Genomic DNA, 113,106 nt, shown 5'->3' with positions numbered 1-113,106 from the left:
TGCGCGCGGTGATGGCCACGCGCCATCCCCTGGTGGCAAAGTAGACGGCAGTTGCCGCGCCAATGCCGCGGCTGGCACCGGTGATGAGAACTACGGGCTGGCTCATGAGAGTCTCCAATTTTTGATGATCAGGCGGCATTCATCTGCAACTGCTGCAGGCGCTGCTGATAGGGGCGGATGGCCAACGCGAAGAAAAGCGAAGTGATGACGAGCAGCGAGGTCACGCCCATCAGTGCCCAGCGCAGGCCTTCGGAGCCGTGGGTCCGGGCAAAGTAGTCCGACAAAATGCCCGTTACCAGCGGACCCAGGCCCACGCCCAGCAAGGTCATGAACAGATTGAGAAGTGCCGAGGCAACGCTGCGCTCGGCGGCAGTCACCATCTGGCTGACGGCGCTGTATGCAAGCGTGGCAAACCAGCTCGCAAAAAAGCCGAACAGCAGGGCAAATGCCATGGCATAGGGGACCTTGATGCCGGCAACCGTCCAGAAGTCGGACACGGGCCAGAAAAACACGGCCACGCCTGCAGGCACGGCGCAGAGGGTGCCCATGGCGGCCAGACGCAGCTGCCAGCGCGAGTCGCGCTGTGTCAATCTGTCGCTGAGCCAGCCGCAGAACATGGCGCCGAACACGGCACCCAGGCCGCTGGCCAGGCCGAACACCAGGCCAGCGTGGGAGATGCTCATGCCGTGAATGCGCATGAAAAAGCTCGGAGCCCAGACACCGTAGCCATAACCTGCAATACCGGCCACGCCGCAGGCGATGCAGATATTGCGCAGCGGCGCCATGCCCAGCAAACGCCTGACCTGGCGAAACATGGATTCGCGCGCAGCGCTGCCTTGAGCTGCGGGCTTGATGCTCTCATAGGCGCCACGTGCCGGTTCCTTGACAAAGAAATACACCAGCAGCGCAAGGATTACGCCCGGGATGCCGAAGGCGAGAAACACGGAGCGCCAGCCGTAATGCTGGGCCACCATGCCGCCGATGACCAGGCCCAGCAGCGTTCCCAGGTTGGGGCCCATCATGAACAGACTGATGGCAAACGAACGCATCTTGGGGGGATACAGGTCCGAGACTATGGACACCGAGGGCGCCATGCCGCCGGCTTCGCCCACTGCCACGCTCATGCGGGCCAGCAGCATGTGCCAGTACTGGGTGGCCATGCCGCAGGCAGCGGTGGCAAGGCTCCAGATCCCGCAGCACAGGGCCACGATGTTGCGGCGGTTGCGGGTGTCGGCCAGACGCCCCACAGGCACACCCAGCAGGGCATAGATCAGACCGAAGGCCAGCCCCGTGAGCAAACCCATCTCGGTGTCGGAGGCACCGAATTCCTGTTTGACGGGCTCCAGCAAAATAGACAGAACCTGTCGGTCAATGAAGGAGAAAATATAGACCAGCGCCAGCAGGGCGAGGCTGAGATGAGTGCGCCAGCTGACGGCGGGAGGCGGGGTTTGATGGGTGTGCATGCGCTGCATCGTGCGAGGGGCCTAGGGTTATGCCATCGTCTTTTTGGACGACGACCGCGAAATCCTCAGGTCTGAGCATGTGCCTTCCGTTCATGGCTTTCAAGAGAAGTATCGAGGAGACAAAATGACCCAGACGAATTCGTCCATCGGCATTCGCCAGCTGCTGGACATGCAAAAACAGGCCTTTATCGAAGAGGCAGCAGCCAGCGCCGATGTGCGCATGCAGCGTATTCAGCAAGTCATCGACATGCTGGTGGAGCACAAGGAGGCGCTGTGCCAGGCCATGGGCGAAGACTTTGGTGGCCGCCCCGCCGTGTTCTCGCTGGCCAATGACATTCTTGGCTCGCTTTCCTCGCTCAAGCATGCACGCGATCACCTCAAGGGCTGGCTGGGTGACTCCGAGCGTCCCAGTGTCAAACCCTTCGACATGTTTGGTGCCACGGCCTGGGTTAAGTACCAGCCCAAGGGCGTGATCGGCATCATCGGCACCTGGAATGCGCCTCTGTTCACCTTGCTGTCGCCGCTGGCCTGCGCGTTCGCGGCGGGCAACCGGGCCGTGCTCAAACCTTCCGAAATTGCACCGCGTACGGCCCAGGTGCTGGCCGAGGCCGTGGCCAAGCGCTTTGATCCCCAGGTGCTGGCCGTGGTGCAGGGCGGTCCCGAAGTGGCTGCGGCATTTGCCGAGCAGCCCTGGAACCATCTGGTCTTCACGGGCTCCACCAGCGTGGGCAAGCTCATCATGGCTGCCGCCGCCAGGAACCTGGTGCCCGTGACGCTGGAGCTAGGTGGCAAGTCCCCCGTGCTGGTGGGCGATTCCGCCGACATCGCCAATGCGGCCGAGCGCATCGCCGTTGGCAAGTCGCTCAACTCCGGCCAGCTTTGCGTGTCACCCGACGTGGTCTGGGTCCATGAATCCCGCCTGCAGGCTCTGGCTGATGGCATTGCCTCGCAATACCAGGCGCTGTATCCCTCGGTGACAGGCAACGCAGACATGACGCCCGTGATCAACGAGCGCCACCACGCACGTGTGAAAGCCTATGTCGATGATGCCAAGGCGCGCGGTCTGACCGTGCTGGAAGTCGGTGCCGCGCAAGCCGGTGCAGACCGCCGCCTGCCGCTGGCGCTGGTCATCAATCCGCCAGCCGAAGCCGAAATCTCTCGGCACGAAATCTTTGGCCCGGCCGTGGTGCTGCGCAGCTTCCTGAACATCCGCGACGCCGTGGCCGCGATCAATGCCGGTGAGCGCCCGCTGGCGCTGTATTACTTCGGCAGCGACGAGACGGAGCAGAACTGGGTGCTGGACAACACGCTGTCCGGCGGCGTCTCCATCAATGACGTGGTCATGCATCCTGCGCTGGAGGATGCGCCATTTGGCGGCGTCGGCGCTTCGGGCATGGGTCACTATCATGGCCGCGAGGGTTTTCTGGAGTTCAGCCATGCCCGCTCCGTCTACAAGGCCGGCAACCACGACCCGCGTCGAGAGTGGGGCATGCTGCCGCCCTATAACGAGCAGTTTGCACAGATGCTGCAGGCAGCAGTTACCCCTTGAGTCGCTGTGCGGCTCCCCGCCTCTAACCGCCGCGCGGCTTCACCCTCTCTGCTGCGCGGGAGAGGGACGACAGTCTCGCTGCGGGGCAGCGGGGCCGTCCAGGCCCTTACTCGCTGTGTCTGATCTGGAATTTGTCTGATTCGCGGCTCTGCCCTGGTGCAGCGCTATCCATTTCAGGGGCTCCATTTTTGCGTGTTGACGCAAGCTGCGGGGGCTGACCATGGGGCTTGCCCCATGGTCCGTTTGGCTGATGTCCTGAAAGCGTTTCGTACAGAGCATGGGCGGGTCAGAACGCAATCATAGGAAGAGACATGAACGAGATTTTTCGCCAGTTTTCGCTGGAGGGGAAGGTGGCTGTGGTGACCGGTGCGGGCAAGGGTATCGGCCGTGCATGCGCTGTCACGCTGGCCAAGGCTGGCGCCGATGTGGCGCTGTTTGCGCGCACCGAGGCGGACCTGCAGGCAGTCAAGGCCGAAATTGAAGCGCTGGGCCGCCGTGCCATTGCCGTGCAGGGCGATGTGAACAAAGAGGAAGATCTGGACAAGCTCATCGTCCGCACCGTGGAGGAGCTGGGCAAGATCAATGTGCTCATCAACAATGTGGGCGGCGGCGGTCCCAACGACCCGCGCAAGGTGGCGGGCAAGGCGGTGGGCGACATGCTGGCGTTCAATGTGGTGCCTGCATACACGCTGATCCAGAAGGCTGCTGCGGCCATGGAGGCTGCGGGCGGCGGGGCCGTGGTCAATATCTCGTCCACGGCGGCACGCTATTCGCAAAAGTACTTCAGCGCCTATGGTGCGGCCAAGGCCGCGCTCAACCAGATGACGCGCTGCCTGGCGCAGGACTTCGGTCCCAAGGTACGTATCAACGCCATCGAGCCCGGCACCATCATGACCGATGCACTGGCGCCGTTTCTCACACCGGATCGCAAGGAGCGCATGGAGAAAACCACACCCATGGCACGCATGGGCCAGCCCGAAGACATTGCCAATGCCGCGCTGTTTCTGGCCAGCCCCGCATCGAGCTGGGTGACTGGCAAAGTGCTGGGGGTGGACGGAGGTGTGGAAGCTCCCAACTTCTGAGTCTGATGGCATCGCTCAGGCGGGGCCGACCGCTTCGCGCAGAAAAAGGGAGCTTGGGCTCCCTTTTTTATGCACGCCTGACGATGTCGCTTGAGCCGAGCCGCAGTATGAGCCGAGCCTTTGCGTTTCCGGTCAAGAGCAATTGCGAGGTCTGCAAGCTGCTGCCCCTGGACGACGCGGCTGCTATGCGATGGCGCTCTGGTGTGGCTTCAGCTTGTCGTCGCCTGAGGGCCGGCCTCGGTCATGCTCTGGAGCGGATTTGCTCCTGCATCAGGTCCACGAAAGCTTTGACCTTTGCAGGTCGGAATCGTGCGGTCGGGAACACGGCATGAATGCCCCCCGATGGCAGCGACCACCCGGGCAGCACCTGTATCAGCGTGCCGCTCTTCAAATCATCGGCAACGGCGAAGTCGGGCAGTACCGACAAGCCTGCCCCATGACGCACGGCTTCGCGCACGGCCAGTGTCGCATCGAGCGAGATCACCGGGTGTACCGTCACGCTCTGACGCTCCAGCTCGCTGCGCGAGAAGCTCCAGCTGCAGGGTTCACGCAGGGCAGTGTTCGCGACAAAGGGTAGCTCGCTGATGTGCTGTGGCTGTTTGAGCTGCGCCACTTGCCGGCGCAATGAGGGAGCTGCGACCAGCAATTGCCTGAAGCTTCCGATCTGACGGGCCTGCACATTCAAGTGGGAAAGCCAGCCGACGCGGATTGCCAGCTCGACCTGCCCCGACATCAGATCAAGCGGCTGGTCGCTGAACACGGCGTCCACCTTGCATTGGGGGTAGTGCCGCGTGAACTCGGTGATGGCTGGAACCACTGCCGTGATGCCATAGTCCAGCGGGGCGGTCAGACGCAAGGTTCCCGAAGGCTCGGCCGCCACTTCCCCCAGTTCGTCGAAAGCATCACCCGCTTCCTTGAGGATGGATGCACAGCGTTGATAGAAGATCCGGCCTGCGTCGGTGGCAACGACCTTGCGGGTGGTGCGAGTCAGAAGCGTCGTGTGGAATTCATGCTCCAGCCTTGCGACCTGCTGGCTGACCACGGCCTTGGTAATGCCCAGCCGGTCTGCGGCTGCCGTGAAACTGCCGGTTTCCACCACGGCCGCGAAGTAAGCCAGGCGCTTGAGATTGGCAAGCCTGCCGGCGATGGATTCTTCTGAATTGTTTGCTATTGACATACAGTTTATCTATTCGATCAGGCTTTTTCTGTCAATGCTTTGTTCCTACGATCAGGGCATTGAAGCAATGGAGCCCTCAGTGACCAAGACCCTGCATTACGTATTCGACCCCCTGTGCGGCTGGTGCTACGGTGCCGCCGCAGCGGTGGCGGCTCTGGGCAAAGCGCCTGAGGTCGAGGTGCGCCTGCTGCTCAGCGGCCTTTTCGCAGGCGCGGGTGCACGTCTCATGGACGATGGCTTTGCAGCCCATGCCTGGGGCAACGATCAGCGAATCGAGCGTCTGACGGGCCAGCGCTTCAGCGAGCGCTACCGCAGCCATGTGCTGTCGGATCGCCAGCAACTGTTCGACAGCGGCCCGGCCACCCTGGCGCTGAGCGCTGTCAGTCTGTGCACTCCAGAGCGCGAGCTTGACGCCCTTGAGGCCATTCAGCATGCCCGCTACGTCAATGGCGAGGACATCACGCAACCGGACACGCTGATGGCAGTTCTGCAGGCTCTGGGGCTGGAGCAGGCTGCTGCAAGCCTGCTGCGCTCTGATGGCGAACTGCTGGCTGCCAATCGAGCCCGCATCGAAGGCGCAAAGGCGCTGCAGAGCCAGCTTGGCGCGCGCGGCGTTCCAAGCTTCATCCTGGAGGCCAATGGCCAGCGCCGATTGCTGAACTCCAGTGCCGCCTACTCCAATCCGCAGGCCTTTGCCGAGCAACTCAGCGCGGGCTGAGCCTTGCGTGTCTGACTTCCGCCATTTTTGAAATTCACCAAAGGACCATCATGATGAATCGCCGAGACTTTGTTCAAACCGCCGCCGCCGCCGGCATCGTCACAGGCCTGGCGGGTTGCGCCGCAGCTGTTAGCGGCCATTCCACGCTGCAATGGAAGCACTTTCCCGCAGGCGACAAAGGCTTCTTCCGTGCGCCCGTGCTGCTCTCGGGCGACAGCGAGGCCATTCTCATCGACGGCGGCTTTTCCCTGCCCGATGGCCGCGCCGTGGCCGAAGCCATCAAGGCATCGGGCAAGCAGCTGACCACCATCTACGTCAGCCAGAGCGACCCGGACTATTACTTCAGCCTGGCTCCGATCAAGGCCGCCTTCCCCGCTGCCAGGGTGCTGGCCGCCTCCGACACCATTGCCGCCATCCGCGCCAATGTGCAAAAAAAGATAGCTACCTGGGCGCCCCAGCTCAAGGAGAACGGTCCGCAGAAGCTTGCCGACATCGTCTTTCCTGAGGCCTATGACGGCCCCGCGCTGATGCTGGAGGGCAACACCATCGAAATCGTCAAGGCACAAGGACTGGAGAACCGCCGCTACCTGTGGGTTCCCTCGCTGAATGCGGTCTTCGGTGGCGTGCTGGTCTTCTCCGGGTTGCATGTGTGGACGGCCGATACCCCGACGCCGGCCTCCCGCGCCGCCTGGGTAAAGAACCTGGAAGCCATCGCCGCACGCAAGCCGGCCGTGATCGTGCCGGGCCACCTGGGTGCCCATGGCGCGCTGGACGTTTCGGCAGTGAACTACACCCGCGAATACCTGCTGGCCTTCGAGCAGGAGTTGGCCAGGGCGTCCAATGGCGACGCGCTGATTGCCGCCATGAACAGGCGCTATCCTGACGCCGGCCTGGCTGCCGCGCTGCAGATCGGCGCCAAGGTGGCCATGGGTGAGATGAAGTGGGGCTGAAGCCAGGGACGCACACCATGACTACCAATCTGGATATCATCCGCGCGACCTACGAAGGCTCGTCCGAGGAGAACGGCAGGAATCTGCTGGCTGCACTGGCGCCTGACGCCCGTTGGACAGAGGCCGCAGGCTTTCCCTATGCAGGAACCTACGTCGGCCCGCAGCAGATCGTCACAGGCGTGTTCCAGCGGCTGGCGACGGAGTGGGACGGCTACAGCGCCAAGGTCCACACCTACCTGGCCGATGGCGACCGCGTGGCCGCCTTCGGCGTCTACTCGGGCACCTATCGCAAGACGGGCAAGGCGATGACGGCGAGCTTCGCCCATCTGTACCGGCTCAACGAGGGCAGGATCACGAGCATGGAGCAGTATGTGGACAGCCACCTGGTGCAGCAGGCGCTGCTGGCCTGAGCGCAACGGAGTCCTGCCATGAGTGAAATCAATGCGCAGCTGCAAGCCATCGCGCTGCAGATGCGGGCCGGGCAATGGAATGCCGCGCACGATGCCGTGCAGCGGCATGACGGCCTGCTCGCAGCCTGGTTGCACGGGCTGCTGCATCTGCAGGAAGGTGATCTGGAGGACGCCGAGAACTGGTATGAGCGCGCCGGCCTGCGCTTCAGGCAGCGAGGCACGCTGCAGCAGGAGCTGGCCCGGTTCGACGCGGCGCTGCGCGCTCGGCCCGGCGCGTGAGCCCGAGGCCGACCGTCCGAGAGCCGGCCTTTGGGCGGCAGAGCTGGACGCCTTATCCCAGTGCCTGCCTCGCAAGATGCGCAACGGCCAGTTGCCTGTTGGCCCTGGTGCGCTCTGCGTCTTCCAGGAACCAGGCTGCCGACAAAGCGGCGTGAGCCATCACCCATTTGAGTAAACGCCGGCGTTCCAGCCCTGTGACATTGATGACTACTGCAAGCTGCCGAGCGAAGCGCTCCGGCTCGGTGCAGGTCTCCAGCTCGGGGTTGCACAGCACGCTCACGTAGTCGTAGTACCGCTCACCTGTGACGCGCTTTGGATCTATCGCCAGCCATCCACGCCTGTCGAAGTCGAGGATGTTGCCGTGGTGCGCATCACCATGCAGGACGACAGGCTCACGCTGCTCATTGATCAGCTCAGCTGCCACCGTTGCGCATTCGGCCATCAAGCCGCCTTCCTGCTGCGCCATCAACGCGAGTGACTCAAAAAAATCCGCCAGTGGCAGCAGCTCTTCAGGTGGTGCCGAGGATCTCTTTGAATGCAGTTGCTCGATGGTGCGGCAGATACAGCTTGTCGCTGCATCGTCTTCGCCTTTTCTGGCCATGTGCAGCAAATGCCTGGAGCCGGTAGCGCGCTCCATCAGCAGCGCTCCTGTATCTTGGTCGTAGGCATAAACTTGCGCTGCTCCATTGCCGCCCCACCATTGAAGCACTCTGGCGCCGATGCGCTCGTCAAGGTTTCGCGTGACCTTGATCATTGCAGGCAGACCTGCCCAGTTCCTTGTGAGGATGACGGGTAGAAGGTCACTTGTATGAGTTGTGAAAGGGGCGCCGGCCACCTTCGCGCTCCAACGTTGGAGATGGATATCAAACAGGTCGAGGTTGGGCATATGGCCGATTTTCGAGCTGACCCATGCAATCCGAAGATCTGGTGCCGTTGTCCCATGTCCGCTGATGGCGGTGGCTTCAACGGGTCAATGCAACTCCTTGGCCGGGGCTGCGGAGTGTCGGGCATCCCCGGCAAGGTCGGCTCGATGGAGTGCTCAACTTCTCCGGTATTACTTTCTTCCAGCGCTCAAGCAAGCTTTCACAAGCAGCCGAGGCCAAGGCCATGCTAAGGACATTGGTCGCCCAGAAAGGGCCGATCCGAATTCTGAGCAAGGGTCTTGTCCTCAGGTTCAGTCCTCGCTCTCACGCGGGTAGCCTGCGTCTGCCCAGCGCTGTGCGGACGCACGGGTGAGACTATGAGCCGGTCGGACTCGTACCTTGGCCAATTCGCTGCCGTCCGCTGCGGTGGCAGTGAGAGTCGCCGTGGGATTGTCCTCATCGGGCTCAATATCGAGAGCCACCGTCACGCGCAATCCGCGAACTTCAATCTGGATGGCTTTGTGCAACAGCGCTGCCTGGTGCTGCTCATGGCGACGTATCACTTCGCTGGCAGTTTTCACCAGCGTGTTGAAGGCCGACACGTCAAGAGGCTTGGGATTCTTCTTGTCACGCCCCATGGTCCATGGGCCGACCAGAGCGGGTTCCGCTTGGCCGTCTTGGGTCATTGACACCGCCCAGCCATCGTCGTCTTCATTCTTGATGACGCGGGCTTCCCAGCCCTTGTGGTGCCAAAGGCGGTCTTCGAAGATGGAGACGTCTTCTGGTTCGAGTTCTGCTGGCATGTCTGGACTTTTCCTGATGCTATCAAGTCCAAAGTCTACTGTTTCTTTATACAGCTTGTGAGGCTGGGTCTATCTCAAGCTTGGGCGTTGTGGGCCATGTATGCCCTGAACAGGTCGACGCAGAGGCCTCGCCCAAAGGCACTGGGCAAGACCATCCCGGTGGAAAGCAGAGACTGCACTCGAGCGTCGATTCAAGCCAAAGCCGCCACTACTTTGCGTAGTCTCATTCGTTCGTCTGGAGCAGAAGACTAAAGCTCATGGCTGTACACGATGAAACCGCTATGTTTGGCTAACTTGTCGTAGAGCGCACGGCCGGCTTCATTGGTTGACTGTGTTTGCCAATAGACGCGATTTGAGCCAGCCAGCATTGCTTGCTTGTAGACGTTGCTGATGAGGGCCTTGCCAACTCCAAGCTGACGCTTTTTCGGGGCCGTAAAAAGATCTTGCAGATAGCAGACAGGGCCAAGTCTCGTAGTGCTACGGTGAAATATGTAATGCGCTAGACCAACCACTTCTCCTGCATCTTCAGCGACCAGCGCAAATACAGGTTCGATGGGGTTAAAGAATCGCTCCCAGGTTTTCTGGGTTATTTCCTTCGCCAGTCCGGTAGCTCCGGCCCTTCCATAGAAAGCGTTATAGCCATCCCAGAGTGAAAGCCACGCTTCAAAGTCATGTGGCTGGACTTCTCTTACTACTACGGATGTTGTAGCGTCAATTCTGGACATAGGAAAGACTTTTCATAGTACGAACAGCGAGTAAATTGAACGACCTGCATTGCAGTGTAAGGTCTGCTCCTGGCCGACAGGCCACGGTCCCGGAATGACCCAAGGCGGACATGCTCGCACCCATCAGCGTGCATCAATTCTCTGAGGCTGATGAACCGGGACAACGATTCGCAGCCATGGCCAACGCGCTTGGTAAGACTCTGCCTTTTGCTGGAAAAGTTCACGATGCGGGGTCAATGGATTGAGTGCCAAAACTCCGTCATAGATCAGCTCCAGGCTGTTCGGAGCATAGAGGCTGCCTGGGCGAAGGCCCACACAAGTAGCCGGGATCAGGAAGCGATCTATTCCCTCGCAAGAGCTACGCAGTGCTTCATATGGACGACCGAAATATGACTCGTACCACAAGTGAACCCGAGCTTGGTTCGTGACTTCAATCTTGATGCCCAGGTCGCGTAAAACGCGATCGGCATGTGCTTGTACTTTCTGCTCCGCACTGTCAGTGGTGCTCGATGGATCAAAGTAGAAGAGGTCGTAGTCTTTGATGGAGTCCTCAGGATTTCGTTGCGCCTGCAAATTCCACACTGTCTGAAATAAGCAGCCTGCAACAAGCCAGCCATCTGGAAGATTCAAATCATCCCAGCGTTCAAAAATTGCACGATTGTTGATATTTTGGAGGACATCCGCAACGAAGCGCTCAGGCGTAGGCATCGGGACAGTTAATCCTTGGTGAAACAAAAGTCAAAGGCAAGATCGATCCTATTTTGCTTCAGTTGCGAAGACCCGCTTCCGGCCAGATGAAGCCTATTGGCCGCTCTGCCGAAATACTGTGACTCCAATGAAAAACCGCCTGCGAGTTCAAGGCTCGCAGGCGGTTTCAGCTATCGAAGAGTATCTTCAGACTTCGCGTCCGGCCTGATGGCCTGAATGCATGGCGCCCTCGATATAGCCCAGGTCCTGGCAGTCGCCGATGCGGCGCACGGGAGTCCGGGTAAGGGATTGCAGCTGGTCGGCAACGGCGGAGTCGGCCTCGGCTCCAATGGCCAGCACCACGGAGTCGGCTGGCGTGCGGTATTCCTCGCCCTTCTTGTCCGTCCAGACGACTTCCTTGCGCTCGATACGCGTGACGGTGGACTGCATCAGCAGCTTGCCGTGGCTCTTCACGGCGTCATACACGCGCCAGCGGCGCACGATGGCCAGCTCGGTGCCGGGGTGGGTGCCGGGGTCCAGCACGGTGACTTCGCGGCCGCGATCGAGCAGGAACTCGGCCAGCTCCAGGCCGACCAGGCCTGCACCAATGATGACCACGCGCTTGCCCAGGGGCATCCACAGCTTGGACAGGTTCTGGATCGCTGTCGTGCTGTCCGTCACCTTGAGCATGCCGCCGGCCTTGAACAGCGCGCGCTCGGCCAGATTCAGCTTGGCCTTGGCAATTTCCTCGGCGCGATCGCCCGTCATCAGGCGGCGCAGTTCGTCGCCGCTCCAGACATGGCTTTGCTGCGCACCTTCGATGGCGGGGGCGGCACGCCTGGCGCCGGTGCCCACCAGAATTTCGTCGGGCTTGAGTTCATCGAGCAGCTTGGCATCGACGCTGGTGTTAAAGCGAACCTGAATATTGGGGTGGTCCATCTGCTTGACCAGATAGTCGAGCAGTCGGCCGTTCTCGGGATAGGCCAGTGCGGCAAAGAACAGCGTGCCGCCCAGGCGGTCGCTGCGCTCGACCAGCGTCACGCGATGGCCGCGCAGGGCGGCGACGCGGGCGGCCTCCATGCCCGAAGGGCCGCCACCGACGATCAGTACATGCCTGGGCTTTTCGGCAAAGGTGATGGTCCTGCTCGCCTCGTGGCCGGTCTGTGCGTTGACCGCGCACTTGATGCCCTTGTTGATGAAAATCTCGCTTACGCAGGCATAGCAATAAATGCAGGGGCGCACGCTCAGGGCAGTGTTGGCTTGCAGTTTGTTGGCCAGGTCGGGGTCGGCCAGCAGCTTGCGGCCCATGGCCACAAAGTCAATCTCGCCATTGCTGATGGCGGCGGCGGCGGCATCCAGCTCCCAGCGGCCGGCCGAGATGATGGGGATGCCGACTGCCTTTTTGATGCCGCTGGCAAATTCGCGGTAAGCATTCTGCTTTTGCGGAATCGGTGCATCCGTGAAGGCCGAGCCTGTGGGCAGACGCGCATAGGCCGAGACATTGATGGCATCCACGCCCAGCTCTTCGCAGAGCCTGGCGGTCTTGAGTGCCTCGTCCATGGTGATGCCGCCGGGCGTGTGCATTTCTTCGGCGTCAATACGCACCCAGATGGGGAAGTCTGCGCCCACGCGCTCGCGCACGGCAGTCAGCACTTCGCGCAGCAGGCGGCTGCGGTTTTCATAGCTGCCGCCGTATTCGTCACTGCGGCTGTTGAAAAAGGGTGAGAGGAAGTTGGCGATCATGTAGTTGTGCGCGCAGTGCACTTCCACAGCATCGAAGTTGGCCTGCTTGGCGCGCAGGGCGGCCGCAGCAAACCATTCCACCATCTGTGCAATATCGGCCTTGTCCATCACGCGGTAGCGGTCGGGGTAGGGGCCAATCCCCACAAAGGTCGAGAATTCCTTGGGCGTGACGGTGCGCATGGCTTCGGCCACAGGACCGTCGGGCGGAATCGAGGACACCCACATCTCGCGCCCGTGGGTGCGGTCATTGGCAGCGACCTTGCCGCTGTGATTGATCTGGATGGCGACTTTGCCGCCGTGCGAGTGAACGCGGCGCGTGACTTCGGCCAGACCGGGGATGAAGCTGTCGTTGGAGATGCCCAGTTGGTGCGGCTCGCTGGTGCCGGTGGGCCAGGAGATGGCGGCCGTGCCCATGATGATGAGGCCGGTGCCGCCCTTGGCACGCTCTTCGTAATAGTCCTGGGCGCGTTCGCCGCAGATACCGTCGGTGCCGCCGTAGTTCTCGCCCATGGGGGCCATGATGATGCGGTTCTTCAGCTCCATGGTGCCGATACGGCCCGGCTGCAGCATTGATGCGTGGGGATTGCTCATTTGTTTCGCTGTCTCCTATAGTTTTCGGCCGAGTTCGGCCCCTTCTTCGATGGCGCGTGCGGCGTCAATTTTGTGAGCATTGCGCGCGCCTCCAATTACTGTGTGCGCAATGCTTTGTGCTTGAAGTCTGGATGACCAGGGGTCATGTGATTCCTGGCCGGCGCAGACCACGATGTTGTCCACGCTCAGGCAGCGCTGCTCGCCGCGTATGCGCAGGTGCAGGCCGTTGTCGTCAATGTGGATGTACTCCACATCGTTGAACATGCGTGCGCTCTTGTTCTTGAGCCGGGTGCGGCGAATCCAGCCCGTGGTGGTTGGCAGGCTGCTGCCCATGGCCGCCTTGCTGCGCTGAAGCAGCCAGATCTGACGCGGCGAATCGGCCCTCTCGCTGGCCTTGATGCCGCCGCGCTGCTCGCGCTTTGGATCGATGCCCCATTCGCGGTCAAAGGCAGCCACGCTGCCGTCGTCGGCCTTGTGATGGGCCAGCAGCTCGGCCATGTCAAAGCCCAGCGGCCCCGCGCCCACGATGGCCACGCGTTCGCCGACAAAGCGGGGGCTGCGCAATGCCTCGATATAGTCCACCACCTTGGAGCTGTTCTCGCCCTCGATGCCGCTGCGCCGCGGCGTCACTCCCGTGGCCACGACCACATGATCAAATCCGCTCAGGGTGTCGATGTCCGGAGTGGTGTTGAGTCGCAGCTCTATGCCCAGGCGCTGGATTTCATGCTCGAAGTAGCGCAGCGTCTCGCCCAGCTCCTGCTTGCCGGGTACTTTCTGCGCCAGAAAGAACTGGCCGCCGATGCGGATGCCGGGCTCGAACAGCGTCACCTTGTGGCCTCGGTCGGCCGCCTCGCGCGCGCAGGCCAGTCCGGCAGGTCCAGCACCGAGCACGGCGATCTTGCGCGGAACTGCGGCTTTTTCCTGTGGCCATTCCCATTCGCGGCAGGCTCTGGGGTTGACCAGACAGCTGACCTGCTGGCGCGTGAAGATGCGATCCAGGCAGGACTGGTTGCAGGCAATGCAGGTGTTGATGGCATTGCTCTGGCCCGCCTGCGCCTTGCGCACAAAGGCGGGGTCGGCCAGGAAGGGGCGAGCCATGGCCACCATGTCGGCATGGCCCTGGGCAATCAGGTCATCGGCCACTTCGGGGGTGTTGATGCGGTTGCTGGCCGCCACGGGAACGCTGACCGCCTGCTTGAGTTGCTCGGCAGCCCAGCTGAATGCGGCGCGCGGCACCATCATGGCAATGGTGGGAATGCGCGCCTCATGCCAGCCCACGCTGGTGTTGAACAGGTCCACGCCAGCGGCTTCCAGCTGGCGGGCCAGGTCAAGCACTTCCTTCCAGTGGCTGCCGTGCTCGACCAGGTCCATCAGGGACAGGCGAAAGCTGATGACGAAGTTCTCGGGCACGGCCGCGCGTATGCCCTGCACGATGCGCAGCGCAAAGCGGCTGCGGCCGGCGGCATCGCCGCCCCACTCATCGGTGCGGAAGTTGGTCAGCGGCGCCAGAAACTGGTTGATCAGATAGCCTTCGCCGCCCATGACCTCCACACCGTCATAGCCGGCTTCCCGGGCCAGTCGGGCGCAGCGCACATAGTCGGCAATGATCTGCTCGATCTGAGCTGTGCTGAGTTCACGCGAGCTGCGGCTGCTGAGCTTGGAGAGCACGCTGCTTGGCGAGACGCCGCCGCTGCCGTGGTCGTAGCGGCCCACATGCAGCACCTGCATGAGGATATGGCTGCCTTCGGCATGCACGGCGTCGGTGATGAGGCGGTGCCGGGCCGCCTGCTCTGGCGTGCACAGCGTCGAGAACTCGGCATGCTCGGGCATGCCCAGCGCCCACTCGTTGACGCCGAAGCCCCCGGTGACGATGAGCTGCAGCCCTTCCCGGGCACGCTCGGTATAGAAGAGGGCCAGCTTCTCGAAACCCTGCGCCTGATCCTCCAGCCCGGTATGCATGGAGCCCATCAGAATCCGGTTCTTCAGGGTGATGTGGCCAATGGTGATGGGCTGGAAGAGATGGGGGTACATGGCTGGTTTCCTCACACGCAAACGTTGCGCCAGTGTAGGAAGGGCCACGGTAAATTTTCCCTAGGGGAATTACATCGTCCGTTTGCATGTAGCCTGGTTGTTCATGATGGGCTTTGATGTGCGCCATCACCACCCAGACAAAAGGAGACAAGACATGTCCATCATCGTGATAAGCGGCTGCGCCACCGGCATTGGTGCCGCTACGCGCAAGGTCCTGGAGGCGGCCGGTCACCAGATCGTAGGCATCGATATACGCGATGCGGAAGTGATTGCCGATCTCTCGACGGCCGAAGGTCGAAAGCAGGCGATTGCCGATGTACTGGCGAAGTGCAGCAAGGGCATGGACGGCCTGGTGCTGTGCGCCGGCCTGGGACCGCAGACCAAGGTGCTTGGCAATGTGGTTTCGGTCAATTATTTTGGCGCGACCGAGCTGATGGATGCCTTTTTGCCAGCGCTGAAAAAAGGCCATCAGCCCGCAGCCGTCGTCATCTCGTCCGTGGCTTCCGCGCATCTGGCTTTTGACAAGAACCCACTGGCGCTGGCACTGGAAGCCGGCGAGGAAGCCAAGGCCCGCGCCATTGTCGAACATGCGGGAGAGCAGGGCGGAAATCTGGCCTATGCGGGCAGCAAGAATGCTTTGACGGTGGCTGTGCGCAAACGCGCCGCCGCCTGGGGCGAGGCTGGCGTGCGCCTGAACACCATCGCCCCCGGTGCAACCGAGACTCCCTTGCTGCAGGCGGGCCTGCAGGACCCGCGCTATGGCGAATCCATTGCCAAGTTCGTTCCTCCCATGGGCCGCCGTGCCGAGCCGTCCGAGATGGCGTCGGTCATCGCCTTTTTGATGAGCCCGGCCGCAAGCTATGTGCATGGCGCGCAGATCGTCATTGATGGCGGCATTGATGCGGTGATGCGCCCGACACAGTTCTGACCTCTCATGTGGCGCTTTGCCAGAGGGGCCTGCGCCTTCCCCCCCTCGCTGTGCGGGAGGGGGAAGGCGGCCTCGCTGCAAGGCTTTTTTTTGTTCACCGCCCCCGTTTGGGCATTGCCGGTTTTCAACGGCGCCTGCTAGAAGGATGATTTGAGATGAATACCCCAGAACATATGACCGCCGTGGTACAGCGCTATGTGGCTGCGCTCAATGCCGGCGATCTGGACGGCATCGTCGCGCTGTTTGCCGATGACGCCACGGTGGAAGACCCCGTGGGTTCCGAGCCCAGGTCCGGTACGGCTGCGATTCGTGAGTTTTACGCCAACTCGCTCAAACTGCCTTTGGCGGTGGAGCTGACGCAGGAGGTACGCGCGGTCGCCAACGAAGCGGCCTTCGCTTTCACCGTCAGCTTCGAGTATCAGGGCCGCAAGACCGTGGTTGCGCCCATCGATCACTTTCGCTTCAATGGCGCCGGCAAGGTGGTGAGCATGCGCGCCTTGTTTGGCGAGAAGAATATTCACGCTGGCGCCTGAAGAGAGTCAGGCGCTTGACTGCTCCTGATATGGAAGCTGTCTTCGCCTGATTCAATTGAGTTTCAAATACATTTTGATCTGAAATACATTGAAATCATGCGTTGAATGCTATTGATCTTGCTGTTCAAGGCAGTGCAATGAGCACTCCCGGCCTGAGCCGGCTTACAGATGGAAGTGTCCGGCCGCCTCGGGCTGGTAGAGCAATTTCTCGATCCGGATATGGCGGGTGCGATCGAGAATCCTCCAGTCGATGCGGTCTCCTTCCCGACAGCCCAGAATGGCCGTGCCCACGCCCGAGAAGACCGAGAACCTTCCTGCACTGTCATCGGCATCTTCGGGGTAGACCAGGGCCACTTCGACGGCCACCTCATCGAGGCGCAGCAAGGCTCTGGAGTTCATGGTGACCACATTGCGCTGCACCTGCCGCGCATCGACGACGGTGGCGCGCTCGATTTCATGCTCCAGATCGGCCGCTTGCGACTCCCATTCCAGAGCGAGCCTGTCTCTGAGACGTGTCTGATCCACGGCGGTGATGCAGATGTCAGCCGCAGCGCCCGACACACCGGCGCGCAAGCGCTGAAGGTAGCGCTGCGCCGTCATCGCATAGGACTTGAGTGCGGGCGTTTCGTTCTGCAGCACAAAGCCGTTGTGCGCAAAGGCCTTGATCGAGCGCGTGTTGTCGGCATGGATCCTGGCAATCAGTCTTTCGGCACGCATGTCGAAAAAGGCCAGCTTCATACCCTCGTGCAAGGCGCTGGCGCCGAGCCTGCGCCCCCAGTTGTCACGCTTGCCGATGACCAGCACGATTTCGCAGTCCGGCCCATTCCGGACCAGACGCACGAAGCCCACGGGCAGGTCATCGCGGTCGTAAGCCATGAAGAAGCGGCCGCCCTGATTGAAGAGGTGGGTGAGTACAGGCAGCTGAACCCGGTCGATGAGCTGCTCTATGTGACGCGAGACATGGCGCGAATCGCTGAGGTGGCGCACGACGTCCTCGTCGTTCAGCCAGTCCACCAGGTTCAGCGCGTTGGCCCGCGTGATTTCCGGGCACAGGGATATGAAAGGCTTGCTCATCTTCAACACCGTCGGTTGCAAGAATGAAAGCCTTTCATGGCCACGGCGCTGGCCATGACGGTTCTTTCGATACAGGAGCCGATTCTAGGCAAGCAGATTTTGCTGCGCAGGCGCATTGCCGATCTCGCATCTCTTTGCTTGGTCTATGGCGAGCCTGCCCCGCAGGCGGAGAAACCATGGCGCCGGCGCTGCAGGGTTGCAACGGCCGATGCTTGATATGCTCCGTATTCAAGAGCTACTTGCGCTTTACTGACTTCGAATTCAGATTGTTTTATATATGAAATCAATAATGGCAATGCGCTATATGCTCTTATTTAAATAGCAATTGAGGCATTGAATGCAGCGATCAGGCCTGGCGTTCAGGGATTGGCGTATCTGAGGTGGATGATCGGGTAGGCGCGGCCTTGCCCGTCGAGCGGAGAGCGGCCCGTGCGCTTGAAGCCCAGGCGTTCGTAAAAGCCCACTGCCTGCGCATTCTGCTCGTTCACATCGGTGCTCATCTCGGGATGCAGTGCCAGGCCGTGGCGCACCAGCGCCGCACCGAGGCCCCGATGCCTGAAGGCGGGGTCTACAAACAGCGCCTCCATATGGCCCTGGTCGATGAGCATGAAGGCCAGAGGATGGTCCTGTTCGTCGACAGCGAACCACAGCGGGGCATCTGGTAGAAAGCCGCACACCATCTCATCAATCTCGGCGCGATCCTGCGGGCTCAGAAAGTCATGCGTGGCATCAACGGCATGGCGCCAGATCTCGATCGCTCGTGCCCCTTCGTCAGGGCGGGAAGCTCGAATGGAAGTCATCGCCGGATTATGCATATGCACCATGCCCGCTCCGGGGTCAGGCATCAAGAGCGGTCCATGCCTGTCAGATGGGGCTGCAGCACCTCGGTGATCCAGTTCAGAAAAGCCGTGACCCGCGGTGCAATATGCCGGCGATGCGGGTAGAGCAGGGACACCGGCATGGGAGTCGCCTTGAAGTCGGACATGACCTCGACCAGCAGGCCCTGATCCAGCAGATGGCGTGCACCCCGGACAGGGGCCTGAATCAGGCCCAGACCGGCCAGACAGGCTGCCTGGTAGGCGTCCGTGCCATTGACCACCAGGGCGCAGTGCATGGGCTGCAGGGCGGTCTCCCTGCCGCGCTGATACTCCCAGCCCGCGCCGTGCCGCCCGAGCTGGTTTGCATAGTGAATGATCCGGTGCCGTGACAGGTCGGCCAGTGTTGCGGGTGTGCCGTGGCGCTCCAGATAGGCGGGGCTGGCCAGATTGCACATCTCCATCGCGCCGATGGTGCGGGCGATCAAATCGGTATCTGCCAGCGGGCCGATGCGCACCACACAGTCAAAGCCTTCCTGCACCACATCCACGCGGCGGTCGCTGGTGCTGATGCCTACTTCCAGCAAAGGGTGGGCCGAGAGGAATTCGGGCAGTTTCGGAAGGACGACATCCCGGGCCAGAGAGTTGGGCATATCGATGCGCAGACTGCCTCGCAGCCCGCTGGCGGCAGGCTGGAACATGGCTTGCAGCTGTTCCAGGTCGGCCATCAGCTCCTTGCTGCGCTCAAGGAACTGCTCGCCATCGGCGCTCAGCCGCACATGTCTGGTGGTGCGTTGCAGCAGACGGGTTCCCAGCTGCCTTTCCAGCTGCTGCACCACAGTAGACACACGGCTTTTGGTCAACCCGAGCTGCTCTGCGGCCAGGGTGAAGCTGGAGAGCTCGGCAACGCGGGTGAACACATGAAGCGCATTGAAATCCATGGTTATATTGTACTTTCAAAGTGAACAGTGCGATCTTTTTAATCATATTTATTCATGATTGGAGAACAACTAAAGTCCGGCTTGTTGACATCCTCCATGAGACCGACATGCAAGCATCTGCACCCCGTATCGCATTGATCACCGGCGCAAGCCGTGGCCTGGGCCGTAGCGAAGCCCTCAAACTCGCCGAGCTCGGCGTTCATCTGATCGTCACTTACAAGGACAGTGAAAGTGATGCCCAGGAGCTGGTGTCCCGCATCGAGGCACAGGGCAGTCGCGCCGTGGCGCTGCGACTGGATGTGGGAGACAGCAAGAGCTTTGTCGCGTTTGCCGACAGCGTCAGGCGCGTGCTGGCCGACACCTGGCAGCGCGAGCAGTTCGACTATCTGGTGAACAATGCCGGCATCGGCCTGGTGGCGCCGTTTGCCGAGACCACGGAAGAACAGTTCGATCTGCTCGTCGATATCCACCTCAAGGGCACGTTCTTTCTGACGCAGAAGCTGCTGCCTCTGATCCGGGACGGCGGACGCATCATCAATACCTCGTCCGGGCTGGCACGCTTCAGCCTCCCGGGCTATGCCGCCTATGCGGTGATGAAGGGCGGCATTGAGGTGATGACGCGCTATCTGGCCAAGGAGCTTGGCGCACGCGGCATCGCCGTGAACACCATTGCCCCCGGCGCCATAGAGACGGATTTCGGTGGCGGCGTGGTGCGCGACAACGCACAGCTCAATGCCCATATCAGCGGCCTGACCGCCATGGGCCGGGCGGGGCGCCCCGACGATGTGGGCGCAGCGGTTGCCGCCTTGCTTGCCGATGGCAACAAATGGGTCACGGGCCAGCGCATCGAAGTCTCTGGTGGCATGATGCTCTGAGCGTGCATCGATCCTGCGGAATCCGTCCGGATTCCTCGGGATGGCCGGCATCGGGCATGTCGGTCATGTCGGGCAACTCCATTCGGAACATGGCCTTGCCCTGCAGCGCCGGCCAGGCCTGGGCATATGGGGCGTGTGCAGGTGCGCAGCGGCAGATGTGATGACTGGCGCCCCGTGTTTGGATAGCGGATTTGGAGACTGAGTCGTGCCCGAGAACTATCTGGGAAGCTGTTTATGTGCAAGAGTCGGCTATCGGCTGCTGTCGCCGCCCAGGGCCGTGACGCATTGCCATTGCGGGCAGTGCCGCAAAAGCCATGGCTCCGCGTTCGCAAGCTATGGCGCCGTGCCGCGCAAGGACTTGTGCATAGTCTCCGGGCAAGGCGATATCAAGTCCTATGCCTCTTCGGCGTCCGTGCACCGGCAGTTCTGCCAGCACTGCGGCTCATCCCTGTTCTGGTCCAGGCAGGCCGGTGACTGGGCCGACTGGATATGCATCGCGCTGGGCACACTGGACTCGCCTTTTTCTGCGCTCAAGCAAAAGCATGCGCATCTGGGGTCGCAGCCGTTGTGGTCTGGCTTTGCCAGTGGCTGCATGCGCAACGACTGAGAGCCGCCTCAGACTCTCGGGCTGCTGCACCGATCTCAACCAAGGCGATGTTGCGGCCCTGGCTTGGTGCGTTCACTCCCCCTTGAACACAGGTTGGCGTTTCTCAATGAACGCATTCATGCCTTCCTTCTGGTCGCGGGTCGCAAACAGGATCTGGTTGGCCTTGCGCTCCAGCATCAGGGCGGCATCAAGCGATGCGTCCATGCCGGCAATCACCACTTCCTTGATCTGTTCCACGGCCAGTGGGGGCATATTGGCAATCAGCTTCGCCATTTTCAGCGCCTCAGGGATTACCTGATCGTCTGCACAGACTAGGCTGACCAGACCCATGGCATAGGCTTCGTCGGCGCTGACGGGTTTGCCCGTCAGCAGAATGCGCATGGCCTGGAACTTGCCCACGGCGCGCACCAGCCGCTGGGTGCCGCCGATGCCGGGCATGATGCCGATGCGAATCTCGGGCTGGGCAAAGCTGGCCCCTTGCCCGGCAATGATGATGTCGCAATGCATGGCCAGCTCGGCCCCGCCGCCAAAGGCATAGCCGCAGACCGCCGCGATGATGGGCTTGGGGCACTTCTCAATGGGGGCCCAGACGCGCTCTGTGTGGCGCTTCATGATCTCTATGGGGCCGCAGGAGTCCATGCTCTTGATGTCCCCGCCTGCCGCAAATACCTTGTCGCCGCCGGTCAGAACGATGCAGCGCACGCTGGCGTCTGCGCTCAGCTCAGCGAAGGTCCTGGACAGCTCAGCCTGCAGAGAAAGACTCAGCGCATTCGTTGCCTCGGGGCGGTTGAGCTGAACGATGGCCACGCCATGGTCCTGATGCCGAACCAGTAGCTCTCGCTGCGCGGTGTCCATGTTTTCAATAGCGGAAAGCGATGCCGACATAAGGATTCCCTGGGAGTTGAACAGGGACGATGGTCGTTTTCAAGGGATGGACCAACATCGTCCTTTTGGACGTATCTGCTGCTGGTGCCGAAACCTAAATTGGCAGGCATGGATACGAACAAAAGCTTTCAAGACAAGGTGGTGCTGGTCACTGGCGGCACCAAGGGCATCGGCAAGGGCATTGCCCAGGCGTTTCTCGCGGCAGGTGCCACGGTGGTGGTGTGCGGCCGTCAGCAACCTGAAGCGTTGCCAAGCATCAATGGCAGCAGCGCAGACTTCGTTGCATGCGATGTGCGCGAGGCCCAGGCCGTCAAGGAAATGGTCGATGAGGTGCAGCGCCGCCATGGCCGTCTGGACGTTCTCGTCAACAACGCCGGTGGCGCTCCCCATGTGGATGCCGCCACGGTTTCGCCGCGCTTTCACGAAAGCGTGCTGCGCCTGAATCTGTTCTCGACCCTGCATGCCTCGCAGGCCGCCAATGCCGTGATGCAGCAGCAGGACGGCGGTGGCGTGATTGTCTGCATCGGCAGCATCAGCGCGCTGCGTCCTTCCCCCGGCACGGCAGCCTACGGCGCGGCCAAGGCGGCGGTGCTAAGCCTGGTCAGTTCTCTGGCCGTGGAGTGGGCGCCCAAGGTGCGTGTGGTGGCCGTCAGCCCCGGCCTGGTGCGCACCGAGCAGTCACACCTGCATTTCGGGGATGAGGCGGGAATCGCCTCTGTCGCCGGGACCATTCCTGCGGGTCGCCTGGCCGAGCCGCAGGACATTGCCAATGCCTGTCTGTATGTGGCCTCCGAAAGCGCTTCCTACATGAGCGGCACCAATTTGCTGCTGCATGGTGGCGGCGAGCGCCCCGCATTTCTGAGCGCATCGAACTCGGATTCCGTGCAACAAAAACATTGAATTTCAAAGGAGACAATCTTGACCGATCAAGACTGGATGGCAGAGGTCCGCGCATACGTGGGCAAGCAATACGGGCGTGTCCATGCCTGGGACAAGGTCAACAGCCCCATGATTCGTCAGTGGAGCGAGCTGATGGGTGTGGCCGTGAAGACCAACAAGGATGGCAAGACCATTGCACCTCCCGCGATGCTGCAGGTCTGGTGCATGGAAGGGCCGGTGCAGAACAACTACCCGCCAGGCTCCACGACAGAGAACCCTTATGAGGTTCTGAAGCTGATCGAAGCGCACGACTTTCCTTCCACCGTGGCGGTGAATTCCGAGCTGAGCTTCGAGCGCGATGTGCTCGAGGGTGAAGACCTGTACTACACGACACGCCTGGAAGCCATCAGCGAAGAGAAGACCACGGCCCTGGGCACGGGCTACTTTGTCACGCAGATCATGGAGTACTTCTCGATCAAGGCAGCGAATGGCGAGGACGAGAAGGTCGGCCAGTTGATGTTTCGCGTCTTCAAGTTCCGCCCCGCCAATGTGCAGAAGGCCGATCCCGCGCAGGCTGCCGCCCCGAAGATCAAGCGACCCGCACCAGGCGTGAGCGATGACAACCGCTTCTTCTGGGAAGGCCTGAAGGAAGGCAAGCTCCTGATTCAGCGCTGCAAGAGCTGCGGCGATCTGCACCATCCACCCGGTCCCGTCTGCCCCAAGTGCCATTCGTTTGACTGGGACACGGTTGAGGCCAGCGGCCAGGGCACGGTGTACTCGTTCGTGGTCATGCACTACCCCGAAGTACCGCCTTTCGATCACCCCAATCCCATCGGTCTGGTGGAGTTGCAAGAGGGCGTGCGTCTGATTGCCCAGCTGGTCGGCGTCAAGCCCGGAGAGGTGCAGATCGGTCAGAAGGTGCAGGTTGAGTTCAACACCTTTGACGGTGATCTGACTCTGGCCCAGTTCCGTCCCGTGGGCTGATGCGAGGAGACCGTCATGGACTTTCAACTCAGTGAAGACCAGCGTGCATTTGCAGACATGGCGCAAAGCCTGTTTGCCGACTATTGCACCGACGACAAGCTGCGCGAGCACGATGCCTCGGGCCAGCCTTTCATGCAGGATCTGTGGCAGCAGTGCGTGGCTGCGGGCCTGCACAGCATCCTGGTGCCGGAAGCTGCCGGCGGCCTGGGTCTGGGCATGAGCGAGATGCTGGCCGTGCTGGAGCAGCAAGGCCGTGCGCTGGCGCAGGTTCCGCTGTGGCAGCAGCAGGTCGCTGCTGCCGCGATTGCCAGGTTTGCCCAGGGGCAGGACGCAGTCGTTCACTCTGCCATGGAGGGCGAGCTGCTGGCTCTGTCGCTGCAGGCTGCAGTGGCCACACGCGGGCCGGCGCTTCAGTTGCAGGGTGAGCGACTCAAAGGCCAGCTGCAAGCCGTGCCTCTGGGCGAGCAGGCCCAGATGGCTCTGGTGGCAGCGGCGGCGGGCGATGAGATCAAGCTGGTGCTGGTGAGCCTGCAGGCCGATGGTGTCAGCCGCGTGGCCGGCATGCGCGAAGACTACTGTGCGGTGGCAGACATCAGCTTTCGCAACACGCCGGTGCTGGCCGTGCTGGGCGGTCGTGCGCTGGAATGGGTCAACGAAATGGCAATCGCCTGCCTGGCCAGCCTGCAGCAGGGCGTGACGCAGGAGCAGTTGCGCCGCACCGTGGAGTATGTGAGCGAGCGCAAGCAGTTCGACCGTCCCATCGGTACTTTCCAGCTGGTGCAGGGCCAGATGGCCGACGGCTACATCCTCATGCAGGTGCAGCGCAGCGCACTGAGCCAGCTGGTCTGGCGTCTGGATGCCGGCCTGCCCTGCACGCCGCAGGCCCACGCGGTGCGCGCCCAGTCCAACGAGCTGGGTCTGAAGGTAGGCCGCGTTGCACAGCATGTGCATGGCGGCATGGGCGTGGATGTGACCTATCACATTCACCGCTTCATGTTCTGGTGTCGTGCACTGGCTGCCGAGGCCGGCAGTGCCGAACAGCACCTGCAAGCGCTGGGCCAGTGGCTCGCAGACAACGACACGCTCGGCTGGAAGTACGACCTGCCCGAAGACCGCTAAGGAGACAACAACATGGCAAACCAATCTATTCGCTTCGAGTCGGTGAACGTGGGCGACGAACTGCAGCCCGTCAGCGTGCCCATCACCGTGCCGCTGATTGCCGGCGGCGCCATCGCCACGCGTGACTATTTCCCCGGACATCATGACCGTGATGCCGCACGCGAGCTGGGTTCACCCCATATCTTCATGAACATCCTGACCACCAACGGTCTGGTGCAGAGCTTTGTCGAGAGCTGGGCTGGCGACGATGCGCGCCTCATGGATCTGAAGATTCGCCTGGGGGCCCCCAATTACCCCGGCGACACCATGAAGTTCACGGGCTCCGTGACCGAGAAGAACGAGGCCACGCGCAGCGTTCAGATCACGCTCAAGGGCAGCAATTCCATGGGCTCTCACGTCAGCGGCACTGTGCAAGTGGCCCTGGCCTAAGAACAACAAGCGGAGACATTCCTGTGAACGATATGAATATTTCCGGTCGCGCCGCCATTGTGGGTCTGGGTGCAACAGAATTTTCCAAGAACTCGGGCCGTACCGAGCTGCGTCTGGCCATGGAGGCCACGCTGGCTGCGCTGAGCGATGCAGGCATTGACCCCAAGGAGGTGGACGGCTTTTCCTCGTACTCCGTGGACAAGGTTCCCGAGTATGAAATCGCCCGCCTGCTCGGGGCTCGCAATGTGAGCTTTTTCTCGCAGGTACCGCATGGCGGTGGCGCGGCCTGCGGCCCTGTGCTGCATGCGGCCATGGCCGTGGCCACGGGCATTGCCAAGACGGTCGTGGTCTACCGCGCCATGAATGAGCGCAGCTGGTACCGCTTTGGAACCGGCAGCTATGGCTTTGGCAGCACGCCATTCTTTGACAATGTGAACTATGGCTGGTACATGCCCCACGGCTTTCACACACCGGCATCCTGGGTGGGCATGTTTGCGCGCCGCTATATGCATGCTTTCGGCGCGACCAGCGAGGACTTCGGCCGTGTGGCCGTGGCCGTGCGCGACTTTGCCGCCACCAATCCCAATGCGTTCTTCTACGGCAAGCCCATCACACTGGAGGAGCACCAGGCCAGCCGCTGGATCTGCGAGCCGCTGCACCTGCTGGACTGCTGTCAGGAGTCCGACGGTGCCGTGGCCATGGTCATCACATCGAGCGACCGTGCCCGTGAGATGAAGGCCAAGCCGGTCTACATCAAGGCGGCTGCCCAGGGTATCTCTGACGGTCAGCAGTCCATGACCTCGTTCTACCGCCAGGACATCACCGGTCTGCCCGAGATGGGGCATGTCGCCAGCCAGCTGTGGCAGCAAAGCCGCCTGACTCCCAAGGATGTGCAAAGCGCAGTGCTGTATGACCATTTTTCGCCCTTTGTGCTGCCTCAGCTCGAGGAGTTCGGTTTCGTCAAGCGCGGCGAGGCCAAGGATTTCATTCGCGCCGGCGAGCATGCGCGCGGCGGCTCCATGCCCATCAACACCCATGGCGGCCAGCTGGGCGAAGCCTATATCCACGGCATGAACGGCATTGCCGAAGCCGTGCGCCAGATCCGGGGCAGCTCCGTCAACCAGGTCAAGGACGTGCACAACATGGTGGTGACTGCCGGTACCGGCGTGCCCACCAGCGGCCTGATCCTGGGCGACGAGGCCTGATGGCAAGGAGACATTCATGTTCATTGACCTGACTCCCGAGCAGCATGCGCTGCGCCTGAAGTGCCGTGACTACTTTCAGGCGCTGATGACGCCCGAGCTCAAGGCCCGCATGCGCGGTGCCGAGGGCGGCGACGAGTACCGTGAGCTGATCCGCAAGATGGGACGCGACGGCTGGCTGGCCATAGGCTGGCCCAAGGAATTCGGTGGCCAGGGTCTGTCTGCCACCGAGCAGCTGATCTTCTTTGAGGAAGCCAATATTGCAGGAGCTCCCCTGCCTTTCGTCACCATCAGCACCGTCGGCCCCGCGTTGATGGAGCATGGCACCGAGGCGCAGAAGAAGGAGTTTCTGCCGGGCATGGCCAGCGGCGACATCATCTTCGCCATTGGTTACTCCGAACCCGGAGCCGGCTCCGACCTCGCCATGCTCAAGACACAGGCTCAGCTGAAGGGCGATCTTCAGAACGGGCATTTCGTGGTCAACGGCCAGAAGCTGTGGACTTCGGGCATCGAATCTGCCGACTATGTGTGGCTGGCCGCGCGTACCAACCAGGAACTGGCTCGCCACAAGGGTATTTCCATCATGGTGGTGGATACCAGGGACAAGGGCTTTTCGCATACGCTGATTCAGACCGTTGGCAACTACACGGCAGCCACGTATTTCGACAACGTTGAAGTGCCGGCAGCACGTTTGATCGGCGAGCTCAATGGCGGCTGGAAGCTGATCACTGCACAGCTCAACCACGAGCGCCTGGGTCTGGGGGCCTGGTCGGACAAGGTGTTTGCTCCCTTCGTCAAGGTGCTGCAATGGACCAAGGCCAAGGACGAGCAGGGCCGTCGCGCTGTCGATCAGGCCTGGGTCAGGCGCAGTCTGGCGCAGTGCTATGCCCGCCTTGAAGCCATGCGACTGACCAACTTCCGCATCGCGGCCAGTCTGGAAGCTGGTGCCATGGACGTGAGCCTGGCATCTGCCACCAAGGTCTATGGCTCGGAAGGCGTGGTCGAGGTGCTGCATCAATTGATGGACATCGTGGGCAGCAGCGCTCTGGTGCGTGGCGGCTCGGCCGCTTCCTATCTGATGGGCGAGCTGGAGTATGAGCTGCGCGCCTGCACCATCAACACCTTCGGTGGCGGCACGAACGAGATTCAGCGCGAGCTGATTGCCCAGTTCGGCCTCGGCATGCCGCGTCCTCAGCGCTGATCGAAGACATCTCACACATAACAAATACCAAGGAGACATGTGATGAGCGACACGACTGTGGTGTCGCGCGAGCAGACCCAGCTCAAGCTGGATCGTCGCGCGCCCATTGCGGCCAAGTACCTGGCCGATACGCCCTACACCATGGCCGATCGTCTGGAGGACTGTGCACGAGATTTCGGCGAGCGCATCTTTCTGACCGAAGGCGATGTGCGCTACACCTATGCGCAATTCAACCAGCGCGCCAATCAGGTGGCACGTGCGTTGCATGAGCAGGGGGTGAGAAAGGGCGATGTGGTGGCCATGGCCATCGAGAATCGCCCGGCCTTTTTCTTTGCCTGGTTTGGCGTGGCCAAGCTGGGTGCCGTGGTGGCCTTCATCAACACCCATGTGATGGGCAAGCCTCTGACGCACGCACTGGAGGTGACCAAGGCCAGCCATGTGATCGTGGGCGAGGAATGTGCAGAGCGCTTTGCACAGACTGAAGGACTGAACACGGCGCTGAGCTACTGGCACTGGCCGGATGAAGTGCGCCCCGCCGCAGCGGGAGTTCTGCAGCAGTTCGGCTCTGATTTGCAGGCCCTTGCCATGAGCCGGGACGGCACGGCCGTACCGCTGGAGTGGCGCGAGGGTGTGGTGGCCGGCGATACGGCGCAGTACATATTCACCTCAGGGACCACCGGCCTGCCCAAGGCTGCGGTCATCAGCCATGCACGCTGGCTGATGGCGGGGGACTCCATGCAGCTGCTGTGGGAGATCACCAGGGATGACTGCTTCTATTGCTTTTTGCCGCTCTACCACGGCGCGGCTTCCATGTCTCTGACGGCAACCGCCATGGCTGCAGGTGCACGCATCGTGGTGCGCCGCAAGTTCAGCCGCAGCGAGTTCTGGCGCGATATCCGCGCACATGGCATTACCTTTTGCCAGTACGTGGGGGAGATCTGCCGCTTCCTGCTCAGCGCGCCCGCGACGGACCGGGACCGGGAGCACAGCTTGCGCAAGATGGCCGGAACCGGCCTCACGCCCGAGATCTGGCAGCAGTGGACGTCACGCTTTGGCGCCGTGTTCCAGATCTATGAAGGCTGGGGAGGCACGGAGTCCAACACCAATACCATCAATCTGGACAATCGCATCGGCTCCTGCGGCCGCGTTCCCTTCTGGGAAAAAACCAATCTGCGCCTGGTTCGCTACGACCAGGAAAAAGGCGATTACATCCGAGACGAAAACGGCTTTTTGCAATTGGCAGGCGTGAACGAGCCCGGCGAAGCCATTGGCATGGTCATCCAGTATCCCGGTGTGGTGGCTGGGCGCTTTGAAGGCTATACCAGCGAGGAGGCTTCCGAAAAGAAGCTGCTGCGCAATGTCTTCCAGCCGGGCGATGTGTGGTGGACATCGGGTGACCTGCTGCGCTGCGACGAAGACGGCTACTGCTGGTTTGTTGACCGTATCGGCGATACCTTCCGCTGGAAGAGCGAGAACGTATCGACCATGGAGGTCGGCGATGCGCTGGGGGACTTCAAGGGCCTGGATGCGATTACCGTCTATGGCGTGCAGGTTGCCGGCCATGGCGGTCGTGCAGGCATGGCAGCCCTGGTGATGCATGAGGGTGCCGGGTTCGACCCCGGGGCCTTCTGGGAGCTGGCTATCTCCCGCCTGCCACGCTATGCAGCACCGTTGTTCGTGCGCCTGATGGATACGCCGGACATGACTGGCAACTACAAGCTGCGTAAGGTGGATCTGCAAAAACAGGGCTATGACAGAGCTCAGACTGGCGACCCGCTGTTTGTACGCAATGACAAGCTGCAGACCTATGTGCCGCTGACCGCTGCAACGCTTGAAGAGGCTCTGCGTGGATAGCGCCGTCGCGCAGGAGCGCGTACGGGCCAAGCCCGCAGATGTGCTGCGTTATCCCTTTGCGCCGCCGGCATCCGATGGCAGCCATGTGGAGATCGTCCCCGGTCTGCTGTGGCTGCGCATGCCCATGCCCATGGCTCTTGATCACATCAATGTCTACCTGCTGCGTGACGGCGACGGTTGGGCGGTGGTGGATACAGGGCTGGGAATTCCCGGCACCTTCGAGCTGTGGGAGAAGATCTTCACGGAGAAATTGGCCGGTCAGCCGCTGACCCGTGTGATCTGCACCCACTGTCACTACGACCATGCGGGTGCGGCATGGTGGCTGCAGGAGCGCTTTGGCGTGCCGCTGCTCATGAGCTATGGGGAGTTCATGATGCTGCGCTCGCTGATGGGGCCGCCGCCCGATCCTCTGCCCGAGGCGCATCGCGAGTTCTATGCGCGTGCCGGGGTGAGCAGCCAAGAGCTGGACGACATGCTGACTGCCATGCGCAAGGATCCGTTCATGCCGAGGCAACCCAGCCATTACCAGCGCATTCGTCCGGATGAGGTGCTGCAGATCGGGGAGCGCCAGTGGCGCATTGTGCTGGGCGAGGGGCACTCGCCCGAGCATGCCTGTCTGTATTGCGAGGAAGACGGAATTTTGCTGGCCGGTGATCAGGTGCTGCCGCGCATCACCTCGAATGTGATGGTCAGCCCCATCGAGCCCGAGGGCAATCCGCTCAAACTCTGGATCGATTCGCTGCATCGTTTGCATGAGCTGCCGGCCGAGACCTTGGTGCTTCCATCGCACCAGGGCGTTTTCTACGGTCTGCACGAGCGCCTGGTGCAGGTGCTCGAACACCATGCCGAGCAGTTTGCACTGCTGACCGGACATCTGGGTCAGGTGGGGCGGGCAACGGCTGCCGAGCTGGTGCCCGTGCTCTTTCCCAGGCTGCGCAGCCCCGTGGATCGCCTGATGGCCCTAGGGGAAACGATAGCCCATTTGAACCTGCTTCACCAGGATGGAACGCTGCTGCGTACCTCGGGTGAAGGCAAGATTGCATATTTCTCGTTGGCCTGAGGTGAGGAAGCCATGACGGAACTGGAAACATTCAAACAAGAAGTGGCGCAGTGGCTGGAGGAGAACTGTCCTGCGAGCATGCGCCGGCCCATCGTTTCAGAGGAGATGGTCTGGGGCAGCTCCAGGCTGCAGTTTCTGAATGAGGATCAGAAACTGTGGTTCGAGCGCATGCGCGATCGTGGCTGGTTTGCACCGTCATGGCCGCGTGAATACGGCGGTGGTGGCCTTTCTCCCAGGGAGGCTCGTATCCTGGACACGGAGATGGCTCGTCTTGGCTGTCGTCAGCCCCAGTACAACCTGGGCGTGTGGATGCTGGGGCCGGTCCTGGTGGAGGTGGGGACGCATGAGCAAAAGCTCGAGCATCTGGTGCCCATGATGCGCGGCGAGCAGCGCTGGTGCCAGGGATTTTCGGAGCCCAATGCCGGCTCGGATCTGGCCAGCCTCAAGACCTCAGCCAGGCGGGTGACGGACGAGCAGGGCGAGGCCTATATCGTCAACGGGGGCAAGATCTGGACCTCGGACGGAGACAAGGGCGACTGGATGTATGCGCTGGTGCGCACCAGCAGCGAAGGCAAGAAGCAGGATGGAATCAGCTTTTTGCTGATCGACATGAAGAGTCCCGGCGTCACGGTCAAGCCCATAGAGCTGATCAGCGGCAAGTCCAGTTTCTGCCAGGTCTTCTTTGACGACGTGCGGGTGCCTGTGCGGCAGCTTGTGGGCAAGGAAGGCGAAGGTTGGTCGTTGGCTAAAAAGCTGCTCCAGCATGAGCGTGCAGCCATGTCCAAGTTCACGGAAGGTGGCGCGCCGTCGCACGATGCACTCAAGACCGCTTTGCCCTACATGGTGGACGAACAGGGGCAGATCAGCGATGGTGCGCTGCGCGAGAAGCTGGCAGGACTGCTGATGGATGCACAGTCTTTTGCCCTGACCCATCGTCGGGTGACCGAGAAGGCTCTGGCGCGCCAGGACGTTGCTGCCCCCTCCAGCATCATGAAGCTGGTGCAGACCGAGCAGGAAGTTGCCAAGTACGAACTGCTGGAGCAGGCGCTGGGCCTGCGCGGTCTTGGCTGGGAGGCCGGCGATGACTTCACAGCCGATGAGATCGATGTAGGCCGTGCATGGCTGCGCTCCAAAAGCTACACGATTGCAGGCGGAAGCTCGGAAGTGCAACTGAACATCATTGCCAAGCGAGTGCTGGAATTGCCTTGACCCCCTGAGTCGCTGTGCGGCGACAGCCTCACTGCAGGGCGACGGGGCTGCCTGGGCCCTTGCTCGCTGTCTCTGAGCTGGGCCGTGTCGGTCGCGCAGGCTGAGGATAACGAATTGAAATGGAGACAAGAATATGACCATGCTTTTGTCGCAAGAGCAGGAATTGCTCAAGGACAGCGCTGTTGCCTTTCTCGCGCAGGAAGCGCCCGTGGCCCAGCAGCGCCGTCTGCGGGATGACAAGGTGGAACAGGGCTTTGATACGCAGCTATGGCTGCAGATGGTGGAGATGGGCTGGCCCGTGGCGGTGCTGCCCGAGTCGCATGATGGGCTGGCTGCGGGCTACCTGGGCATGGGCGCCGTGTTTGAAGCCATCGGCCGAAACCTGTCGGCACAGCCGCTGCTGAGCCAGGCCGTGATCGCGCCTGAGCTGTTGATTCGCGCCGGCTCCGCGGCTCAGCAGACGCAGTGGCTGCCCCTGCTTGCCAGTGGGCAGGCCAGGCTGGCACTGGCTCTGGATGAAAAGTCCGGCCAGCACCTTGCAGCCAGATTGAGCACGGTAGCCGAGCAGACCGGCACGGGCTGGTGCCTGAGCGGTGAAAAAGCCTTTGTGATGGATGGCGTGGGCGCCAATGGCTTTGTGGTGCTGGCGGCATCTGGCGAAGGTGCTCCCGGCCTGTGGCTGGTGCCAGCGGATGCGCAAGGTGTCAGCATCAAACCCATGAGCATGATTGACAGCCGCAACATGGCCCACGTGCAGTTCGACAAGGTGGAGTTGAGCGCTGATATGGCGTTGGTGGCCCGGCCTGCTGCTCAGGTGCTTGATGAAGTGCTGGACCGAGCCCGGGCCTGCCTGGCCGCCGAGTCTCTGGGCCTGCTGCGTGAGGTGTTTGATCGTACGGTGACCTATCTGAAGGAGCGCGTTCAGTTTGACGTGCAGATCGGCTCATTCCAGGCATTGCAGCATCGTGTGGCACGTCTGTATGTGGAGCTTGAGCTGCTGGAGAGCTGTGTGCTGGCAGCTTTCGAAGCCATTGATTCCGGTTTGGAGGCCAAGGTGCCCGAGCTGGTCAGCGCGGCCAAGGCCAAGTCATCCGACTTGTGCGAGAAGCTGTGCAACGAGGCGATCCAGTTGCATGGCGGCATCGGGGTGACGGATGAACTGGATATTGGCCTGTTCTTCAAGCGGGCACGCGTTTTGCAACGCCTGCTGGGCGACGGTGGCTATCACCGCAACCGCTTTGCACAATTGAAAGGTTTCTGAGATGAGCGATGCCTTGGTTTCCATGGGTGAAAAGATCAGGAACATTCGTGCGCAGCTGACTTCGCCGGGCGCACCTTTTGAAGTGCAGCAGGTCACGCTGTCCGATGGACGCAGCGTGGCAGCCTATCGCAATGCCTTTCAGAATCTGGCACAGGTAATCGATGCCGGCCGGGTTCATGGTGCGGCCGAGTTCATGGTCTATGGCGAGGATCGATGGACCTTTGACAGGTTCTTTGCAGCAGCCGATGCGCTGGCCAGTCGCTTGCAAAAGCAGCGCGGTCTCAAGTCCGGTGACCGTGTGGCCATAGCCATGCGCAACCGTCCCGAATGGGCCGTGGCTTTTGCTGCCACGGCCTTGCTTGGCGCAGTGCCGGTGCCTTTGAACAGCTTTGGCCTGAGCAGCGAGCTGATGGCCAATCTGGAGGACACCCGGCCGGTGATGCTGATCTGTGATGCGGACCGCCATGCTCGCATCAGCCAGGCCATTGCGCAGACGGCCATCAAGACGGTGGTGGTGGATGGCGAGGGGGGCGATATCAGCTGGGCGGAGTTGATCGCAGGCGGTCATGACGGCTTCGTGTCCCCGCAGCTCAGTGCCGATGAGCCTGCGCTGATTCTGTTCACATCGGGCGCCACCAGCCGTGCCAAAGGCGTGGAATCCACCCACCGCGCAGTGTGCCAGGGCATCTTCAATATCGACTTCATCGGTGCAGTGGCGGCCATGACATCGCCGGACGCCATCGCCGCCATCATGGCGCGACAGCTGCAGCCCACGACCTTGTCGGCAGTTCCTCTGTTTCATGTCAGCGGCCTGCATGCGCAGCTGCTGATCAGCCTGCGCCATGGCCGCCGTCTGATATTCATTCACCGCTGGGAGCCTGAGAAGGCAGTGGAGCTGATTCGCAAGGAAAAGGTCACGCAGTTCAATGGTGCGCCCAGCATGGTGCAGCAGCTCATTGGTCTGCCCGGCTTCGAGCTGCCTGAAAGCTCTGGCAACCTCTCCGGCGTGGGCTTTGGCGGAGCGGGCCTGCACCCGCGCCTGATCGATGAGGTGTTGGCCAAGTTCAAGGGGCGCATGTCGGGCATTGGATTTGGTCTGACTGAATCCAATGGCGTCTGTGCAGGCAGCTCGGGGCGCATGTTCGAGGCGCATCCGCGCAGCTCGGGGGTGCTGTCGCCCATCATCGAGGTACGAATCGCAGACCTGGATGGCACAGCCTTGCCTATCGGCGAGCCCGGTGAGATCTGGCTGCGTGGCGTGACCCTGATGGAGCGCTATTGCGGTGATGCAGAGGCCACCGCCAAGGCCATGCAGGGCGGATGGTTCCACACCGGCGACATAGGCGTTCTGGACGATGAAGGCTTTTTGACCATCGTCGATCGCATCAAGGACGTGATCAACCGCAGCGGAGAAAAGATTGCCGCGGCGGAGGTCGAGGCCTGTCTGCTGCAGCATGAGGCGCTGGAGGAGGCCGCGGTGTTTTCCATGCCACATGAGGTCACGGGCGAGCAGGTCGTTGCCGTGGTGGTTGGAAAGTCCTGGAGTCAGGTTACTCCCGAGCTGCTTCGCGAGTTCGTGGCACAGCGTCTGGCGGGCTACAAGGTTCCCAGTCGAATCGTTGTGCGCGCGGAGCCTTTGCCTCGCAATCCCGCCGGCAAGATGCTCAAGGCATCGATTCGCAAGGAGTGCGCTCACCTGCTGACCTGATGTACGGAATCGGGTGGTCCTAGGACTTTCCCGATCACGCTCCGAAAGCCTGCTGCTGCTTCGTGCACCAGCAGGTTTTTTTCATTCGGGGAAGCGCTTGATGTGACCCATGTGGACTAGGTCGCTAGGGTCTGTCAGTAGTCAACTCAGACGATGGTTGAAGAGGCCTGCTGACGCAGTATGCAACTGCCTGCAAACGGCAAAACCAATGGGGCGATGCGAGGCAATGCAACTCGTTTGTAGCACCCGCCAAAAATAAGTTCTAGAACCTAGGAGACAGAGATGAAGTTTGTGACAGCCAAGACTCCACTCGCCGCGGCAGTGGGTTTGATGGTAGCGACGTCGGTATGGGCGAAGGTACCGGCGAACGAGGCAGAGCAGCTGGGCAAGGAATTGACATGCGTGGGTGCCATCAAGGCTGGCAACAAGGACGGCACGATCCCTGAGTTCACCGGCAAGTGGGTAGGCGCCCCCGCAGGTGTATCTCATGTGCAAGCCACCGGCAAGCACCCCGTGGACATTTATGCCGATGAGAAGCCGATTGCGGTGATCACTGCTGAGAACGTTGACAAGTACGGGGACAAGCTCAGCGACGGCCAGAAAGCCATGTTCAAGAAGTACCCCAAGACCATGCAGATTCAGGTCTACAAGGGTCATCGTGACTTCCGCTACACCGATGAAGTCTGTGCGGTTGCCAAGAAGAACGCACTGGAATCGGAGGTAAATCCCGACGGCAACAGCATCAAGGGAAGCCTGGGAGCCATCAACTTCCCGATTCCCAAGACCGGCCTGGAAGTGATCTGGAACAACCTGCTGCCCACACGTGCCTACAACGAGTACATTGTTCGCGATATGGCGAATGTGATGTCTGATGGCTCCATTGCCTGGGGTCGCCAGGAGAACATCAATCTGAGCTTGGACAACCTGCCCTCCAGCCTTGGCAAGCCTGTGGAAGGTGTGATGGCCTATAGCCGCACTCGTGTGCTGGCTCCAGAGCGCGAAAAGGGTGGTGTGACCCACACGGTTGAACCTGTGAACTTTGCCAAGGACAAGCGTCTGGCATGGTCTTACGACCCCGGTACACGCCGCGTGCGCCAGGTGCCCGAGTACGGCTTCGACCAGCCCATGCCTGGCACCGGCGGCAAGCTGACGATTGACTCCGATCGCCTGGCCAATGGCTCGCCGGAGCGCTACAACTGGAAGTTGCTGGGCAAGAGGGAGATGTATATCCCCGCCAACAACTTCAAGATTCACCAGCCCACGGTGAAGTACGCCGACCTGCTCAAGCAGGGGCACGCCAACCCTGACTTCATGCGCTACGAGCTGCGCAGAGTCTGGGTCGTGGAAGGCACGCTCAAGGAAGGCTTCCGCCATGTCTATGGCAAGCGTGTGCTGTTCGTTGACGAGGATACCGGCCAGGCCGTGGCATCCGATATGTATGACACACGTGGCCAGCTGTGGCAGCACGCGTTCATCAACTATTACTACTCGCCCGATATCAAGGCCTGGCACGCAGGAACTTCCTTCTATCACGACCTCAATTCCGGTGGGTACCTGGGCTACAACTTGTTCCAGGAACGTCCTAAGGGACCCATTCTGAACAAGGGTGACCTGACCCCCGCCATGTTCACGCCCGAAGCCGCACGCAACGTGGGCAACTAAGTTTTATCAACGAGCGACTCATCATGAAAAACAATATGAAGAAACTCACTCCCATCGCAGTGGCGGCGCTGCTGTCCCTGGGTATGGGTGCTGTGCACGCGGGGGAGACTGTCGATCTGGGCGATGGTCTGAAGTTCGACTGGCGCCTGAACGTGAGCTATGGCCTGGGTGTTCGTCTGGACAACCCATCTCCGGTGCTGAACACGGACGGCAACAACAACTTCAAGAAGGGTGCGCTGACGGCCAATCGCCTGGGCGCTGTCTGGGAGAGCAAGCTGTCCAAGGGTGACAGCGGTTTTGTGCTCAATGCCAGTACTTTCTACGACGACGTTTACCACCAGCGTAACGACAACAAGGGTCCGATCAGCACGGCCGGTCCCGTGGACGAGTTCAACTCTGCTGCCAAGCGCTATGGCGGCGGATATTCGCGCCTTCTGGATACCTACGCCTACACCAGCTTCAACATGGGAGAGACCCGTGCCACGGTGCGTCTGGGCAAGCAGGTGGTGAACTGGGGCGAGTCCATGTACTTTGCCAATATCGCTGCGGCCCAGGGCCCCAGCGATGCGGCAAAGGCCGCTTCGCCTGGCGCTGAGGTCAAGGAAATCCTTCTGCCGGAAGATCAGATCTCTGCTTCGCTGGAAGTCAGTCCCAAGCTCTCGCTGCTGGGTCACTACCAGTTCGGCTTCCACGAGACGCTGCTGCCTGCTCCCGGCATGTACACCAGCACCAGCAATGCCCTGGGTCCCGGCGCCTCCTGCCTGGGTGTCTACAACGGCGCGACCTGCCGAGGCCTGCGACGCGGCAATGACATCCGTCCCAGCAGCTCGGGCCAGTGGGGCATCGGCGGTCGCTATCGCGTCACCGACGAGACGGAAGTCGGCCTGTACTACCTGAACTACAACGACCGCACTCCCTCGCTGGTCGTGAACATGAACGGCGCGATACCGACTGGCTACCAGGTTCGCTATTTCGACGACATCAAGATGCTGGGAACGACGGTCAGCACGACCTTCGGAAAGTTCTCTGCATTTGGTGAAGCCAGCTATCGCAAGGGTACGCCAGTGCTCAACGGCAATGGTGTGGCGGTGCGTGGCGATGTGGTGCAGGGTAACGTCGGCGGTATCTTCAATATCGGACGCACAGGTATCGCGGACGACATGTCCCTGGCTGCCGAAATTTCCGGCTCTCGCGTGATCAGTGTGGCCGATGGCAGCTCTACCGATAACCTGAGCTTCAAGACCCGCAACTCCCTGGTGGCCGGTGCGACCCTGACGCTGGGCTATCCCGGCATCTTCGAAGGCTGGGATCTGAGCATCCCCATCAGCTATCAGTCGCAACTGCGCGGCCGCTCTCTGGTCGGCACCTTCGGCGGCGGCCAGAGCGACAGCCGGTTGAGCATTGGCGCGACTTTTGTTCGCAAGAGCAATTTCTCGATCAACGTAGCCTACATCAACTACCTGGGCAATCCTTCTGCCGATTCCCTGCGTGCACGTCCGCTGGCCGACCGCGACCAACTGTCTGTTACCGCCAAGTACTCGTTCTGAACCACACCAACGAGCCAACACCACAAAAGCCCGGCTCTCCGGGCTTTTGTGTTTGAAAGGGGCGCAAGCGAATGCAAATACTGACCGGAAAATGGGTGGCCCCTATGGGAGCAGCAGCCCTGAGCCTGATGAGCAGTGCGGCATCAGGACAGCATCTGTTCGATGCTTTGCCTCCTTTGCCCAAGGTGGCGCCCTTGATGGCTCCTACGGAGCTGCATGGTGATACACAGGGCGATATCCGCTTCAAGTCCAGCAGCCCGTATGACCTTGATGTGCTGCTCAGCCAGCCTGCCAAGGCAGAGGCAACCATGGGTATGGGAAAGCTGTACCTGCCCAAGGGGGCCAGCGAAAAAAAGCAGGTGCCGGCCATGGTTGTCCTGCCAGGTGGCGCGGGGGCCATTCCCGGACGCGAGAGCGAAACGGCCCAGATGCTGGCTGACAACGGCATAGCTGCGCTGTTGGTCGATAACTTCAAGCCGCGTGGCATCAGTGAAGACATGCCGTATGCGCTCAAGATCATGGGGACCTCCGAGTTCGATGCCGTGGCCGATGCCTATGCCGCACTCAAGGCCTTGAACAAGCACCCCGCCATCGATGGCTGGCGTATCGGGGTGATGGGATTTTCCAAGGGCGGAATTGCGGCACGCATGAGCCTGGATGCACGCATTCGCGACAAGCTGGCGCCTTTCATCCAGCCCTTTGCCTTGCATGTGGACTTTTACGGGCCTTGCTATGCGCTGCTTCAGTCCCGCAAGACCACGGGTTCGCCCTTGCTCAGCTTCAGAGCAGGGGAGGATGCATCGAATGATCTGGTGGCCTGTGCTCAGCAGGAAAAAATCCTGCGTGAGGCGGGCTCCGAAGTCAGTACCGTGGTCTATGCCAGGGCCGGCCATGATTGGGAGAGCGACAAGCCACGCGAGATGACGAATCGTCCCTACCTGGCCGGCTGCACGATAGAGTTCAACGACAAGGACTTTCCCGTCCTCAATGGCCAGCCGCTGATTCCCGCCGGGGCCCAGTCCGATCGCCAGACGCGTTACAGGATTCGGGTGCAAAGCGGCAAAGCGCTGGGGGACTGCGTCAAGGTCGGCTATATCGCCGGACGCGATGAAACAGCACGCAGTCTGGCCGGCAAGCAGTTGCTGCAGTTTCTCAAGGTAAAGTTCGAGCAGTAGACAGGACTCGGCGGGAAACAGGAAGGCCAGCAAATGCTGGCCTTTTTCAAGTGTCAAATTTGCCTGAAGTTCTTTTTCATGAACCGTAGGCTTCTAGCAATTGAGTCGTGCGGAAACAAAAAAAGCCGCGCAGCATGGCCGCGCGGCTTTATTGATGGCGTGTGGCAGCTCAGGCGGCGGGTTGCAGCACGCTGCGATCGCCAATCTCCAGCAGCATCGTCATGCTGCGCTTCTGGATGCGCCAGCCTTCGGGTAGCCTTACCCATTCGTCTTCATAGAGGCCGATGGCGTCGTAGCGCAGATGACCGCGCTGGCCCAGACCTTGATGCGCGGCGCGCACCTGAATCCTGCTGAGCGGGCGCTGCGGGTCGCTGGCATCGACTTCCAGATTGCCCAGCAGGTGCTGGGTGGGGCCGCAGCCGTCAAGGTGGGTGCTGATCATGCGGCGGACCTTGGCGATCCCTTCGCAGATGTAGCTGCCACCGTAGACCGTGCTGCAGTCGGGTGTGAACACCTGCTGCAGCAAGTCCCAGTTGCGTGTGTCGCAGGCCGTGGCGTAGCGGGTCAGGGTCTGGGCCAGAGCATGTTCAAGAAGAACCTGCTCCAGCGTGCTTGTTGCGGTCTGCATCACACTTTTCCGTTCACGGATGACTGGGGTTCGGGTTTGAGCATGCCGCCTGCGTGGCTGATGCCGCCGGCGCTGCCTGCAGCATGGGCATGTCTGGGTTGCCGCTGCAGGCGCTTGACGCGTGCCCTGGCTTCCGCTGCGCCCACATTCAGCCAGTAGGCCATGGCAGGCAGCAGGAAGATCGCGCCCAGCATGTTCACCAGGAACATGAAGGCCAGCAAGATGCCCATGTCGGCCTGGAACTTCAGTGCCGAGAAAGCCCAGGTGCCCACGCCTATGGACATGGTCAGCGCTGTGAAGATGGCGGCATTGCCACGTTGGCGCATGGCTTCATAGAAGGCCTCGCGCAGCGTGATGTCTCGCTCGCGCAGCTCGTGTTGCATGCTCTCGAACAGGTAGATGCCGTAGTCCACACCCACACCTACGCCCAGGGCCACGACTGGCAGCGTAGGGACCTTCAGGCCAATGCCCAGCATGGCCATCAAGGCATTGCAGAGTATGGAGACGATGGCCAGGGGAACGACGATGCACAGCACGGCGCGCCAGCTGCGGAAGGTCAGCCAGCACAGCAGCGTGATGGCGCCGAAGATGGAGCCCAGCATCTGCACTTCGGCATGTTCCACGGCCTCGTTGGTCGCGACCGCCACGCCGGCGTTGCCGCCAGCCAGCAGGAACTTGACGTTGGGCGTCTTGTCTGCAGCGATGAAACCACGCACTTCATTGACGACATGGGTCAGCGTGGCGCCTTCGTGGTCCTTGAGGAAGACCTGCAGATTGATGACCTTGCAGCCCTCGGTGTTCAGGCCCAGATCGGGAGAAAGTGCCTTGGCACCCGAACGCAATGCGGCTTCGGTGCGCTGCAGAGCTGCCCAGCGGGGGTTGCCCTCGTTGTTGCTGGACGCCGCGATCTTGGCCAGACCGGAGACGCTGGAGACCGATTGCACGCCGTCAACCCGGCGCATGCGCGATTCAAAGCGCTCCACGGCGTTCATCACCTGCCAGTTAAGGCAGCCTTCGTCGAGGTTGGAGGTTTCGACGAAGACGGATAGCACGTCCATGCCTATGGAGTAGCTGCCGATGATGGTGTCGTTGTCACGGTTGTAGCGCGACTCGGCGCGCAACTCGGGAGCGCCCGTGCCCACGTCACCTGTCAGCAGATTGCGCGATTCGTAGGTGCCGGCGGCCAGCAGCAGCAGCGACACCACCAGAGTCAGCATTGCGGGCTTGCCTTCGGACAGTGCCGACAGTTTCCACCAGATGGGGTTACGGCCGTTGGCGGAGGAGGAGGGGGCTTGCATGGCCTTTTTTTCCAGGCGCAAATTGGCCAGCACTGCGGGCAGGAACACCTTGTTGGTGATGATCATCAGCAGCACGCCCATGCAGGCGGTCACGCCCAGCTCGTGCACGATGGGGATGTCGATCAGCATGATGACCATGAAGCCCAGAGCATTGGTCAGCAGCGCCAGAGCGCCAGGAATGGCCAGCTTGCGAATCGCGTTCTCGGCGGCCAGCCTGGAGCTCAGGCCGGCGCGCACATCATGCTTCCAGGCTCCGGTCATCTGCACGGCATGGGATACACCGATGGAGAAGATCAGAAAGGGAACCAGGATCGACATGGGGTCGATGCCGTAGCCGATCAGCGGCAAAATTCCCAGCAGCCAGATCACAGGCAGCAGTGCCACTGCCAGGCCGACCACCGTGATGTTGGTGGACTTGGTGTACAGGCGCAGCATGATGGCCGTGATAACAAAGGCGATGGCAAAAAAGGTCATCACGGTGGTCAGGCCGTCCATCACATCGCCGAGTACCTTGGAAAAACCAATGATGTGGATGGATATGTCCTTGCCTTCGAACTTGCTGCGGATCTCTTCCAGGCGCTGCGCAACCTTGTGATAGTCGAGTTTTTCTCCAGTCTTTGGGTCGACCTCGAGCAGGTCGGCGCGCACCATGGCGGACTTCAGGTCGTTGCTGACCAGAGAGCCGATCTGACCGGACTTGGCCACGTTGGAGCGTACCTGGGCCAGGCCTTGTTCGTTGGCCTCGAAGCGTGAAGGAATCAGCACCTCGCCCACGTAGCCGTCTTCGGTGATCTCGATGTATTTCACGTTCGGTGTGAACAGCGAATACACCTGACCGCGGTTGACGCCTGGGGTGAAGAAGACCTCGTCCGTCACGCCACGCAGTGCTTCGAGGAATTCCTTGTTATAGATATCGCCTTGCCGGCCCTTCCATTCCACGCTCACCAGAATGCGGTTGGCGCCCGAGAAGGTGGCTGCATGCTTGAGAAATGCCGTCATGTACTCATGACGCATGGGGATCAACTTGTTGAAGCCCGGATCCAGGTGCGTACGCATGGCCGAGACAGCCAGTAGTGCCGTGGCAATCAGCGTCAGCACGACGATGGACTTGCTCCACGAGATCAGCCAGCGTGCTGTGGATGCAATAAACCGGTCCAGCCGGCTGGTGGGTTCGCTCAGAGTCATTGTGTCGCTCCTGGGTCAGCCTGAGCGGCTGCCTTGGCTTGTTGTGGTGGGGGAAAGGGTTGCAGGCCTGAGTCGCTGGACATCCAGCCGCTGTCGGGGCCGGTCAGAACGATGTCGGTCAGGGTGGCGCGGCCCTTGGCGCGTTGCAGGCTGAAGCTCTTGCCGCCGTCCTTGCTCAGGCCGAGCATGCTGCCCTGTCCTACCAGGATGATGGTTCCGTCCTTTTCCTGGGCATGGCCAAAGAAGGAGACCGGAGCCTGAATCGTCGACTTCATCCATTGCGCGCCCGGTGCGGTCTGCACAAAGGCGTTGCCGCGCATGCCATAGATCAGCCAGCCGCCGTCGCGCGTGGGCATGGCGTTGTAGAACGAGCCTTTGTAGAACTCGGGCTCGACCTGCCAGCTTTGGCCAGCGTCGTCAGACTTGATGACCAGGCCGCGCTCGCCCACGATCAGCCAGTTCTTGCCATCTTCGGAACTGGCAATGCGGTTCATGTGCTTGTCCTCCACCTCTGAGGGCAGGGGCAATTGATCCCAGGTCTGGCCGTTATCCTTGGAGGTGATGGCGCGGCCAAAGGCGCCGACGCTGATCCAGTCGCCCGAAGGAAGGCGCGCGATCGACATCAGAGGCTCTCCGTTCTCCTTGGAGAAAGCGACTTCCTCCCAGGTGCTTCCGCCGTCCTTGGTGCGCAGAATCCAGCCTTCGTGACCCACGGCGAAGCCGGTTTTCTTGTCGGGAGCAAAAGCCATGCTGACGATGAGCGCCTGACGCTGCTCCTTGAGCTGGGCCTGCTGCCAGTGAGCACCCTTGTCGTCCGAGTACAGGATTTCACCGAGTGCGCCGGCGGTCAGCAGACGATCGCCCACCTGCGTGATGGTGTTGAAGTGACTGCGCTCGATGCCAATGGTGGTGGGGGCCAGGGGGGGCGGTGTGCGGGGTGCAAAGGCGAGCGCTGAGGCAAAGGCCACCAATGCTGCTGCGCCTATACCGACGGCTGTTTTCACGTTGTCTCCTTGTTGATTCGTACACGCTGTGCATGTATTGCAAACACGGGTGCAGGTTCTTGATTTGGAGCTTCTGCAACATCGTCCGAATGGACGTTTGCCCGGAGAATTAGGGGTATGTACGGGGCCGGCTTTTTAGTCTCTACAGACGATGGATTCGGTCTGCTTCATTTACACAATGAATGCACACTTTCTTGGTAAGGGAGACATATGGGTTTGCAAGGAAAAGCGGCGCTGGTTGGCGTCGCGCAGTACAAGCCGCAGAAGTACGCAACGGCGCCGCGCATGTTCCATCTGGAGCAGGTTGCCGACCTGACGCTGCAGGCTCTGGAGGACGCCGGCATGGAGCTGTCAGAAGTGGACGGCCTGATCACCAGCGCCCCGCACTTTCATGAAGCCAGCTGCTTTGTGCCGGCCATGGCTGGCGAGTACCTGGGCGTGCGCCTGAACTTTGCCGAAGTCGTGGACCTGGGGGGGGCCAGTTCCGTGGCCATGGTCTGGCGTGCGGCGGCTGCGATCGAGCTGGGGCTGTGCAATACCGTGGTCTGCGTTCTGCCGTCGCGCATGGCACCGATCTCTGAACATGACGACCACATCAAGGAAGTCATGAAGGCCAGCCGCTTTGGCGGCCACAGCACCCGCTTTGGAGCGCCCGAGGCCGAGATGGACCTGCCCTATGGTCATATGGCGCAGAACACCGGCTATGCCATGATTGCCCAGCGCTATGGCGCGATCCATGGCTACGACGCGGCCGCTCTGGCGCGCATTTGCGTGGACCAGCGTTTCAACGCCTGCCACAACCCCGACGCCATGTTCTACGGTCAGCCCATCACCGTCGATGACGTGCTGAACTCGCGCATGGTGGCCGACCCTCTGCATGTGCTGGAAATCGTGCTGCCGGCTGCGGGCGGCGGCGCCATGATCGTCACCCGTTCCGATCGCGCCAAAACCACCAGACACCGCCCTGTCAGCATCGTCGGCTGCGGCGAGCATGTGAGCAGCAAGTCGCCCACCTATATGGCCGACATGCTCCAGACCCCCATCGGTCCGGCCTCTGCCAAGGCTTTCGAAATGGCGGGCATGCGCCCTTGCGACATGCATATGGCACAGATCTATGACTGCTACACGATTACCGTGATGCTGACACTGGAAGACGCGGGCTTTTGCGAGAAGGGCAAGGGCATGGACTTTCTGCGCAACAACGATTTCACCTTCAAGGGCAACTTCCCCATGAACACCCATGGCGGCCAGCTGAGCTTCGGCCAGTCCGGCACGGCGGGCGGCATGTCCCAGGTGATCGAAGCGGTGCACCAGATTCAGGGACGTGCCGGCGACAGGCAGCTGGGTCGCAACGACCTGGCCTATGTGTCCGGCACCGGTGGCGTGATGAGCGAGCAGGGCGCCTTGATCCTGCGGGGAGCATAAAAACATGGCTTGGAACAAACCTCTGCCTCATCCCACGGAAATTTCTGCGCCGTACTGGGAAGGTCTCAAGGCCCACGAAGTGCGCATCCAGCAATGCGATCGCGGACATTCGCTGTTTTTCCCGCGCACCCATTGCCCCACTTGCGGATCGCGCTCCCTGAAGTGGAGCAAAGTATCGGGCGAGGGCACGCTCTACAGCTTCACCGTGGCGCGCATTCCCACCATGCCCGAGTTCACCGACGAGATGCCCCAGGCCCTGGCCGTGGTCGAACTCCGTGAGGGAGTGCGCATCAACACCACCATGGTCGGCGTGGCTCCCGAGGCGCTCAAGGTGGGCATGGAGGTGCGCCCCGTGTTTGACGAACGCCCCGGCGAGGTCACCCTGCTGCGCTTTACCGCCCATGCGGGCAGCCATCCGGGCGTCATCAAGGCCGACGCAGATGCAGAGGCCGAGGTTGCCGTGGTGGAGCACTCTGCCGCTGTCAAGCGCAAGATCTCCGTCAAGGACATCGAGGCCATGAAGTCTCTGGTGTCCGAGGAATACAGCCCCTGGTCCAACGAGTTCACCGTGAGCCAGGAAGTCATCAACGAGTTCGCCAGGCTCTCGGGCGATGACTACTGGATCCACACTGATCCCGTGCAGGCGCGTGAGAAAAGCCCGTTTGGCACCACCATCGCCCATGGCGCCCTGGTGCAGGTGCTGGCCAGCCAGCTCAGGATTCCGCTGGACTACGAGGTGGTGGACTTCAACAACATGGTCAACTACGGTTCGGACCGCCTGCGCTTCCCGACCCCGGTGCCCTCTGGCTGCAAGATCCGCGCGCGGGCCCGCATCAAGGCGGTGGAGCAGGTCAAGAGCGGCGTGCAGGCGACGATGGAGCTCAACATCCATGTGGTCGGCCAGGACCGTCCTGCAGTCATCAACGACTTGGTGATTCTCTACATGTAATCGTCGCTGCCCGCCCAGTGAAGGCGGGTGTTTCAGTTTCTTCAAGGGTTGGGGCTTTGCGCAGGCAAAGCCCTTTTTTTGTGGCCACACACAGATGGGCTGCTTTCTCTGCTGCCGTGCAGAAAATATCAGCTAAATTGGCTTTATAGCTATGTCTGTAAAGCGATGGCAGCTATCAAATTATGAAGATTGTGCTTGCCAGTAGCCCAAGCTGTGCGATGGCACCAACGGGTTATCGGTCTGGGGTTGCCACCTAAGTAAATACCTGCTCATCAAAACGGACGATGTTGCGTTTTCCGTGCTGGCCATACTGCAAACCACAAAGGCCATAGAGCCTGCACAGGAGACAAGCATGAAAACCTCTTTTCGCTGGATGAATGCACTTCGCGCAGTGTCGCTGGCCGCTGCGGCGCTGGCGCTATACCTGCCCGCCATGAATCTGCCACAGAGTGCCGCGGTGGCTGCGCAGGCGGACTCTGCGCTCAAGCTGCCCGCCGGCATCGTGCTGGCCAGTGCCCAGATTTCCTGGAGCGCGGTTTTTGCATCGGGCTATTGAGTTTGAGTCCGGCAGACCTCGAATCCTGCGGCATCCTGCCTAGCCGACTTTGATCTCTGGGTGATTTCTGTACTGTAAAGTACAGGTAAATGAGACTGATTCTTGATTATGATGCGCACGCTTTTGCACAGCACACAGGTTGTAGCCAATTGATGCCGTAGTCCCTGCTTCGGACGATACCCGCCAAGCCGAATTACAACTCCGTATAACGAGGCATTCATGGCATTGAGGTATTCGCCGCTGGCAGCGGCATTGGGGCTGGCTTTTTCCGGCGCGGCGTGGGCGCAGCAAGCTTCAGAGGTGGTGCTGGACGAAGTACAGGTTCGCAGCGATCGTCAGCCCGATTCCGGCTACAACCCACCCACGGCAACGAGCGCCACCAAGATCGAGGCCCCGTTGCGTGATATTCCTCAAACCGTGAATGTGGTGCCTCAGAGCCTGCTGCGCGATCAGGTCGCGCAATCCATGCAGGATGCTCTCAAGGCCGTGCCCGGCGTGGGATTTTCTCATGGTGACGGTCAGCGCGACCAGGTCACCATTCGCGGCTTCTCTGCGATTGCCGACCAGTTCGTGGACGGCCTGCGCGATGACGCACTGTACTTCCGCGATCTGTCCAATATCGAGCAGATCGAAGTGCTCAAGGGCCCTGCATCGGTGCTGTACGGACGCGGCTCGTCTGGCGGCCTGATCAATCGCATCACCAAGAAGCCCGGCGTCAATCTCAGCGAAGTGGGCTTGACTCTGGGGCGCTGGAACCAGCGCCGCGGTGAGTTCGACCTGGCGCGCGCGCCTCAGGACAGTGTGGTCTCCTATCGCCTGACTGGCGCCGTCGAGCGAGCCGACAGTTACCGCGACCAGCAGTTTCTCGATCGCAAGGCGCTTGCGGCATCGGTGCTGATCAAGCCCAGCTCGGACACCAGCGTGCTGCTGCAGGCCGACTATCTGAAGGACAGCCGCCTGACGGACTTCGGTATCCCCGCGTACCAGGGCCGACCTGTCAATGTGTCGCCCGGCACCTACTACGGCGCGGCCAATGCCAGGGATGTGGATGTCAGCCGTGCCGAGGTCGCATCGCTGGGTGCGACGCTGAATCACCGTATCAGCGATAGCTTGTCGCTGCGCAATGCCTTGCGCTTCTACGATTACTCGCTGGATAGAAACAACACGCTCGTGGGCTCGGTCAACGAAAAGGCCCTGACCGCATCGCTGACCCGGGGCAATGTCCAGCGTGATGAGAGCGGCTTTTTCAACCAGACCGAACTGACCCAGAAGCTTGAGCTGGCGGGGATGAAGCATCAGCTGCTGTACGGCTTCGAATTCGGTCGCCAGAGCAAGGACCTGCTGTCATACAACCAGGCCAATGTGGCGACGGTCTCGCTGTTCAATCCGGTGCTGCCGACTTTGCCGCTGCGCATCAACGGCAAACCTGCGGCCGACAACCACAGCGTCTTCAAGGTGGCCAGCCTGTATCTGCAGGATCTGGTCAGCATCAACTCTCAATGGAAGGCTCTGGCTGGTGTGCGTTACGACCGCTTCCAGCAGGAAACGCATGAGCGCCAGCCAGGCAAGCCGGATCTGGGCCGCACGGACACCGCCTGGAGCCCGCGCGTCGGGCTGGTCTATCAGCCATCATCTGCCTGGTCTTACTATGCTTCTTGGAGCAAGTCCTTCCAGCCGTCGGGCGAAACCTTTGCATTGGCAGCCAACAATGCACAGCTGGCGCCGGAGAAAACTACCAGTCAGGAAGTCGGCGTCAAATGGGATCTGCCGGACGGCAAGGCGTCGGTCACGGCATCGCTTTTCAAGCTCGAGCGCACCAATATCAAGAGCGTCGACCCCACAACCAACACCGTCGTGCCTCTGGGCGTGCAGCGCACCAACGGGCTGGAGCTGACGTTTGCCGGAGAGATTGCACCGAGCTGGCAGGTCTGGGCCGGCTATGCATTCCTCGATGGTGAGATGACCACATCGCCTGCCGTCGACTCCGGCCAGCCGGTGCAGGGCAAACGCCCCACGCTGACGCCCAGGCAAAGCGCCAACTTCTGGGTGACCAAGGCACTGGGCCACGGCTTCGGCCTGGGCGGGGGGCTGAACTATGTCGGCGCCCGGTTTGCCAATCCCGGCAATACCGTGACTTTGCCAGGCTACACCACGGTGGATGCCATGGCCTACTACCGCATGGGCCCCTGGGATGTGCAGCTCAAGCTCAACAATCTGCTGAATCGTCGCTACATCGTGGCCGGTCATGGCAGCGTGCCCAACCTCAATCTGCTGGGCGCACCGCGCTCTGCCCAGGTGGTGGCGCGCTATCGCTTCTAAAAAAGGTGTGCCTTGTGGCACGGGCTGGCTGGCCTGGACCCAGCTGCTGCCAGGGGTGACAGCCTGGATGGATAGAGGCCTGATGCTCAGGTCGATGCCGTAAAAAAAGGGTTCAACGGCCGCCCCAAGCAGCTGCTGAACCCGATCAAAGTGGCAAAGAGAGCCTGAAATCAGACGTATCAGGCCGCCACAGCCTGCTGCTGGCGTTCGCGCACCATGGTCAGTGCCGTGTCCTCGATCATGTCCTCCTGGCCGCCCACCATGCCGCGGCGGCCCAGCTCCAGCAGCAGCTCGCGCGCGGGGATGCCATACTTGGCTTCGGCACGCTTGGCAAACAGCAGGAAGCTGCCGTAGACGCCTGCATAGCCCAGGGTCAGCGCGTCGCGGTCGATGCGGATGGGAAAGTCCATCAGCGGTACGACCAGATCTTCGGCCACGTCCTGGATCTTGAACACGTCCACGCCGGTTTCAATGCCCATGCGCGCACACACGGCGACCAGCACCTCCATGGGTGTGTTGCCGGCACCGGCGCCCAGACCTGCGGCAGCGGCATCAATGCGGTTGGCTCCGACTTCGATGGCGGCCAGCGAGTTGGCGATACCCATGGCCAGGTTGTGGTGGCCGTGAAAGCCCAGTTCGGTCTCGGGACTGAGGGCCTGGCGCACGGCGGCGAGGCGTTCCTTCACGTCATCGGGCAGCATATAGCCGGCTGAGTCGGTGATGTAGATGCAGTTGGCGCCGTAGCTTTCCATAAGCTTGGCTTGCTTGACCAGGCCTTCTGCGCTGTTCATATGGGCCATCATCAAAAAGCCCACGGTGTCCATGCCCATCTTGCGGGCCATGGCGATGTGCTGCTCGGAGACATCGGCCTCGGTGCAATGGGTGGCCACGCGGATGGTGGACACGCCCAGCTCATGGGCCATCTTCAGGTGATCGACGGTGCCGATGCCGGGCAGCAGCAGGGCCGAGACCTTGGCCTGCTTCATCAGGGGGATGACGGTGGACAGGTATTCCTCGTCGGTGTGCGCGGGGAAGCCATAGTTGACCGAGCTGCCGCCCAGGCCGTCGCCGTGGGTCACTTCAATCAGGGGCACGCCGGCGGCGTCCAGTCCCGTGGCCACGGACTTCATCTGCGCGAGCGTCATCTGGTGGCGCTTGGGGTGCATGCCGTCACGCAGCGTCATGTCGTGAACGGTGATTTTCTTGCCTTTGAGGGACATGTGTTTCTCCTATTGTCAGGCGGCAACTGCGGCGTCAGCCAGCTCGAAGCGGCCGGCGAGGATTTCTTCGGCAAACATCTCGGCCGTGCGCGCAGCGGCGGCGGTCATGATGTCCAGATTGCCGGCGTACTTGGGCAGGTAGTCGCCCAGGCCTTCAACCTCCATATAGATGGAGACGCGGTTGCCGTCGATCACGGGGCCGTTTACCAGCTTGTAGCCGGGCACGTATTTCTGCACTTCCTTGATCATGTCCTGCACCGAGGCCTCGATCTCTTCCTTCTTTGGCGCATCTACGGTCAGGCAGTGGATGGTGTCGCGCATGATCAGCGGCGGCTCGGCGGGGTTGATGACGATGATGGCCTTGCCTTTTTGGGCGCCGCCAATTTTCTCGACCGCGCCGGAGGTGGTGCGCGTGAACTCGTCAATGTTCTTGCGCGTGCCGGGGCCGACCGAGCGGCTCGATACCGTGGCCACGATTTCGCCGTAGCTCACGGCCTGCACACGCGAGACGGCCGCCACCATGGGGATGGTGGCCTGGCCGCCGCAGGTGACCATGTTCACGTTCATGGCCTTTTCTGCAACCTTCTCGGCCAGATTCACGCTGGGAACGCAATAGGGGCCGATGGCAGCGGGCGTCAGGTCGATCATCAGCACGCCCAGCTCGTTGAGCTTGCGGCTGTTTTCGGCGTGGACATAGGCGCTGGTGGCGTCAAAGGCAATCTGGATGCCGTCCTCCTTGACAAAGGGCAGCAGGCCGTCCACACCGTCGGCCGTGGTCTTGATACCCATCTCGCGGGCACGCTTCAAACCATCGGATTCGGGGTCGATACCGACCATCCACACAGGCTCCAGCAGGGGGGAGCGCTGCAGTTTCATGAGCAGATCGGTGCCGATATTGCCGGGCCCGATCAGTGCGCACTTGATTTTCTTTTGCGTCATGGTGTCTTACTCCGTGAATTGAATGGAACAGCTGCCCATGCCCTCAATGACCATCTCGAAGCGGTCACCTGCAGCGGCGGGCACCAGGGGGGCGAGGGAGCCAGAAAGAATCACCTCGCCGGCCTTGAAGGGAATGCCAAAAGCGCCAAGCGTGTTGGCCAGCCAGGCCACGGCTTCGGCGGGGTGACCTTGCACGGCACTGCCAAGGCCCGAGCCTGCGGGCTGCCCGTTCTTGTGCATCTGCATGGCGGCGGCGGCCAGATCTAAGGACGCAGGATCGGTGTGCTGCTTGCCGATGACAAAGACGCCGCAGGACGCGTTGTCGGCCACGGTATCCTGGATCTTGATCTTCCAGTCGTTGATGCGCGAATCGACGATCTCGAAGCAGGGCGCTACCCACTCGGTGGCTGCCAGCACGTCTTCCTTGGTGACCCCTGGGCCTTGCAGATCCTTCTTGAGCATGAAGGCGATCTCGCCCTCGGCGCGGGGCTGGATCAGGCCGGATGCCTTGAGCGAGACGGCTGCACCGTCCTCGTATTCCATGCTGTCGGTCAGAAAGCCGAAGTCGGGCTGGTGCACGTTCAGCATGTCCTGCACGGGCTTGGAGGTCACGCCGATCTTCTTGCCGATCACACGTTCGCCCGATGCTTCGCGCAGGCGCAGCATGTGCAGGGAGATGTGATAGGCGTCTTCCACCGTCATTTCGGGGTGGCTGTCGGTCAGCGGTGCCAGTGTTCTGGCGGTGCGCAGCGCGTCATACAGGCGCTGGCCTTGCTGTTCGATGAATTGCTTGTCACTCATATTTGTCGCTCGCGGTGGCTTCAACCGTTCTTCATGAAGTCGATGCAGGTACGGTTGAACATCTCTCGATGTTCGACCTGCACCCAGTGGCCGCACTGGTTGACCAGCACCACGCGGCAGTTCTTGATGCCCTTGGCCAGCTTGTCGGCACCGCCCACGGGGTTGAAGGCGTCCTGCATGCCCCAGAAGCCCAGCACATTGCACTTCAGATCGGGCAGTTGCTCTGTCATATTGGGGATGTACAGACGCTGGCGCGAGGCTTCGGTCTGGGTCAGAGCAATGGGCGCACGCTCATTGATGATCTCGTCGGTCAGCAGTGACTGATCCACCACCTGCATGCTCATGACGGCGCGCATGGCTTCTGGGCCCGTCTTGCCCGACTTGTAGACATTGAACATATTGGCAATGCCGGGCATGGCCATATAGGCTTCGAACTCTTCCACCCCACCGGGTGCCATGAGGATCAGGCTCTTGACGTCTTCCGGGTACTTGAGCGCATAGCCCAGAGCCACGGCACCGCCCAGCGAGTTGCCCAGCAGGGTGATGTTCTTCAGACCCAGCTGATCCACCAGTCCCTTGACGCCGGCGATGAAGAAGTCCATGTCGTACTGCCTGGGCTCCTCGGTCTTGGACGAGAGGCCGTAACCGAGCAGGTCGGGAACGATGGAGCGGAAACCCGCAGTCGCAAACTCGGGGTAGTTGCCCTTGAAGTTGCTGTAGCCGCTGGCACCGGTGCCAGCTCCGTGCAGGAAGATTACCGGGTCACCCGATCCCTGTTCGTGGTAGTGCACGCGCTGGGGATGGCCGGCCACGTTGCCGATGTCCACATATTTGCCTTCTGGGATGGAAAAAATGTTCATCTCTGTTCTTTATGCTTGGAGTGGATAGACGAAGGCTGTCTCCGGCCTTCGGGTGAGAAATCCTGGATGACGGGGTTTATCAAGCCCTGGCTTGCCAGAGCTTGGGCAGGCCGGGGTCGGTGGCGGCGATCGCCTTTTTGAGCAGATTGCGCAGCGTGGCTGCTTCCATCTCGCCAAGGCTCGCTATCAAATCGGTTTCCACGGCCTTGGCTGCGGCCAGCACATGCAAGATGGCTTCGTTGCCCAGGGGCGTGAGCTGCAGCGACTCGGCGCGCTCGCGGCTTTCCTCCACCCAGCCTTTGCTGATCAGCGACTGCAGGGCCACGGCTCCGATGTCGGTGCCGGTGTAGGCCATGTGAGAGGCAATTTCGGCAGGCGACTGAGGCTGCTGGATGCTCAGCAACGAGAGCACGTAAAAATCGGCATCGGTCATGCCGTAAGCCGCCATGGGCTTGCGCAAGCCGCTCAGGAATTGAAAGTGCGCGCGGCCCATCAAATATCCGATCAGGTTTTCCGAGTAGGCGGTATTGGTGTCTGCGGCAGGTTCGCTGGCCACGGCGTTGGCCTTGCGTGAAGCCAGGGCGTAACCGCCAGTCACGTAGAGCAGGGGGGGGTGCGGGTTGGCGTCGTAGTCGGTCACCTCGCCCACAAAGATGATGTGGTCGCCGCCGTCGTACTGGAACGCCGTCTTGCACCTGAAGCGCGCGCTGCAGTCCTGCAGCAAGGGGGCATGGGCTGCCTCGGAGTCCAGCTGCAGGCCGGAGAACTTGTCTTCGCCAGCACGGGCAAAGCGGTTCGACAGGGCTTCTTGTTCGTTGGAGAGGATGTGCACATTCCAGGTGTCAGCGTTCTGGAACACAGGCAGGCTGCGGGCGTTCTTGGCCAGGCTCCACAAAACCATGGGGGGCTCCAGCGAAACCGAGTTGAAGCTGTTGGCGGTGATTCCTACAGGCTCGCCATTCTCGGCACGGGTTGTGACGATGGTGACCCCGGTGCCAAACATGCCCAGGGCGCGGCGGAAGTCTTTGGGGTCGAAGGTTGCTGCAGTGCTTTGCATGGGGTGAATGTCTCCTTGGTGCAAGAGTGCTGCGAACAGGGCTTTTATGAATCCTTCACATGGACTAGCGGCGCAAAACAGGGCTTGGTGTTTGTCCTAGGTTCAGTGTTTTTGCTGTGCAGGATCAGGCTTTGCAGAAGACCGGAAACGCCTGCTCCATCGTTAGTCTGATCGGACGATGAGCGGAAAATTGCATGGTGAGAGCATTTCTGTCATAGGCGAAAAAGCCTTGCCCACCACACCACAAGCCGTCCGGTGGAGCGGCAACTGGAGACCTGAATGAACACAATGACAGATAACTACCTCACCCCTGATGCGCTGGCAGTGATCGAGCGTGCCAAGGCCCTGGCGCCCAAGCTGGCGGCACGCGCACAGCAGGCGGATCGCGAAGGAAAGATCAGCGATGAAACCGTTCAGGAGATGGCTGAGGCGGGTCTGTTTCGCGTGCTGCAGCCCAAGCGCTGGGGTGGCTATGAAATGGATCCTCGTGTGTTCTACAGCGTGCAGATGGAGCTGGCCAAGGGTTGCATGTCCACGGCCTGGATTTACGGGGTGGTCGGCGTTCACCCCTGGCAGCTGGCGCTTTTCCCCGACCAGGCCCAGCAAGATGTGTGGGGCAAGGATAACGGCGTGCGCATCGCATCGACCTATATGCCTACTGGCAAGGCCGAGCCCGTGGAAGGCGGATTCAGGTTCAACGGCCGCTGGAGCTTTTCCACCGGCTCCAAGCATTGCGACTGGCTGTTTCTCGGCGGTCTGCTGCCCAAGCGTGATGGCACGCCTGGCCTGGAGCATGTGACTTTTCTGGTGCCCAAGGCGGACTACCGCATTGAGGACAACTGGGATGTGCTGGGCCTGCGCGGCACAGGCAGTCATGACATCGTGGTGGAGAACGCGTTTGTCCCCGCACATCGCATCCAGTACACCAACGACCACAGCGATGTGGGCTGCCCCGGCCGCACGGAGAACACCAGCTGGCTGTTCCGCATCCCCTTTACCCATGTGTTCCAGCGTGCGGTGTCCACCGCCTGTCTGGGCGCGCTGGAAAGCGCCATCGCATCGTTCACCGAGCGCGCGACGGCGCACGTTGGAAAGCATGGCAACAGGATGGCCGAGGACGTGAACGCCCAGACGGCCGTGACCGAAGCCACGATTGCGCTGGACCAGCTCAAGATGGTGCTGTTCCGCAATTACGCACGCATTGTGGATGCGGCCAAGACTGGTATTCAGCTGACGCTGGAAGAGCGTCTGCTGCAGCGTGCTCAGGCGTCATACGTTCCCAAGCTGACGGGCTTTCATGCCAATGAGCTGATGCGTGCCTGCGCAGCCAGCGGCACTTTCAAGAACAATCCCATCGAGCGCATCTTCCGCGACATCCATCAGGGTCGCACCCACATTGCGAACAACACGGATGCCTACGTGCGCGCCTATGGCTCGCATGTGCTGGGCATTCCCAACCAGGAACCCTTTGTCTGATTGAATTCAGGCCAAGCTGCGGCAGCGCTCTCACAAAGGAGGCTGCCGCCAGCGTGTATTTGCGACAGTCCATCCATAAAACAAAAGATTGACGGAGACAAGGTATGGCAGAACAAGAATATGACCTGATCGTCGTGGGGTCGGGGGCAGGTGCCATGTTGGGCGCCATTCGCGCGCAGGAGCAGGGCCTCAAGACTCTGGTGGTGGAGAAGACCGAGCTGTTCGGCGGCACTTCGGCCCTGTCGGGCGGCGGCATCTGGATTCCGCTGAATTACGATCAGAAGACCGCCGGCATCAAAGACGATCTGGAAACCGCATTTGGCTATATGAAGCGCTGTGTGCGCGGCATGGCGACGGACGACCGCGTGCTGGCCTATGTGGAAACCGCCAGCAAGATGGCCGAGTACCTGCGCCAGATCGGCATTCCTTATCGCGCCATGGCCAAGTATGCGGATTACTACCCCCATATCGAAGGCTCCAGGCCCGGCGGCCGCACCATGGATCCGGTTGACTTCAACGCTGCCAGGCTGGGCCTGGAGGCGCTGGAAACCATGCGCCCCGGCCCTCCCGGCAATCAGTTGTTCGGCCGCATGAGCATCAGCGCCTTCGAGGCGCATTCCATGCTCTCGCGCGAGCTCAAGTCGCGCTTCACCATCCTGGGCATCATGCTCAAGTATTTTCTGGACTACCCCTGGCGTAACAAGACCAGGCGCGATCGTCGCATGACGGGCGGCCAGGCGCTGGTGGCAGGCCTGCTGACTGCTGCCAACAAGGTCGGTGTCGAGATGTGGCGCAACTCCCCGCTCAAGGAGCTGGTGCAGGACGCATCGGGCCGTGTGACGGGTGTCATCGTTGAAAGAAATGGTCGGTGCCAGCAGATCAACGCCAGACGTGGCGTGTTGTTGGGGGCTGGTGGTTTTGAGCGCAATCAGGAGATGCGTGAGCAGTATCTCAACAAGCCCACCAAGGCAGAGTGGACGGCAACTCCAGTGGGAGGCAATACCGGTGATGCTCACCGGGCCGGTCAGGCCGTGGGCGCGCAGCTGGCGCTGATGGACTGGTCCTGGGGCGTGCCCACCATGGATGTTCCCAAGGAGCCGGCCTTTCGCGGCATTTTTGTGGAGCGCTCACTGCCGGGGTGCATGGTGGTCAACAGCAAGGGGCAGCGCTTCCTCAACGAGTCCGGCCCTTATCCGGAATTCCAGCAGGCCATGCTGGCCGAACATGCCAAGGGCAATGGCGGCGTGCCTGCATGGATTGTGTTCGACGCCAGCTTCCGCGCGCAGAACCCCATGGGGCCGCTGATGCCAGGCTCGGCCGTGCCGGACAGCAAGGTGCGCAAGAGCTGGCTGAACAATGTCTACTGGAAAGGCGAGACGCTGGAAGATCTGGCGCGCCAGATCGGCGTGGATGCCGCTGGCCTGCAGGACAGTGCGCGTCGCATGACCGAATACGCCAGAGCTGGCAAGGACCTGGACTTTGACCGGGGCGGCAATGTGTTTGACCGCTACTACGGCGATCCGCGTCTCAAGAATCCCAACCTTGGTCCCATCGAGAAAGGTCCGTTCTACGCCATGCGCCTGTGGCCCGGAGAGATCGGCACCAAGGGGGGGCTGCTCACCGATAGAGAGGGGCGTGTGCTCGACACGCAAGGCAGGATCATCGAGGGGCTGTACTGTGTGGGCAACAACTCCGCCTCCGTCATGGGGCCGGCCTACGCTGGCGCTGGTTCCACCCTCGGTCCGGCCATGACTTTTGCCTTTCGCGCCGTGGCTGACATGGTAGGTAAACCCTTGCCCATCGAGAACCCGCATCTGCTGGGCAAGACGGTTTGACCAGGAGGCGCAGAGATGTCCAATTTCAAAAAGCATGTCAGCACCATCAATCCTGTGGGGGCAGTCTTGGATGTGGGGTCGGTCGATGAGGTTCAGTGGTCCGATGCCAGCGATGTGGTGGTGGTCGGCTGGGGAGGGGCAGGTGCCAGCGCAGCGATTGAGGCGCGCGAGCAGGGGGCCGAAGTTCTGGTGATCGACCGCTTCAGCGGCGGTGGTGCCAGTGTGCTGTCGGGTGGTGTGGTCTATGCCGGTGGCGGTACCCGGTACCAGAAGGAAGCCGGCTTTGAGGATTCACCCGAAGCCATGACTGCCTACCTCAAGCATGAGGTCAATGGTGTGGTCAGTGACGAGACTCTGGCTCGCTTCAGCAGCGACAGCGTGAACAACCTCAACTGGCTGGAAAAACAGGGCGCTACCTTTGCATCGACCATGCCGGCGTACAAGACCTCTTATCCGGCCGATGGCATGTATCTGTACTACTCGGGCAACGAAGTGGTGCCGGCCTATGGCAACCCCCAGCTGGCCAGCAAGCCTGCACCGCGCGGTCATCGCGTGGTGGCCAAGGGGCAGTCGGGAGCGACGTTCTTTGCCGCGTTGCAGAAGTCCACGTTGGCGCACGGCGCCCGTACATTGACGCAGGCACGCGTCCAGCGCCTGGTGCGCGAGAAGGACAGCGGCCGCGTGCTGGGCGTGGAAGTGATGGTGTTGCCTGAAGGCGATCCGCGCACCGAGCGCCACAAGAAGCTCGACGAGCTGGTGGCCAAGTGGCGCCTGTATCAGGCACCACGTGCCCAGGCAGGCCGCCGCGAAGCTGCGCAGATCGAGAGCGAGATCGGCGAGAAGCGCTACATCCGTGCCCGCAAAGGTGTGGTGCTGTCCACTGGCGGCTATATCTTCAATTCGGAGCTGCTGGAGCGGCATGCGCCGGCTTACAAGCCCGGCTGGCTGACCGGTGCTGCGGGCTGCGATGGCTCTGGTCTGCGACTGGGGCAATCCGTGGGAGGGATCGCTCAGGATCTGAACAATATCTCGGCCTGGCGTTTCATCACGCCACCCTCGGTCTGGCCCAAGGGTCTGGTGGTCAACACCAAAGGCGAGCGTTTCTGCAATGAACAGGTCTACGGCGCCAAGCTCGGCTACGAGATGATGGAAAAGCAGGGGGGGAAGGCTTGGCTCATCATTGATAGCAAGCTGCGCAGGCAGGCTGCCTGGCAGTGCCTGTTTGGCGGTTTGTGGGGCTTCCAGTCCATGCCCGCGCTGGCGCTGATGTACAAGGTCGCGATCAAGGGCAAATCTGTTGCAGACCTGGCCAAAAAGCTTCGCATGGATGCAGCAGTGCTGCAGCTCCAGTTCGATCGCGCCAATGCCGCTGCACGCGGTGAGATCGAAGACCCGTTGGGCAAGTCGCAGGACATGCGCCATGAGTTCCAGGGCGGCTCGCTGTTTGCCATCGATATCTCCATCAGCCAGAAGATGTTCCCGCTGGCCGTCCTGAGCCTGGGCGGGCTCAAGGTCAACGAGGACAACGGTGCAGTGATTGACGGTGCCGGCTATGACATTCCCGGGCTGTATGCCGCGGGACGCACCGCCATTGGTGTGGCTTCCTCGCGTTATGTGAGCGGCTTGTCTCTGGCCGACTGTGTGTTCTCGGGCCGCCGAGCGGGCAAGGCGGCTGCACTGGAAGGGGGCGAGTCCCTTGCTGCCCAGGAAGTGTGCCCGCGGGCAAGCGCTGTGGAGAGCGTCAGTTCCTGACCCCGTGGATTGGGGGGCGGTCTTGTGCCGGGGCGCCAGTGCAAGGTCGCACAAAAAGAGTGAGTGAGTAAGGGGTAAGAAGAAATGAGCAGTGAAGCCACAACAGCCGCATCGCGGTATCACCCTCTGCGCGTGCGCGCGGTGATTGACGAGACGCACGATACCAAGTCAATTGTGTTTGAGGTGCCAGAGGCGCTGGCTGAGCAATTCAGCTATCGTCCCGGCCAGTTTCTGACTCTGCGACTGCCTATCGAGGGCCGTTATGTGCCTCGCTGCTACTCCATGTCCAGTGCCCCGATGCTCGACGATGCCTTGCGGGTGACCGTCAAGCGCGTCGACAAGGGACGAGGTTCCAACTGGGTTTGCGACAGGGTTCAGGTGGGTGATTCCATCGAGTTGATGCCTCCCTCGGGCCTGTTCTCGCCCCGGAATCTGTCTCAGAACTTTTTGCTGCTGGCCGGTGGCAGCGGAATTACACCGGTGTTCTCCATCTTGCGCGCTGTCCTCAAGCAGCATCAGGGCAATGTGGTGCTGTTCTATGCCAACCGCGATGAGCGCTCGGTCATCTTCAGGAAGGACCTGCAGCAGCTGGCGGCTGAGTATCCGGATCGCCTGCAGGTCATTCACTGGCTGGACTCCGTGCAAGGCGCGCCTTCGCAGAAGCAGCTAGCTGCCTGGGCCACGCCCTGGGTGGCTGATGCAGGCCAGGCCTTTATCTGCGGGCCGGGCCCCTTCATGGATGCCGCACAGGCCGCGGTGATCGAGGCTGGCATGCCTGCCGAGCAGGTGCATGTGGAGCGCTTTGTCTCTCTGCCTGACGAGGAGGCTCTGCAGCTGATGCAGGAGGCCACTGCTCCCGTGGAGGCCGCTGTTGAGCAAGCCCTGGTGCAGCTGCGTCTGGACGGCGAGGAATACGAATTCAACTGCAGTGGCACGGAGACCATTCTGGAGGCCGGACTGCGCGCCGGCATCAATGTGCCCTACTCCTGCCAGGCCGGCATGTGCGCATCCTGCATGTGTCAGGTGCAGGACGGCAGCGTGCATCTGCGCCACAACGAAGTGCTGGATGCGAAGGACCTGTCCAAGAAGTGGACGCTTGCCTGTCAATCCGTGCCCACCAGTGAAAAGCTGCGCGTCAAATTTCCGGAGTAACTTATGTCGAAACCCAACCAGAACGCGATGCCCGAATCTTCGCTGACCTTGCCCGGCATGCTGGCTGACGTGGTCAGCCGCTTTGCCGGTCGCGCGGCGATTGTCGAAAACGGCAAGTCCATCAGCTATGCCCAGTTGCAGCAGCTTAGCCGCCTGGCCGCACGTGCCTTGATGAGTCTGGGTGTGCAGGCTGGCGACCGTGTGGCTCTGTGGGCACCGAATCTCAGCGAGTGGATCGTTGCCGCCTGCGGTGTGCATGCTGCCGGCGGCGTGCTGGTGCCCCTGAACACCCGCATGAAGGGCGCCGAGGCTGCAGATATTCTCGAGCGCAGCCGTGCCAGGGTGCTGGTGTCCGTGGGTGACTTCCTGAACAACTACTACCCCGATCTGCTGCAGGGTCTACGTCCTGCCACGCTGCAGCAGGTGGTGGTGCTCGGTGACAAGGTACTGCCCAGCGCAGACCTGAGCTGGGCGCAGTTCATGGCCAGGGCCGATGGCACGACTGCCGAAGCACAGCAGCAGCGCGAAGCCGGGATCAAGCCTGACGATACGGCCGATTTGATGTTCACCTCCGGCACTACAGGCCGCCCCAAGGGCGTGATGTGCGCTCACCGACCGACGATCCTGGCTTTCAAGGCCTGGTCGGAGGTGGTGGGTTTGACCGAGGGCAGCCGCTACCTGATCGTCAACCCGTTCTTCCACACCTTCGGCTACAAGGCAGGCTGGGTGGCTGCCTTGCTGCAGGGCTCCACCGTCTATCCCGAGCAGGTATTTGATGCGCAGGCCATCTTGCAGCGCATCGAGAGCGACCGCATCAGCTTCCTGCCCGGGCCGCCCACCTTGTTCCTGTCCATGCTGGCGCATCCGGGGCTCAAGGATTTCGATCTGAGTTCGCTGAAGTCCTCGGTGACTGGTGCCTCCACCGTCCCCCCCATTCTCATCAAGCGCATGCGCGAAGAGCTGGGCATCCAGAATGTCACCACGGCCTACGGCCTGACGGAGTGCGGCGGTTGTGCCACGCTCTGCGAGCCCTCCGACAATGTGGAAACCGTGGCCAATACCTGTGGCAAGGCCCTGCCCGGGACCGAGGTGCGCTGCGTCAACGAGCAAGGGCAGCCCGTGGCTCCCGGCGAAGCCGGCGAGGTGCTGCTGCGTGGCTATCACATCATGCAGGGCTACTTCGAGGATGAAAAGGCCACGGCCGAGACCATTGATGCCGATGGCTGGTTGCATACCGGCGATGTGGGCGTGCTTGACGAGCGCGGCTATCTGCGCATCACCGACCGCCTCAAGGACATGTTCATCGTGGGCGGCTTCAACTGCTACCCTGCAGAAATCGAACGCATGCTGTCCAACCACCCCGAGGTGGCGCAGGTTGCTGTGGTCGGCGTGGCCGACGAGCGCATGGGCGAGGTCGGCTGTGCCTGCGTGGTGGCACGCAACGGCGTGGCACTGGACCAGGAGGCCTTCATCGCCTGGTGCCGCGCCAATATGGCCAACTACAAGGTGCCGCGCTTTGTGCTGCAACTCGATGGCCTGCCCGTCAATGCCTCCAACAAGGTGCAAAAGCGCGATCTGTTGCAGATCGTCAAGAGCAGGCTCGCACCTGTTTCACAGCCGGCCTGAACAGGACTATCTGAAAAAGTCTGGCGGTTTTCGGAAAGTGGCTGAAAATCGTGGCTATAATTCAAATCTGCTCTGTAAGGCGCACAGCTTTTCAGAAATGCGGGAATAGCTCAGTTGGTAGAGCGATACCTTGCCAAGGTATAGGTCGACGGTTCGAACCCGTTTTCCCGCTCCAGATTTTGAAAAGGGAAGCAAAAGCTTCCCTTTTTTATTGCTTTGGTCGCCTGGCTGATGCAATACTTCGCGCTGGCGCCCGGCGCCGGTGGTGAAGTGGGCCCCGATGGTGAAATTGGTAGACACTGCAGACTTAAAATCTGCCGCTTTTAACGAAGCGTACCGGTTCGATTCCGGTTCGGGGCACCAGAATTGAAAAGCCTGCTATATCTTGTGTAGCGGGCTTTTTTATTTGTGACTTGAGTAGCCATTGCTGCCCGCAGTCTTGCTGAAGGTGGGAAAATTCATCCACTGCGATGCCGTAGTGCTGTGGGCGTCAGGGCTTGGCCAAGTCGCTTGGAATAGTCCTGGCTTCGATGCAATATGGCTTGCAGTTCTGTCATGCTGACGGGGTCTGCACTCCTAGAGAGAAAAGATGTCTAGTTACAACGCTGCTTTTGAAATTCATGTCCACGGACAGGTTCTGCTCCGTGCTGACGTTACGTATGAGCAGCTGCAAGATGCATTGCGTCCTTTGTGGGCCTATGCCGGCGCGCGCTCATTGACGGATGGTGAGGGAAGTCTCTATGAAGAAGAGCCCGGCATCCAGTTCGACGCCAAGGAACATCTGCTGCAGATGTGCTGGACCGTGCGTGGTGACGATGACTTCCGTCAGGCCCTGGACGATATGTGCATGGGGCTCAACGAGCTGGCCGAGCAGGGCTCGCCCATCGAAGTGACCTTCTACGACACCGAGTTCGACGAGGAAGAAGCTCCTGCCGAGGCCCAGAGCCGCGATGACTTCCTGATGCTGTTTGTCGGTCCCAATCCCGCAGCCATCATGCAGGTGCAGCGCGATCTGCTGGTGCAGGACGTCATCAACATGATGGAGCGTCACTTTGACGGCGCAGAGCTCGGCGGCGTGGTGCAGGAGATCGACAAGCTGTTCTCGCAGCGCTTCGAAGCCCTGGTCAGCTCGCTGGAGCTGGGCAAGCCGCCGCGTGGCGGATCGGGCGGTTCGGCCTCAGGTCATGGCGGCAATCGCCGCCCGCGCCATCTGCATTGATTCTTCGCTCATTTGCCCTCAAAGCCCTCTGTGCTGCAGTCCCGGGACTGCGACGGAGGGTTTGTCTTTTGCCATGAAGCCCATTCCCACACCCAAGTATTCAGGAGCCGTGACCGAGCAACTGCGCAAGGACAGGGCTGCGCGCGCCAGCATGGGCGAAAAAGGGGCGAATGCATCCGTGCCGCTGGCATTGCCCTATCTCTCGGGCTACACGCCATCGCTGCAGAATCAGGTGCGCGACTGGCTCCTTGCGGGCAAGGCCGGCGACTGGCTGCTGCGCAAATATCCGCAGGCCCATGCGGTTCGCACGGACAGGGCGCTTTATGACTACGTCGATGCGCTCAAGGCGCAGTATCTGCGCAATGCAGGGCAGTTGCACAAGGTGGTCTACGACAGCAGGATTCATGTGGTGCGCAATGCCCTGGGTCTGCATACGCGGCGCGCGATTGCGCATGGAGGCCGGCTCAATGCGCGGCACGAGATTCATGTGGCAGCCATGTTCAAGCAGGCGCCAGATGCCTTCTTGCGCATGATCTGTGTGCATGAGCTGGCGCATATCCGCATCATGGATCACGACAAGGCCTTCTATCAGTTATGTGCGCATATGGAGCCTGATTACCACCAGTTGGAGTTCGATGTGCGCTTTTACCTCAGCTATCTGGATCAGGGCGGCCAGCCGCTCTGGGTCTGATGACGCAGCTCAGGCGGGTGTGGCCACGGCGCTTGGCGAGCACACGTTGACGGCCTGGCTGCAAGCGGCAGGCAGATCCAGCCAGCGCTGGGCCGCGGCTTGCATGGCCGTCAGGCGACCGGTTGTCATGAGCTGAATCTGCTCGGCCTGGGCCAGCTGCAGCGATCCATCGGTCTCGGCTCCCAGCAGGTTGCGCTGCTCCAGCATGCGCCGGGTCTGGCGTGCCACGGGGGCTCCCGTGTCCAGGAACTGGATATCGGGCCCCAGCAGGGCGCGCAAATCATCCTTGACAAACACATAGTGGGTGCAGCCCAGCACCAGCGTATCCATCTGCCCTGTCTTGAGGCCGAAACTCCCCAAAGCGCTTGTGTACTTTGCGCACAGCGCTCTGATCTCCGTGGCGCCTGCATCCTCGGGCAATGCCTGCTCGGTGCTTTGCTCGATCGCCCTGGCCAGACCGTCGCAGGCTTGGAGGTGAAACTCGGCGCGCTGGCCATGCTCCGACACCAGGCGCGCCACGCGCTGGCTGTAGATGGTGCCCCGCGTGGCCATCACTCCCACATGATGGGTCTGGCTGGAAAAAGAGGCCGGTTTGATGGCTGGTTCCACGCCAATGACGGGCAGTTGCGGAAGTCGCTCGCGCAACAGTTCCACGGCTGCAGCGGTGGCGGTGTTGCAGGCAACCACGAGAATCTTGATGTCGTGCTGCTCCAGCAGATACTGCGCAATGGCCAGGCTGCGCTCCTGCACAAACGCATCGCCGCGTGCGTCGCCATAGGGGGCATTGCCGCTGTCGGCCAGATAGACAAACTGCTCGTGCGGCAGCTCGTGGCGCAGTGCCTGCAGCACGCTGAGGCCACCCACGCCGCTATCAAAAATACCGATGGGGGAGTGAGGAGTGGGCATGGTGCAAGAGGTAGGTGGAGGCGATGATGCGGCCGCCAGTATGCGCCGCTTTGCGCGCCGGCGGCGCGTTCAGGGCTATGGTCTATCAGGAATTCGGGCTGTCCTGGGCTGCAGGCAAGCCGCAGACCGGACAGAAATTATCACCATGACCGACTTCGTGCCCGGCCGGGCAGCGGCGTGTCTTGAGCATGGAAGGCAGGTTCCAGCTCGAGAAGAAGATGCAAAACGCCATGCCGTAGAAGATCATCCAGTGGCCTGAGAACACGCGCAAGCCGTGTTGCTGCGCCGTCATGCCGCCCGCAATGCCGAGAAAAAAGTTGGCAAAAGCGTAAATGAAGACCGCGTAGGCAGTGTTGCGCATCCAGGTGGGGCAGCCTGCGAGCACCTTCTTCCAGGAAAACTGCAGGCGATTGCCGTTGTTGATGCGCTGAGCAATCAGTGCCGCAGGCATCCAGACGGCAAAAATCCCGGTGGTCATGACGCTTGTGAATATCTTCAGGGCATCTTGAGGCAGATGTGTTTCAAGCGCGTTGATCTGCCCTGCAAGTGCTGCCAAATGTGTGATTGCACTGAGCACAAAGCCCATTGCGGAAATCATCATCAGTGGTGGCAGAAGAATTTGCATGGCGGCTTGAGAAGAAAAAAGGAGCTGAAAGCGCTTATTTACTGATGCTTTCAGCAGTAAATAAGATGTTTTTCTATTGTGGCACAGCGATTAATGCTCATCTTTTTGCTGTGAAGTCGCTAGGCGAATGCTGTCCACAAGTCTGCCAAAGTAGCTTTCGCGCATGGATAGCGAGGCGGGCAATGGGGCGGATGGCAGGCTGTCGTAGCCATCTTCATCAATGCAGAACTCGAAAAACAGGTAGTCGACTTCGGACAGCTTGAGCTGATGGCGGCAGGCATGGCGGCCCGAGCCCCGTTTTTTCTCGGCAATGGTCTGCATGCTGGTATTGCTTCCCAGGACCGCCGTATAGGCCATGGGCAGGGTGGCAGCCAGGTTGAGCCAGAGCATGAAAGCCATGAAAGCGGTGCATAGCAAGGCCATCAGCCAGCGCTTGATGGGGCCGTAGCTGAGCCAGGGGCCTGCCGGTTGCCAAAGTCCCAGCCTATGGAGTCGCAGCAGCCAGATGCCGGCGGCTGCCGTAAGTGCCAGCGCCAGATACAGCGCGAGCAGCTGCCAATGCGCATCGGGTATGAAGCTGCGCCAGAAAATGGGGGCGAGGGCGCCCATCATCACCGCCATGAAAACGACGATCAGCCATTTCTGCGGATTGGGGGTTTCAGGTTTCCAGAGCCAGTTCATGCTCGTTGCATCGGTTGAGGTGGTGCCGGTAGTTTGATCTGAGCCAGGTTCAAAGAGTTTTTCGCATACGCGCGTTGCTCAGGGCGATGCCATGTACGACGGGGGTTTGCTGGCGCTGTAGCTCAAAGCCGAAATGTATGAAGAAAGCCTGGGCATTGAGACTGACATCGGCACTCAGCTCATGCAGGCCGTTTTGCCGCGCCGTCTGCTCGATATGCGCGAGCAGTCGCCGGCCCACGCCCTGGCGGGCATATTGTGGGGCCACAAAAAAGTGATCGATATAGCCATTGGCTTGCAGATCTGCATAGGCCATGGCTTGATCATTGTCGCCAACGGCGACAAAGGGCTGGAGCGCTTGAATGCGCTGACGCCACTGTGTCCAGTCCGGTTGCTGCGGCGCCCAGGCGTCAAGTTGCACCTGGCTGTAGTGATTCACTGCCAGCTGATGAACAGCATCGTGAAACACCTGCCATAGCGCGATTTCATCTCCGGGACGATAGCTGCGTACATGCATGGGTTGGCAGATGGATTGAGTTTGGCAAAAATGGTTTGCAGCAGATGTATGACATCGGTGCAGCGTGCAAGGGCGGTTGTGGAAGCACTTCTTTATCTGTATGCAACCCGCTGTTTTGATGAATTTTCTGTCATCAACTGAAGGTGAACGGTGGTCTAAAGTCTGTGAAATGCTCAGGTTTTTATAGCGGAAAAAATAACGCCAACCTCTAGAATGATCCGCCCATGCCCCTGATATACCTCATCCTCCTACCTTTTGCAGGCAGCCTTTTGGCTGCTTTATTGCCTGCGAATGCGCGCAATACTGAATCAACACTAGCGGGTGTGATTGCGCTGATATGCGCAATTCAGGTGGGGATGCTGTTCCCGGAGATGGCCGATGGAGCAGTGCTCAGGCAGGAGATTTCCTGGCTGCCGGCGTTGGGGCTGAATCTGGTGATTCGCATGGACGGGTTTGCCTGGCTGTTCTCCATGCTTGTTTTCGGCATTGGTGCGCTGGTGGTGCTGTACGCGCGCTACTACATGTCGCCCACTGATCCTGTGCCGCGCTTTTTCTCGTTCTTTCTGGCCTTTATGGGGGCGATGGCGGGGGTGGTGCTCTCGGGAAACATCATTCAGCTGGTGTTTTTCTGGGAACTGACCAGTCTTTTCTCGTTCCTGCTGATCGGCTACTGGTATCACCGCAAGGATGCGCGCCGTGGCGCGCGCATGGCGTTGACGGTCACGGGCACGGGCGGGCTTGCCATGCTGGTGGGCATGCTGGTGCTGGGTCATATCGTAGGCAGCTATGACCTCGACAATGTTCTGGCAGCTGGCCAGCAGATTCGCGACAGCCACCTCTATCTGCTGGCATTGGTGCTGATTTTGCTTGGCGCACTCACCAAAAGTGCTCAATTTCCGTTCCAGTTCTGGCTGCCCAATGCCATGGCGGCACCTACGCCCGTGTCGGCCTATCTGCACTCGGCCACCATGGTCAAGGCTGGTGTGTTTCTGCTGGCGCGGCTGTGGCCGGTGTTGGCGGACACCGATGCATGGTTCTGGCTGGTGGGGGGCGCTGGTGCCATGACGCTGCTGATTGGCGGCTATTGCGCGATGTTCCAGCACGATCTCAAGGGTTTGCTGGCTTATTCAACGATCTCGCATCTGGGGCTGATTACCTTGCTGTTGGGCCTGAACAGCAAGCTGGCTGCCGTGGCGGCGGTGTTTCACATCATGAACCATGCGACCTTCAAGGCTTCGCTGTTCATGGCGGCGGGCATTGTGGACCATGAAAGCGGCACGCGTGACATCCGGCGTCTGTCGGGTCTGCGTTTCATGATGCCGATCACGGCCACGCTGGCCTGTGTGGCCAGTGCTGCCATGGCTGGTGTGCCGCTGCTCAACGGATTCATCTCCAAGGAAATGTTCTTTGCCGAGACCGTCTATCTGGATGCAGCCCCCTGGGTCAAGACCGTGCTTCCCGTGGTTGCGACCGTGGCGGGCATGTTCAGCGTGGCCTATTCGCTGCGCTTCACGTTCGATGTCTTTTTTGGGCCCCAGGCAAACGATCTCCCTCACGAGCCGCACGAGCCGCCGCATTGGATGCGTGTACCGGTGGAATTGCTCGTGCTGGCTTGTCTGATCGTCGGCATCTTCCCTGCCTGGGCAGTGGGTGGTTTTCTGGCTGTCGCTGCAACTCCAGTCGTAGGCGGTGACTTGCCGCAGTACAGCCTGGCCATCTGGCATGGCTGGAATATGCCGCTCATCATGAGCCTGGTGGCACTGGCCGGCGGTATCGTGCTCTACACCATGCTGCGCTGGCAGCGCACGGTCGGGCACTTCGACACCACGCCCGTGCTGGGCCGTGTCAGCGGTCGCAAGATTTTTGAGAATCTGCTGGCCCGCATCACCTGGCTGGGCCGGGCGGGGCGCCGCAATCTGTCCACGCGCCGCCTGCAGTGGCAGATGCTGTGGTTGGTCTGCGTTGCTCTGGTCGCAGCGGCTCTGCCGCTCTGGCTGTGGGGCATGAAACTGGGTGACCGCGGCACTTTGCCGGTGTCTTCGGCCTTTGTGCTGCTCTGGGCGATTGGCTGCCTGTGTGCGCTGGGTACGGCCTGGAAAGCCAAGTACCACCGGATGACCGCATTGATCATGCTCGGCGGCACGGGCCTGTGCACGGTGCTGACCTTCCTCTGGTTCTCGGCGCCCGATCTGGCGCTGACCCAACTGGTGGTGGAAGTCGCCACCACGGTGCTGATCCTGCTGGGGCTGCGCTGGCTGCCCAAGCGGGACAAGAACATGCGTACCGCCGATAGTGCCGATGCGCGGGCCAAGGCACGCCGCCTGCGCGATCTGGTGCTGTCGCTGATTGCCGGTGGCGGCATGGCCTGGCTGGCCTTTGCCATGATGAGCCGGCCCTTCTATGAAAGCACCTCCACCTTCTTCCTCGAGAACGCGCTGGGCGGTGGCGGCGGCACCAATGTGGTGAATGTGACGCTGGTCGACTTCCGCGGCTTCGACACCTTCGGCGAGATCGTGGTGCTGGGTATTGTGGCCGTCGTCATCTATGCGCTGCTGCGCCGCTTCCGCCCGGCGCGCGAGGCCATGGACATTCCTGAGCAGCAGCGCTATGTGCCCGGCGATTTGCAGACCGACCTGCTCAACCCGCGCAATGCCAGCGATACGGCCGTGGGCTACCTGATGGTGCCTGCCGTGCTGGTGCGACTGCTGCTGCCGTTTGCGACGCTGGTGGCTGCCTATATCTTCGTGCGCGGCCACAACCAGCCGGGCGGCGGTTTCGTGGCCGGGCTGGTGTTCTCGGTCGCCTTGCTGATGCAGTACATCATCTCGGGCACGCATTGGGTGGAGGCGCATCTGCCGCTGTATCCGCGCCGCTGGATTGCGGCGGGCCTGCTGTTTGCGCTGGGCACGGGCCTGGGCTCGGTGGCCGTGGGCTACCCCTTCCTGACCAGTCACAGCTTTGACTTTTCGCTGCCCTTGGTGGGACATGTGCATTTCGCCAGCGCCACCTTCTTCGATATCGGCGTGTTTGCGCTGGTGGTGGGCTCCACCATGCTGATCCTGACAGCGATTGCCCACCAATCGGTACGCGGACACCGCTTCCATGCGCGCTTGCTGGAAGAGCAGGAACAAGAGGCCAAGAAGGCCGAGGCCGAGGTGCAGGCTGCCACAGCTGCGGCACTGGCAAGGGGAGGTATGTAATGGAAATCGTTCTGGCCATTGCCATCGGTGTGCTCACCGGCTCGGGCGTCTGGCTGCTGCTGCGTCCGCGTAGCTACCAGGTCATCATGGGATTGGCGCTGCTGTCATATGCCGTCAACCTGTTCATCTTCTCGATGGGGCGTCAGGGCCTGTCGATCAACAAGGTGCCGGTTCTGCAAAACGGCGTGCCCACCGATTTGTCGCATTACGCCGACCCCATGCCGCAGGCGCTGGTGCTGACCGCCATCGTCATCGGCTTTGCCATGACGGCGCTGTTCCTGGTCGTGCTGCTGGCGTCGCGTGGCGCTTCGGGTAATGACCATGTGGATGGCGCGCACTCGCGAACCGAACAGGAAATGCTATGAGCGAGTGGATTGAGCGTCTGATGCCGCACCTGATGCTGGCCCCCATCATGCTGCCCATGCTGACGGCAGCGCTGATGCTGTTCCTGCGCGAGGAGCGCCAGCGCCTGAAGCTGGGCATGAACATCCTGTCCACCACGATCAGTCTGGTGATCGTGGTCATGCTGCTGAGCTGGACCAACCAGGCGGGCTCTGCCGTCACCATGTCGGTCTACATGCCCGGCAACTGGCCTGCGCCCTTCGGCATCGCGCTGGCGCTGGATCGGCTCACCGCCCTGATGCTGCTGGTCACCTATGTGGTGGCACTGGCCGCACTGGTGTTTTCCGCGGCGCGCTGGCACAAGGCCGGCGTGCACTTCCACCCCTTGTTCCAGTTGCAGCTGATGGGGCTCAGCGGTGCCTTCATCACGGCGGACCTGTTCAATCTGTTCGTGTTCTTCGAGATCATGCTGGCAGCCTCTTACGGTTTGCTGCTGCATGGCTCCGGCAGCACGCGCATTCAGGCCGGTCTTCACTACATTGCCATCAATCTGGCAGCGTCTTCGCTGTTCCTGATCGGCGTGTCCATGCTCTATGGCATCACCGGTACGCTCAATATGGCCGATCTGGCCCGGGCCATTCCGCTGGTGCAGGATGCCGATCGCGGCTTGCTGCATGCGGCAGCAGGCGTGCTGGGCACGGCCTTTCTGATCAAGGCGGCGCTATGGCCGCTGAACTTCTGGCTGGTGCCGGGCTACAGCGCGGCGACTGCGCCCGTGGGAGCCTTGTTTGCACTCATGACCAAGGTGGGGGTCTATGTCATCTTGCGACTGTGGACCTTGCTGTTCAGTTCGGAAGCCGGGGCATCGGCCCTGTTTGGCAGTACCTGGCTGATCGTGGGCGGCATGCTGACCATGGCCTTTGGCGCCATCGGCATGCTGGGCTCGCAACGGTTGACCCATCTGGCGGGCTTTGCTGCCATTCTTTCGTCCGGCACCCTGCTGGCCGCGACGGGCTTTGGTCAGAACCTGCTGACTGCGGGCCTGCTGTATTACCTGCCGGGCTCCACGCTGGCCGTGGCGGCCCTGTTCCTGATTGCCGATGTGGTGGACCGCTGGCGCGTGGATGACGATGCGGGCGAGCCCTATGAGGACGATGAAGCGCCATTCCTCAATGCAGAGCTGTTGCCCACCGAAGGCTTCAATCTCGACGATGATGAAGAGCTCATGATCGGCCGGGCCTTCCCGGCAGCGGCGGCTTTTCTGGGTCTGAGCTTCATGGCCTGCACCTTGCTGATCTCGGGCCTGCCGCCACTGTCCGGCTTTCTCGGCAAATTCGCCATGCTGACCAGCCTGCTCAATCCGCTGGGCATGGGGACATCCAGTGGTGTGAAGGCCGGTCCGCTGGGCTGGAGCATGGTGGCCCTGCTCATCATCACCGGTCTGATGGCGTTGGTGGCACTCACGCGCGCCGGCATCCGGCATTTCTGGGCCAATCCGGAGCAGAGCGCGCCGTCACTCAAGGTGGCGGAAGGCCTGCCCATCGTCGCACTGCTGCTGTGCTGTGTGGTGTTGACGGTCAAGGCCGATGATGTGATGCGCTATACCCAGCGAGCGGCCAATGCACTGCACTCGCCCGATGTCTATGTGCGTACCGTCCTGGGTCTGGCTCCGGTACCAGCGCCCAAGGAAAAGAAGGCTCAGGAGGCCGCAGGGCCCGAGGCTGCAGCACGCGCTGCAGCGCTGGAAATGCAGGCAGAGCCCGCCCCTGGTATTGGCGATGAAGGCGAAACTGCGCAAGATGCCGTCACTCAGACCGCTGCCTCGGCTCAGAAAGAGGAGGGCCGCCCATGAAGAACATCATGAAATCCATCTTCCCGGCACCGCTGCTGTCGGTAGCTCTGCTGGTGCTGTGGCTGCTGCTCAACCGCTCGGTCAGTGCCGGCCAGATCTTGCTGGGCCTGATCCTGGGCCTGCTGATCCCCGTGCTGCTGCGCGGCCTGCGCCCCTTGCCGGTGCGGGTCAGCCATCCGCTGAGCATTCTCAAGCTGGCCTTTCGGGTGGTCTGCGACACCTCGATCTCCAACTTCAACGTGGTGCGCTTTCTGTTGTTGCCGCGCATGCGCAAGCACCCAGCGGCCTTTATCCATATTCCGCTCGAGCTGCGCGATCCCAACGGGCTGGCCGTCCTGGCCATGATCGTCTGCCTGACGCCCGGCACTTCCTGGGCCGAAATCTCGCGTGACCGCTCCATGCTGCTGCTGCATGCGCTGGAGGTGGAGGATGCCAAGCAGATGGCCGACTTTGTGAAGTCCCGCTACGAGAGCCTGCTGATGGAGATTTTTGAATGAACCCCTGGTTTTATTGGGTGCTGATGGCATCTCTGGTCATGCTGCTGGCGGCCATGGGCTGCTCGGTGCTGCGCCTGCTCAAGGGGCCGCATGCGCAAGATCGCGTGCTGGCGCTGGACTGCATGTATCTCAACGGCATGCTGGCCATGCTGGTCATGGGCATTCTGTACGACAGCACCAACTATTTCGAGGCGGCCTTGCTGGTGGCTCTGTTCGGCTGCGTGGGCTCCACGGCCATGGCCAAGTTCCTGCTGCGCGGCGAGGTGATCGAATGAGTACCGAGGTCATTGGCGTGGATCTGCCGCTGTGGGCCCAGATTCTGGTGGCGGCCCTGGTGTTCGCAGGCTCGTTGATTGCGCTCATGGGCTCCGTGGGCTTGCTGCGGCTCAAAAGCTATTTCGAGCGCGTGCACGCGCCCTCCATCATCGCCACCATGGGCTGCTGGCTCATCATGCATGCCACCTGGATCTATTTTTCCGTCAGCGGCCAGGGCTTTGTCATGCACTCGGTGCTGATTGCCATCTTTATTGCCGTGACTGTGCCCATCACCACCATCTTCCTCATGCGCGCAGCGCTGTTCCGCTCGCGCCGGGCAGGAGAGAGCGTGCCGCCCACGCTCAGCAATCTGGTGCGCAACGAACCCCTGGACGAGGAAGAGGCCGCCGAGGCCGATGAAAAGCCTGCGGCGCATAAAGCCTGAAATCCTGCCGCCCAAGGCTTTCAGGGCCGCCGTCTTGCGCTAGATTGGCAGCCATGCTCAATATTTTTGCCATCTGCATCGGTGCCTGCCTGGGCGCTCTGTCGCGCTGGGGGTTGGGGCTATGGCTGAGTGCCGGAGCCAGCCTGCCCTGGGGCACCCTGGCCGCCAATCTGATCGGCGGCTATCTGATCGGTGTCTTCATCGCGCTGTTTCAGGCCCTGCCCCAGCTGGATCCGGCCTGGAAACTGGCCATCATCACCGGTTTCCTCGGAGCCCTGACTACGTTCTCCAGCTATTCGGCCGAGGTCATCGGCCTGCTGCAGCAGCAACGTCTGGCTGCGGCTCTGGGCTGGACCAGTGTGCATCTGGTCGGCTCACTGTTCATGACCTACATGGGCATGCTCAGCTGGAGCATCTGGTTCAGCCGTTAAGCTGGCAGACCATTTGCAACTATTGAGGCAAACTGCTTCAGCGTTTAGAGGCGAAATACTCTCCTGGGCTATAGCTTTGTGAGCGTATAGTGCAAGCATCATCTGCACTACAGGTGCATTTGAGCTTGAAGTACTTGACGGATGGGCGGTCAGCGCTACGAAATCTTTAGAGATGGTTGTAGCCCGTGCCACTCAGCATTCTAAGAACCGAGGGTCCATGCAAATTTCATCTCCCCTGTCCGATACCGATCTGGCCAATGCCTGGGCCGAGCTGCACAACCAGGCCCATAACGGCAAAGAGCTGGAACCTCAATCCAACCGCCTTGCATTCGCCGATCCGGAGTTCATGTTCCGCCGGGAAACGCGTGGCATCCGCATGCAGCTGGAAATGCTCAAGCCCGATCTGACCCAGATCGAGCGCGGCATCGAGCACACGGTGGTTGTCTACGGCAGCGCGCGCTTTGTCGATATGGAGCAGGCGCGCGAGCAGCTTGCGCAAGCCAAGGCCAGCGGCGATACCCAGCGCATGGCGCTGGCTGAGCGGGGCATGCGCAATGCCGAGCGCTATGAGGCGGCACGCGCCTTTGCACGCATCGTGGCGACCGAAGGCATGAAGCAGGCGCCCAGCGAGCGCTTCTACATCTGCACGGGCGGTGGTCCCGGCATCATGGAGGCGGCCAACCGTGGCGCCCATGATGCGGGTGCTCCCAATGTGGGGCTGAACATCTATCTGCCGCACGAGCAGCATGGCAACCCCTACATCACACCGGGGCTGAGCTTCAAGTTCCACTACTTTGCGCTGCGCAAAATGCATTTCATGATGCGTGCCAAGGCGCTGGTGGCCTTTCCTGGCGGCTTCGGCACCATGGACGAGCTGTTTGAAGTGCTGACGCTGGTGCAGACCCACAAGAGCAAGCCCGTGCCCGTGATCCTGTTCGGCACGGAGTTCTGGAAGCGGGTGCTGAACTTCGATGTGCTGGTGGAGGAGGGCACAATTTCCGCCAAGGATCTGAACCTGTTCCGCTACACCGACGATCCGGCTGAGGCCTGGTCCTTCATTCAGCAGTTCTACCAGACTGGCTGGAACAACGGATAAGCGGTCACGCCTGATCCCCAAAAGACCGGAAGCCGCCAGAAGATTTTCCTCTGGCGGTTTTTTGTTGCTCATCAATGCTTGCCGGTAGCTCTTGATGAGCCAGTGCCTGGGCCTTGTTTGGCTTAAACGCCATGCAGCGATTGCTCGGCCAGTTGCTGGGCGCGCGCGATCGAAATGCCTTCGTGCTGGTCGACGACCAGCGCATCGCTTTCCTCATCGCTGCGGTGAAGCACCACGCGAGGGCGTGTACCGTCGGCCTGGATATGCACATCGGCCGGACGTGACTTTTGCGTGGGGTAGACAGCAATCAGATTGGACAGCCAGCCAAAGAAAATCGGGTCTTCGGGCGGTTTGTCGTAGGAGTCCAGATAGCGGTGAAAGCTGGCTTCACTGGCCGACACCCAGATGCCCCAGAGAAAGGGCTCGTCCACGCCATGAATCGGCACTTCCAGAATGGCCCGCACATAGTATTGCGTGCCTTCGGGGTGGGCGATGACGCAGAGGTCGTCGCTCAGCTCTGCCCATTCCTCGCGTTCTTGCTCGTTCAGGCGTCGGTAGGGTGCAGGGGCATCGAAAGCAAAGCTCGGCGATCCTTCGTGAATCTCATCGCATTTGCTGCATTGGTAGGCAAAGATGGCGGCCATGGTGTAAGAGTTCAGCGTTTGTGAAAGACCAGCGTGCGGTTGTTGGCCGGCATGGCCTGATCGAGTTCAAGCTGCAGGCCGTGCTGACCGGCCAGGGCCACGATGGCTTCAAAGTCGCGCAGGCCGCTGCGCGTATCGCGCTGGCGCAGCCAGGCGTCGAAGGCGCGGTTGCTGTCGCTGGTGAAGTGGCCACCATAGTTGAACGGGCCATAAATGGCAAACACGCCGCCTTCGGGCAGATGCACTCCAACCATCTCGAACATGCGCTGCACCAGCGGCCAGGCCACGATATGACAGGTATTGCTGGTAAAGACGGCATCGAAGCCGGATGAGTCTGCGGTTGCCGGCCAGGTACCGGTCGCCAGGTCAAACTCCAGCGGAGCACGCAGATTAGGCGCGCCATGGGCGGCGTGCCAGGCCTGGATGCCTGCATGACTGCCGGCCAGGTCGCTGGTCTGCCAGAGCAGCTGCGGCAGGCGCGGTGCGAAGTACACGCTGTGCTGCCCGGTGCCGGATCCTATCTCCAGCACATGCCGGCTGTGCTGAAAAGCGGACTTCAGCACCTCGAAAATGGCGGCCTGATTGTTTTCGCAGGCCTGGGAGAAAGGCAGTTGCGGGGCTGTCGATGGAAGGTTTGGGGTCATGAGGGACTTGGCGGGCAGGCACGGGAAATCGTGCAGACATCTTCTCCCAAAATGCCAAGTCCGAGCACTGCGACAGCCTTCACGGCCTGAAGCGCAGCCTGATCTCGGGTCGTACATTCAGGCTGCCGATTTTCCAGCTGTACGCGCCCAGGCCCAGCGTGGGCGTGGAGCTGGCGTTTTGCGAGAGTACCTCGGCATTGCCGGGCAGGCTGACTCTCAGGCTGCCGTTCATGGTGATGCCCAGTTGCGCGAAGTCTCTCTTTTCCTTGTCCTTGAGCGGTTTGGCGGCAATCGTCATCACGCCGTTTCTGTCGGTCTGCACGGTGAACATGTCCAGCAATCGCAGACCTTCACCGGGTTTTCGCTGGCCGGCAATCTCCAGCGCATAGCGCGCATTGCCTTTGTAGACGGCTTTCCTGACCTCGGGTTCGCGGCTCAGTTGCTGCGCTTGCGCCGCCAGCTCCTGGTGGTCTTTCTCGCTCAGCACGCCTTGTTTTCTGAGCTTCATCACTGCCATGGCATTGACCACCGTGCCGTCAAAGTGGTAGCTGTAGCTGCCATCGGCCTGCACTTCCACGCTGGCGGAGAAGCGCTCGGGCACCAGGCAGGCGGTGAGCAAGGCGACGAGGGCGGTGGTCGTCAACAGCGCAAAGAGCTTGTGCATGAGGACTCCTTTTGAGCGGCATTGCAGTGGCTCAGGGGGCAGAGGTCTGAGTCATCGTAGAGCAAACAGGGCATGTGCCAATAGGGGCTGCCATCAAGGCAGCGCGGAGTCTTGCCGGAAGAATATTAAAAAGAGTAGCCGAAAGCGATTTCTACATAAGGGATGGAGACCTGGGGCGGTAGCGATCTTTCACTTGGATTTTGACTCGGCTTTGAGCTGGCTGATGGCGTCCTGAAAGCCCTGCAGATACTTGGTGCGCGTCTGCTCGGCCAGAACAGGCCACTGCGAGGCTGGCAGGCTCAGCGATTCCATCGTCAGCCTGGCGGCCAGTTGCGGGTCCCGGGAGGCCTGAACCGCCTGCATGCCGTGCAGATTGATCCAGTGCGGGTCGTAGGCGTGGGGTGTGCGGCGATCCCAGTCCACAACCTTGGCGATCAACTCCTGAGCCTTGTCCAGATCCTGAAACAGATGGCGATTGATGGGAGCTCCATAACTCTGATTCATCACATCGACCGCTTGTCTGGCAGTGACGTCGGCACAGCGATTGGCGTCGAAGCGGGCACGCAGTTGGCCTGCGTAGAACCAGAAGGCCGCCTCGTCCCGCAGACCGGCCTTGAACAGTGTTTGCGACAGCACATAGAACACGGGCGGTTGAAAGCGCTCGGGCGTGGCACGTACGCGCTCGAGCACGGCTTGCTGCTGCTGAGGCGTACCCTGCGACAGCAAGCGAAGAGCCTCCTGCCCCATTCTGGTGTCGATCTGTGCATAGACTCCCTGGGGGACCAATACCTGAGTCGCAGGGGAAGGCAGTGGCTTGGGCCCAGCCGATGGCTGCTGAGTCTGTGCGGAAGCAAAGCCCGAGAGCGCCACCAGCGCACCGGTCACCATCTTTGCTGCGACATGGCTCATGCTGAACTCCTTGTGCTTGCGATGCAAATCATTCTGGACGGTGTCAGGCAAATACCCACTCTGTCGCATATCTTAAATAGCATGCTCGGTATCTGTGTCTCGTATTTACCAAGAAGTCCTGATTTCAATGAAGACGAGGTATCGCGTTGCCGTAAAGCCCAAAAGCTTTGCTTGCTGATGGGGGCGATATGCCCAATGCCGGTCTAGCCGGCATCGGCTTTGCCGACTGACCGTCGAAACCGGCAGGCTCAGTCCCGGGCGTTGAAGGCTCTGTGATAACTCACCTGGCCTTGTGGCGGCGGGCCTTCGAAAGACAGGGCTTGAAAGTACTCGGAAGGCACTCCAGGCAGCTCCAGGCCCGGCACCGTCCGGAAACCAAAGCGCCGGTAGTAGTCAGGTTCGCCAAGCAGCACGCATCCCTGCGCAGACTGCGCTTGCAGAGCGCTGATGGCTGCCCGCATGAGTGCACTGCCAATACCCTGTCGCTGTCTTTGGGGAATGACGGAGATGGGCCCCAGGCCGAACCAGTGCTGGCTGCCGTCGCTGATGTGGACGGGAGAGATGGCGACATGCCCGACGATTTGCCCGTCAATCTCTGCGACCAAGGACAGGGCCAGAGCCCCGGCTGCGCGCAATTCACGCACGATGAATTGCTCGGTGTGATCGGTATGCGGTGCGTCCTTGAAGGCCTGGATCGTCACCTGCTCGATGGCCTTGGCATCGGCGGGCAGTTCTGCTCGGATATGCATGGGTTGGATTGGGTTCTAGAAAAATCCTGGGAAAAGGCCAGTTCGGCCCATCAGCCTATTGCAACTGCTTTCTTTAAGCGGCGGAACAAAAAAACCGCCCGAAGGCGGTTCTTTGTGGCGGGGCCTGCTGGGTAATTACACACCAGCCACTTCAATGCCCTTGAATTCCCCGGTCGCAATCTTTTCCTTCCAGATGGCGGGGCCAGTGATATGGGCGCTGGTGCCACCGGCATCCACGGCCACCGTGACAGGCATGTCGACCACGTCGAATTCATAGATGGCTTCCATGCCCAGGTCTTCAAAGCCCACCACCTTGGCTTGCTTGATGGCCTTGGAGACCAGGTAGGCGGCGCCGCCCACGGCCATCAGGTAAGCGCTCTTGTGCTTCTTGATGGCCTCGATGGCGACAGGGCCGCGCTCGGACTTGCCGATCATCGAGATCAGGCCGGTCTGCGACAGCATCATGTCGGTGAACTTGTCCATGCGGGTGGCCGTGGTGGGGCCAGCAGGGCCAACCACTTCGTCGCGAACGGGGTCCACGGGGCCGACGTAGTAGATCACGCGGTTAGTGAAGTCCACGGGCAGCTTTTCGCCCTTGGCCAGCATGTCCTGGATGCGCTTGTGGGCAGCATCACGGCCGGTCAGCATCTTGCCGTTGAGCAGCAGGGTGTCGCCGGGCTTCCAGCTGGCCACTTCTTCCTTGGTCAGATTGTTCAAATCGACCTTCTTGGACTTGTTGTAGTCGGGGTGCCAGTCGATCTTGGGCCAGGTGTCCAGCGAGGGGGCATCCAGGTGCACGGGGCCGGAGCCGTCCATCACAAAGTGGGCGTGGCGGGTTGCTGCACAGTTGGGAATCATGGCCACGGGCTTGGAGGCCGCGTGCGTGGGGTACATGTTGATCTTGACGTCCAGCACCGTGGTCAGGCCGCCCAGGCCTTGGGCGCCGATACCCAGGGCGTTGATCTTTTCGAACAGCTCCAGACGCAGCTTTTCTACGTCGTCGAGCTCTGCACCGCTGGCAGCTTTTTGCTGCAGCTCGTACATGTTGAGGTCTTCCATCAGGCTTTCCTTGGCCAGCAGGACTGCCTTTTCAGCCGTGCCGCCAATGCCGATGCCCAGCATGCCGGGCGGGCACCAGCCCGCGCCCATGGTGGGGACGGTCTTCAGAACCCAGTCCACGATGTTGTCGCTGGGGTTCATCATGATCATCTTGGACTTGTTCTCGGAGCCGCCGCCCTTGGCGGCCACGGTCACGTCCACCTTGTCGCCGGGCACGATCTGCACATTGATCACGGCGGGAGTGTTGTCCTTGGTGTTCTTGCGCTTGAACTGGGGGTCGGCCACGACGGAGGCTCGCAGCGTGTTGTCGGGGTGGTTGTAGCCACGGCGCACGCCTTCGTTGATGGCGTCTTCCAGGCCCATGGTGAAGCCTTCCCACTTGACGTCCATGCCCACTTTCAGGAACACGTTGACGATGCCGGTGTCCTGGCAGATGGGGCGCTGGCCGGTGGCCGCCATCTTGGAGTTTGTGAGGATCTGTGCCATCGCATCCTTGGCCGCAGGGCTTTGCTCGCGCTCATAGGCGCGGGCCAGATGCTGGATGAAATCCGGCGTGTGGTAGTAGCTGATGTACTGGAGGGCACCTGCGATCGAATCGATCAGGTCCTGCTGGCGGATGGAGGTGGTCATCGTGAAGCTTCTCGGGGGTTGCAATCTGTACGCGTGGGGCGCGCACGGTAAACCTATCGATTATCGGTCCAGACGACAATTCCTGCAGCCATAACCCACCAGTCTTATATATGACTGGTGGGTGCTGTGCGGCGTTCAGCCGGTCAGTGCGCCGAGGATGGAGGCCGAGAAATCGGCCTGACCACCTCGGCGATCGTCTCTTGCCCAGGCCAGAAGGCTGTCCGCCGGCATGGGGCGCGCGTAGAAGTAGCCCTGAAGCTCATCGCATTGCATGTCGATCAGAATATCCCGCTGGCCCGCGGTCTCCACACCTTCGGCCACCACGCGCAGCCCCAGGGCATGGGCCAGGCGCACGACGGCATGGACCACGGCGCGGGCATCTTCCTCGGTTTCCAGGTCGCGGATGAAGCTGCGGTCGATCTTCAGTTGCTGCGCGGGCAACTGACGCAGATAGTTGAGGCTGGAGTAGCCGGTGCCGAAGTCATCGATCGAGAGAAAGATGCCGATGTCGCGCAATTCCTCGATGGCGCGCTGCGTGGCCTGGGTGTCTTCCATGGCCACGGATTCGGTGATCTCGCACAGTAGCTGGCTGGCCTGTACATCGTGGCGCGCCAGCGTCTGGGTGATGCGATCTGCAAGGCCGCTTTCGCGCAGCTGGTGTACGGACAGATTGATCGCCACCCGCATCTGCAGTCCCATATTGCGCCACAGGGCCAGTTGGTGGCAGGCTTCTTCGATCACCCAGTTGCCCAGGCTGTTGATGATGCCGAAGCGCTCGGCCAGGGGGATGAAGATGTCCGGGGCAATCATGCCGCGTTCGGGATGAGCCCAGCGCAGCAGTGCCTCTACCCCGATGATGTTGCCGCGCTCGCTGTCGATCTTGGGCTGGTAATGCAGCTCCATCTGACCGCGCTGAATGGCGTGGCGCAGATCGTTTTGAAGTTCCAGCTGCTCCGATGCATCGCTGCCCATGTGCGGCTCGAACACTGCAAAACCGTTGCCGCCATTGCGTTTGGCTGCGTACATGGCGGCATCGGCGTTAGCGATCAGGTGGTCGCGGTCACCATGGTCGGGAAAGGCCACGATGCCGATGGAGCAGGTGATCTGCAGCTCCTTGTTGCCTAGGCGAAAGGGCTGACTAAGCGCCTTGAGAATTCGGTTGGCTACCGCCATGCAGGCGGCCACGTCCTGGGTGTCTTCCAGCAGGACCAGGAATTCATCCCCGCCCACGCGGGCCACGGTATCGCTGCTGCGGGCTTCCGCCATCAGTCGCTCGGCGGCGCTGATGAGGATCTGATCACCTGCGGCGTGGCCAAAGGAGTCATTGATGGGTTTGAATCCGTCCAGATCCACAAACAAGATTCCCAGCCGCTCCTTGATTCGTGAACGGTTGGCGCGCTCCAGGCGCAGCAGGGCGTGGATGAGACGATCTTCAAACAGCAGGCGGTTGGGCAGATTGGTCAGCGGGTCGGCAAAAGCGCGCTGGCGCAACTCGGTATTGGCCAGTTGCAGCTTGGCATTGGTTTCCTGCAGCGATTGATTGAGCTTGAAGGCAGTGCTTTGCAGGCGCGCATCGAGCAAGGTGCTGAACATCGCCGCAATCAGCAGCATGACCGTGGTGATGATGATGATGGTGGTGAGCTCGGGACCGCTCAGGGCTTCCGCACTCAGGCAGACCGAGCCGCTGGCAAAGCTGGCAGCCGACATCCCGGTGTAGTGCATGCCGCAGATGGCAAAGCCCATGACCAGTGCCGCCAATGTCTGGAACAGCAACAGCCGCTTGCCGGAGAGCGAAAACAGCGCGCGAAACAGATTCAGCGCCGTGGCCGAGGCCAGTACTGCGATCAGGGCGGAGGCCGCCACCAGTGGCCAGTCCCAGGCAATCGGGATGGACATTTCGATGGCGAGCATGCCCAGGTAGTGCATGGCGCAGATACCGCCGCCCATGAGAAGCGAGGCGCCCAGAAAATGAGGCCAGTGGTATTCGACCCTGGTTGCCACACCAAAGGCCAATGCCGATGCCGCTACTGCCGCGACCCAGGAGGCCAGCGTCAGAGCACCGCCGTAGCCCAGTGTGATGGGCAGCTCAAACGCCTGCATGCCGATGAAGTGCATGGCCCAGACCCCTGTGCCCATCACCATGGCGCCGATGGCCCACCAGATGCGTCCGATTCTGCCCGAGGCCATGCGCATGCGACGGGCCAGACCCAGCGTCACAAAAGAGGCAAATACCGCGATGACGATGGAGACACACACCATCATCGTGCTGTAACTTGATGTCATGACGGTGGTGGCGATGGGGGTGGAAAGATCAGTGAACATTGATGTGGCGGGCCAGCAAGGCCGGTCGGATTCTCTGTCCGACATTGATTTAATGTAACTATGTATTTCTGGCCTTGCCGGCGCAGGGGTGTTGCCTCGATTGTGCTTGCAGCCTGCCGGGCTGAGCTAGCATGGACTGGTTGTGGAAGTGGCCTGCCTGGCGGTGGGTCGACTTCCGTTTGCGGCCAACGGCAGCCAGATTTCTTCAGCCAGCTGCGCCGAGTTGTATTGCAAGGAGCGATTCCATGACAGTCACCCGCCAGGAAAAAGACACTTTTGGCTTGATTGATGTACCCGCCGACAAGCTCTGGGGCGCGCAGACGCAGCGCTCGCTGCAGAATTTCGACATCAGCGGCGAGCAGCAACCGCGTGAAATCATTGCTGCGCTGGCGCAGGTCAAAAAGGCCTCCGCCAGCGTCAACCATGCGCTGGGTCTGCTGGACGAGAGAAAAGCCAGAGCCATCAATTCGGCCGCCGATGAGGTGCTTGCGGGCAAGCACCCCGATGAGTTCCCCCTGGTGGTCTGGCAGACCGGCTCCGGCACGCAGACCAATATGAACGTCAACGAGGTGCTGGCCAACCGCGCGAGCGAGCTGATGGGCGGCGAGCGCGGCGAGGCGCGCCTGGTGCACCCGAATGACGATGTGAACAAAAGCCAGTCCAGCAACGATGTCTATCCCACGGCGATGCATGTGGCGGCAGTGACGTCCATCGAACACAAGTTGCTGCCTGCCATCGCCAAGCTGCGTGTCACCTTGCTGGCCAAGAGCGAAGCCTTTGCCGATATCGTCAAGATCGGTCGCACGCATTTGCAGGATGCCACGCCGCTGACGCTGGGTCAGGAGATATCCGGCTGGGTGGCTCAGCTGGCCCATGGCGAAGCCCATGTGCGTGCCGCATTGCCGCATCTGTATGAGCTGGCCCTGGGGGGGACGGCCGTGGGTACAGGGCTGAATGCCCCCAAGGGCTACGCCGAAGGCGTGGCGGCGGAACTGGCCAGACTGACGGGCTCCCCGTTTGTCACCTCGCCCAACAAGTTTGAGTCTCTGGCGAGCTGCGACGGCCTGGTCTATGCACATGGCGCTCTCAAGACACTGGCCGCAAGCTTGATGAAAATCGCCAACGACGTGCGCTGGCTGGCCTCCGGGCCGCGCAGCGGCCTGGGCGAAATCTCTATCCCGGAGAACGAGCCGGGTTCGTCCATCATGCCGGGCAAGGTCAATCCCACGCAGTCCGAAGCCGTGACCATGCTGTGTGCCCAGGTGTTCGGTAACGATGTGGCCATCAATTTCGGCGGAGCCTCGGGCAATTTCGAACTCAATGTGTTCCGCCCCATGGTGGCGCACAACTTCCTGCAAAGCGTGCGCCTGCTGGCCGACGGAATGGTCAGTTTCAACGATCACTGCGCCGTGGGCATTGAGCCTAACCGCGCGCGCATCGAAGAGCTGGTGGGCCGTTCGCTGATGCTGGTGACGGCGCTCAACACACATATCGGCTACGACAAGGCTGCCTATATCGCCAAGAAGGCGCACAAAGAGGGTACGAGCCTGCGCGAAGCTGCCATTGCCAGCGGCCATGTGACGGGCGAGCAGTTTGACCAGTGGGTGGTGCCTGCGAATATGGTGGGTAATCTCTGAAGATTGGTGAGCGCTGACTATTGTTGAAAAAGAGCCCGTAAGTCGGGCTCTTTTCTTTTGCCATGCGTCTGCCCACAATGGCTGATCTCAATTAAGGGAGTCAGCATGCGCGCGCAGCAGCACCTGGAGCAGGTTTCGCTTTCCGATCTGCGCCCTACGCAGATGACGGTGGGCGCGGCGGAGGTGGCGCTCAAACGCGCCGAGTGGGCCAGGCTCAAACCCAAGACGCGGGGCAAACTGCTGCTCAGCCACTGGTTTCCGGCGGTCAAAGGCCCCAAGGGGCTGTACTACATCGTCGACCACCATCATCTGGGGCAAGCGTTGTGGCAGGAGCAGGTGACATCGGTCTGGGTCATGCATCTGGCGGACTTCAGCGCCATGGAGATGGGTATGTTCTGGCGGCTCATGGAGTTTCACCAGTGGGCCCATCCGTACAACGACAAGGGCGAGCGCTGCGAGTTCTCGGCTATTCCCAAGCAGCTAGAGCGACTCAAGGACGACCCCTATCGCAGCCTGGCCGGAGAGGTGCGCAAGGCCGGTGGTTATGCCAAAGAGGCCGCACCCTATGTCGAATTTCTCTGGGCCGATTTCTTTCGCCCGCTGTTTCGCAAAAGCGATCTGCGCAGCAGCGGTGGGCAAGGCCTGCCTGAATCGCTGGTGACCGAGGCTGTGGCACTGGCGCGCAACCCCAAGGCGCAGTTTTTGCCCGGCTGGTCAGGTGTGACCAGCAATCTGCACAAGCCTTTATGACTGCGCGCTGGATGCCTGCCGGCGCGGACTGGATTGCGGGCCTGTCTATCGCGGGGCTTCTGCTGCCCGAGGCCGTGGCCTATTCCGGCATTGCCGGTGCGCCGCCCCAGGCAGGGGTGATTGCGCTGTTTGCGGGCTTGCTGGTCTATGGGCTGCTCGGTACCAGCCGCTTTGCGATTGTGTCGTCGACCTCATCCTCAGCGGCTGTGCTGCTGGCGGCCACGGGCTCGGTGCTGCATGTCTCGGCCGATCATCGCGCGCTCATGGGTGTGGCCATGGTGCTGGTGGCTGGGGTGATGTTTGTGCTGGCGGGCCTGCTGCGGCTGGGCGGCATCTCGCAATTCATCGCCAAGCCCGTGCTGCGCGGCTTTGCCATTGGTCTGGCGCTGACCATTGTGGTCAAGCAACTGCCATTGGCTGTGGGCGTGCATCCCGCGCACAGCGACTTTCTGCATTTCAGCAGGGACTTGATCGCGCTGCTTCCGCACTGGAATTGGTATGGCCTGACCATGCTGGTTGTGGCCTTGCTGGCGCTGCGGGTTCTGGCGCGGTGGAGGGTCGTGCCTGGTGCTTTGCTGGTGATTGCGGCGGGCATTGCGCTGGATGCACTGGGCTTTTGCAGGAGCTGGGGCATAGCGCCTGTGGGTTCGCTGCAACTGGGTGCTGCGCATCTGGCCCTGCCTGAGCTTGACTGGGCCGATTGGCTGCGCGTGGGGCAGCTGGCTGTGGCGCTGGCCTTGATTCTTTATGCCGAGTCATACAGCTCCATCCGCTCGCTGGCGCTGCGCCATGGCGACGGGGTGAACAGCAACCGCGATCTGCTGGCGCTGGGCGGCGCAAATATGGCCTCGGCCCTGTTTCAGGGCCTGCCTGTGGGTGCGGGGTTTTCGGCCAGCTCGGCCAATGAGGTGGCTGGCGCGCAGACCAAGGCCGCAGGCCTGATTGCCTGCGCCGTGGTGGCCGTGCTGGTGTGGCAGTTGCTGCCCTGGATGGAGCGAATCCCTGAGCCCTTGCTGGCCGCCATCGTCATTCATGCGGTGGCGCATTCGCTCAACTGGCGCACGCTGCAGCCTTATTTCATCTGGCAGCGTGATCGCGCCGTGGCGCTCACAGCTTTTGCTGCCGTGATTGCGCTGGGTGTGCTTGATGGCCTGCTGCTGGCTATGGTGGTCAGCATTGTGATGCTGCTCAAGCGCATGGCCCAGTCCCATGTCAGCGAGCTGGGGCGGCTGGTGGGCAGCCATGATTTTGTGGACCGCCAGCGCCACCCAGAAGCGCAACCTGTGCCAGGTCTGCTGATTTTGCGGCCCGAGGAAAGCCTGTTCTTTGGCAATGCCGAGGCCGTGATGAGCGATATCCGCGCGCGCGTGGCGCAAGCTGCAGATGTGCATGCCGTGGTGCTGAGTCTGGAAGAAAGCCCTGATCTGGACAGCACCGGCATTGAGGCACTGGGCGAGCTGGCGCGTCAGCTGCAGCAAGCCGGGGTGCTGCTGCGGCTGGCCCGCGTCAAGGACAGTCTGCGCGAGCTGCTGCAGCGCGTGCAGATGCCGGGGCTCAACCCCGACTGCTATTCAGCCTGGAGCGTGGACGATGCCGTGCAGACCTTGACCGCCCATTTTCACCAGGTGCCCGGCGGTGCCACGCAGCCTGCGTCTTCGATATAGACATGCTTGCCTTGCTCCAGCTCGTCGGCCAGCAGCGCCAGCCAAGCCGAGAAGCTGGGTGCAAACACGCCCTTGGGGCCTACCTCGTGATCAAACTCGATGATCTGGCCCGCATGGCCACCAGCCGCTGGCGCAAGGTCCAGCATGGCACCATCGCCGCAGTTGTCGGTCAGGGGAATACGCAGTGGATCCCAGTACACGGGGCGCAGGGGGCCTTGCAGATAGTCAGGGTTGTAGTCCGGGCCAAGCCCCCACCCTTCGCTCTTTTGCATGTCCGCATACATCTGCCAGACCTCCAGCATGCGCTGTGTGGACAGCAGCTCGCCAAAGTACAGCAGATAGGCCTCATTGGCCGCGCCGTTGTGCAGGGCCAGTGATTCACGCACATCGTCCGGCAGACGCTGACCCAGGGCGGCTTCCAGCTCGGCAATTTCTGTCTCGCTGGCGCCATCGGCCAGGACCAGAGTGTCTTTGGGTGTGTTCTGGGCATACCAGGCGCTGATGCGCTGCCAGCTTTGGGCGATGGATGACATGGTGCTCCTTGAATCTGTTTGCTACTGAATATATAGCTGTTTACGATTTTCCATCAGGCGCTAGAGGCCGGTTTCATCTTGAGCGCGCTGCGAAAGCCCAGCTGACCCACGATGCAGGCAATCAGCAGCACTGTAAAAGCCGATAGCGCCGGGCTGCCGCCCAGGCTGGCGCCAAAGGTGCACAGACCGCCCACGGCCATTTGCGTGAAGCCATAGACTCCGGCGGCCGATCCCGTCAAATCGCTGTGTACGCCCAGAGCCTTGGAGAGTGCGGCGGGGCTGGTCATGCCTGAGCCCAAGGTAAACAGCAGCATCAATGTCACTACAGCAGGCACGTTGATCTGCTGCAGCAGTGTCAGGACTACCATTGCTGCCGCGCAGCCCAGGCTCAGCATATTACCGCCCAGTATCAGCCGCTCCAGTGGCCAGCGTTTGATGAACTGGCGTGCCAGCGCATTGCCTGCTGCCATGCCGGCCATCAGCACCCCCAGGTAGATGCCAAGCTGCGCCTTGCTGGTGTGCAACTGCTCGATGAAGATGAACGGCGCTGCAGCAATAAAGGCGTACATGGATGTGGTGGCGCTACCACCGCCTATGGCGAAGCCCAGAAACTGGGGTGAACCCAGCAAGGTTCGATAGTCATTGCGCACGGTGCTCCAGTTGAGCTTGCCGGTGGGGTGACCGGTCTCTGGAAGCAGGCGCCAGACTCCGATGGCCGTTAACGCCCCCATGAGCGCCAGCACCGCAAAAATGATGCGCCAGCCGAACAGGGCATCCAGCCCTGAGCCTATGGAGGGGGCGATGCCCGGGCCGATCATCATCATGAGATTGAGCAAGGCCAGGCTGCCCACGGCGGTTTCAGGTGTCGCAGTGTCGCGGGCAATGGCGCGTCCCAGGGCCAGGCCTGCGCAGCCGCCCAGAGCCTGGATCAGGCGCGCGCCAATCAGCATATTCGCGCTGGGAGCCAGAAAGGCAGCAAGGCTGGCGATGGTGTAGAGACACAGGCCGACGAGCAGCAGGGGCCGGCGGCCCAGTGCATCCGACATGGGGCCGTAGATCAGCTGGCCCAGTGCCAGGCCGAGGATGTAGACGGTGATGGTTTGCTGCATCTGTGCGCTGCTGGCGCCGAAGTGGCGAGCTGCATCGGGCAGAGCCGGGATGAACATATGCATGGCCATGGTGCCAGCAATGGTGACCATGACCAGCAGCCAGAGCGGCGCTTTGCGTACAGGGGTGACAGGACTTTGCATACAAGTGAAATCCGAAACTGGCTGTGAGGGTTCTGTTGCGTGTGGCGCTAGTTCAGCTCTCGGGCTGGGAGCCCGCGCTGGCGCTCGCTTCCAGAGCAGCCATCTTTTGCAGCATGGTTTCCAGTGCATCCAGTGTGGAATCCAGCAGATCGGGGGGAAGCTCCTGCATGACTTCGCTGCGGACATCCGCCACGATTGTCTTGACGGTCTCGACCTGAAGTAGCCCGGCCGCCGTGAGCTGTATGCGCTTGACGCGCCGATCTGCATCGTCGATGCGTTCCACCCAGCCTTGGGCCTGAAGGCCGTCGATCAGGCGCACGATGGAAGAGCTGTCCAGTGCCAGCGCCAGAGCAAGGTCCTTTTGCCGCATGGCACCCGCACTGCGCTCCAGGTGGACCAGGGGCAGCCACAGCGCCTGCGTCAGACCCAAGGGTGCCAGGACCTTGTCCAGCGTGCGGCGCCATTGCTTGTTGACCTGCGCCATGACGAACATGAGCTGACGCTGACGGCTGGACAGTGAGGCGGTGCTGGACATTCCGAATGCATTTAAATGGTTGGCATTCAAATTATTGCGCAAACAGTATTTATCTTGTTAACAGGGTTTTAGGCAAAAATGAGGTGGCCTCACAGTCGTCAGGCATGGCACTTTGTCGAAGGTGCAGTGCATCGTCCAAATGGAGTGCGGATTTGCCTGTGATGTGAACAGCTCCTGCTTGCTCAAGAATTTCCTGATTGCTGACGGGACAGATGCAGCAAAACGACAACTCACCACAGGAGAAAGACTCTATGCAAAGCCCTGCGTGCATTCGATCCCACCACCGGGTAAACCGGCGTTTGGTGACCATGGCCGTTGCAGGATTGCTGGGCTGGCTGTCCATACCGGCGCTGGCTGCGGAGCATGTGGATGACGCTCATATCGAAGCCAATGCCAGGACTGGCAGGGACTGGCCCAGCCATGGGCTGAACTATCAGGAAAATCGCTTCAGCCCGCTCAAGCAGATCCACGGTGGCAATGTGGACCAGTTGGGCCTGGTCTGGTCGTACAAGCTCGACTCGTCGCGTGGCGTGGAAGCCACCCCTATCGTGGTGAATGGCGTGATGTATGTCTCCGCTCCCTGGAGCGTGGTACATGCGGTGGATGCGCGTACGGGCAAGGCGCTGTGGACCTACGACCCACAGGTGCCTCGCGAGATGGCCTACAAGGGCTGCTGCGATGTGGTCAACCGCGGTGTGGCCGTCTACAAGGGCAAAGTGTTTGTGGCTGCCTTCGACGGGCGGCTGATTGCGCTGGACGCTGCCACGGGCCGGCAGGTCTGGTCCACGGACACCATAGACAACAAGAATTTCTCATACACCATCACGGGTGCTCCGCGCGTATTCAAGGGCAAGGTCTATATCGGCAATGGCGGCGCCGAATATGGTGCTCGCGGTTATGTGACGGCCTATGACGCCGAGACCGGCAAGCAGGTTTGGCGCTTTTATACCGTGCCAGGCGATCCAGCTCAGGCTTATGAGAGCAAGGCGCTGGAGGAGGCAGCCAAAACCTGGGACCCGGCAGGCAGGTATTGGGAGAGCGGCGGTGGCGGAACGGTCTGGAACTCGCTGGTGTTCGATCCCGAACTCGATCAGATGTATATCGGCGTGGGCAATGGCTCACCCTGGGCGCACCGCAAGCGAAGTCCTGCCGGGGGAGACAACCTCTATCTGGGCTCAATCGTGGCGCTGGATCCGGACACGGGTGCCTACAAATGGCATTACCAGGAAACACCGGGCGATAACTGGGATTTCACTTCCGCCCAGGATATCGTGCAGGCAGACATCAGGATTGACGGCAAGCTGCGCAAGGTGCTGCTGCATGCGCCCAAGAATGGCTACTTTTTTGTGATCGATCGCCAGAACGGCAAATTCATCTCAGCAAGGAACTTCGTACCCGTGAACTGGGCCAGAGGCTATGACGCCAAGGGCCGTCCCATCATGGAGGAAGCCGTGCGCGTCGCGGGCAAGGCCGAGATCATCCCCGGCCCGCTAGGAGCGCACAATTGGCACTCCATGGCCTATAGCCCGCAGACGGGGCTGGCCTATATTCCAGCCCAGCATATTCCCACGGCGATGGCCGACGATCCGGACTGGACCGGCTTCAACAGCAATATGCCGGGCCAGCTCATGAGCAATACCGGCTGGAACACAGGACGCGTGATGCTGGAGCCCCGCAGCCTGCCCTTTGGCAGATTGATTGCCTGGGACCCGGTGCGGCAAAAAGAGGCCTGGCATCAAAAACATGTCTCGCCCTGGAATGGCGGCACGCTGGTGACAGCCGGTGACCTGGTCTTTCAGGGCACGGCCGATGCACGGCTGGTGGCCTATCACGCCAGAAGTGGCAAAAAGCTCTGGGATGCTCCCATGGGCAGCGGCGTGATTGCCGCACCGGTGAGCTATGAACTCGATGGCAGGCAATATGTCTCGATTGCCGTGGGCTGGGGTGGTGCTTTCGGCCTGGGTGACCGCGTGGCCGACTTCAGGAGCCCCGGCACGGTCTATACCTTTGCGCTGGGAGGCAAGGCTCCCATGCCGGAGCGTGTGGCCTACCAGATGAATGCCTTGATTGGCGGGCTCAAGTACGACCCGCAGCTGGTGCCGGCCGGTGCCGCACTCTACAACAGCAACTGCATTGCCTGTCACGGCTACCCGGGCGTCAGCAAGGGCGGAGCCCTGCCCAGCCTGACCTATCTGCCCGCAGCCATGATTGACAATCTCAGTAGCTTCATCATCAACGGCCCGGCCACCTCACGCGGCATGCCCGATTTTGCGGGCAAGCTCAGCGAAGACGATGTGCAAAAGCTGCGCGCCTTCATTCTCGCAATGGCAGATGCGGTAAGGCCGGGCCCGCAGGCAGAAAAAGGCCGGTAAGCGCACTTGTCGGAAGACCCATTGCGTAAAAAGGCGACCTCTGGGGTCGCCTTTGGCATGCAAGGATTGACAGCTTACAGCCCCAGCGACTTGAGCAAGTCCTCGGTATCGTTGGAGGCTGCAGCAGTATGGATAGCGGCAGGCGCTTGGCCGGTCTGGGCTTCACGGGTCTGGGCCATGACCAGATCGGGGTCGGGCTTCTCCTGGGCCTCGAAGTCCTTGATCTTGATGAATTCCATGTGATCCACCGCCATCTCCAGATAGAAGATGTTGTTGTTGCCCGTGTAGAAGGTCACGCGGCGCGCTTCCGGGGCATCGAGGTTGGCATCCACGCTCAGATTGACCTGCTTGTTCAGGCGAATCATCTTGGGCTGGCTTTGCGCGATATGGGTCTGCAACTCGCGCTGCACCTTGCTGGTGAAGTCGCCAACGACCTGGTTCATCAGCTCGCCCATGACGTTGCTCACATCGTCCGAGGTATAGGAGTTGGCCAGATCACTCTCGGCCATGCCCATGGACAGCAGATAGCTGCGGTAGAGCTCCATGGCCGCATCGGCCGAGAAATTGATGATGATGAGTGCCGAAAAGCCGCCATCGATCAGCACGAAGCAGCCGATATCGGGTTTGAGACTGGTCTTTGTGATGCGTTGCACCATGCCCGAGTATTGGATTGGGCACTGGGTGGCCACCTGCAGCACGCGCGAGACGGAGTTGCACAGGGCAATCAGCACATCTTCGGTGCCGTGGACGATGGGGGCGTTGGGTTGGCTCATGGCTGCATTGGTTCAAGAGATGGCTGATTATGTATGCAACACTTTGTTGCATCGAGATATCTGCAGCAATTGCAGGCTGCCGCTGTCTGTTAACGTGCCTGCTTTTGCAAAATCAGAGGTATTCATGCAGAGCAAGCTGTGGCGCCTGGCGGCCAGTGTCATTGTGGTGACGGGTTTGACCGCCTGTTCGAGCTTGTCCGGCATGACGGACAAGGTTTCCCAGACCTGGGACAAGACCTGGACCGGTCTCACGGGCAAGAAGCAGGCCCAGACCCAGGCAGCCGTCAAGCAGGCCGGACCGGTGTCCGAGGGCCTCAAGCCCAGTCAGGAAAGCGGGCGCTGGCAGGGACTGTACAGCCTGGATGGCGAGACAGCGCGCTTTCAGGAATGCGAAACCGGCCAGGTCATCAGCGTGCTGCCCGAGGGCGACAGCGTGCTGCTGGAGCAGGCCTATCTGAACACGCGCAGCAGCGCCACCATCGCCATGCTGGCCGAGGTGCAGGGCCAGGTGGTGGAGCGAGCCGTGGCCGATCCGGTGCTGGCCCGGCAGGGGCGCAAGATGCTGGCGCTGCGGGTGGAGCGCTTTGTCGCCCTGTCCAGTCAGGCGGCCTGCCGCAATGCCAAGGCCAACTGGTAGGCAGTGGCCCGCTGTTCAGATCAATTTTGATAGCTGCCAGCGCTTTCCCTTAAAGCGCTGGGGCCGTTTTGATACTTATTTGGCAGCGGCGCGCGCCTGCTCCAGCCAGCCGTCAAAAGTTTGCTGATGGGCCTTGATCCAGCCGTCCACATGGCGGCCGACATCGGCCTCGCTGCTCTCGCCCTGGCGCATGCGCATGTTCTGGGCGTTGATGTCCTCTATGGGTAGCTGCATCACGGCAAACAGCTTGGCTGCTGCCGGATTTTTCTCGGCCCAGGCCTTGTTGGCCAGGATGTATTGCTGATTGAGCTTGAAGCCGTAGTTCTTGCCATTGGGCAGCTGGGTCTGGTCTTCACCCTGGGCTCCGGGGATACTGGGTACCTCCAGCCAGCTGACCTCCTTGCCCGGGCGCAGCACGGTGTTCACCCAGAACGGGGTCCAGACGTAATACAGAATGGGCTTGCCGTTTTTGTAGCGGGTGATGGTGTCGGCAATCAAGGCCTGGTAGTTGCCTTGCCTGTGGGTGATGCTGGACTCCAGATCCAGTCCCTTGAGATGTTTGTTGATGGCCAGCTCGCAGCCCCAGCCAGGGTTGCAGCCCGTCAGATCGGCCTTGCCGTCGCCATCGGTGTCGAACAGCGCTGCCAGCTTGGGGTCCTTGAGTTGCGTGATGCTGGTGATGCCGTACTTCTCGGCCGTGGCCTTGTCGATCAGATAGCCCTGCACCGCATTGCGTGAATAGGTACCGGCTCGATAGAAGGCCTTGTCCGCGCCATTGTTCTCATAGAAGGCACGGTGCAGCGGCATCCAGTGAGTGGCGGTAAAGGTGGCGTCGCCCTGGGCCACGGCCACATGCTGGGTGCCGTTTTCGAGACTCTTGACGGGTTGAACCCGGTAGCCCAGCTTCTCCAGAGCGCGCGAAACCAGCAGGGTCTGGAACATTTCCTCGTCCACCGTGCCTTTGAGCGGCTGCACCGAGACGCCTTTGCCGGGCAGCTCGCCAGCGCTCGTCTGCGCTTGTGCGGCAGCGGCGCCAAAGCTCAGCAAGGCGATGGCAGCGAGACAGCGGTATTGGAGCTGCAGGGTTGGGAAAGGCGAATGTGCGGGCTTGTTGCTGTGCATGAATACTCCTTGGATGCTGGGTGCCTACCCCGAAATCGGCATGAAAAAAGCGAAAGGGTTGATGAAGGAAACGGCGCCCGGATCAGGTCCGGTGCGCCGTTGGCGAATCAGGATTTCAGGGCTGCGGCCTTGGCCTGGGCAATCCAGGCATCAAAAGTCTTCTGGTGAGCCTTGATCCAGGCGTCCACATGGCGCTGGATATCGGCGGGCTTGCTTTCCCCTTCGCGCAGCAACTGGTTCTGGCGGCTGATGTCGTTGATGGGAATTTGCATGATCTCGAACAGCTTGCCGGCGGCCGGGTTCTGTTCGACCCAGAGCTTGTTGGCCACGATGTACTCGTTGTTGAGCGGAAACCCGTAGTTGCGGCCATTGGGCAGCTTGGTGTCGGTGCCGGCCTGCACCCCGGGCATGGAAGAGCGCGACACCTGCAGCCACACCACTTCCTGGCCCGGGCGCAGCACATTGCTGAGCCAGTAGGGCGTCCACGCGTAATACAGCACAGGCTTGCCGGCCTTGAAGCGCGCCAGCGTGTCGGCAATCAGTGCCGGATAGTTGCCCTGGGTGTAGCTGACGGTGTTTTCCAGACCGAAAGCCTTGATCTGGTGAGCTACCACGGCCTCGCCACCCCAGCCGGCGTTGGGGCCGATCAGATTGGCCTTGCCGTCGCCGTCGATATCGAACAGGGCGGCCAGTGCGGGATCCTTGAGCTGGTCGAGATGGGTGATTTGGTGTTTGTCAGCCGTCTTCTTGTCGATCATGTAGCCCTGTGCGGCGCCGGCTGCATACACGCCCTTGCGCGAGAGCTTGGCGTCGCCGCCGGCCTGCTGATAGAACTCGGCATGGTGGGGGTTCCAGTGGTTGGCCATGAAGCTGGCGTCGCCATTGGCCACGGCCACATGGATCAACGGGTAGTCCAGCTCTTCCCAGGGCTTGACCGTGTAGCCCAGCTGCTGCAGCGCCTTCATCACCAGCAGCGTCTGGAAGTTCTCCTCGGCCAGAGCGCTCTTGACGGGCAGCACGGTGATACCTTTGCCCGGAAGCGCATCACCAGGCGCATTCTGTCCGGCCGCCCAGCTCGGTGACTGACCCAGGCCCAGCGCCGCAGCGCCGGCAGTACCCAGCAGCAGCTGGCGCCTGGTGTGTTGGCTTGGGGTCGGGGTCTGCACAGACTTGCTCATTGTTCTTGTCTCTCCTTGGTTGGGGTGGGCTTGCGGCCCGATTGAAAATGACACCCCAGGCTCCCCACTGCGTGTGGTTCGCCGCCCCTCCAGGAGGGGCGTTTTATCTTGGGGCGGCCCGGCGATAAAAAAACGGCGGCCGCGCAAGCGGTCGCCGTGATTCGGGGATTATGATCAGGACTTCTTGGCAGCGGCCAGTGCCTGGCTGATCCAGCCGTCGAAAGTCTTTTGATGGGCCTTGATCCAGCCGTCGGTGTGACGCTCGATGTCGGAGGCCTTGTTCTGGCCCTGGCTCATCATGTAGTTCTGGGCGTTGATGTCGCCCACGGGCAGCTTGATGATTTCAAACAGCTTGGCTGCCGCAGGGTTCTGCTCGGCCCAGGCCTTGTTGGCCACGATTTGCTGGTTGTTGGCAATGAAGCCGTAGTTCTTGCCATTGGCCAGCTTGGTGTCCGTGCCGGACTGCTCGCCGGGCAGCGCGGAGAACGGAACCTCCAGCCACACCACATCCCTGCCGGGCTTGAGCACATTGCTCACCCAGTAGGGCGTCCAGGTGTAGTAGAGGATGGGCTTGCCGGCCTTGTAGCGCGTGATGGTATCGGCCATCAGCGCCGAATAGGTGCCCTGCTTGTGGGTGACCGTGTCGCGCAGCTTGTAGGCGCCAAGCTGGTGCTCGATCATGGCCTCGCAGCCCCAGCCGGGCGTGCAGCCCGTCAGGTCGGCCTTGCCGTCACCGTCGGTGTCGAACAGCTTGGCAATTTCGGGGTCCTTGAGCTGGCCCAGATTCGTGATCTTGTGCGCATCGGCCGTCTTCTTGTCGATCAGATAGCCCTGAGCGGCATTCGCCGAGAACACGCCCTTGCGGTAGAGCTTGGCGTCGCCGCCTGCATTCCTGTAGTAGTCGGCGTGCAGCGGGTTCCAGTGATTGGCCATGAAGGTGGCGTCGCCGTTGGCCAGGGCAATATGGGCCGTGGGATATTCCACTTCCTTCATGGGCTGGACCTCGTAGCCCAGCTTTTCCAGGGCCTTCATGACGAGCTGGGTCTGGAAACTTTCCTCGGCAATCGAGCTCTTGAGCGGCTGGACCTTGATGCCCTTGCCCGGCAGCTCGTCGGCGGCAAAGGCGCCTGTGCTGACCATGGACAAGGCCATGGAGGCTGCGGCCGTGCTGGCAAGCAGCCAGTGGCCCAGACCATGGCGGATGCTGGCAGTGTGGTTGACTGTATTCATGCGTTCTCCTTGTTCTTGATTCAGATCGTCGCGGGCTTGGCGGCCTCGCTGCCGGGCTTGGGGGCCGGCGCAGAGCGCTTGTTGTCGAGCAGGCGCATAACCAGGCCAGCTGGGCCCGTGGCCCACCAGCGGGCACTGCCGCGCTTGGGCTCGCCCATGGCCTGGGTGATGCGGTCCAGCACGATGGCCAGCAGCACGATGCCCAGGCCGCCGACGGTGGCCAGACCCATGTCCAGACGGCCGATACCGCGCAGCACCATCTGACCCAGACCGCCGACGGCGATCATGGAGGCGATCACCACCATGGACAGCGACAGCATCAGCGCCTGGTTGATACCGGCCATGATGGAGGGCATGGCCAGCGGCAGCTGCACCTTCCACAGCAACTGGGCAGGCGATGCACCGTAGGCACGGCTGGCCTCGATCAGGTCGGGGCGCACCTGGCGAATGCCCAGATTGGTCAGTCGGATCAGCGGCGGCAGCGCAAACACAATCGTTACGATCACTCCGGGCACGTTGCCGATACCGAACAGCATGACCACCGGCACCAGATAGACGAAGGCCGGTGTGGTCTGCATGGCGTCCAGCAGGGGGCGCGTCCAGCGCTGGGCCCGGTCGCTGCTGGCCAGCAAGATGCCCACGGGCAGGCCGATCACGATGCAGAAGAACAGCGAGGTCAGCACCAGGGCCAGCGTGACCATGGCTTCGGACCAGATGCCCAGCAGGGCCACAATCAGCAGCGAAACTGCCGAGCCAATGGCCAGCTTGCGGCCTGCAAACTGCCAGGCCAGCAGAGCAATCAGCAGCACCAGCGCGGGCATGGGGATGGTCTGCAGCACATCGGTCACGCCGTTGAGCGTGGCGTCGATGGGGGTGCGAACAGCCTGGAAGAAGGGGCGGAAATGATCGACCACCCAGGTCAGTCCGTTGTTGATCGAGTCCTGCACAGGCAGGCCTTCGGTGGTGATCTGGTGCCAGAGCTGGCCTATGCCGCCGTCATGCTCGGGCACATCGGTGGGCGAGGGGGCGCTGAGCCAATCGGTGCTGCTGGCCTGGCTGGCAGCATCTCCGCTGCTCCAGGCATCGGTACTTGAGCCGGCATTCGCATCGGCATAGGAGGCAGCCCAGGGATCGGCATCTGCCGCCGAGCTAGTGACATTGGCGCTGGCCGGCTCGGTGGCGGGCGCAGAAGCTGCAGCCCACGGGTCGTCAAAAGCCGCGCTAGTGGTTTCTGTGTTGGGATTGTTCAGTGCGTTATCGTTCAAATCGGCTCCCTTCTTTTAATGCGCTGCGTGCTGCGCAGCTTGCGTATTGGGCTTGGGCTGGAAGTGCTGATCCAGCTTGATGGGCGGAATTTCCTTCTGAGGTGGTGGCACCGGTGGGGTGGCGCGATCCAGGAACTTGAGCATGGTGGTGCGACTGATAACGCCCAGGTATTTGCCCTCTTCATCTACTACAGGCAGCGGGTAAGCCGGAGTGGCCACGGTGCCGAACAGCTCGGCCACCGGCGTGCTGCTGGCGATAGGCTGCACATCGGATATGAAGGCGTGCTTGAGGCCCAGCATTCCCTCGTGGCCGTGCAGCGCATCGCGAAGCGACTGCGACGAGACCACGCCCAGAAAGCGTTTGCGTGCATTGAGCACATAGGCGTAATCGCGGTCGGAGTCCTCCAGCAGGCGAAGCGCGGCGCGGCAGCCGCGGTCGCTGTGCTCTGAAATCACGGTCAGCGCCTGGCGGGCGATGTCGGAGGCCTTGAACACGGCTGCCGCATCCACGCCCTGAATGAAGGTGCGCACATAGTCGTTGGCCGGGTTGCGCAGAATCTCGTCGGGCGTGCCCACCTGCTGCACCATGCCGTCCTTCATGATGGCGATGCGGTCGCCAATGCGCATGGCTTCGTCCAGATCGTGAGAGATGAAGACGATGGTGCGGCGCTTGATCTCCTGCAGGCGCAGAAGCTCGGACTGCATTTCGGTGCGGATGATGGGGTCCAGCGCCGAGAAGGCCTCGTCCATCAGCAGGATGGAGGGGTCGGACGCCAGTGCGCGGGCCAGACCCACGCGCTGCTGCATGCCGCCGGAGAGCTCGTCGGGGTAGCTGGCGCCCCAGGCGCCCAGGCCCACCTGCTCCAGGGCATCTTGCGCTTGCTGCTGGCGCGTGGCGCGGTCCACGCCGGCCAACTCCAGGCCAAAGGCCGTGTTGTCCAGCACCGTGAGGTGGGGCATGAGGGCAAAGGACTGGAACACCATGGAGATGTCCTTGCGGCGCAGTGCGCGCAGTTCCTTGTCATTGAGCGCATTGATGTCCTGGCCGTCGACCAGGATGCGGCCGCTGGTGGGCTCGATCAGGCGATTGAGCATTCGCACCAGGGTGGACTTGCCCGAGCCTGACAGGCCCATGACCACGAAAATTTCACCGGCTTCGATGGTGAAGTCGGCGTCGAACACGCCGATGGATTGCCCGGTCTGGGCGAGGATCTCCTGCTTGCTCAGGCCCTGTTTCACCAGGCTGAGAGCGGTTTTCGGATCGTTGCCGAAGACCTTGAAGACATGATCGATAGCGATTTGCTTGGCCACTGTGGCGTTCTCCTTTTTTGATGGGATGGAACACAGTCCAGCGCCCACGACCGGTAATGCCGGTGGGCGCTGGCGCACAAGCCAAAATAAAAGCCCTGATGCCGCAGCCCAGCCCGGCCTTGTGGGCGGGACTGCGCAATGCAGATGGCGCAGCGATGGCGCCGAGTTTTCAGCCCGGATGGCACAGCCAGGTGTGCGCAAGAGCTGGCAAATTGGAAGAAGCAGCTGGCTGGCAGATCAGGTACCGACTGGCACGCATCTGCACGGCTTCTTGTCAGGCCAACCCCGGCACATCGGCCGGGGAGAGCCCCCTACATCAGGGCCGTGTTTCGGCCCGGTTGACGGGGCTGCGCCAAAGAGCGGCAAGCGCTCGTGAATTGACACAACGATCCGCCGGGAAGTGAGTCAACCGCATCTCAACAATGCAGTGACGACCTGCACGGCAGGTTGTAAATGACTTTTTAATATATCGAATTGAGTTTTATGCGTCAAATCGAGCTGTAAGCTTTGCCGCCCGCATCCGCCGGAAATGGCGCTCCTGAAACATTCGCATACGTAAAAATTGCTGATGCAAGTCCTTGATAGATAAGGATTTGTGTCGAATTGACGGAATTTTTTTGACGGTTGTCAGCTTTTGACGAGCTTTGCGTTCTGTGCAGGCATGAAAAAAGCCCCTTCATGGACGACCATGCGGGGCTTTTTGGGGGGAGGAGGGCTGCTTCAGTGGTGAGCGCTTTGGGTGAGCTTGTCTGTCAGCGCAATGGCCAGGGCGCTAAGCAGGAAGACTACGTGGATGATGGTCTGCCACATCAGCACCTGCACTTCATAGCTGCCGGCGTTGATAAAGCTCTTGAGCAGGTGGATGGAGCTGATGCCGATGATGGACAGCGCCAGCTTGACCTTGAGCACCGAGGCATTCACATGACTCAGCCACTCGGGCTGGTCGGGGTGGGATTCCAGGCCCATGCGGCTGACAAAGGTTTCGTAGCCACCCACGATGACCATGATCAGCAGGTTGGAGATCATGACCACATCGATCAGGGCCAGTACCACCAGCATGATGATGGTTTCGTTCAGATGGGTGATCTGGACATCACTTTTGTAGCCAATATTGGTGATCAGGGCATGCAGGGCTTCCTGATTGCCGAAGACCGCCTCCACCAGATGCCAGAGTTCCACCAGAAAGTGCCAGACATAGACACCCTGGGCGGCAATCAGACCCAGGTACAGCGGCAGCTGCAGCCAGCGGCTGGCAAAGATCAGCGAGGGCAGGGGGCGCAATGCGCCGGAGGGCTGGTAGCCGCCATGCGGCGTGTGGTGGGTGGAGTTGCCTGCTTCGTCGGAAGGGATGCGGCTCATGATGTGTGTTTGGGGCGGACTGGATGCGATGGGGGCAACGGGATGCCGCCACCTTGTAAGACTGGTTTTGCTGGGGCCGCGTCCCGGACTGCCTGCGCCTTCGAGAGCAGGCCGCAACGTGGGCCCCGGCCTCTGCAGCAGCAGGTGCGCGATTCTAAGGGTTTGTTCCGGGGTGTTTTGAGAAAAGTGCAAGCAAATCAACACCAAACAGGCGCTTTCTGCTGCAAAAATGGGAGCGAATGACGGGCTTGACGGCGCGCAAAAGCCGCTTCTCAATTTCAGTCAGTGGGGTGTAAGACCGAGCCTTGACAGTACACCCACAATTATTTCATTGCTTATGCATCAGGAGACAAAACGATGAGCGCTGCGACATCAACCATCGAATCCGTACTGGTGGAAAACCGTGTGTTCCCGCCCCCGGCGGATTTCGCCGCCAAGGCCCGCATCTCGGGCATGGCGCAGTACCAGGCCTTGTGCGACGAAGCCGAACGCGACTATGAAGGCTATTGGGCACGTCTGGCCCGTGAGAACGTGCAGTGGACCAAGCCCTTCACCCAGGTGCTGGACCAGAGCAACCCGCCGTTCTACAAATGGTTTGCCGACGGCGAACTCAACGCCAGCGCCAACTGTTTGGACAAGCACATGGGTACGCCCGTGGAGAACAAGACGGCCATCATCTTTGAAGCCGACGGCGGCGAAGTCACCAAGGTCACTTACAAAGAGTTGCTTGCCCGCGTGAGCCAGTTCGCCAATGCGCTGAAGGCACGCGGCGTGCAAAAGGGTGATCGCGTGCTGATCTACATGCCCATGACCATCGAGGGTGTGGTGGCCATGCAGGCCTGCGCACGTATAGGCGCAACGCATTCCGTGGTATTCGGCGGTTTCTCGGCCAAGGCCGTGCAGGAGCGCATTGTGGACGTGGGCGCCAGCCTGGTCGTCACCTCCAACTACCAGATGCGTGGCGGCAAGGAGTTGCCGCTCAAGGCCATCGTCGACGACGCGCTTGCGCTGGGTGGCTGCGAAGCCGTCAAGAGTGTGCTGGTCTATGAGCGCACGGCCAGCGCCTGCAATATGGTCGCGGGCCGCGACATCAGCTTCACCGATGCGCTGGCCGGTCAGTCCGCCGAGTGCGAAGCCGTGCCCGTCAACGCCGAGCATCCGCTCTTCATCCTCTACACCAGCGGCTCCACCGGCAAGCCCAAGGGCGTGCAGCACGCCACCGGCGGCTATGTGCTGTGGGCCAAGCAGACCTTTGAGTGGACTTTCGATGCCAGAGACAGCGATGTCTTCTGGTGCACGGCCGACATCGGCTGGATCACCGGCCACAGCTATGTGGCCTATGGCCCGCTGGCTGCCGGTGCTACGCAGATCGTCTTCGAAGGCGTGCCGACCTTCCCCAATGCGGGCCGCTTCTGGCAGATGATAGAGCGCCACCAGTGCAGCATCTTCTACACGGCGCCCACAGCCATCCGCTCGCTGATCAAGGCGGCAGACTCCGACCCCAGCGTGCACCCGAAGAACTGGAATCTGTCCAGCCTGCGTCTGCTGGGCTCGGTGGGCGAGCCCATCAATCCCGAAGCCTGGATGTGGTATCACAAGCATGTGGGCGGCGAGCGCTGCCCCATCGTGGACACTTTCTGGCAGACCGAGAACGGCGGCCACATGATTACGCCGCTGCCCGGTGCCACGCCTCTGGTGCCCGGCTCCTGCACTCTGCCTCTGCCTGGCATCACGGCGGCCATCGTCGACGAGGCAGGCAACGAGATCCCTAACGGAGCAGGCGGCATCCTGGTGGTGAAAAAGCCCTGGCCGTCGATGATTCGCACCATCTGGGGTGACCCCGAGCGCTTCAAGAAGAGCTACTTCCCCGATGAACTCAAGGGCTACTACCTGGCCGGCGACGGCGCCGTGCGCAGCGAAGACCGTGGCTACTTCCGTATCACGGGCCGTATCGACGATGTGCTCAATGTCTCGGGCCACCGCATGGGCACCATGGAAATCGAGTCGGCCCTGGTGGCCAAGACCGATCTGGTGGCCGAAGCCGCCGTGGTCGGCCGTCCCGATGACCTGACCGGGGAAGCCATCTGCGCCTTTGTGGTGCTCAAGCGCGGCAAGCCTACGGGCGAGGAAGCCAGGCAGATCGCGGCTGAGCTGCGCAACTGGGTGGCCAAGGAGATCGGCCCCATTGCCAAGCCCAAGGACATCCGCTTCGGCGACAACCTGCCCAAGACCCGCAGTGGCAAGATCATGCGCCGTCTGCTGCGTTCGTTGGCCAAGGGGGAAGCGATTACCCAGGACACCAGCACTCTGGAGAATCCCGCGATCCTGGAGCAGTTGTCCGAGACCAATTGAGCCGGCGAATGCCGCTGATCTGAACGCATCATGACGACAAGGCCGCTGGAGACAGCGGCTTTGTCATTTCTGGTGCTTGCTGACGCAAGCCGATGCGATCTTGGGTTAAAACAAGGCATCTCGGAGTACAAGGAGAAGAGCATGAACTTTCGCACCATCTGCATTGCCATCATCGTGGCCCTGATTGCCGTGTTGGCGGCCTTTAACTGGACGGCGCTGTCCACACCTGCAACGGTTTCGCTGGGCCTGACCGAAATCCAGGCACCGCTGGGCGTGCTCATGCTGGCGCTGACGATTTTGCTGAGCGTGTTCTTCATCGCCTATGTGCTGTGGATGCAGGGCTCGGTGCTGCTGGAGGCGCGTCGCCATGCCAAGGAGATGCAGGCCCAGCGCGATCTGGCTGACAAGGCCGAGGCTTCGCGTTTCACCGAGCTGCGCAGCGTGCTCGAAGCCTTGCATGCCAGGGACAAGGAAGAGGTGATGGCCCGGCTCGACGTGCTGGAAGCGCATCTGGTGCAGCGCGCCCAGGAGTCGGACAACAGCACGGCCGCCTATGTGGGGCAGCTGGAGCAGCAAGTGCATCAGATCAATCGCTGATGCTGCAGTATTGATAGCTGTAAGCCTTTTTCCACAGGTGATTAAGGCATGTTCGGCATGAAAAAAGCCGCTGCACTGCAGCGGCTTTTTTGTGGGCGCGGACCGAATTACTTCTTGTCGTTGCCCAGCTGTGGCAGAGCGTTGGCGCTGCTCACGCTCAGCAGGCCGGCTTGCGAGTAGATGGCCAGTTTGGCGCGGGTGTCGATCAGATCCAGGTTGCGCATGGTCAGCTGGCCGATGCGGTCGATGGGGCTGAAAGGCGCGTCTTCGACCTTTTCCATGGACAGACGCTCGGGGGCGTAGGTCAGGTTGGGCGACTCGGTGTTCAGGATGGAGTAGTCGTTGCCGCGGCGCAGTTCCAGCGTCACGGTGCCGGTCACGGCACGGGCCACCCAGCGCTGCGAGGATTCGCGCAGCATGATGGCCTGAGGGTCGAACCAGCGGCCCTGGTACAGCAGACGGCCCAGGCGCAGGCCGTTGATGCGGTACTGCTCAATGGTGTCTTCGTTGTGGATGCCGGTCACCAGGCGCTCGTAGGCAATGTGCAGCAGGGCCATGCCGGGGGCTTCGTAGATGCCGCGGCTCTTGGCTTCAATGATGCGGTTTTCGATCTGGTCGCTCATGCCCAGGCCGTGGCGACCGCCGATGCGGTTCAGCTCCAGGAAGACTTCCACGGCATCGGTGTATTCCTTGCCGTTGATGGCCACGGGGCGGCCTTCTTCGAAGGTGATGGAGACTTCTTCTGCCTTGACTTCAACTTCGGGCTTCCAGAAAGCCACGCCCATGATGGGGTTCACGATGCGGATGCCGGAGTTCAGGAACTCCAGATCCTTGGCTTCGTGGGTGGCGCCCAGCATGTTGGAGTCGGTGGAGTAGGCCTTCTCGGCCGACATCTTGTAGCCGAAACCTTCCTTGGTCATGAAGGCCGACATTTCGGCACGGCCGCCCAGTTCGTCGATGAAGTTGCTGTCCAGCCAGGGCTTGTAGATCTTCAGTGCGGGGTTGGTGAGCAGACCGTAGCGGTAGAAGCGCTCGATGTCGTTGCCCTTGAAGGTCGAGCCGTCGCCCCAGATGTTGACGTCGTCTTCCTTCATGGCGGCCACCAGCATGGTGCCGGTCACTGCACGGCCCAGGGGCGTGGTGTTGAAGTAGGTGATACCGCCGGTGGAAATGTGGAAGGCGCCGGACTGGATGGCGGCAATGCCCTCATTGGCCAGCTGGGGGCGGCAGTCGATCAGACGAGCCTTTTCTGCGCCATATTCCATCGCCTTGCGGGGAATTTCGTCGTAATCGGCTTCGTCGGGTTGGCCCAGGTTGGCCGTGTAGGCGTAGGGCAGGGCACCCTTGTTCTTCATCCAGCGCAGAGCGGCAGAGGTGTCCAGGCCGCCGGAGAAGGCGATGCCGACCTTCTGGCCGACGGGAACATGTTGCAGAATGGTTTCCATGAGATTTCTCTTCAAAGTGATAGCTGCAAGCGCTTGATGGGTAAGCGATTGGGGCTGAAAAGGCTTGAAACTCTCGGGTCTGGCCCAAAGCCGGGCCAGGCGCGGATCAGGCGTAGTGGCAGATGTAGTGATAAGCCTCGGTCACGCGGATGTCGAACTTGGAGTTCGCGGGGATCTGGAAGCTCTCGCCGGCCGAGGACTTCTTCCACTCGTCGCTGCCGTCGAGCTTGTATTCGCAGGAGCCGCCCACGCATTCCATGATTTCTGCAGCTGCGGTGCCAAAGGTCAGCGTTGCAGGCAGCACCACGCCCACCGACTTCTTGGTGCCGTCGGCCAGCGTGAAGCTGTGGCTGACGCACTTGCCGTCAAAGTAAACATTGGCCTTGGTGGTGAGGCTGACGCCTGCGATGGTTTCGGTGGTCATGGAGGAGATACGCTGTGCGTGGTCGAAGATCAAAAGCATTGATTTTAGGCCACGGGATTTGCACCTGCGCGAATGCCCGGCAAAGGCAGGAAAAACAAGAGCCCCGTGACGGGGCTCCTGGGCGGCCTGCAAGGCCGGATCGACTCGGATCAGCGGCGCCAGCCGTGGCCGCCATGTCCGCCGTGCCAACCCGGACGGTAGCCGGGTCGGTAGTAGTGGCTGGGACGGGTGGCGTAGTAGGCGCCTGCACCGATGGCAGCGCCGATCAGCAGCGGTGCCACATAGTCAGAGGCCGAATAGGTCGAGCCTACTGAATAAGTGGGCGCCACGGGCTGAGGGGCGTAGTAGCCGCTGTCGTAATTCTGCGGGTAGCTGGTGCTGTAGGCGCCCTGAGGAGCCGTCTGGGTGCTGTAGTAGCCGTCGTTGCTGTAGACCGGGTCGTTGGCCACGGGCTGCACATTCAGTGCAATCCATTGGCCGGGCGGGCTGGCGGTCTGCGTGGTGTAGCTGCGACCGTTGTACTCATAGGTCACGTTGTAGCCCACGGTGCGGTTCTGGTAGAAGGTCTGCGTGCTGCACTGGCGCATGTTCTGGTACTGCACGGGGCCGGAGGCTTCGGCCTGATTGCCCAGCATGGCACCGCCTACCACGCCGGCTGCCGTGGCTGCTGCACGGCCGCCGCCGCCGCCTATGGCATTGCCTATCAGGCCGCCGGCAATGGCTCCGACCACGGCACCTGCACCGGTGGGGCGAGGAGCGACCGCCACCGGCTGGTCGCTGCAGACCTGCTGCGGCACGGCGACCTGCTGGGTAATGGGGGTCGAGGACAGCACGCGGCCTCGCTCCTGGGCATAGGCCCCGGTGGCGGCCACGGCGGTCAAAGTCAAAACTGCCAGGGTTTTCATCAACATCTCTCCTGTCTCTGAAGCTTTAACGCATCAGATCACCAAAAAGTTTAGGGGATCAGCGTAAATACCAGCGCTCAGCTCCGTAAAACTAGGTAAAGCAATGTGTGAATGTGAGCGGTTGCTCAGGCGCTTCGCGTCGCATTCCAGTCATCGGCCTTGAAGCCAACGGTGATTGTCCCATCGGCCCACTCCACCACGGGGCGCTTAATGGTGCTGGCGTGCTCCTGCATTACGGCGGCAGCACTGGGCGCATCCACGGCACTATTCCTGGTTTCTTCATCGAGCTTGCGCCAGGTTGTGCCCTGGCGGTTGAGCAGCTTTTCCCAGCCCACGGCCTGCATCCACTGGGGCAGGCGCTCGGCGGGAACGCCTTGCTTCTTGAAGTCGTGGAACTGGTAAGTAATACCTTGCTCACTGAGCCAGCTGCGTGCTTTCTTGACAGTGTCGCAGTTGGGGATGCCGTAGACGGTGGTGATCATGCTCATGGTGTTCGGTATCGGTGAAACGGTTGGAGTCAGATGTAACGCATTTGCCAAGTGCCGGCAGCCATAGGGCCTCTGACAGTGGGCGACAATAGCGCCCAGTATGCACACCATATTTCCCACCTTGGATGCTTGGCTGGCTTATTGCGAGCGCCTGCATCCCCAGAACATCGCCCTGGGTCTGGATCGCGTGCGTGAAGTCGCACAGCGCATGGGCCTGCAATTCGACTGCCCCGTCATCACGGTGGCCGGCACTAATGGCAAGGGTTCGACCTGTGCCATGCTGGAGGCCGTGGCACTGCAGTCCGGCTTTCGCCCCGGTGTATATACCTCGCCGCATCTGGTTCACTTTGAAGAGCGCTGCCGTGTGGGCGGCGAGATCGTCAAGGCCGAAGAACTGATCCCGCATTTCGAGGCGGTGGAGCAGGCCAGGGTCAAGGACGGTAAAGAGGTTGCACTCACTTACTTCGAGTTCACCACGCTGGCGATATTGCGCCTCATGAGCCTGTCCAGGCTGGATGTGGCGATTCTGGAAGTGGGTCTGGGAGGCCGGCTCGATGCCACCAACATCATCGATGCCGACTGCGCCATCATCACCAGCATCGATCTCGATCACATGGAGCTGCTGGGGCCGGACCGTGAAAGCATTGGCCGAGAAAAAGCCGGCATCATGCGCGCCGGTCGTCCCGTCATCGTCAGCGACCCGGTGCCGCCGCAAAGCGTGATCGATCACGCGGCCGAAATCGGTGCCGACCTCTGGCGCTTCGGCAAGGATTTCAACTACGACGGAGACAAGCAGCAATGGGGCTGGGCCGGTCGTGGTCGCCGTTATGCGGGGCTGGCCTATCCGGCGCTGCGTGGCGCCAATCAGCTGATGAATGCCTCCGGTGTGCTGGCCGCCTATGAAGCCATTCGCGGCAAGCTGCCGGTGACGGCGCAGGCCGTGCGCACGGGCTTGTCCATGGTGGAGCTGCCCGGTCGCTTCCAGATCGTTCCCGGTCAGCCCACGCTGGTGCTGGATGTGGCGCACAACCCGCACTCGGTGGCGGCGCTCACGGCGAATCTCGATGCCATGGGCTACTTCCCGACTACGCATGCCGTATTCGGCGCCATGGCCGACAAGGACTGGGAGCCCATGCTCACCAAGGTGGGGCCGCTGGTCGACCGCTGGTACTTTACCGATCTGCCTACGCCGCGTGCGGATTCTGCGGAAAACCTCAAGGCCAAGCTGCAGCAGCTGCAGGCCCAAGGCGTGATCCGCAAAGATGTGAGCATGCAGACCTTTGCCAATCCCCAGCAGGCCCTGGATGCCGCAGTCGCGGCAACGGAGGCGGCTGATAGAATCGTGGTCTTTGGATCGTTCTTCACCGTGGGCGGAGTGTTGCAAAACGGCACGCCTCGTCTGAACGCCAAACACCTGGCTCACTGAGTCAGCGGTCTGCCGCCCAGGCTTCTGTCGGTCGGCGGGCCTCAACAAGTCCTCACTCATGGCATTTTTCAATTTCCGTTGGCCTGGCAAAAAAGACGAAGCCGAGTCCGTGGCCGGAGCCAAGCGCCCCAGTCGCCTGGCCCAGGGCGAAAGCGTGGAAGCCATGCGCCGCCGCGCGCGTCATCGCCTCATCGGGGCGGCCGTGCTGGTGCTGATCGGTGTGGTGGGCTTCCCGCTGCTGTTCGACACGCAGCCACGTCCCATTCCGGTCAATATCCCGATTGAAATTCCCGATCAGGCCAATTCGGCCCCCGAGGTCGTGCCTGGCACCCAGGTGGCGAGCCAGACGGCCGCACCATCAGGGCGTGTTGCTGCCAATGCTTCTCTGGATGACGGCGAAGAAGTACTTGCACCCTCGGCCAGGCCTGCAGCTTCAGCGACGGCGACTGTGGCGCCTACTGCTCCGGTGGTCGGGGCTGCGGTCACTGCGGCTGCCGTCGGCACAGCCGCTGCGGTGGCATCCCAGGTCAAGCCCGAGCCCAAACCAGAAGTCAAACCTCAGCCCAAACCCGAGGTAAAGCCTGAGCGCAAACCGGAGCCCAAGCCCGAAAAGTCCAAGGCCGAGGTCAAGCCAGAGGTCAAACCCGAGATCAAGAAGCCGGAAGCCAAACCCGAGCCCAAGCACAAGCCTGAAGCACCTAAGGTGGACGAGGCCGCCCGTGCCCGTGCATTGCTGGAGGGGCGCAGTACTTCGGAAGCTGCTCCGGCCAAGGAGGCAGCAGCGACTAACGAGCGCTTTATCGTTCAGATCGGCGCCTTTGCCGAAGTCGGCAAGGCCAACGAAATCAAGGGCAAGCTTGGTGCCGGAGCCTTTACCCAGACCGTGGATACCAAGGACGGCAAGCGCACACGTGTTCGCATGGGGCCTTTCAAGAGCCGCGAGGAAGCCGAGAAGGCTGCCGCCAGGGCCAAAGCACTGGGCTTGCCCGCCTCGGTGTTCAAGGCTTGAGACCGGTTTTCCGGCAACGGTTTGATTGATGAGCACGCTTGACTGGATTTTTGTGGTCGTTGTGCTGGGCTCCATGTTGCTGGGGGCTTGGCGCGGTCTGGTCTATGAAGTCCTGTCTTTGCTGGGCTGGCTGGTGGCCTTCGTGGTCGCGCGGACCTGGGCGCAAGAGGTGGCGGTATGGCTGCCGCTGGACGGCTGGGACATGCAACTGCGTTATGCGGCGGGCTTTGTGCTGCTGCTGGTGGGGTCCATGTTTGCCTGGGGTGTGATCTCCTGGCTGTCCAAGCAGCTGATTGAGGCCGTGGGTCTGAGGCCTGTGGATCGCACACTGGGCGCCTTGTTCGGTGTCCTGCGCGGTGGCCTGCTGCTGCTGGTGCTGGCTCTGGTGATCCAGTACACGCCATTGCACAAGGCTTTGTGGTGGCAGGACTCGGTGCTGGCGCCCTGGTTGACCGAGGCGCTGGGCTGGGCGCTGCCTGCTCTGCCAGAGGAGTGGGGGCAGTATCTGCCCAAGGCTTCCTCTTGAAGCGAAATTTTTCGCCGCAATTTACCTAAGGGTTGAAAGTGGCTAAGGCGCTTGCTGTAAAACGCAGTGGGTGCCGACGAGAGTTTGGTGTTGGCGTGATCCGCCATGCCGGATATCAAAGCGCAGGCTAGCCAATGGGTGGCGAAGCAGGCGAGTGTGGCGAAGGGTGACTTTCGCGAACAGATGGAACGCAACTATGTGTGGAATCGTTGGTGTGGTGAGCACCACACCCGTGAATCAGCTGATTTATGACGCTTTGCTGCTGCTGCAGCACCGTGGGCAGGATGCAGCCGGCATCGTGACCCAGCAGGAACGCAAGTTCTTCATGCACAAGGCCAAGGGCATGGTGAAGGATGTGTTCCGCACCCGCAATATGCGTGCTCTGCCCGGTGATGTGGGTCTGGGTCAGGTGCGTTACCCCACGGCGGGCAATGCCTCCAGCGAGGAAGAGGCTCAGCCCTTCTACGTGAATGCGCCCTTCGGTATCGTCATGGTGCACAACGGCAATCTCACCAATGCCAAGCAGCTGCGCCGCGAACTGGCGGATACCGATCACCGCCACACCAACACCGAAAGCGACTCCGAAGTCCTGCTCAACGTGCTGGCGCACGAGATCGGTCGCGCCTCCAGCGGCGCGCCGCTGCAGAGCGAGGAAATCTTCAAGGCCGTGCGTGCGGTGCACAAGCGCATCAAGGGCTCCTACGCCGTGATCGCTCTGATCGCCGGCTACGGCCTGCTGGCCTTCCGCGATCCCTTCGGCATCCGTCCGCTGTGCATGGGCCGCGGCAATGATGGCACCATCATGCTGGCCAGCGAGTCCGTGGCGCTGGAAGGTACGACCCATCAGTTCGAGCGCGACATCGCTCCCGGCGAAGCGATCTTTGTGCACAACGACGGCCGCGTCGAGAGCCAGCAATGCGCTGAAAAGACCCAGCTCAATCCCTGCGTGTTCGAGTATGTGTATCTGGCACGTCCCGACTCCACCATGGACGGCATCTCGGTCTATCAGGCTCGCCTGAACATGGGTGAGACGCTGGCCAAGCGCGTGATCTCCATGGTGCCTCCCAATGAAATCGATGCGGTGATTCCCATCCCCGAATCGAGCCGCCCCAGCGCCATGCAACTGGCCCAGTTGTTGGGCAAGCCCTATCGCGAAGGTTTTGTGAAGAACCGCTATGTGGGCCGTACCTTCATCATGCCCGGCCAGGGCGCGCGCAAGAAGTCGGTGCGCCAGAAGCTCAATGCCATCAGCAGCGAGTTCAAGGGCCGCAATGTGCTGCTGGTCGATGACTCCATCGTGCGCGGCACCACTTCCAAGGAAATCGTGCAGATGGCGCGTGATGCCGGTGCTAACAAGGTGTATCTGGCGTCCGCTGCGCCTCCCGTGCGTCACCCCAACGTGTATGGCATCGACATGCCCACGCGCTCCGAGCTGGTGGCTCACGGCCGTACGGTCGAGGAAATTCGACAGGTCATCGGCTGCGACGCGCTGATCTATCAGGACGTGGAAGCCATGAAGCAGGCCGTGGGCAAGATCAATGCTCAGGTGAGCGGCTTCGAGGCCTCGTGTTTCGACGGCATCTATATCACCGGCGATATTTCCGATGAAGAGGTGACGGCGCTCAACGAAGGCCGCAACCGCGGCAGCGAAGAGGAGAGCGAAGACACTTCGCGCCTGTCCCTGCCCAATGCTCAGGAAAGCTGAGCGTTAAAGCGCAGCGAATGACCGAGTCGGAAAGGGTTGCTTAGGCAACCCTTTTCATTCGGGAGGACAATGGCAGAGCTATGCGGTTGGTATGCTCTTTAAAAGTGAGCTGGCAACGTATGCACATCAAGCGTTTGAGGTTGATTTGACTCCAATTTCATGATGTGCGAGCAAAGCATATTCAAAGACCGGCATGGCTTGTGCTGCGCCGGTCGAGCTGGTGGAGCAGCAAGCCTGCAGGCCTGATTGGCGGTCTGCAGCGAACTCGTGACCAGTACCAACCATCTGGATTTGACGATTGTGACCAACAAGACATTACCCGAAGGTTTGCATCCTGAAACTCTGGCCGTGCGCGAAGCGGTCGAGCGCAGCCAGTGGGGCGAGCATTGCGAAGCCCTGTACATGACCAGCAGCTTTGTGCAGCCCGATGCGGCTACCGCAGCGCGCCGCTTTGCCAATGAAGAGCCGGGCTTCACCTATAGCCGCACCAGCAACCCCACGGTCACCAGTTTTGAAAAGCGTCTGGCGGCCATGGAAGGGACGGAATGTGCGGTCGCGACTTCCACCGGCATGTCGGCCATCTTGCTGGTGGCGCTGACGGCGCTCAAGACAGGCGATCATGTGATCTGCTCGCAGTCCATGTTCGGCTCCACCATCAAGTTGCTGGGAACCGAGATGGCACGCTTCGGTGTGGAAACCACGTTTGTCTCGCAGACCGATATCGAAGCCTGGAAGGCGGCCATCAAGCCCAACACGCGCATGCTGTTTGCCGAGACGCCCACCAACCCGTTGACCGATCTCTGCGACATCGCCGCATTGGCCGAGCTGGCACACGCCAACAACGCACTGCTGGCCGTGGACAACAGCTTCGCCACTCCCGTGCTGCAGCAGCCCGTGAAGTTCGGTGCCGACCTCGTCGTGCACTCGGGCACCAAGTTCCTCGACGGCCAGGGCCGCGTTATGGCCGGTGCGGTCTGCGGCACCATCGCCCTCGTGGACAAGGTCATGGGCACCTTCTTGCGCAGCGGCGGTCTGAACATCGCGCCCTACAACGCCTGGACGGTGATGAAGGGCCTGGAAACCCTGGCTTTGCGCGTCAAGGCGCAAAGCGCTGCGGCGCTGGAGTTTGCCGCCTGGCTGGAAGCCCATCCCAAGGTGGCGCGTGTGTACTACCCGGGCCTCAAGAGCCATCCTCAGCACGAGCTGGCCATGCGCCAGCAAAACGGCTTGGGCGGTGCCGTGCTGGCGTTCGACGTGGTGGGCGAGGGTGCCGAGCAACTGCGTGCCAATGCCTTCCATGTGGTGGACAGCACGCGTCTGTGCTCGATCACGGCCAACCTTGGTGATGTGAAGACCACCATCACCCACCCCGCCAGCACCTCGCATGGTCGTCTGACCGAGGACCAGCGTCAGGCTGCTGGCGTGGGTCAGGGTCTGATTCGTATTTCCGTGGGTCTTGAGCATCTGGAGGACCTCAAGGTCGACCTGGCTCGCGGACTGGATACGCTGTGAAACACCCCCTGAGTCGCTTCGCACCTTCCCCCTCAAGGGGTGTGCCTGCGTTGCGAGGCGGCTCTTGCTCGGCATCTCTGACTGAGACTGCGCGCGCATCAAGCGCCGCAGCCTTGGCATGGGGAATGTCGTACAAGGATTTCTGATATGACAAACAACAAAATTCGCACTCGCTTTGCCCCTTCGCCCACGGGCTTCATCCATCTGGGCAATATTCGCTCGGCCCTCTACCCCTGGGCCTTTGCGCGCGCCAATGGCGGTGACTTCGTGCTGCGCATTGAAGACACCGATCTGGAGCGTTCCACCCAGGCTTCCGTGGACGTGATCCTGGAGGGCATGGAGTGGCTGCAACTGGACCACGATGAAGGTCCGTTCTACCAGATGCAGCGCATGGATCGCTACAAGCAAGTGCTGGCTACGCTGCAGGAAAAGGGCTATGTCTACCCCTGCTATATGAGCATGGAGGAACTGGATGCGCTGCGTGAAAAGCAGATGGCCGCCAAGGAAAAGCCCCGCTATGACGGCACATGGCGCCCCGAGGAGGGCAAAGTGCTGCCTGCTATTCCCGAAGGCGTGAAGCCCGTGCTGCGCTTCAAGACTCCGCAAACTGGTGTGGTGGGCTGGGACGACAAGTGCAAGGGCCGTATCGAGTTCCAGAACTCCGAGCTCGACGATCTGGTGATTGCTCGCCCTGACGGCACGCCCACGTACAACTTCTGCGTCTGCGTGGACGACATGGACATGAACATCACCCATGTCATCCGTGGCGACGACCATGTGAACAACACGCCGCGCCAGATCCACATCTTTGAGGCGCTGGGCGCCACCGTGCCGACCTTTGCCCATCTGCCCACCGTGCTCAACGAGCAAGGCGAGAAGATGAGCAAGCGCAACGGCGCCAAGGCCGTGACGCAATACCGCGATGAGGGCTATCTGCCCGATGCCATGGTGAACTATCTGGCTCGCCTGGGCTGGAGTCATGGCGACGACGAAATCTTCAGCCGTGCCCAGTTCCTGGAATGGTTCAATCTGGACCACCTGGGCCGCAGTGCCGGTCAGTTTGACGAAGCCAAGCTGCGCTGGGTCAATGCCCAGCATCTGAAGGCCATGGACGATGCCGAGCTGGCCCAGTTGGTCAAGCCCTTTGTCATCAAGGCCGGCGTAGCCGAGAGCCTGATCGACGCCGATGACCGTCTGGTGCGCATTGCTGCCTTGTTCAAGGATCGTTGCGAGACCCTGGTGGATCTGGCCAACTGGGCCAAGGTCTTCTATGTGGACAGCGTCGAGCGCAATGCGGAAGACTACGCCAAGCATGTGACCGAGGCGGCCAACCCTGTGCTGGATGCATTTGCGGCCGTGGTGGAAAACGTGGAATGGACCAAGGAAGCCATTGCGGCTGCGATCAAGGAGTTGCTCAAGGCACAAGGCGTGAAGATGCCCGTGCTGGCCATGCCCGTACGTGTTCTGACCGTGGGCACAGCCCATACGCCCTCGGTCGATGCAGTGCTGGAATTGCTTGGACGTGAAAAAGTTATCGCGCGTTTGAAAAATCGCTAAAAACCTGTCTATAATTCGAGTCTCTGCAAAACGCGACTGATAAAAAGGTTGTCTTGCAGAGAGTTTTT

103 protein-coding genes and 2 tRNA genes (1 of these 105 only partly in view) are annotated in these 113,106 nt (G+C 61.2%); 59 read left to right on the top strand and 46 right to left on the bottom strand.

The window, feature by feature from the left end; genetic code table 11:
* Positions 1–106, bottom strand: the start of a protein-coding gene (locus CTATCC11996_RS16805; RefSeq protein WP_003078341.1) for an SDR family NAD(P)-dependent oxidoreductase. It extends 731 nt beyond the left edge of the window; only the first 106 of its 837 coding nucleotides appear in the window; it begins with the start codon at positions 104–106; the stop codon falls past the left edge of the window.
* A 22-nt stretch (positions 107–128) separates the two neighbouring features.
* Positions 129–1,463: a spinster family MFS transporter gene (locus tag CTATCC11996_RS16800; RefSeq protein ID WP_236597872.1), complete on the bottom strand. Its 1,335-nt coding sequence runs from the start codon at positions 1,461–1,463 to the stop codon at positions 129–131.
* A gap of 124 nt (positions 1,464–1,587) precedes the next feature.
* Here CTATCC11996_RS16800 and CTATCC11996_RS16795 point away from each other — a divergent pair, with 124 nt between their 5' ends.
* Complete coding sequence (locus CTATCC11996_RS16795) at positions 1,588–3,012, top strand: coniferyl aldehyde dehydrogenase (protein WP_003078338.1); 1,425 nt, start codon at positions 1,588–1,590, stop codon at positions 3,010–3,012.
* A 311-nt stretch (positions 3,013–3,323) separates the two neighbouring features.
* Complete coding sequence (locus CTATCC11996_RS16790) at positions 3,324–4,094, top strand: SDR family NAD(P)-dependent oxidoreductase (RefSeq protein ID WP_003078336.1); 771 nt, start codon at positions 3,324–3,326, stop codon at positions 4,092–4,094.
* A gap of 241 nt (positions 4,095–4,335) precedes the next feature.
* Here CTATCC11996_RS16790 and CTATCC11996_RS16785 read toward each other — a convergent pair whose 3' ends face one another.
* Positions 4,336–5,271 carry a LysR family transcriptional regulator gene (locus tag CTATCC11996_RS16785; RefSeq protein ID WP_003078334.1) on the bottom strand — a complete coding sequence of 312 codons (936 nt, stop codon included), beginning with the start codon at positions 5,269–5,271 and terminating at the stop codon, positions 4,336–4,338.
* A gap of 79 nt (positions 5,272–5,350) precedes the next feature.
* Here CTATCC11996_RS16785 and CTATCC11996_RS16780 point away from each other — a divergent pair, with 79 nt between their 5' ends.
* Genes CTATCC11996_RS16780 through CTATCC11996_RS16765 form a run of 4 tightly spaced genes read left to right on the top strand, consistent with a single transcriptional unit; the run spans position 5,351 to position 7,628 of the window.
* Positions 5,351–5,989 (top strand): DsbA family protein, encoded by a 639-nt coding sequence (locus tag CTATCC11996_RS16780; RefSeq protein ID WP_034349516.1) that lies wholly within the window; start codon positions 5,351–5,353, stop codon positions 5,987–5,989.
* A 50-nt stretch (positions 5,990–6,039) separates the two neighbouring features.
* Positions 6,040–6,939 (top strand): MBL fold metallo-hydrolase, encoded by a 900-nt coding sequence (locus tag CTATCC11996_RS16775; protein ID WP_034349484.1) that lies wholly within the window; start codon positions 6,040–6,042, stop codon positions 6,937–6,939.
* Positions 6,940–6,956: 17 nt separating this feature from the next.
* The gene (locus CTATCC11996_RS16770; protein ID WP_003078329.1) at positions 6,957–7,349 is read left to right on the top strand and encodes a nuclear transport factor 2 family protein; all 393 of its coding nucleotides are present in this window, start codon (positions 6,957–6,959) and stop codon (positions 7,347–7,349) included.
* Positions 7,350–7,367: 18 nt separating this feature from the next.
* Positions 7,368–7,628: a hypothetical protein gene (locus CTATCC11996_RS16765; RefSeq protein ID WP_003078325.1), complete on the top strand. Its 261-nt coding sequence runs from the start codon at positions 7,368–7,370 to the stop codon at positions 7,626–7,628.
* Positions 7,629–7,680: 52 nt separating this feature from the next.
* Here the strand turns inward: CTATCC11996_RS16765 and CTATCC11996_RS16760 are convergent, their stop codons facing one another.
* From CTATCC11996_RS16760 to CTATCC11996_RS16735, 6 genes are all read right to left on the bottom strand, one after another.
* Positions 7,681–8,514, bottom strand: coding sequence for an aminoglycoside phosphotransferase family protein (locus tag CTATCC11996_RS16760; RefSeq protein WP_080569887.1), 834 nt, complete (start codon positions 8,512–8,514; stop codon positions 7,681–7,683).
* Positions 8,515–8,802: 288 nt separating this feature from the next.
* Entirely contained in the window at positions 8,803–9,294 is a 492-nt protein-coding gene (locus tag CTATCC11996_RS16755) for a hypothetical protein (protein ID WP_003078322.1), read from the bottom strand.
* A gap of 248 nt (positions 9,295–9,542) precedes the next feature.
* Positions 9,543–10,019 carry a GNAT family N-acetyltransferase gene (locus CTATCC11996_RS16750; protein ID WP_003078320.1) on the bottom strand — a complete coding sequence of 159 codons (477 nt, stop codon included), beginning with the start codon at positions 10,017–10,019 and terminating at the stop codon, positions 9,543–9,545.
* A gap of 123 nt (positions 10,020–10,142) precedes the next feature.
* Positions 10,143–10,727: a nucleotidyltransferase family protein gene (locus tag CTATCC11996_RS16745; protein WP_003078318.1), complete on the bottom strand. Its 585-nt coding sequence runs from the start codon at positions 10,725–10,727 to the stop codon at positions 10,143–10,145.
* A gap of 186 nt (positions 10,728–10,913) precedes the next feature.
* Positions 10,914–13,040, bottom strand: a complete 2,127-nt coding sequence (locus tag CTATCC11996_RS16740; RefSeq protein WP_034349483.1) for an NAD(P)/FAD-dependent oxidoreductase — start codon at positions 13,038–13,040, stop codon at positions 10,914–10,916.
* A 15-nt stretch (positions 13,041–13,055) separates the two neighbouring features.
* Entirely contained in the window at positions 13,056–15,071 is a 2,016-nt protein-coding gene (locus tag CTATCC11996_RS16735) for an NADPH-dependent 2,4-dienoyl-CoA reductase (protein ID WP_003078314.1), read from the bottom strand.
* 154 nt (positions 15,072–15,225) lie between these two features.
* Between CTATCC11996_RS16735 and CTATCC11996_RS16730 the strand changes: the two genes are divergently transcribed.
* Positions 15,226–15,999 carry a 3-alpha-hydroxysteroid 3-dehydrogenase gene (locus CTATCC11996_RS16730; protein ID WP_003078312.1) on the top strand — a complete coding sequence of 258 codons (774 nt, stop codon included), beginning with the start codon at positions 15,226–15,228 and terminating at the stop codon, positions 15,997–15,999.
* Between the two features lie 155 nt (positions 16,000–16,154).
* Positions 16,155–16,532, top strand: a complete 378-nt coding sequence (locus CTATCC11996_RS16725; protein WP_003078309.1) for a steroid Delta-isomerase — start codon at positions 16,155–16,157, stop codon at positions 16,530–16,532.
* A gap of 162 nt (positions 16,533–16,694) precedes the next feature.
* Here CTATCC11996_RS16725 and CTATCC11996_RS16720 read toward each other — a convergent pair whose 3' ends face one another.
* Positions 16,695–17,606: a bifunctional GNAT family N-acetyltransferase/nucleoside diphosphate kinase regulator gene (locus tag CTATCC11996_RS16720; RefSeq protein ID WP_003078304.1), complete on the bottom strand. Its 912-nt coding sequence runs from the start codon at positions 17,604–17,606 to the stop codon at positions 16,695–16,697.
* 36 nt (positions 17,607–17,642) lie between these two features.
* On the opposite strand from CTATCC11996_RS16720, the gene CTATCC11996_RS16715 reads away from it, so the two are divergent.
* Positions 17,643–17,822 carry a hypothetical protein gene (locus CTATCC11996_RS16715; protein WP_003078302.1) on the top strand — a complete coding sequence of 60 codons (180 nt, stop codon included), beginning with the start codon at positions 17,643–17,645 and terminating at the stop codon, positions 17,820–17,822.
* 143 nt (positions 17,823–17,965) lie between these two features.
* Here CTATCC11996_RS16715 and CTATCC11996_RS16710 read toward each other — a convergent pair whose 3' ends face one another.
* Both CTATCC11996_RS16710 and CTATCC11996_RS16705 read right to left on the bottom strand, forming a co-directional pair.
* Entirely contained in the window at positions 17,966–18,406 is a 441-nt protein-coding gene (locus CTATCC11996_RS16710; RefSeq protein WP_003078300.1) for an acetyltransferase, read from the bottom strand.
* 44 nt (positions 18,407–18,450) lie between these two features.
* Complete coding sequence (locus tag CTATCC11996_RS16705) at positions 18,451–19,362, bottom strand: LysR family transcriptional regulator (RefSeq protein ID WP_003078298.1); 912 nt, start codon at positions 19,360–19,362, stop codon at positions 18,451–18,453.
* Between the two features lie 107 nt (positions 19,363–19,469).
* On the opposite strand from CTATCC11996_RS16705, the gene CTATCC11996_RS16700 reads away from it, so the two are divergent.
* Together CTATCC11996_RS16700 and CTATCC11996_RS16695 are read left to right on the top strand one after the other, a co-directional pair.
* Positions 19,470–20,237 carry an SDR family NAD(P)-dependent oxidoreductase gene (locus tag CTATCC11996_RS16700; protein ID WP_003078295.1) on the top strand — a complete coding sequence of 256 codons (768 nt, stop codon included), beginning with the start codon at positions 19,470–19,472 and terminating at the stop codon, positions 20,235–20,237.
* A 205-nt stretch (positions 20,238–20,442) separates the two neighbouring features.
* On the top strand, positions 20,443–20,844 hold the full coding sequence (locus CTATCC11996_RS16695; RefSeq protein ID WP_034349481.1) for a GFA family protein: 402 nt from the start codon (positions 20,443–20,445) through the stop codon (positions 20,842–20,844).
* 72 nt (positions 20,845–20,916) lie between these two features.
* On the opposite strand, the gene CTATCC11996_RS16690 is transcribed toward CTATCC11996_RS16695, so the two are convergent.
* Positions 20,917–21,729 carry an enoyl-CoA hydratase gene (locus tag CTATCC11996_RS16690; protein WP_003078288.1) on the bottom strand — a complete coding sequence of 271 codons (813 nt, stop codon included), beginning with the start codon at positions 21,727–21,729 and terminating at the stop codon, positions 20,917–20,919.
* A 108-nt stretch (positions 21,730–21,837) separates the two neighbouring features.
* On the opposite strand from CTATCC11996_RS16690, the gene CTATCC11996_RS16685 reads away from it, so the two are divergent.
* The 14 genes from CTATCC11996_RS16685 to CTATCC11996_RS16620 all read left to right on the top strand — a co-directional run bounded on the left by CTATCC11996_RS16685 (position 21,838) and on the right by CTATCC11996_RS16620 (position 39,019).
* Positions 21,838–22,629 carry an SDR family oxidoreductase gene (locus CTATCC11996_RS16685; RefSeq protein ID WP_003078287.1) on the top strand — a complete coding sequence of 264 codons (792 nt, stop codon included), beginning with the start codon at positions 21,838–21,840 and terminating at the stop codon, positions 22,627–22,629.
* Positions 22,630–22,647: 18 nt separating this feature from the next.
* Positions 22,648–23,592 carry a Zn-ribbon domain-containing OB-fold protein gene (locus tag CTATCC11996_RS16680; protein WP_003078285.1) on the top strand — a complete coding sequence of 315 codons (945 nt, stop codon included), beginning with the start codon at positions 22,648–22,650 and terminating at the stop codon, positions 23,590–23,592.
* A 15-nt stretch (positions 23,593–23,607) separates the two neighbouring features.
* The gene (locus CTATCC11996_RS16675) at positions 23,608–24,711 is read left to right on the top strand and encodes an acyl-CoA dehydrogenase family protein (RefSeq protein WP_003078283.1); all 1,104 of its coding nucleotides are present in this window, start codon (positions 23,608–23,610) and stop codon (positions 24,709–24,711) included.
* A gap of 12 nt (positions 24,712–24,723) precedes the next feature.
* Positions 24,724–25,140 (top strand): MaoC family dehydratase, encoded by a 417-nt coding sequence (locus tag CTATCC11996_RS16670; RefSeq protein ID WP_003078281.1) that lies wholly within the window; start codon positions 24,724–24,726, stop codon positions 25,138–25,140.
* A gap of 32 nt (positions 25,141–25,172) precedes the next feature.
* Entirely contained in the window at positions 25,173–26,345 is a 1,173-nt protein-coding gene (locus tag CTATCC11996_RS16665) for a lipid-transfer protein (protein WP_003078279.1), read from the top strand.
* A 16-nt stretch (positions 26,346–26,361) separates the two neighbouring features.
* Positions 26,362–27,543, top strand: coding sequence for an acyl-CoA dehydrogenase family protein (locus CTATCC11996_RS16660; RefSeq protein WP_003078277.1), 1,182 nt, complete (start codon positions 26,362–26,364; stop codon positions 27,541–27,543).
* Between the two features lie 42 nt (positions 27,544–27,585).
* Positions 27,586–29,397 (top strand): long-chain-acyl-CoA synthetase, encoded by a 1,812-nt coding sequence (locus tag CTATCC11996_RS16655; RefSeq protein WP_003078275.1) that lies wholly within the window; start codon positions 27,586–27,588, stop codon positions 29,395–29,397.
* Positions 29,390–30,457, top strand: coding sequence for an MBL fold metallo-hydrolase (locus CTATCC11996_RS16650; RefSeq protein WP_003078273.1), 1,068 nt, complete (start codon positions 29,390–29,392; stop codon positions 30,455–30,457). The genes CTATCC11996_RS16655 and CTATCC11996_RS16650 overlap by 8 nt, the downstream gene beginning before the upstream one ends.
* Before the next feature lie 12 nt (positions 30,458–30,469).
* Positions 30,470–31,666, top strand: coding sequence for an acyl-CoA dehydrogenase family protein (locus CTATCC11996_RS16645; protein WP_003078270.1), 1,197 nt, complete (start codon positions 30,470–30,472; stop codon positions 31,664–31,666).
* A gap of 133 nt (positions 31,667–31,799) precedes the next feature.
* Positions 31,800–32,927 carry an acyl-CoA dehydrogenase family protein gene (locus CTATCC11996_RS16640; protein WP_003078268.1) on the top strand — a complete coding sequence of 376 codons (1,128 nt, stop codon included), beginning with the start codon at positions 31,800–31,802 and terminating at the stop codon, positions 32,925–32,927.
* A gap of 1 nt (position 32,928) precedes the next feature.
* Complete coding sequence (locus tag CTATCC11996_RS16635; RefSeq protein ID WP_003078267.1) at positions 32,929–34,635, top strand: class I adenylate-forming enzyme family protein; 1,707 nt, start codon at positions 32,929–32,931, stop codon at positions 34,633–34,635.
* 282 nt (positions 34,636–34,917) lie between these two features.
* Positions 34,918–36,297, top strand: coding sequence for a DUF1329 domain-containing protein (locus CTATCC11996_RS16630; protein WP_003078265.1), 1,380 nt, complete (start codon positions 34,918–34,920; stop codon positions 36,295–36,297).
* A 23-nt stretch (positions 36,298–36,320) separates the two neighbouring features.
* Entirely contained in the window at positions 36,321–37,844 is a 1,524-nt protein-coding gene (locus tag CTATCC11996_RS16625) for a DUF1302 domain-containing protein (protein WP_003078263.1), read from the top strand.
* Between the two features lie 71 nt (positions 37,845–37,915).
* Entirely contained in the window at positions 37,916–39,019 is a 1,104-nt protein-coding gene (locus tag CTATCC11996_RS16620; protein WP_172590533.1) for a dienelactone hydrolase family protein, read from the top strand.
* A gap of 169 nt (positions 39,020–39,188) precedes the next feature.
* On the opposite strand, the gene CTATCC11996_RS16615 is transcribed toward CTATCC11996_RS16620, so the two are convergent.
* Genes CTATCC11996_RS16615 through CTATCC11996_RS16605 form a run of 3 tightly spaced genes read right to left on the bottom strand, consistent with a single transcriptional unit; the run spans position 39,189 to position 43,134 of the window.
* Entirely contained in the window at positions 39,189–39,647 is a 459-nt protein-coding gene (locus CTATCC11996_RS16615; protein ID WP_003078260.1) for a nuclear transport factor 2 family protein, read from the bottom strand.
* A complete protein-coding gene (locus tag CTATCC11996_RS16610) occupies positions 39,647–42,130 on the bottom strand; it encodes an efflux RND transporter permease subunit (protein ID WP_003078258.1) in 2,484 nt (827 codons plus the stop codon). The genes CTATCC11996_RS16615 and CTATCC11996_RS16610 overlap by 1 nt, the downstream gene beginning before the upstream one ends.
* On the bottom strand, positions 42,127–43,134 hold the full coding sequence (locus CTATCC11996_RS16605) for a WD40/YVTN/BNR-like repeat-containing protein (RefSeq protein ID WP_034349480.1): 1,008 nt from the start codon (positions 43,132–43,134) through the stop codon (positions 42,127–42,129). Before CTATCC11996_RS16605 ends, CTATCC11996_RS16610 begins: the two co-directional genes overlap by 4 nt.
* Before the next feature lie 210 nt (positions 43,135–43,344).
* Here CTATCC11996_RS16605 and CTATCC11996_RS16600 point away from each other — a divergent pair, with 210 nt between their 5' ends.
* The 4 genes from CTATCC11996_RS16600 (at position 43,345) to CTATCC11996_RS16585 (ending at position 48,383) form a co-directional block, all read left to right on the top strand.
* Positions 43,345–44,559 (top strand): thiolase family protein, encoded by a 1,215-nt coding sequence (locus CTATCC11996_RS16600; RefSeq protein ID WP_003078254.1) that lies wholly within the window; start codon positions 43,345–43,347, stop codon positions 44,557–44,559.
* Positions 44,560–44,563: 4 nt separating this feature from the next.
* Positions 44,564–45,508: a bifunctional OB-fold nucleic acid binding domain-containing protein/MaoC family dehydratase gene (locus CTATCC11996_RS16595; protein WP_003078252.1), complete on the top strand. Its 945-nt coding sequence runs from the start codon at positions 44,564–44,566 to the stop codon at positions 45,506–45,508.
* A 352-nt stretch (positions 45,509–45,860) separates the two neighbouring features.
* Entirely contained in the window at positions 45,861–46,064 is a 204-nt protein-coding gene (locus CTATCC11996_RS16590; RefSeq protein WP_003078250.1) for a hypothetical protein, read from the top strand.
* A gap of 219 nt (positions 46,065–46,283) precedes the next feature.
* On the top strand, positions 46,284–48,383 hold the full coding sequence (locus tag CTATCC11996_RS16585; protein ID WP_003078248.1) for a TonB-dependent receptor: 2,100 nt from the start codon (positions 46,284–46,286) through the stop codon (positions 48,381–48,383).
* A 179-nt stretch (positions 48,384–48,562) separates the two neighbouring features.
* Here the strand turns inward: CTATCC11996_RS16585 and tesG are convergent, their stop codons facing one another.
* The 5 genes from tesG to CTATCC11996_RS16560 form a co-directional block, all read right to left on the bottom strand.
* On the bottom strand, positions 48,563–49,603 hold the full coding sequence (tesG, locus tag CTATCC11996_RS16580) for a 4-hydroxy-2-oxovalerate aldolase TesG (RefSeq protein ID WP_003078246.1): 1,041 nt from the start codon (positions 49,601–49,603) through the stop codon (positions 48,563–48,565).
* A 15-nt stretch (positions 49,604–49,618) separates the two neighbouring features.
* Positions 49,619–50,542, bottom strand: coding sequence for an acetaldehyde dehydrogenase TesF (gene tesF / locus CTATCC11996_RS16575; protein WP_003078244.1), 924 nt, complete (start codon positions 50,540–50,542; stop codon positions 49,619–49,621).
* 6 nt (positions 50,543–50,548) lie between these two features.
* The gene (tesE, locus tag CTATCC11996_RS16570; RefSeq protein ID WP_003078242.1) at positions 50,549–51,343 is read right to left on the bottom strand and encodes a 2-hydroxyhexa-2,4-dienoate hydratase TesE; all 795 of its coding nucleotides are present in this window, start codon (positions 51,341–51,343) and stop codon (positions 50,549–50,551) included.
* A 20-nt stretch (positions 51,344–51,363) separates the two neighbouring features.
* Positions 51,364–52,203: an alpha/beta fold hydrolase gene (locus tag CTATCC11996_RS16565; RefSeq protein ID WP_003078239.1), complete on the bottom strand. Its 840-nt coding sequence runs from the start codon at positions 52,201–52,203 to the stop codon at positions 51,364–51,366.
* A gap of 79 nt (positions 52,204–52,282) precedes the next feature.
* Positions 52,283–53,260 (bottom strand): flavin reductase, encoded by a 978-nt coding sequence (locus tag CTATCC11996_RS16560; RefSeq protein WP_003078237.1) that lies wholly within the window; start codon positions 53,258–53,260, stop codon positions 52,283–52,285.
* A gap of 288 nt (positions 53,261–53,548) precedes the next feature.
* Here CTATCC11996_RS16560 and CTATCC11996_RS16555 point away from each other — a divergent pair, with 288 nt between their 5' ends.
* From CTATCC11996_RS16555 to CTATCC11996_RS16515, 9 genes are all read left to right on the top strand, one after another.
* A complete protein-coding gene (locus CTATCC11996_RS16555) occupies positions 53,549–54,736 on the top strand; it encodes an acyl-CoA dehydrogenase family protein (RefSeq protein ID WP_003071339.1) in 1,188 nt (395 codons plus the stop codon).
* Positions 54,737–54,840: 104 nt separating this feature from the next.
* The gene (locus tag CTATCC11996_RS16550; RefSeq protein ID WP_003078235.1) at positions 54,841–56,571 is read left to right on the top strand and encodes an FAD-dependent oxidoreductase; all 1,731 of its coding nucleotides are present in this window, start codon (positions 54,841–54,843) and stop codon (positions 56,569–56,571) included.
* A gap of 15 nt (positions 56,572–56,586) precedes the next feature.
* Positions 56,587–58,323, top strand: a complete 1,737-nt coding sequence (locus CTATCC11996_RS16545; RefSeq protein ID WP_003078232.1) for an FAD-binding protein — start codon at positions 56,587–56,589, stop codon at positions 58,321–58,323.
* Positions 58,324–58,407: 84 nt separating this feature from the next.
* Positions 58,408–59,475, top strand: coding sequence for a ferredoxin--NADP reductase (locus tag CTATCC11996_RS16540; RefSeq protein WP_003078230.1), 1,068 nt, complete (start codon positions 58,408–58,410; stop codon positions 59,473–59,475).
* Positions 59,476–59,478: 3 nt separating this feature from the next.
* Positions 59,479–61,101, top strand: a complete 1,623-nt coding sequence (locus tag CTATCC11996_RS16535) for a FadD3 family acyl-CoA ligase (protein WP_003078228.1) — start codon at positions 59,479–59,481, stop codon at positions 61,099–61,101.
* 99 nt (positions 61,102–61,200) lie between these two features.
* Positions 61,201–61,276 (top strand) — tRNA-Gly (locus tag CTATCC11996_RS16530).
* Positions 61,277–61,375: 99 nt separating this feature from the next.
* Positions 61,376–61,464 (top strand) — tRNA-Leu (locus tag CTATCC11996_RS16525).
* A 226-nt stretch (positions 61,465–61,690) separates the two neighbouring features.
* Positions 61,691–62,320, top strand: coding sequence for a DUF6806 family protein (locus tag CTATCC11996_RS16520; protein ID WP_003078226.1), 630 nt, complete (start codon positions 61,691–61,693; stop codon positions 62,318–62,320).
* A gap of 73 nt (positions 62,321–62,393) precedes the next feature.
* Entirely contained in the window at positions 62,394–63,011 is a 618-nt protein-coding gene (locus CTATCC11996_RS16515) for a M48 metallopeptidase family protein (protein WP_003078224.1), read from the top strand.
* A gap of 9 nt (positions 63,012–63,020) precedes the next feature.
* Here the strand turns inward: CTATCC11996_RS16515 and murI are convergent, their stop codons facing one another.
* From murI to CTATCC11996_RS16495, 4 genes are all read right to left on the bottom strand, one after another.
* The gene (gene murI, locus CTATCC11996_RS16510; protein WP_003078222.1) at positions 63,021–63,917 is read right to left on the bottom strand and encodes a glutamate racemase; all 897 of its coding nucleotides are present in this window, start codon (positions 63,915–63,917) and stop codon (positions 63,021–63,023) included.
* A gap of 85 nt (positions 63,918–64,002) precedes the next feature.
* Positions 64,003–64,395 (bottom strand): hypothetical protein, encoded by a 393-nt coding sequence (locus tag CTATCC11996_RS16505; protein WP_236597870.1) that lies wholly within the window; start codon positions 64,393–64,395, stop codon positions 64,003–64,005.
* Between the two features lie 237 nt (positions 64,396–64,632).
* The gene (locus CTATCC11996_RS16500) at positions 64,633–65,223 is read right to left on the bottom strand and encodes a hypothetical protein (protein ID WP_003078220.1); all 591 of its coding nucleotides are present in this window, start codon (positions 65,221–65,223) and stop codon (positions 64,633–64,635) included.
* 49 nt (positions 65,224–65,272) lie between these two features.
* Positions 65,273–65,737, bottom strand: coding sequence for a GNAT family N-acetyltransferase (locus CTATCC11996_RS16495; RefSeq protein ID WP_003078219.1), 465 nt, complete (start codon positions 65,735–65,737; stop codon positions 65,273–65,275).
* 224 nt (positions 65,738–65,961) lie between these two features.
* Between CTATCC11996_RS16495 and CTATCC11996_RS16490 the strand changes: the two genes are divergently transcribed.
* The 8 genes from CTATCC11996_RS16490 to CTATCC11996_RS16455 all read left to right on the top strand — a co-directional run bounded on the left by CTATCC11996_RS16490 (position 65,962) and on the right by CTATCC11996_RS16455 (position 73,855).
* Positions 65,962–68,937, top strand: a complete 2,976-nt coding sequence (locus tag CTATCC11996_RS16490) for a monovalent cation/H+ antiporter subunit A (RefSeq protein WP_034349476.1) — start codon at positions 65,962–65,964, stop codon at positions 68,935–68,937.
* Positions 68,937–69,302, top strand: coding sequence for a Na+/H+ antiporter subunit C (locus tag CTATCC11996_RS16485; protein WP_003057261.1), 366 nt, complete (start codon positions 68,937–68,939; stop codon positions 69,300–69,302). The genes CTATCC11996_RS16490 and CTATCC11996_RS16485 overlap by 1 nt, the downstream gene beginning before the upstream one ends.
* Entirely contained in the window at positions 69,299–71,131 is a 1,833-nt protein-coding gene (locus CTATCC11996_RS16480) for a monovalent cation/H+ antiporter subunit D (RefSeq protein ID WP_003078217.1), read from the top strand. The genes CTATCC11996_RS16485 and CTATCC11996_RS16480 overlap by 4 nt, the downstream gene beginning before the upstream one ends.
* The gene (locus CTATCC11996_RS16475; protein WP_003078216.1) at positions 71,128–71,628 is read left to right on the top strand and encodes a Na+/H+ antiporter subunit E; all 501 of its coding nucleotides are present in this window, start codon (positions 71,128–71,130) and stop codon (positions 71,626–71,628) included. The genes CTATCC11996_RS16480 and CTATCC11996_RS16475 overlap by 4 nt, the downstream gene beginning before the upstream one ends.
* Positions 71,625–71,903 (top strand): K+/H+ antiporter subunit F, encoded by a 279-nt coding sequence (locus CTATCC11996_RS16470; RefSeq protein WP_003057255.1) that lies wholly within the window; start codon positions 71,625–71,627, stop codon positions 71,901–71,903. The genes CTATCC11996_RS16475 and CTATCC11996_RS16470 overlap by 4 nt, the downstream gene beginning before the upstream one ends.
* A complete protein-coding gene (gene mnhG / locus CTATCC11996_RS16465; protein ID WP_003078215.1) occupies positions 71,900–72,328 on the top strand; it encodes a monovalent cation/H(+) antiporter subunit G in 429 nt (142 codons plus the stop codon). The genes CTATCC11996_RS16470 and mnhG overlap by 4 nt, the downstream gene beginning before the upstream one ends.
* Before the next feature lie 53 nt (positions 72,329–72,381).
* Positions 72,382–72,759: a fluoride efflux transporter CrcB gene (gene crcB / locus CTATCC11996_RS16460; RefSeq protein WP_003078214.1), complete on the top strand. Its 378-nt coding sequence runs from the start codon at positions 72,382–72,384 to the stop codon at positions 72,757–72,759.
* Between the two features lie 217 nt (positions 72,760–72,976).
* Positions 72,977–73,855: an LOG family protein gene (locus CTATCC11996_RS16455; protein WP_003078213.1), complete on the top strand. Its 879-nt coding sequence runs from the start codon at positions 72,977–72,979 to the stop codon at positions 73,853–73,855.
* A 122-nt stretch (positions 73,856–73,977) separates the two neighbouring features.
* Here CTATCC11996_RS16455 and CTATCC11996_RS16450 read toward each other — a convergent pair whose 3' ends face one another.
* From CTATCC11996_RS16450 to CTATCC11996_RS16420, 7 genes are all read right to left on the bottom strand, one after another.
* Positions 73,978–74,499 (bottom strand): DUF2199 domain-containing protein, encoded by a 522-nt coding sequence (locus CTATCC11996_RS16450; protein WP_003078212.1) that lies wholly within the window; start codon positions 74,497–74,499, stop codon positions 73,978–73,980.
* An 11-nt stretch (positions 74,500–74,510) separates the two neighbouring features.
* Entirely contained in the window at positions 74,511–75,143 is a 633-nt protein-coding gene (locus CTATCC11996_RS16445; RefSeq protein WP_003078211.1) for a DUF938 domain-containing protein, read from the bottom strand.
* 79 nt (positions 75,144–75,222) lie between these two features.
* Entirely contained in the window at positions 75,223–75,807 is a 585-nt protein-coding gene (locus tag CTATCC11996_RS16440; RefSeq protein WP_003078210.1) for a hypothetical protein, read from the bottom strand.
* Between the two features lie 189 nt (positions 75,808–75,996).
* Positions 75,997–76,716: a hypothetical protein gene (locus CTATCC11996_RS16435; RefSeq protein WP_034349514.1), complete on the bottom strand. Its 720-nt coding sequence runs from the start codon at positions 76,714–76,716 to the stop codon at positions 75,997–75,999.
* A 248-nt stretch (positions 76,717–76,964) separates the two neighbouring features.
* Positions 76,965–77,465, bottom strand: coding sequence for a GNAT family N-acetyltransferase (locus CTATCC11996_RS16430; protein ID WP_003078208.1), 501 nt, complete (start codon positions 77,463–77,465; stop codon positions 76,965–76,967).
* Between the two features lie 135 nt (positions 77,466–77,600).
* Positions 77,601–79,154 carry a fumarate hydratase gene (locus tag CTATCC11996_RS16425; protein ID WP_003061052.1) on the bottom strand — a complete coding sequence of 518 codons (1,554 nt, stop codon included), beginning with the start codon at positions 79,152–79,154 and terminating at the stop codon, positions 77,601–77,603.
* A 135-nt stretch (positions 79,155–79,289) separates the two neighbouring features.
* A complete protein-coding gene (locus CTATCC11996_RS16420) occupies positions 79,290–81,476 on the bottom strand; it encodes a putative bifunctional diguanylate cyclase/phosphodiesterase (protein ID WP_236597869.1) in 2,187 nt (728 codons plus the stop codon).
* Between the two features lie 245 nt (positions 81,477–81,721).
* Between CTATCC11996_RS16420 and fumC the strand changes: the two genes are divergently transcribed.
* From fumC to CTATCC11996_RS16405, 3 genes are all read left to right on the top strand, one after another.
* Positions 81,722–83,113: a class II fumarate hydratase gene (gene fumC / locus CTATCC11996_RS16415; protein ID WP_003078203.1), complete on the top strand. Its 1,392-nt coding sequence runs from the start codon at positions 81,722–81,724 to the stop codon at positions 83,111–83,113.
* A 105-nt stretch (positions 83,114–83,218) separates the two neighbouring features.
* Entirely contained in the window at positions 83,219–83,863 is a 645-nt protein-coding gene (locus tag CTATCC11996_RS16410; RefSeq protein WP_003078201.1) for a ParB-like protein, read from the top strand.
* Complete coding sequence (locus CTATCC11996_RS16405) at positions 83,860–85,527, top strand: SulP family inorganic anion transporter (RefSeq protein ID WP_003078198.1); 1,668 nt, start codon at positions 83,860–83,862, stop codon at positions 85,525–85,527. Before CTATCC11996_RS16410 ends, CTATCC11996_RS16405 begins: the two co-directional genes overlap by 4 nt.
* Here the strand turns inward: CTATCC11996_RS16405 and CTATCC11996_RS16400 are convergent.
* Genes CTATCC11996_RS16400 through CTATCC11996_RS16390 form a run of 3 tightly spaced genes read right to left on the bottom strand, consistent with a single transcriptional unit; the run spans position 85,482 to position 87,845 of the window.
* On the bottom strand, positions 85,482–86,060 hold the full coding sequence (locus tag CTATCC11996_RS16400) for an SMI1/KNR4 family protein (RefSeq protein WP_003078196.1): 579 nt from the start codon (positions 86,058–86,060) through the stop codon (positions 85,482–85,484). The genes CTATCC11996_RS16405 and CTATCC11996_RS16400 overlap by 46 nt on opposite strands.
* Before the next feature lie 53 nt (positions 86,061–86,113).
* Positions 86,114–87,310 carry a multidrug effflux MFS transporter gene (locus tag CTATCC11996_RS16395; RefSeq protein WP_003078194.1) on the bottom strand — a complete coding sequence of 399 codons (1,197 nt, stop codon included), beginning with the start codon at positions 87,308–87,310 and terminating at the stop codon, positions 86,114–86,116.
* A 52-nt stretch (positions 87,311–87,362) separates the two neighbouring features.
* Positions 87,363–87,845, bottom strand: a complete 483-nt coding sequence (locus tag CTATCC11996_RS16390) for a MarR family winged helix-turn-helix transcriptional regulator (protein WP_003078193.1) — start codon at positions 87,843–87,845, stop codon at positions 87,363–87,365.
* 308 nt (positions 87,846–88,153) lie between these two features.
* On the opposite strand from CTATCC11996_RS16390, the gene CTATCC11996_RS16385 reads away from it, so the two are divergent.
* The gene (locus CTATCC11996_RS16385; RefSeq protein WP_003078191.1) at positions 88,154–90,217 is read left to right on the top strand and encodes a PQQ-dependent dehydrogenase, methanol/ethanol family; all 2,064 of its coding nucleotides are present in this window, start codon (positions 88,154–88,156) and stop codon (positions 90,215–90,217) included.
* A gap of 74 nt (positions 90,218–90,291) precedes the next feature.
* Here CTATCC11996_RS16385 and CTATCC11996_RS16380 read toward each other — a convergent pair whose 3' ends face one another.
* A complete protein-coding gene (locus CTATCC11996_RS16380; RefSeq protein WP_003078189.1) occupies positions 90,292–90,990 on the bottom strand; it encodes a DUF3334 family protein in 699 nt (232 codons plus the stop codon).
* A gap of 124 nt (positions 90,991–91,114) precedes the next feature.
* Here CTATCC11996_RS16380 and CTATCC11996_RS16375 point away from each other — a divergent pair, with 124 nt between their 5' ends.
* Positions 91,115–91,627 carry a hypothetical protein gene (locus tag CTATCC11996_RS16375; RefSeq protein WP_003078186.1) on the top strand — a complete coding sequence of 171 codons (513 nt, stop codon included), beginning with the start codon at positions 91,115–91,117 and terminating at the stop codon, positions 91,625–91,627.
* Between the two features lie 75 nt (positions 91,628–91,702).
* Here CTATCC11996_RS16375 and proX (CTATCC11996_RS16370) read toward each other — a convergent pair whose 3' ends face one another.
* The 6 genes from proX (CTATCC11996_RS16370) to CTATCC11996_RS16345 form a co-directional block, all read right to left on the bottom strand.
* Entirely contained in the window at positions 91,703–92,749 is a 1,047-nt protein-coding gene (gene proX / locus CTATCC11996_RS16370; protein ID WP_003078182.1) for a glycine betaine/L-proline ABC transporter substrate-binding protein ProX, read from the bottom strand.
* A 107-nt stretch (positions 92,750–92,856) separates the two neighbouring features.
* Positions 92,857–93,927, bottom strand: coding sequence for a glycine betaine/L-proline ABC transporter substrate-binding protein ProX (gene proX / locus CTATCC11996_RS16365; protein ID WP_003078179.1), 1,071 nt, complete (start codon positions 93,925–93,927; stop codon positions 92,857–92,859).
* 174 nt (positions 93,928–94,101) lie between these two features.
* A complete protein-coding gene (proX, locus tag CTATCC11996_RS16360) occupies positions 94,102–95,157 on the bottom strand; it encodes a glycine betaine/L-proline ABC transporter substrate-binding protein ProX (protein ID WP_003078177.1) in 1,056 nt (351 codons plus the stop codon).
* A 20-nt stretch (positions 95,158–95,177) separates the two neighbouring features.
* Positions 95,178–96,422, bottom strand: coding sequence for a glycine betaine/L-proline ABC transporter permease ProW (proW, locus tag CTATCC11996_RS16355; RefSeq protein ID WP_003078175.1), 1,245 nt, complete (start codon positions 96,420–96,422; stop codon positions 95,178–95,180).
* A 15-nt stretch (positions 96,423–96,437) separates the two neighbouring features.
* Positions 96,438–97,733 (bottom strand): glycine betaine/L-proline ABC transporter ATP-binding protein ProV, encoded by a 1,296-nt coding sequence (gene proV, locus CTATCC11996_RS16350; RefSeq protein WP_003078171.1) that lies wholly within the window; start codon positions 97,731–97,733, stop codon positions 96,438–96,440.
* 720 nt (positions 97,734–98,453) lie between these two features.
* Positions 98,454–99,092: a YqhA family protein gene (locus CTATCC11996_RS16345; RefSeq protein WP_003078168.1), complete on the bottom strand. Its 639-nt coding sequence runs from the start codon at positions 99,090–99,092 to the stop codon at positions 98,454–98,456.
* A 357-nt stretch (positions 99,093–99,449) separates the two neighbouring features.
* Between CTATCC11996_RS16345 and acs the strand changes: the two genes are divergently transcribed.
* Together acs and CTATCC11996_RS16335 are read left to right on the top strand one after the other, a co-directional pair.
* Entirely contained in the window at positions 99,450–101,444 is a 1,995-nt protein-coding gene (acs, locus tag CTATCC11996_RS16340; protein WP_003078165.1) for an acetate--CoA ligase, read from the top strand.
* 141 nt (positions 101,445–101,585) lie between these two features.
* Entirely contained in the window at positions 101,586–102,041 is a 456-nt protein-coding gene (locus CTATCC11996_RS16335) for a hypothetical protein (RefSeq protein ID WP_003057208.1), read from the top strand.
* Positions 102,042–102,148: 107 nt separating this feature from the next.
* Here CTATCC11996_RS16335 and argG read toward each other — a convergent pair whose 3' ends face one another.
* The 4 genes from argG to CTATCC11996_RS16315 form a co-directional block, all read right to left on the bottom strand.
* A complete protein-coding gene (argG, locus tag CTATCC11996_RS16330) occupies positions 102,149–103,486 on the bottom strand; it encodes an argininosuccinate synthase (protein WP_003057205.1) in 1,338 nt (445 codons plus the stop codon).
* A gap of 106 nt (positions 103,487–103,592) precedes the next feature.
* The gene (gene ppnP / locus CTATCC11996_RS16325; RefSeq protein ID WP_003057202.1) at positions 103,593–103,910 is read right to left on the bottom strand and encodes a pyrimidine/purine nucleoside phosphorylase; all 318 of its coding nucleotides are present in this window, start codon (positions 103,908–103,910) and stop codon (positions 103,593–103,595) included.
* Positions 103,911–104,059: 149 nt separating this feature from the next.
* Positions 104,060–104,815 carry a glycine zipper 2TM domain-containing protein gene (locus CTATCC11996_RS16320; protein WP_003078162.1) on the bottom strand — a complete coding sequence of 252 codons (756 nt, stop codon included), beginning with the start codon at positions 104,813–104,815 and terminating at the stop codon, positions 104,060–104,062.
* 125 nt (positions 104,816–104,940) lie between these two features.
* The gene (locus CTATCC11996_RS16315) at positions 104,941–105,303 is read right to left on the bottom strand and encodes an ArsC family reductase (RefSeq protein WP_034349474.1); all 363 of its coding nucleotides are present in this window, start codon (positions 105,301–105,303) and stop codon (positions 104,941–104,943) included.
* Positions 105,304–105,403: 100 nt separating this feature from the next.
* Here CTATCC11996_RS16315 and folC point away from each other — a divergent pair, with 100 nt between their 5' ends.
* The 6 genes from folC (at position 105,404) to gltX (ending at position 113,038) form a co-directional block, all read left to right on the top strand.
* Positions 105,404–106,729, top strand: a complete 1,326-nt coding sequence (gene folC / locus CTATCC11996_RS16310) for a bifunctional tetrahydrofolate synthase/dihydrofolate synthase (RefSeq protein ID WP_003078158.1) — start codon at positions 105,404–105,406, stop codon at positions 106,727–106,729.
* Between the two features lie 58 nt (positions 106,730–106,787).
* Entirely contained in the window at positions 106,788–107,738 is a 951-nt protein-coding gene (locus CTATCC11996_RS16305) for an SPOR domain-containing protein (protein ID WP_003078155.1), read from the top strand.
* Positions 107,739–107,766: 28 nt separating this feature from the next.
* Entirely contained in the window at positions 107,767–108,264 is a 498-nt protein-coding gene (locus CTATCC11996_RS16300) for a CvpA family protein (RefSeq protein WP_003078153.1), read from the top strand.
* A 196-nt stretch (positions 108,265–108,460) separates the two neighbouring features.
* Entirely contained in the window at positions 108,461–109,969 is a 1,509-nt protein-coding gene (gene purF / locus CTATCC11996_RS16295) for an amidophosphoribosyltransferase (protein WP_003061095.1), read from the top strand.
* A 300-nt stretch (positions 109,970–110,269) separates the two neighbouring features.
* Entirely contained in the window at positions 110,270–111,481 is a 1,212-nt protein-coding gene (locus CTATCC11996_RS16290; protein ID WP_003078150.1) for an O-succinylhomoserine sulfhydrylase, read from the top strand.
* A 147-nt stretch (positions 111,482–111,628) separates the two neighbouring features.
* The gene (gene gltX / locus CTATCC11996_RS16285; protein WP_003078148.1) at positions 111,629–113,038 is read left to right on the top strand and encodes a glutamate--tRNA ligase; all 1,410 of its coding nucleotides are present in this window, start codon (positions 111,629–111,631) and stop codon (positions 113,036–113,038) included.
* The last annotated feature ends 68 nt before the right edge of the window (positions 113,039–113,106 follow it).

Source organism: Comamonas testosteroni ATCC 11996 (assembly GCF_000241525.1).
Classification (GTDB): domain Bacteria; phylum Pseudomonadota; class Gammaproteobacteria; order Burkholderiales; family Burkholderiaceae_C; genus Comamonas; species Comamonas testosteroni.
The sequence above is the reverse complement of the archived record's forward strand: the minus strand, read 5'-3'. Positions and strand labels throughout refer to the sequence as shown.

Coding starts and splice junctions, on each gene's coding strand:
- CTATCC11996_RS16800 (WP_236597872.1), bottom strand. CDS start 1,463: ATGCACACCCATCAAACCCCGCCTCCCGCCGTCAGCTGGCGCACTCAT.
- CTATCC11996_RS16795 (WP_003078338.1), top strand. CDS start 1,588: ATGACCCAGACGAATTCGTCCATCGGCATTCGCCAGCTGCTGGACATG.
- CTATCC11996_RS16790 (WP_003078336.1), top strand. CDS start 3,324: ATGAACGAGATTTTTCGCCAGTTTTCGCTGGAGGGGAAGGTGGCTGTG.
- CTATCC11996_RS16785 (WP_003078334.1), bottom strand. CDS start 5,271: ATGTCAATAGCAAACAATTCAGAAGAATCCATCGCCGGCAGGCTTGCC.
- CTATCC11996_RS16775 (WP_034349484.1), top strand. CDS start 6,040: ATGATGAATCGCCGAGACTTTGTTCAAACCGCCGCCGCCGCCGGCATC.
- CTATCC11996_RS16770 (WP_003078329.1), top strand. CDS start 6,957: ATGACTACCAATCTGGATATCATCCGCGCGACCTACGAAGGCTCGTCC.
- CTATCC11996_RS16765 (WP_003078325.1), top strand. CDS start 7,368: ATGAGTGAAATCAATGCGCAGCTGCAAGCCATCGCGCTGCAGATGCGG.
- CTATCC11996_RS16760 (WP_080569887.1), bottom strand. CDS start 8,514: ATGCCCAACCTCGACCTGTTTGATATCCATCTCCAACGTTGGAGCGCG.
- CTATCC11996_RS16755 (WP_003078322.1), bottom strand. CDS start 9,294: ATGCCAGCAGAACTCGAACCAGAAGACGTCTCCATCTTCGAAGACCGC.
- CTATCC11996_RS16750 (WP_003078320.1), bottom strand. CDS start 10,019: ATGTCCAGAATTGACGCTACAACATCCGTAGTAGTAAGAGAAGTCCAG.
- CTATCC11996_RS16745 (WP_003078318.1), bottom strand. CDS start 10,727: ATGCCTACGCCTGAGCGCTTCGTTGCGGATGTCCTCCAAAATATCAAC.
- CTATCC11996_RS16740 (WP_034349483.1), bottom strand. CDS start 13,040: ATGAGCAATCCCCACGCATCAATGCTGCAGCCGGGCCGTATCGGCACC.
- CTATCC11996_RS16735 (WP_003078314.1), bottom strand. CDS start 15,071: ATGTACCCCCATCTCTTCCAGCCCATCACCATTGGCCACATCACCCTG.
- CTATCC11996_RS16730 (WP_003078312.1), top strand. CDS start 15,226: ATGTCCATCATCGTGATAAGCGGCTGCGCCACCGGCATTGGTGCCGCT.
- CTATCC11996_RS16725 (WP_003078309.1), top strand. CDS start 16,155: ATGAATACCCCAGAACATATGACCGCCGTGGTACAGCGCTATGTGGCT.
- CTATCC11996_RS16720 (WP_003078304.1), bottom strand. CDS start 17,606: ATGAGCAAGCCTTTCATATCCCTGTGCCCGGAAATCACGCGGGCCAAC.
- CTATCC11996_RS16715 (WP_003078302.1), top strand. CDS start 17,643: ATGGCCACGGCGCTGGCCATGACGGTTCTTTCGATACAGGAGCCGATT.
- CTATCC11996_RS16710 (WP_003078300.1), bottom strand. CDS start 18,406: ATGACTTCCATTCGAGCTTCCCGCCCTGACGAAGGGGCACGAGCGATC.
- CTATCC11996_RS16705 (WP_003078298.1), bottom strand. CDS start 19,362: ATGGATTTCAATGCGCTTCATGTGTTCACCCGCGTTGCCGAGCTCTCC.
- CTATCC11996_RS16700 (WP_003078295.1), top strand. CDS start 19,470: ATGCAAGCATCTGCACCCCGTATCGCATTGATCACCGGCGCAAGCCGT.
- CTATCC11996_RS16690 (WP_003078288.1), bottom strand. CDS start 21,729: ATGTCGGCATCGCTTTCCGCTATTGAAAACATGGACACCGCGCAGCGA.
- CTATCC11996_RS16685 (WP_003078287.1), top strand. CDS start 21,838: ATGGATACGAACAAAAGCTTTCAAGACAAGGTGGTGCTGGTCACTGGC.
- CTATCC11996_RS16675 (WP_003078283.1), top strand. CDS start 23,608: ATGGACTTTCAACTCAGTGAAGACCAGCGTGCATTTGCAGACATGGCG.
- CTATCC11996_RS16670 (WP_003078281.1), top strand. CDS start 24,724: ATGGCAAACCAATCTATTCGCTTCGAGTCGGTGAACGTGGGCGACGAA.
- CTATCC11996_RS16665 (WP_003078279.1), top strand. CDS start 25,173: ATGAATATTTCCGGTCGCGCCGCCATTGTGGGTCTGGGTGCAACAGAA.
- CTATCC11996_RS16660 (WP_003078277.1), top strand. CDS start 26,362: ATGTTCATTGACCTGACTCCCGAGCAGCATGCGCTGCGCCTGAAGTGC.
- CTATCC11996_RS16655 (WP_003078275.1), top strand. CDS start 27,586: ATGAGCGACACGACTGTGGTGTCGCGCGAGCAGACCCAGCTCAAGCTG.
- CTATCC11996_RS16645 (WP_003078270.1), top strand. CDS start 30,470: ATGACGGAACTGGAAACATTCAAACAAGAAGTGGCGCAGTGGCTGGAG.
- CTATCC11996_RS16640 (WP_003078268.1), top strand. CDS start 31,800: ATGACCATGCTTTTGTCGCAAGAGCAGGAATTGCTCAAGGACAGCGCT.
- CTATCC11996_RS16635 (WP_003078267.1), top strand. CDS start 32,929: ATGAGCGATGCCTTGGTTTCCATGGGTGAAAAGATCAGGAACATTCGT.
- CTATCC11996_RS16630 (WP_003078265.1), top strand. CDS start 34,918: ATGAAGTTTGTGACAGCCAAGACTCCACTCGCCGCGGCAGTGGGTTTG.
- CTATCC11996_RS16625 (WP_003078263.1), top strand. CDS start 36,321: ATGAAAAACAATATGAAGAAACTCACTCCCATCGCAGTGGCGGCGCTG.
- CTATCC11996_RS16620 (WP_172590533.1), top strand. CDS start 37,916: ATGCAAATACTGACCGGAAAATGGGTGGCCCCTATGGGAGCAGCAGCC.
- CTATCC11996_RS16615 (WP_003078260.1), bottom strand. CDS start 39,647: ATGCAGACCGCAACAAGCACGCTGGAGCAGGTTCTTCTTGAACATGCT.
- CTATCC11996_RS16610 (WP_003078258.1), bottom strand. CDS start 42,130: ATGACTCTGAGCGAACCCACCAGCCGGCTGGACCGGTTTATTGCATCC.
- CTATCC11996_RS16600 (WP_003078254.1), top strand. CDS start 43,345: ATGGGTTTGCAAGGAAAAGCGGCGCTGGTTGGCGTCGCGCAGTACAAG.
- CTATCC11996_RS16595 (WP_003078252.1), top strand. CDS start 44,564: ATGGCTTGGAACAAACCTCTGCCTCATCCCACGGAAATTTCTGCGCCG.
- CTATCC11996_RS16590 (WP_003078250.1), top strand. CDS start 45,861: ATGAAAACCTCTTTTCGCTGGATGAATGCACTTCGCGCAGTGTCGCTG.
- CTATCC11996_RS16585 (WP_003078248.1), top strand. CDS start 46,284: ATGGCATTGAGGTATTCGCCGCTGGCAGCGGCATTGGGGCTGGCTTTT.
- tesG (WP_003078246.1), bottom strand. CDS start 49,603: ATGTCCCTCAAAGGCAAGAAAATCACCGTTCACGACATGACGCTGCGT.
- tesF (WP_003078244.1), bottom strand. CDS start 50,542: ATGACGCAAAAGAAAATCAAGTGCGCACTGATCGGGCCCGGCAATATC.
- tesE (WP_003078242.1), bottom strand. CDS start 51,343: ATGAGTGACAAGCAATTCATCGAACAGCAAGGCCAGCGCCTGTATGAC.
- CTATCC11996_RS16565 (WP_003078239.1), bottom strand. CDS start 52,203: ATGAACATTTTTTCCATCCCAGAAGGCAAATATGTGGACATCGGCAAC.
- CTATCC11996_RS16560 (WP_003078237.1), bottom strand. CDS start 53,260: ATGCAAAGCACTGCAGCAACCTTCGACCCCAAAGACTTCCGCCGCGCC.
- CTATCC11996_RS16555 (WP_003071339.1), top strand. CDS start 53,549: ATGACAGATAACTACCTCACCCCTGATGCGCTGGCAGTGATCGAGCGT.
- CTATCC11996_RS16550 (WP_003078235.1), top strand. CDS start 54,841: ATGGCAGAACAAGAATATGACCTGATCGTCGTGGGGTCGGGGGCAGGT.
- CTATCC11996_RS16545 (WP_003078232.1), top strand. CDS start 56,587: ATGTCCAATTTCAAAAAGCATGTCAGCACCATCAATCCTGTGGGGGCA.
- CTATCC11996_RS16540 (WP_003078230.1), top strand. CDS start 58,408: ATGAGCAGTGAAGCCACAACAGCCGCATCGCGGTATCACCCTCTGCGC.
- CTATCC11996_RS16535 (WP_003078228.1), top strand. CDS start 59,479: ATGTCGAAACCCAACCAGAACGCGATGCCCGAATCTTCGCTGACCTTG.
- CTATCC11996_RS16520 (WP_003078226.1), top strand. CDS start 61,691: ATGTCTAGTTACAACGCTGCTTTTGAAATTCATGTCCACGGACAGGTT.
- CTATCC11996_RS16515 (WP_003078224.1), top strand. CDS start 62,394: ATGAAGCCCATTCCCACACCCAAGTATTCAGGAGCCGTGACCGAGCAA.
- murI (WP_003078222.1), bottom strand. CDS start 63,917: ATGCCCACTCCTCACTCCCCCATCGGTATTTTTGATAGCGGCGTGGGT.
- CTATCC11996_RS16505 (WP_236597870.1), bottom strand. CDS start 64,395: ATGACCACCGGGATTTTTGCCGTCTGGATGCCTGCGGCACTGATTGCT.
- CTATCC11996_RS16500 (WP_003078220.1), bottom strand. CDS start 65,223: ATGAACTGGCTCTGGAAACCTGAAACCCCCAATCCGCAGAAATGGCTG.
- CTATCC11996_RS16495 (WP_003078219.1), bottom strand. CDS start 65,737: ATGCATGTACGCAGCTATCGTCCCGGAGATGAAATCGCGCTATGGCAG.
- CTATCC11996_RS16490 (WP_034349476.1), top strand. CDS start 65,962: ATGCCCCTGATATACCTCATCCTCCTACCTTTTGCAGGCAGCCTTTTG.
- CTATCC11996_RS16485 (WP_003057261.1), top strand. CDS start 68,937: ATGGAAATCGTTCTGGCCATTGCCATCGGTGTGCTCACCGGCTCGGGC.
- CTATCC11996_RS16480 (WP_003078217.1), top strand. CDS start 69,299: ATGAGCGAGTGGATTGAGCGTCTGATGCCGCACCTGATGCTGGCCCCC.
- CTATCC11996_RS16475 (WP_003078216.1), top strand. CDS start 71,128: ATGAAGAACATCATGAAATCCATCTTCCCGGCACCGCTGCTGTCGGTA.
- CTATCC11996_RS16470 (WP_003057255.1), top strand. CDS start 71,625: ATGAACCCCTGGTTTTATTGGGTGCTGATGGCATCTCTGGTCATGCTG.
- mnhG (WP_003078215.1), top strand. CDS start 71,900: ATGAGTACCGAGGTCATTGGCGTGGATCTGCCGCTGTGGGCCCAGATT.
- crcB (WP_003078214.1), top strand. CDS start 72,382: ATGCTCAATATTTTTGCCATCTGCATCGGTGCCTGCCTGGGCGCTCTG.
- CTATCC11996_RS16455 (WP_003078213.1), top strand. CDS start 72,977: ATGCAAATTTCATCTCCCCTGTCCGATACCGATCTGGCCAATGCCTGG.
- CTATCC11996_RS16450 (WP_003078212.1), bottom strand. CDS start 74,499: ATGGCCGCCATCTTTGCCTACCAATGCAGCAAATGCGATGAGATTCAC.
- CTATCC11996_RS16445 (WP_003078211.1), bottom strand. CDS start 75,143: ATGACCCCAAACCTTCCATCGACAGCCCCGCAACTGCCTTTCTCCCAG.
- CTATCC11996_RS16440 (WP_003078210.1), bottom strand. CDS start 75,807: ATGCACAAGCTCTTTGCGCTGTTGACGACCACCGCCCTCGTCGCCTTG.
- CTATCC11996_RS16435 (WP_034349514.1), bottom strand. CDS start 76,716: ATGAGCCATGTCGCAGCAAAGATGGTGACCGGTGCGCTGGTGGCGCTC.
- CTATCC11996_RS16430 (WP_003078208.1), bottom strand. CDS start 77,465: ATGCATATCCGAGCAGAACTGCCCGCCGATGCCAAGGCCATCGAGCAG.
- CTATCC11996_RS16425 (WP_003061052.1), bottom strand. CDS start 79,154: ATGACCACCTCCATCCGCCAGCAGGACCTGATCGATTCGATCGCAGGT.
- CTATCC11996_RS16420 (WP_236597869.1), bottom strand. CDS start 81,476: ATGTTCACTGATCTTTCCACCCCCATCGCCACCACCGTCATGACATCA.
- fumC (WP_003078203.1), top strand. CDS start 81,722: ATGACAGTCACCCGCCAGGAAAAAGACACTTTTGGCTTGATTGATGTA.
- CTATCC11996_RS16410 (WP_003078201.1), top strand. CDS start 83,219: ATGCGCGCGCAGCAGCACCTGGAGCAGGTTTCGCTTTCCGATCTGCGC.
- CTATCC11996_RS16405 (WP_003078198.1), top strand. CDS start 83,860: ATGACTGCGCGCTGGATGCCTGCCGGCGCGGACTGGATTGCGGGCCTG.
- CTATCC11996_RS16400 (WP_003078196.1), bottom strand. CDS start 86,060: ATGTCATCCATCGCCCAAAGCTGGCAGCGCATCAGCGCCTGGTATGCC.
- CTATCC11996_RS16395 (WP_003078194.1), bottom strand. CDS start 87,310: ATGCAAAGTCCTGTCACCCCTGTACGCAAAGCGCCGCTCTGGCTGCTG.
- CTATCC11996_RS16390 (WP_003078193.1), bottom strand. CDS start 87,845: ATGTCCAGCACCGCCTCACTGTCCAGCCGTCAGCGTCAGCTCATGTTC.
- CTATCC11996_RS16385 (WP_003078191.1), top strand. CDS start 88,154: ATGGCCGTTGCAGGATTGCTGGGCTGGCTGTCCATACCGGCGCTGGCT.
- CTATCC11996_RS16380 (WP_003078189.1), bottom strand. CDS start 90,990: ATGAGCCAACCCAACGCCCCCATCGTCCACGGCACCGAAGATGTGCTG.
- CTATCC11996_RS16375 (WP_003078186.1), top strand. CDS start 91,115: ATGCAGAGCAAGCTGTGGCGCCTGGCGGCCAGTGTCATTGTGGTGACG.
- proX (WP_003078182.1), bottom strand. CDS start 92,749: ATGCACAGCAACAAGCCCGCACATTCGCCTTTCCCAACCCTGCAGCTC.
- proX (WP_003078179.1), bottom strand. CDS start 93,927: ATGAGCAAGTCTGTGCAGACCCCGACCCCAAGCCAACACACCAGGCGC.
- proX (WP_003078177.1), bottom strand. CDS start 95,157: ATGAATACAGTCAACCACACTGCCAGCATCCGCCATGGTCTGGGCCAC.
- CTATCC11996_RS16345 (WP_003078168.1), bottom strand. CDS start 99,092: ATGAGCCGCATCCCTTCCGACGAAGCAGGCAACTCCACCCACCACACG.
- acs (WP_003078165.1), top strand. CDS start 99,450: ATGAGCGCTGCGACATCAACCATCGAATCCGTACTGGTGGAAAACCGT.
- CTATCC11996_RS16335 (WP_003057208.1), top strand. CDS start 101,586: ATGAACTTTCGCACCATCTGCATTGCCATCATCGTGGCCCTGATTGCC.
- argG (WP_003057205.1), bottom strand. CDS start 103,486: ATGGAAACCATTCTGCAACATGTTCCCGTCGGCCAGAAGGTCGGCATC.
- ppnP (WP_003057202.1), bottom strand. CDS start 103,910: ATGACCACCGAAACCATCGCAGGCGTCAGCCTCACCACCAAGGCCAAT.
- CTATCC11996_RS16320 (WP_003078162.1), bottom strand. CDS start 104,815: ATGAAAACCCTGGCAGTTTTGACTTTGACCGCCGTGGCCGCCACCGGG.
- CTATCC11996_RS16315 (WP_034349474.1), bottom strand. CDS start 105,303: ATGAGCATGATCACCACCGTCTACGGCATCCCCAACTGCGACACTGTC.
- folC (WP_003078158.1), top strand. CDS start 105,404: ATGCACACCATATTTCCCACCTTGGATGCTTGGCTGGCTTATTGCGAG.
- CTATCC11996_RS16305 (WP_003078155.1), top strand. CDS start 106,788: ATGGCATTTTTCAATTTCCGTTGGCCTGGCAAAAAAGACGAAGCCGAG.
- CTATCC11996_RS16300 (WP_003078153.1), top strand. CDS start 107,767: ATGAGCACGCTTGACTGGATTTTTGTGGTCGTTGTGCTGGGCTCCATG.
- purF (WP_003061095.1), top strand. CDS start 108,461: ATGTGTGGAATCGTTGGTGTGGTGAGCACCACACCCGTGAATCAGCTG.
- gltX (WP_003078148.1), top strand. CDS start 111,629: ATGACAAACAACAAAATTCGCACTCGCTTTGCCCCTTCGCCCACGGGC.